General features: G+C 62.7%; 102 protein-coding genes and 1 tRNA gene (1 of these 103 running past the window's edge). 50 read left to right on the top strand and 53 right to left on the bottom strand.

The genetic code is table 11. From position 1 onward, the window contains the following. The 16 genes from ACS3WB_RS10315 to ACS3WB_RS10240 all read left to right on the top strand — a co-directional run. Window positions 1-164, top strand: the 3' end of a protein-coding gene (locus tag ACS3WB_RS10315) for a DUF736 domain-containing protein (RefSeq protein WP_438275470.1). Its footprint begins 184 nt before the window's first position; 164 of the gene's 348 nt are visible here — the last part of the coding sequence; its start codon lies off the left edge, out of view; it ends in the stop codon at window positions 162-164. 69 nt (window positions 165-233) lie between these two features. Then, a complete protein-coding gene (locus ACS3WB_RS10310; protein ID WP_438275469.1) occupies window positions 234-929 on the top strand; it encodes a lytic transglycosylase domain-containing protein in 696 nt (231 codons plus the stop codon). A gap of 247 nt (window positions 930-1176) precedes the next feature. Further along, window positions 1177-2940, top strand: a complete 1764-nt coding sequence (locus ACS3WB_RS10305; RefSeq protein WP_438275468.1) for a relaxase/mobilization nuclease domain-containing protein — start codon at window positions 1177-1179, stop codon at window positions 2938-2940. Window positions 2941-2962: 22 nt separating this feature from the next. Further along, entirely contained in the window at window positions 2963-4945 is a 1983-nt protein-coding gene (locus tag ACS3WB_RS10300; RefSeq protein WP_423266874.1) for a conjugal transfer protein TraG, read from the top strand. A gap of 4 nt (window positions 4946-4949) precedes the next feature. After that, complete coding sequence (locus ACS3WB_RS10295) at window positions 4950-5378, top strand: ribbon-helix-helix protein, CopG family (protein ID WP_040426647.1); 429 nt, start codon at window positions 4950-4952, stop codon at window positions 5376-5378. Window positions 5379-5685: 307 nt separating this feature from the next. Next, the gene (gene trbB, locus ACS3WB_RS10290) at window positions 5686-6666 is read left to right on the top strand and encodes a P-type conjugative transfer ATPase TrbB (RefSeq protein ID WP_438275467.1); all 981 of its coding nucleotides are present in this window, start codon (window positions 5686-5688) and stop codon (window positions 6664-6666) included. Beyond that, window positions 6663-6995, top strand: a complete 333-nt coding sequence (locus tag ACS3WB_RS10285; protein WP_019198958.1) for a TrbC/VirB2 family protein — start codon at window positions 6663-6665, stop codon at window positions 6993-6995. The genes trbB and ACS3WB_RS10285 overlap by 4 nt, the downstream gene beginning before the upstream one ends. Next, window positions 6995-7276 (top strand): VirB3 family type IV secretion system protein, encoded by a 282-nt coding sequence (locus tag ACS3WB_RS10280; RefSeq protein WP_019198957.1) that lies wholly within the window; start codon window positions 6995-6997, stop codon window positions 7274-7276. Before ACS3WB_RS10285 ends, ACS3WB_RS10280 begins: the two co-directional genes overlap by 1 nt. 11 nt (window positions 7277-7287) lie before the next feature. Continuing rightward, window positions 7288-9744 (top strand): conjugal transfer protein TrbE, encoded by a 2457-nt coding sequence (gene trbE, locus ACS3WB_RS10275; RefSeq protein ID WP_438275466.1) that lies wholly within the window; start codon window positions 7288-7290, stop codon window positions 9742-9744. Continuing rightward, entirely contained in the window at window positions 9741-10502 is a 762-nt protein-coding gene (trbJ, locus tag ACS3WB_RS10270; protein ID WP_438275465.1) for a P-type conjugative transfer protein TrbJ, read from the top strand. Before trbE ends, trbJ begins: the two co-directional genes overlap by 4 nt. Before the next feature lie 21 nt (window positions 10503-10523). Next, a complete protein-coding gene (gene trbK-alt / locus ACS3WB_RS10265; protein ID WP_438275464.1) occupies window positions 10524-10811 on the top strand; it encodes a putative entry exclusion protein TrbK-alt in 288 nt (95 codons plus the stop codon). Between the two features lie 3 nt (window positions 10812-10814). Continuing rightward, a complete protein-coding gene (trbL, locus tag ACS3WB_RS10260) occupies window positions 10815-12182 on the top strand; it encodes a P-type conjugative transfer protein TrbL (RefSeq protein WP_438275463.1) in 1368 nt (455 codons plus the stop codon). Then, complete coding sequence (gene trbF, locus ACS3WB_RS10255) at window positions 12179-12868, top strand: conjugal transfer protein TrbF (protein WP_438275462.1); 690 nt, start codon at window positions 12179-12181, stop codon at window positions 12866-12868. The genes trbL and trbF overlap by 4 nt, the downstream gene beginning before the upstream one ends. Next, window positions 12865-13842, top strand: coding sequence for a P-type conjugative transfer protein TrbG (gene trbG, locus ACS3WB_RS10250; RefSeq protein ID WP_438275461.1), 978 nt, complete (start codon window positions 12865-12867; stop codon window positions 13840-13842). Before trbF ends, trbG begins: the two co-directional genes overlap by 4 nt. Next, on the top strand, window positions 13839-14990 hold the full coding sequence (locus ACS3WB_RS10245; protein WP_438275460.1) for a TrbI/VirB10 family protein: 1152 nt from the start codon (window positions 13839-13841) through the stop codon (window positions 14988-14990). The genes trbG and ACS3WB_RS10245 overlap by 4 nt, the downstream gene beginning before the upstream one ends. Window positions 14991-14992: 2 nt before the next feature. Next, entirely contained in the window at window positions 14993-15250 is a 258-nt protein-coding gene (locus ACS3WB_RS10240) for a DUF2274 domain-containing protein (protein ID WP_438275459.1), read from the top strand. Here the strand turns inward: ACS3WB_RS10240 and ACS3WB_RS10235 are convergent. The 9 genes from ACS3WB_RS10235 to ACS3WB_RS10195 all read right to left on the bottom strand — a co-directional run bounded on the left by ACS3WB_RS10235 (window position 15207) and on the right by ACS3WB_RS10195 (window position 23652). Further along, window positions 15207-16100, bottom strand: coding sequence for a LysR substrate-binding domain-containing protein (locus tag ACS3WB_RS10235; RefSeq protein ID WP_438275458.1), 894 nt, complete (start codon window positions 16098-16100; stop codon window positions 15207-15209). The two genes, ACS3WB_RS10240 and ACS3WB_RS10235, sit on opposite strands and share 44 nt — an antisense overlap. 352 nt (window positions 16101-16452) lie before the next feature. Next, on the bottom strand, window positions 16453-17349 hold the full coding sequence (locus ACS3WB_RS10230) for a hypothetical protein (protein ID WP_438275457.1): 897 nt from the start codon (window positions 17347-17349) through the stop codon (window positions 16453-16455). A gap of 299 nt (window positions 17350-17648) precedes the next feature. Next, the gene (locus ACS3WB_RS10225) at window positions 17649-18041 is read right to left on the bottom strand and encodes a hypothetical protein (RefSeq protein ID WP_438275456.1); all 393 of its coding nucleotides are present in this window, start codon (window positions 18039-18041) and stop codon (window positions 17649-17651) included. A 40-nt stretch (window positions 18042-18081) separates the two neighbouring features. Further along, window positions 18082-19194, bottom strand: a complete 1113-nt coding sequence (locus ACS3WB_RS10220) for a thioredoxin family protein (protein WP_438275455.1) — start codon at window positions 19192-19194, stop codon at window positions 18082-18084. A 123-nt stretch (window positions 19195-19317) separates the two neighbouring features. Next, window positions 19318-21180, bottom strand: coding sequence for a caspase family protein (locus tag ACS3WB_RS10215; RefSeq protein ID WP_438275454.1), 1863 nt, complete (start codon window positions 21178-21180; stop codon window positions 19318-19320). A 245-nt stretch (window positions 21181-21425) separates the two neighbouring features. Next, window positions 21426-22067 carry a hypothetical protein gene (locus ACS3WB_RS10210; protein ID WP_438275453.1) on the bottom strand — a complete coding sequence of 214 codons (642 nt, stop codon included), beginning with the start codon at window positions 22065-22067 and terminating at the stop codon, window positions 21426-21428. A 79-nt stretch (window positions 22068-22146) separates the two neighbouring features. Continuing rightward, the gene (locus tag ACS3WB_RS10205) at window positions 22147-22401 is read right to left on the bottom strand and encodes a hypothetical protein (protein WP_438275452.1); all 255 of its coding nucleotides are present in this window, start codon (window positions 22399-22401) and stop codon (window positions 22147-22149) included. 299 nt (window positions 22402-22700) lie between these two features. Continuing rightward, entirely contained in the window at window positions 22701-23144 is a 444-nt protein-coding gene (locus tag ACS3WB_RS10200) for a hypothetical protein (protein WP_438275451.1), read from the bottom strand. A 154-nt stretch (window positions 23145-23298) separates the two neighbouring features. Continuing rightward, a complete protein-coding gene (locus ACS3WB_RS10195) occupies window positions 23299-23652 on the bottom strand; it encodes a hypothetical protein (protein ID WP_438275450.1) in 354 nt (117 codons plus the stop codon). Window positions 23653-23977: 325 nt separating this feature from the next. Between ACS3WB_RS10195 and ACS3WB_RS10190 the strand changes: the two genes are divergently transcribed. Further along, a complete protein-coding gene (locus tag ACS3WB_RS10190; RefSeq protein ID WP_438275449.1) occupies window positions 23978-24892 on the top strand; it encodes a hypothetical protein in 915 nt (304 codons plus the stop codon). 426 nt (window positions 24893-25318) lie between these two features. Here ACS3WB_RS10190 and ACS3WB_RS10185 read toward each other — a convergent pair whose 3' ends face one another. From ACS3WB_RS10185 to ACS3WB_RS10175, 3 genes are all read right to left on the bottom strand, one after another. Then, the gene (locus ACS3WB_RS10185; RefSeq protein ID WP_438275448.1) at window positions 25319-25846 is read right to left on the bottom strand and encodes a M23 family metallopeptidase; all 528 of its coding nucleotides are present in this window, start codon (window positions 25844-25846) and stop codon (window positions 25319-25321) included. A 22-nt stretch (window positions 25847-25868) separates the two neighbouring features. After that, a complete protein-coding gene (locus tag ACS3WB_RS10180) occupies window positions 25869-26222 on the bottom strand; it encodes a hypothetical protein (RefSeq protein WP_438275447.1) in 354 nt (117 codons plus the stop codon). A gap of 196 nt (window positions 26223-26418) precedes the next feature. Then, complete coding sequence (locus ACS3WB_RS10175; RefSeq protein ID WP_438275446.1) at window positions 26419-27114, bottom strand: DUF4189 domain-containing protein; 696 nt, start codon at window positions 27112-27114, stop codon at window positions 26419-26421. A 24-nt stretch (window positions 27115-27138) separates the two neighbouring features. On the opposite strand from ACS3WB_RS10175, the gene ACS3WB_RS10170 reads away from it, so the two are divergent. From ACS3WB_RS10170 to ACS3WB_RS10150, 5 genes are all read left to right on the top strand, one after another. After that, on the top strand, window positions 27139-27474 hold the full coding sequence (locus ACS3WB_RS10170) for a hypothetical protein (protein ID WP_438275445.1): 336 nt from the start codon (window positions 27139-27141) through the stop codon (window positions 27472-27474). Window positions 27475-27639: 165 nt separating this feature from the next. Then, the gene (locus ACS3WB_RS10165) at window positions 27640-28425 is read left to right on the top strand and encodes a MotA/TolQ/ExbB proton channel family protein (protein WP_438275444.1); all 786 of its coding nucleotides are present in this window, start codon (window positions 27640-27642) and stop codon (window positions 28423-28425) included. Further along, on the top strand, window positions 28422-30086 hold the full coding sequence (locus ACS3WB_RS10160) for a hypothetical protein (RefSeq protein WP_438275443.1): 1665 nt from the start codon (window positions 28422-28424) through the stop codon (window positions 30084-30086). Before ACS3WB_RS10165 ends, ACS3WB_RS10160 begins: the two co-directional genes overlap by 4 nt. Window positions 30087-30477: 391 nt before the next feature. Beyond that, window positions 30478-31629: a tetratricopeptide repeat protein gene (locus ACS3WB_RS10155; protein WP_438275442.1), complete on the top strand. Its 1152-nt coding sequence runs from the start codon at window positions 30478-30480 to the stop codon at window positions 31627-31629. Window positions 31630-31698: 69 nt separating this feature from the next. Next, a complete protein-coding gene (locus ACS3WB_RS10150) occupies window positions 31699-33105 on the top strand; it encodes a hypothetical protein (RefSeq protein ID WP_438275441.1) in 1407 nt (468 codons plus the stop codon). Between the two features lie 288 nt (window positions 33106-33393). Here the strand turns inward: ACS3WB_RS10150 and ACS3WB_RS10145 are convergent. Together ACS3WB_RS10145 and ACS3WB_RS10140 are read right to left on the bottom strand one after the other, a co-directional pair. Continuing rightward, window positions 33394-33470, bottom strand: a tRNA-Arg gene (locus ACS3WB_RS10145). A 368-nt stretch (window positions 33471-33838) separates the two neighbouring features. Beyond that, window positions 33839-34927 (bottom strand): HD-GYP domain-containing protein, encoded by a 1089-nt coding sequence (locus tag ACS3WB_RS10140; RefSeq protein ID WP_438275440.1) that lies wholly within the window; start codon window positions 34925-34927, stop codon window positions 33839-33841. A 303-nt stretch (window positions 34928-35230) separates the two neighbouring features. Between ACS3WB_RS10140 and ACS3WB_RS10135 the strand changes: the two genes are divergently transcribed. The 3 genes from ACS3WB_RS10135 (at window position 35231) to ACS3WB_RS10125 (ending at window position 39253) form a co-directional block, all read left to right on the top strand. Continuing rightward, the gene (locus ACS3WB_RS10135; RefSeq protein ID WP_438275439.1) at window positions 35231-35581 is read left to right on the top strand and encodes a hypothetical protein; all 351 of its coding nucleotides are present in this window, start codon (window positions 35231-35233) and stop codon (window positions 35579-35581) included. A 186-nt stretch (window positions 35582-35767) separates the two neighbouring features. Further along, the gene (locus ACS3WB_RS10130) at window positions 35768-38215 is read left to right on the top strand and encodes an adenylate/guanylate cyclase domain-containing protein (protein WP_438275438.1); all 2448 of its coding nucleotides are present in this window, start codon (window positions 35768-35770) and stop codon (window positions 38213-38215) included. A 138-nt stretch (window positions 38216-38353) separates the two neighbouring features. Continuing rightward, window positions 38354-39253 carry an efflux RND transporter periplasmic adaptor subunit gene (locus ACS3WB_RS10125; protein ID WP_438275437.1) on the top strand — a complete coding sequence of 300 codons (900 nt, stop codon included), beginning with the start codon at window positions 38354-38356 and terminating at the stop codon, window positions 39251-39253. Between the two features lie 6 nt (window positions 39254-39259). Here ACS3WB_RS10125 and ACS3WB_RS10120 read toward each other — a convergent pair whose 3' ends face one another. After that, window positions 39260-40138 (bottom strand): caspase family protein, encoded by an 879-nt coding sequence (locus ACS3WB_RS10120; protein WP_438275436.1) that lies wholly within the window; start codon window positions 40136-40138, stop codon window positions 39260-39262. A gap of 401 nt (window positions 40139-40539) precedes the next feature. On the opposite strand from ACS3WB_RS10120, the gene ACS3WB_RS10115 reads away from it, so the two are divergent. Continuing rightward, a complete protein-coding gene (locus tag ACS3WB_RS10115) occupies window positions 40540-42276 on the top strand; it encodes a hypothetical protein (RefSeq protein ID WP_438275435.1) in 1737 nt (578 codons plus the stop codon). A 99-nt stretch (window positions 42277-42375) separates the two neighbouring features. After that, window positions 42376-42987 carry a pyridoxamine 5'-phosphate oxidase family protein gene (locus ACS3WB_RS10110; RefSeq protein WP_438275434.1) on the top strand — a complete coding sequence of 204 codons (612 nt, stop codon included), beginning with the start codon at window positions 42376-42378 and terminating at the stop codon, window positions 42985-42987. A gap of 104 nt (window positions 42988-43091) precedes the next feature. On the opposite strand, the gene ACS3WB_RS10105 is transcribed toward ACS3WB_RS10110, so the two are convergent. Then, a complete protein-coding gene (locus ACS3WB_RS10105; protein ID WP_438275433.1) occupies window positions 43092-45020 on the bottom strand; it encodes an AsmA family protein in 1929 nt (642 codons plus the stop codon). 277 nt (window positions 45021-45297) lie between these two features. Between ACS3WB_RS10105 and ACS3WB_RS10100 the strand changes: the two genes are divergently transcribed. Continuing rightward, entirely contained in the window at window positions 45298-45972 is a 675-nt protein-coding gene (locus ACS3WB_RS10100; RefSeq protein ID WP_438275432.1) for a Crp/Fnr family transcriptional regulator, read from the top strand. Window positions 45973-46052: 80 nt separating this feature from the next. Here ACS3WB_RS10100 and ACS3WB_RS10095 read toward each other — a convergent pair whose 3' ends face one another. The 4 genes from ACS3WB_RS10095 to ACS3WB_RS10080 all read right to left on the bottom strand — a co-directional run bounded on the left by ACS3WB_RS10095 (window position 46053) and on the right by ACS3WB_RS10080 (window position 52441). Then, window positions 46053-49175 (bottom strand): efflux RND transporter permease subunit, encoded by a 3123-nt coding sequence (locus ACS3WB_RS10095; protein WP_438275431.1) that lies wholly within the window; start codon window positions 49173-49175, stop codon window positions 46053-46055. Beyond that, the gene (locus ACS3WB_RS10090) at window positions 49175-50077 is read right to left on the bottom strand and encodes an efflux RND transporter periplasmic adaptor subunit (protein ID WP_438275430.1); all 903 of its coding nucleotides are present in this window, start codon (window positions 50075-50077) and stop codon (window positions 49175-49177) included. The genes ACS3WB_RS10095 and ACS3WB_RS10090 overlap by 1 nt, the downstream gene beginning before the upstream one ends. Beyond that, the gene (locus ACS3WB_RS10085) at window positions 50077-51606 is read right to left on the bottom strand and encodes a caspase family protein (RefSeq protein ID WP_438275429.1); all 1530 of its coding nucleotides are present in this window, start codon (window positions 51604-51606) and stop codon (window positions 50077-50079) included. The genes ACS3WB_RS10090 and ACS3WB_RS10085 overlap by 1 nt, the downstream gene beginning before the upstream one ends. A gap of 196 nt (window positions 51607-51802) precedes the next feature. Next, entirely contained in the window at window positions 51803-52441 is a 639-nt protein-coding gene (locus tag ACS3WB_RS10080; protein ID WP_438275428.1) for an OmpA family protein, read from the bottom strand. A gap of 487 nt (window positions 52442-52928) precedes the next feature. Here ACS3WB_RS10080 and ACS3WB_RS10075 point away from each other — a divergent pair, with 487 nt between their 5' ends. The 4 genes from ACS3WB_RS10075 to ACS3WB_RS10060 all read left to right on the top strand — a co-directional run bounded on the left by ACS3WB_RS10075 (window position 52929) and on the right by ACS3WB_RS10060 (window position 58550). Next, a complete protein-coding gene (locus ACS3WB_RS10075; RefSeq protein ID WP_438275490.1) occupies window positions 52929-54305 on the top strand; it encodes an MFS transporter in 1377 nt (458 codons plus the stop codon). After that, on the top strand, window positions 54302-55108 hold the full coding sequence (otsB, locus tag ACS3WB_RS10070) for a trehalose-phosphatase (RefSeq protein ID WP_438275427.1): 807 nt from the start codon (window positions 54302-54304) through the stop codon (window positions 55106-55108). The genes ACS3WB_RS10075 and otsB overlap by 4 nt, the downstream gene beginning before the upstream one ends. Further along, window positions 55105-56898: a glycoside hydrolase family 15 protein gene (locus ACS3WB_RS10065; RefSeq protein WP_438275426.1), complete on the top strand. Its 1794-nt coding sequence runs from the start codon at window positions 55105-55107 to the stop codon at window positions 56896-56898. The genes otsB and ACS3WB_RS10065 overlap by 4 nt, the downstream gene beginning before the upstream one ends. A 179-nt stretch (window positions 56899-57077) precedes the next feature. Next, entirely contained in the window at window positions 57078-58550 is a 1473-nt protein-coding gene (locus ACS3WB_RS10060; protein ID WP_438275425.1) for a trehalose-6-phosphate synthase, read from the top strand. 329 nt (window positions 58551-58879) lie between these two features. Here ACS3WB_RS10060 and ACS3WB_RS10055 read toward each other — a convergent pair whose 3' ends face one another. The 4 genes from ACS3WB_RS10055 to ACS3WB_RS10040 all read right to left on the bottom strand — a co-directional run bounded on the left by ACS3WB_RS10055 (window position 58880) and on the right by ACS3WB_RS10040 (window position 64238). Beyond that, window positions 58880-59809, bottom strand: a complete 930-nt coding sequence (locus ACS3WB_RS10055) for a hypothetical protein (protein WP_438275424.1) — start codon at window positions 59807-59809, stop codon at window positions 58880-58882. A 199-nt stretch (window positions 59810-60008) separates the two neighbouring features. Continuing rightward, window positions 60009-61112, bottom strand: a complete 1104-nt coding sequence (locus tag ACS3WB_RS10050; protein WP_438275423.1) for a lipocalin-like domain-containing protein — start codon at window positions 61110-61112, stop codon at window positions 60009-60011. Further along, window positions 61102-63561 (bottom strand): ABC transporter permease, encoded by a 2460-nt coding sequence (locus tag ACS3WB_RS10045; RefSeq protein WP_438275422.1) that lies wholly within the window; start codon window positions 63559-63561, stop codon window positions 61102-61104. The genes ACS3WB_RS10050 and ACS3WB_RS10045 overlap by 11 nt, the downstream gene beginning before the upstream one ends. Beyond that, a complete protein-coding gene (locus ACS3WB_RS10040; protein WP_438275421.1) occupies window positions 63558-64238 on the bottom strand; it encodes an ABC transporter ATP-binding protein in 681 nt (226 codons plus the stop codon). The genes ACS3WB_RS10045 and ACS3WB_RS10040 overlap by 4 nt, the downstream gene beginning before the upstream one ends. A 287-nt stretch (window positions 64239-64525) precedes the next feature. Between ACS3WB_RS10040 and ACS3WB_RS10035 the strand changes: the two genes are divergently transcribed. Together ACS3WB_RS10035 and ACS3WB_RS10030 are read left to right on the top strand one after the other, a co-directional pair. Then, complete coding sequence (locus ACS3WB_RS10035; RefSeq protein WP_292619845.1) at window positions 64526-64813, top strand: hypothetical protein; 288 nt, start codon at window positions 64526-64528, stop codon at window positions 64811-64813. A gap of 118 nt (window positions 64814-64931) precedes the next feature. Next, window positions 64932-66125, top strand: coding sequence for a hypothetical protein (locus ACS3WB_RS10030; RefSeq protein WP_438275420.1), 1194 nt, complete (start codon window positions 64932-64934; stop codon window positions 66123-66125). A 69-nt stretch (window positions 66126-66194) separates the two neighbouring features. Here the strand turns inward: ACS3WB_RS10030 and ACS3WB_RS10025 are convergent, their stop codons facing one another. Genes ACS3WB_RS10025 through ACS3WB_RS10005 form a run of 5 tightly spaced genes read right to left on the bottom strand, consistent with a single transcriptional unit; the run spans window position 66195 to window position 70852 of the window. Next, the gene (locus ACS3WB_RS10025) at window positions 66195-67427 is read right to left on the bottom strand and encodes an ABC transporter substrate-binding protein (RefSeq protein ID WP_438275419.1); all 1233 of its coding nucleotides are present in this window, start codon (window positions 67425-67427) and stop codon (window positions 66195-66197) included. 10 nt (window positions 67428-67437) lie between these two features. Next, window positions 67438-68457, bottom strand: coding sequence for a branched-chain amino acid ABC transporter permease (locus ACS3WB_RS10020; RefSeq protein ID WP_438275489.1), 1020 nt, complete (start codon window positions 68455-68457; stop codon window positions 67438-67440). Continuing rightward, window positions 68457-69335, bottom strand: a complete 879-nt coding sequence (locus ACS3WB_RS10015; protein ID WP_438275418.1) for a branched-chain amino acid ABC transporter permease — start codon at window positions 69333-69335, stop codon at window positions 68457-68459. Before ACS3WB_RS10015 ends, ACS3WB_RS10020 begins: the two co-directional genes overlap by 1 nt. A gap of 9 nt (window positions 69336-69344) precedes the next feature. Continuing rightward, entirely contained in the window at window positions 69345-70058 is a 714-nt protein-coding gene (locus tag ACS3WB_RS10010; RefSeq protein WP_438275417.1) for an ABC transporter ATP-binding protein, read from the bottom strand. Further along, window positions 70055-70852, bottom strand: coding sequence for an ABC transporter ATP-binding protein (locus ACS3WB_RS10005; protein WP_438275416.1), 798 nt, complete (start codon window positions 70850-70852; stop codon window positions 70055-70057). Before ACS3WB_RS10005 ends, ACS3WB_RS10010 begins: the two co-directional genes overlap by 4 nt. Before the next feature lie 424 nt (window positions 70853-71276). Here ACS3WB_RS10005 and ACS3WB_RS10000 point away from each other — a divergent pair, with 424 nt between their 5' ends. Together ACS3WB_RS10000 and ACS3WB_RS09995 are read left to right on the top strand one after the other, a co-directional pair. Continuing rightward, window positions 71277-73370: a 3-hydroxyacyl-CoA dehydrogenase NAD-binding domain-containing protein gene (locus ACS3WB_RS10000; RefSeq protein ID WP_438275415.1), complete on the top strand. Its 2094-nt coding sequence runs from the start codon at window positions 71277-71279 to the stop codon at window positions 73368-73370. A gap of 43 nt (window positions 73371-73413) precedes the next feature. Further along, on the top strand, window positions 73414-74598 hold the full coding sequence (locus tag ACS3WB_RS09995; RefSeq protein ID WP_438275414.1) for an acetyl-CoA C-acyltransferase: 1185 nt from the start codon (window positions 73414-73416) through the stop codon (window positions 74596-74598). Window positions 74599-74733: 135 nt separating this feature from the next. Here the strand turns inward: ACS3WB_RS09995 and ACS3WB_RS09990 are convergent, their stop codons facing one another. Further along, window positions 74734-75156, bottom strand: a complete 423-nt coding sequence (locus ACS3WB_RS09990; RefSeq protein ID WP_438275413.1) for a hypothetical protein — start codon at window positions 75154-75156, stop codon at window positions 74734-74736. A 201-nt stretch (window positions 75157-75357) separates the two neighbouring features. On the opposite strand from ACS3WB_RS09990, the gene glpK reads away from it, so the two are divergent. Next, on the top strand, window positions 75358-76863 hold the full coding sequence (glpK, locus tag ACS3WB_RS09985) for a glycerol kinase GlpK (protein WP_438275412.1): 1506 nt from the start codon (window positions 75358-75360) through the stop codon (window positions 76861-76863). Window positions 76864-77051: 188 nt separating this feature from the next. Then, window positions 77052-77762, top strand: a complete 711-nt coding sequence (locus ACS3WB_RS09980) for a carbonic anhydrase family protein (RefSeq protein ID WP_438275411.1) — start codon at window positions 77052-77054, stop codon at window positions 77760-77762. 12 nt (window positions 77763-77774) lie between these two features. Here the strand turns inward: ACS3WB_RS09980 and ACS3WB_RS09975 are convergent, their stop codons facing one another. From ACS3WB_RS09975 to ACS3WB_RS09955, 5 genes are all read right to left on the bottom strand, one after another. Then, window positions 77775-78200, bottom strand: coding sequence for a PAS domain-containing protein (locus ACS3WB_RS09975; RefSeq protein WP_438275410.1), 426 nt, complete (start codon window positions 78198-78200; stop codon window positions 77775-77777). A 14-nt stretch (window positions 78201-78214) separates the two neighbouring features. Next, window positions 78215-82069 carry a methionine synthase gene (metH, locus tag ACS3WB_RS09970; RefSeq protein ID WP_438275409.1) on the bottom strand — a complete coding sequence of 1285 codons (3855 nt, stop codon included), beginning with the start codon at window positions 82067-82069 and terminating at the stop codon, window positions 78215-78217. Between the two features lie 184 nt (window positions 82070-82253). Then, window positions 82254-83168 carry a methylenetetrahydrofolate reductase [NAD(P)H] gene (gene metF, locus ACS3WB_RS09965; RefSeq protein ID WP_438275408.1) on the bottom strand — a complete coding sequence of 305 codons (915 nt, stop codon included), beginning with the start codon at window positions 83166-83168 and terminating at the stop codon, window positions 82254-82256. A gap of 326 nt (window positions 83169-83494) precedes the next feature. Then, on the bottom strand, window positions 83495-84355 hold the full coding sequence (locus ACS3WB_RS09960) for a prephenate dehydratase (RefSeq protein WP_438275407.1): 861 nt from the start codon (window positions 84353-84355) through the stop codon (window positions 83495-83497). 41 nt (window positions 84356-84396) lie between these two features. Further along, a complete protein-coding gene (locus ACS3WB_RS09955; protein WP_438275406.1) occupies window positions 84397-85152 on the bottom strand; it encodes a 3-deoxy-manno-octulosonate cytidylyltransferase in 756 nt (251 codons plus the stop codon). A 217-nt stretch (window positions 85153-85369) separates the two neighbouring features. Between ACS3WB_RS09955 and ACS3WB_RS09950 the strand changes: the two genes are divergently transcribed. The 6 genes from ACS3WB_RS09950 to ACS3WB_RS09925 all read left to right on the top strand — a co-directional run bounded on the left by ACS3WB_RS09950 (window position 85370) and on the right by ACS3WB_RS09925 (window position 93972). Next, window positions 85370-85945, top strand: coding sequence for a c-type cytochrome (locus ACS3WB_RS09950; protein ID WP_438275405.1), 576 nt, complete (start codon window positions 85370-85372; stop codon window positions 85943-85945). A 308-nt stretch (window positions 85946-86253) separates the two neighbouring features. Then, the gene (locus ACS3WB_RS09945; protein WP_438275404.1) at window positions 86254-88155 is read left to right on the top strand and encodes an extracellular solute-binding protein; all 1902 of its coding nucleotides are present in this window, start codon (window positions 86254-86256) and stop codon (window positions 88153-88155) included. Between the two features lie 14 nt (window positions 88156-88169). Next, window positions 88170-90044, top strand: a complete 1875-nt coding sequence (locus tag ACS3WB_RS09940; RefSeq protein ID WP_438275403.1) for an extracellular solute-binding protein — start codon at window positions 88170-88172, stop codon at window positions 90042-90044. A 2-nt stretch (window positions 90045-90046) separates the two neighbouring features. Further along, entirely contained in the window at window positions 90047-91156 is a 1110-nt protein-coding gene (locus ACS3WB_RS09935; protein WP_438275402.1) for a microcin C ABC transporter permease YejB, read from the top strand. Beyond that, window positions 91156-92334, top strand: a complete 1179-nt coding sequence (locus tag ACS3WB_RS09930; protein ID WP_438275401.1) for an ABC transporter permease — start codon at window positions 91156-91158, stop codon at window positions 92332-92334. Before ACS3WB_RS09935 ends, ACS3WB_RS09930 begins: the two co-directional genes overlap by 1 nt. Window positions 92335-92340: 6 nt before the next feature. Next, window positions 92341-93972, top strand: a complete 1632-nt coding sequence (locus tag ACS3WB_RS09925) for an ABC transporter ATP-binding protein (RefSeq protein ID WP_438275400.1) — start codon at window positions 92341-92343, stop codon at window positions 93970-93972. Window positions 93973-94107: 135 nt separating this feature from the next. Here ACS3WB_RS09925 and ACS3WB_RS09920 read toward each other — a convergent pair whose 3' ends face one another. Together ACS3WB_RS09920 and ACS3WB_RS09915 are read right to left on the bottom strand one after the other, a co-directional pair. Further along, a complete protein-coding gene (locus tag ACS3WB_RS09920; protein ID WP_438275399.1) occupies window positions 94108-94950 on the bottom strand; it encodes an NlpC/P60 family protein in 843 nt (280 codons plus the stop codon). Next, window positions 94943-96322, bottom strand: a complete 1380-nt coding sequence (locus ACS3WB_RS09915; protein ID WP_438275398.1) for a leucyl aminopeptidase family protein — start codon at window positions 96320-96322, stop codon at window positions 94943-94945. The genes ACS3WB_RS09920 and ACS3WB_RS09915 overlap by 8 nt, the downstream gene beginning before the upstream one ends. 145 nt (window positions 96323-96467) lie before the next feature. Here ACS3WB_RS09915 and ACS3WB_RS09910 point away from each other — a divergent pair, with 145 nt between their 5' ends. After that, window positions 96468-97277, top strand: coding sequence for a tetratricopeptide repeat protein (locus ACS3WB_RS09910; RefSeq protein WP_438275397.1), 810 nt, complete (start codon window positions 96468-96470; stop codon window positions 97275-97277). A gap of 149 nt (window positions 97278-97426) precedes the next feature. On the opposite strand, the gene ACS3WB_RS09905 is transcribed toward ACS3WB_RS09910, so the two are convergent. From ACS3WB_RS09905 to ACS3WB_RS09860, 10 genes are all read right to left on the bottom strand, one after another. Next, on the bottom strand, window positions 97427-98404 hold the full coding sequence (locus ACS3WB_RS09905; RefSeq protein WP_438275396.1) for a type II secretion system F family protein: 978 nt from the start codon (window positions 98402-98404) through the stop codon (window positions 97427-97429). A 9-nt stretch (window positions 98405-98413) separates the two neighbouring features. After that, a complete protein-coding gene (locus tag ACS3WB_RS09900; protein ID WP_438275395.1) occupies window positions 98414-99388 on the bottom strand; it encodes a type II secretion system F family protein in 975 nt (324 codons plus the stop codon). Between the two features lie 13 nt (window positions 99389-99401). Further along, window positions 99402-100871 (bottom strand): CpaF family protein, encoded by a 1470-nt coding sequence (locus tag ACS3WB_RS09895; protein ID WP_438275394.1) that lies wholly within the window; start codon window positions 100869-100871, stop codon window positions 99402-99404. Window positions 100872-100892: 21 nt separating this feature from the next. Then, a complete protein-coding gene (locus ACS3WB_RS09890; protein WP_438275393.1) occupies window positions 100893-102161 on the bottom strand; it encodes an AAA family ATPase in 1269 nt (422 codons plus the stop codon). After that, window positions 102158-102901 (bottom strand): CpaD family pilus assembly protein, encoded by a 744-nt coding sequence (locus ACS3WB_RS09885; protein ID WP_438275392.1) that lies wholly within the window; start codon window positions 102899-102901, stop codon window positions 102158-102160. Before ACS3WB_RS09885 ends, ACS3WB_RS09890 begins: the two co-directional genes overlap by 4 nt. Before the next feature lie 20 nt (window positions 102902-102921). Next, window positions 102922-104388 carry a type II and III secretion system protein family protein gene (locus ACS3WB_RS09880; protein WP_438275391.1) on the bottom strand — a complete coding sequence of 489 codons (1467 nt, stop codon included), beginning with the start codon at window positions 104386-104388 and terminating at the stop codon, window positions 102922-102924. A gap of 15 nt (window positions 104389-104403) precedes the next feature. Continuing rightward, a complete protein-coding gene (cpaB, locus tag ACS3WB_RS09875) occupies window positions 104404-105180 on the bottom strand; it encodes a Flp pilus assembly protein CpaB (protein ID WP_438275390.1) in 777 nt (258 codons plus the stop codon). A gap of 128 nt (window positions 105181-105308) precedes the next feature. Beyond that, window positions 105309-105833 carry an A24 family peptidase gene (locus ACS3WB_RS09870; protein ID WP_438275389.1) on the bottom strand — a complete coding sequence of 175 codons (525 nt, stop codon included), beginning with the start codon at window positions 105831-105833 and terminating at the stop codon, window positions 105309-105311. An 81-nt stretch (window positions 105834-105914) separates the two neighbouring features. Continuing rightward, a complete protein-coding gene (locus ACS3WB_RS09865) occupies window positions 105915-106055 on the bottom strand; it encodes a hypothetical protein (protein WP_438275388.1) in 141 nt (46 codons plus the stop codon). 97 nt (window positions 106056-106152) lie between these two features. After that, window positions 106153-106320, bottom strand: a complete 168-nt coding sequence (locus ACS3WB_RS09860; RefSeq protein WP_438275387.1) for a Flp family type IVb pilin — start codon at window positions 106318-106320, stop codon at window positions 106153-106155. Window positions 106321-106912: 592 nt separating this feature from the next. On the opposite strand from ACS3WB_RS09860, the gene ACS3WB_RS09855 reads away from it, so the two are divergent. The 3 genes from ACS3WB_RS09855 to ACS3WB_RS09845 all read left to right on the top strand — a co-directional run bounded on the left by ACS3WB_RS09855 (window position 106913) and on the right by ACS3WB_RS09845 (window position 108780). Continuing rightward, complete coding sequence (locus tag ACS3WB_RS09855) at window positions 106913-107404, top strand: pilus assembly protein N-terminal domain-containing protein (RefSeq protein WP_438275488.1); 492 nt, start codon at window positions 106913-106915, stop codon at window positions 107402-107404. 201 nt (window positions 107405-107605) lie between these two features. Next, window positions 107606-108163 carry a TadE/TadG family type IV pilus assembly protein gene (locus ACS3WB_RS09850; RefSeq protein WP_438275386.1) on the top strand — a complete coding sequence of 186 codons (558 nt, stop codon included), beginning with the start codon at window positions 107606-107608 and terminating at the stop codon, window positions 108161-108163. A gap of 14 nt (window positions 108164-108177) precedes the next feature. Further along, window positions 108178-108780 (top strand): TadE/TadG family type IV pilus assembly protein, encoded by a 603-nt coding sequence (locus ACS3WB_RS09845; protein WP_438275385.1) that lies wholly within the window; start codon window positions 108178-108180, stop codon window positions 108778-108780. Between the two features lie 202 nt (window positions 108781-108982). On the opposite strand, the gene ACS3WB_RS09840 is transcribed toward ACS3WB_RS09845, so the two are convergent. The 4 genes from ACS3WB_RS09840 to ACS3WB_RS09825 form a co-directional block, all read right to left on the bottom strand. Then, on the bottom strand, window positions 108983-109195 hold the full coding sequence (locus tag ACS3WB_RS09840) for a cold-shock protein (RefSeq protein WP_002714433.1): 213 nt from the start codon (window positions 109193-109195) through the stop codon (window positions 108983-108985). 266 nt (window positions 109196-109461) lie between these two features. Next, window positions 109462-109743 (bottom strand): translation initiation factor IF-1, encoded by a 282-nt coding sequence (infA, locus tag ACS3WB_RS09835; RefSeq protein WP_011508994.1) that lies wholly within the window; start codon window positions 109741-109743, stop codon window positions 109462-109464. A gap of 222 nt (window positions 109744-109965) precedes the next feature. Continuing rightward, a complete protein-coding gene (locus ACS3WB_RS09830) occupies window positions 109966-111420 on the bottom strand; it encodes a DEAD/DEAH box helicase (RefSeq protein WP_438275384.1) in 1455 nt (484 codons plus the stop codon). Window positions 111421-111835: 415 nt separating this feature from the next. Further along, window positions 111836-112690, bottom strand: a complete 855-nt coding sequence (locus ACS3WB_RS09825) for an RluA family pseudouridine synthase (RefSeq protein ID WP_438275383.1) — start codon at window positions 112688-112690, stop codon at window positions 111836-111838. An 82-nt stretch (window positions 112691-112772) separates the two neighbouring features. Here ACS3WB_RS09825 and ftsY point away from each other — a divergent pair, with 82 nt between their 5' ends. Both ftsY and ACS3WB_RS09815 read left to right on the top strand, forming a co-directional pair. After that, window positions 112773-113720 carry a signal recognition particle-docking protein FtsY gene (ftsY, locus tag ACS3WB_RS09820; protein ID WP_438275382.1) on the top strand — a complete coding sequence of 316 codons (948 nt, stop codon included), beginning with the start codon at window positions 112773-112775 and terminating at the stop codon, window positions 113718-113720. A gap of 2 nt (window positions 113721-113722) precedes the next feature. Beyond that, a complete protein-coding gene (locus tag ACS3WB_RS09815) occupies window positions 113723-114325 on the top strand; it encodes a septation protein A (RefSeq protein ID WP_438275381.1) in 603 nt (200 codons plus the stop codon). A 26-nt stretch (window positions 114326-114351) separates the two neighbouring features. Here ACS3WB_RS09815 and ACS3WB_RS09810 read toward each other — a convergent pair whose 3' ends face one another. Together ACS3WB_RS09810 and ACS3WB_RS09805 are read right to left on the bottom strand one after the other, a co-directional pair. After that, window positions 114352-114966 carry a hypothetical protein gene (locus tag ACS3WB_RS09810; protein WP_438275380.1) on the bottom strand — a complete coding sequence of 205 codons (615 nt, stop codon included), beginning with the start codon at window positions 114964-114966 and terminating at the stop codon, window positions 114352-114354. 57 nt (window positions 114967-115023) lie between these two features. After that, a partial coding sequence (locus ACS3WB_RS09805; protein WP_438275379.1) for a ComEA family DNA-binding protein occupies window positions 115024-115343 on the bottom strand: 320 nt, incomplete at its 5' end.

Here is a 115343-nt window from a genome sequence, read left to right as displayed (position 1 = left end):
GCTGGAAGCGCACCGGCGAGAAAGCCGGTGAATACATCGCGTTGGTGATCGACGATCCGGGTTTGGCGCGGCCAATCCGCGCCAACCTGTTCCGTGACGACGATGCCGGAAACACCTGGTCGTTGCACTGGTCGCGTCAGCGCGATCGCGGCGAGAAGGATTGAGCGATGCCCGCTCGCCGTTCACTGAGACGCCATCTGAATGTGTCCGGGCTGCATCGTGCGGCCCGGCGCATGGCTCTTCTTCACCTTTCCGGCCTTGCCATCGCGAACGTCATGCCGGCGGTCACGACGGCGCAGAGCTTAGCCGTCGCATCGACCTCGGCCAGCGATCCCTATGCCGCCCATATCACTGAGGCCGCGACGCGCTTCCGCTTGCCGGCCATTTGGATTCGCGCCGTCATGCGCACGGAAAGCGCCGGCGATCCGAGCGCCATCTCCCCGAAGGGCGCGATGGGGCTGATGCAGATCATGCCGGCAACATGGGCGGAGCTGCGCGCTCGCCATCGTCTCGGCGCCGATCCCTATAACGTGCGTGACAATATCATCGCGGGTAGCGGCTATGTCCGCGAACTGCTCGACCGCTATGGATCGCCGGGCTGGATCGCGGCCTATAACGCGGGTCCCGGCCGCTACAACGAGGCGTTGAACGGCCGCCCTCTGCCCACTGAGACCCGCGCTTATGTCGCTGCTGTCGCGTCGGCCATCGGCTCCGGCGGGACAGTGATGGCGGCTGTCGATCCGCTCGCCTGGACCCGCGCACCGCTGTTCATCGCGCAGCCGGATCGCAGATCAGCCGTCGATCCTGTGCCGGCCGGGCGTTCATCGGCCGCCGCGCCGAATGCAGCCTTTGCGAGCGCTCTATCCGCTGTCGCTCCGCGTTCCGATGGCCTGTTCGTCACGCGTTCGGGCGACAGGACCACGCCATGAGCCTGCTCGGCATCTGTCGCATGATCTCGGGCTCCCGCGTGTCATGGCGTGCAGGGAGGGGGAAGGCAGGCAAAACGACCGGAAGAGGGCAAGGTAAAAGCCCATGCCCGGATCAACGCAAGCCATTGGCATGGCTTGTGTTTTCACGGGCATGGCGGTCGGTCGCGGGCATGCTGCCCGGATTTTACAAGCGTTTTCAACGCTTCCGTATGCACGGCGCGATTTGCGCGCCGATCGGAGCGCCGGCATGAGCGAGCGCGACAGCGACTTCCGCATCAAGCCGGGCCGCGTCCGTTCGACGCGCGCGCCGAGGACAAAGAGCTTCGTCAATCAGGTGCTCGCCGCTGCGCAGCGTGCCGGCCATACGTCTGGCGGAGCGCCGGCAGGCAAGGCTGGCCGGCGCCTTGGCCACTCAACCTTCGGGCGTGGCCGCAACGTCTTCGGCCGCTCGCGGATCTTCTCCCCGCAGCGTCGCGTCGTCATCAAGGCGCGCATCGCCCGCCATCAGGGCAAGGCGTATCGCTCGGCGCCCCTGACCAGCCATGTCAACTACCTCAAGCGCGAGGGTGTGAGCCGCGACGGAGAGAAAGGCGTCATGTTCGACGCCGGAACTGATCGCGCCGATGATCTCGCCTTCGCCGAGAGGTGCAAGGACGACCGGCATCATTTCCGGTTCATCGTCTCGCCCGAGGACGCGACCGAGATGACCGACCTCAAGGCGTTCACCCGCGACCTTGCTCGGCAGATGGAAGTCGATCTCGGCACGCGCCTCGACTGGATCGCCGTCGATCACTGGAACACCGACAATCCCCATGTCCATCTCCTGGTGCGTGGCGTCGACGAGACCGGCGCCGATCTCGTCATCTCGCGCGACTATATCAGCCGGGGCCTGCGCTCCCGCGCCATGGACCTGGTCGACATCGAACTCGGCCCGAAGCCCGAACACGAAATCCGCAACGCGCTGGAAAAGGAAATCACCACTGAACGCTGGACCCGCATCGATGGCGAGATTCAACGCGCCGCCAATGAGACCGGCTTCATCGATCTGCGCCCCGATCAGCGCGGTCCCTCCGATCCCGAACTGCGCCGCCTCATGGTCGGCCGCCTCCAGCATCTCGAGAAGATGGATCTCGCGTTCGAGGGTGAGCCCGGCCAGTGGACGGTCGGACTCGGGGCAGAGCGCACGCTGCGCGATCTCGCCATCCGCGGCGACATCATCACGACCATGCACCGCGCCTTCGCCGGGCGCGACCAGGATCGCGGCTTTTCCGATTTCGTGATCGACGGCGGCGCGTCCGAGGCGCCGATCATCGGCCGGCTCGTCGATCGCGGCCTGCACGACGAGCTGAGCGGTGAGGCCTATGCCGTCATCGATGGCGTCGATGGGCGTGCGCATCATGTCCGCTTTCGCGACATCGACGCCCTTGAACGCGCTCCAGCCAATGGCGGCATCGTCGAGGTTCGCCGCTTCGGTGGCCCCGCGGACGAACGTCCGACCCTCGTGCTCGCGATGCGCTCCGATCTCGATCTTCAGGCGCAGGTCACGGCGCCCGGCGCGACATGGCTCGACCATCGCCTTGTCGAGCGCGAGGCGATGCCGCTCGCACAATCAGGCTTCGGGCAGGAGGTGCGCGACGCCATCCATGCACGAGCCGATCATCTCGCCGATCAGGGACTGGCGCGCCGGGACGGCCAGCGCATCGTCATGCAGCGCGATCTTCTTAACACCCTGCGTCGGCGCGAACTCGATGCCGTCGGCGACAAACTCGCGGCCGAAACCGGCCTGTCGCATGTGAAGGCGCAGACCGGCGAGTACGTCGCCGGCACCGTGCGCCAACGCCTCATGCTCTCCTCTGGTCGATTCGCGATGATCGATGACGGGCTCGGCTTCCAGCTCGTCCCCTGGTCCCGCGACCTTGAACGCAAGCTCGGTCAGCACGTCGCCGGCGTCGCCAAGGAGGGCGGCGGCATCGAATGGGGGATCGGCCGCAAGCGCGATCTCGGCATCTGACATCAGCAGAAAGGATCTCGCCATGTCCGCGACCAAAATCCTCTGGGGGCAGATTCTCGTCGTCACCCTCATCGTGCTCGCCACCACCTGGGGCGCCACGCAATATGTCGCCTGGCAGCTTGGGTTTCAGGCGCAGCTCGGAACACCCTGGTTCAAGCTCGGCGGCATATCCGTCTACTATCCGCCAGCCTTTTTCTGGTGGTGGTATTTCTACGACGCTTATGCGCCGGGCATCTTCACGGAAGGCGCCTTCATCGCCGCGTCCGGCGGTTTCATCGCGATCGCCGTCGCCATCGGCATGTCGGTCTGGCGCGCCCGCGAGGCCAAGAATATCCAGACCTACGGTTCGGCGCGATGGGCCGAGAAGAAGGAGGTGGTCGCGGCGGGGCTGCTCGGCGCCGACGGCGTGGTGCTGGGGCGGCTGGAGCAGGATTATCTGCGCCATGACGGACCGGAGCATGTCCTGTGTTTCGCGCCAACGCGCTCCGGCAAAGGCGTCGGCCTGGTCGTGCCCTCGCTTCTGACCTGGCCGGGCTCGGCCATCGTCCATGACATCAAGGGCGAGAACTGGCAGCTCACCGCCGGCTTTCGCGCCCGGCATGGCCGCGTGCTGCTGTTCGATCCGACCAATCCGAAATCGTCTGCCTATAATCCTTTGCTCGAGGTCCGGCGCGGCGAGTGGGAAGTCCGCGACGTGCAGAACGTCGCCGATGTCCTGGTCGATCCCGAGGGCTCGCTCGACAAGCGCAATCATTGGGAAAAGACCAGCCACTCCCTTCTCGTCGGCGCGATCCTGCACGTCCTCTATGCCGAGGAGAACAAGACGCTCGCGGGCGTCGCAGCTTTTCTCTCCGATCCGAAACGGTCGATCGAGGCGACGCTCTCCGCGATGATGGCGACGAAGCATCTCGGTGAAGCCGGTCCGCATCCGGTCGTCGCCTCGACGGCGCGCGAACTCTTCAACAAATCCGACAACGAGCGCTCCGGCGTGCTCTCGACCGCCATGTCGTTCCTCGGCCTCTATCGCGATCCGGTCGTGGCGGAAGTCACCAGCCGGTGCGACTGGCGCATCGCCGATCTCACGACCGAGGAAAAGCCCGCCACGCTTTATATGGTCGTGCCGCCGTCCGACATCTCGCGCACCAAGCCGCTGATCCGCCTGGTCCTCAACCAGATCGGCCGCCGTCTCACCGAGGATCTGCACGCCAAGGAGCGCAAGCACCGCATCCTGATGATGCTCGACGAATTCCCGGCGCTCGGCCGCCTCGACTTCTTCGAGTCGGCACTCGCCTTCATGGCCGGCTACGGCATCAAGAGCTTCCTCATCGCCCAGTCGCTCAACCAGATCGAGAAAGCTTACGGGGCCAACAATTCGATCCTCGACAATTGCCATGTCCGCGTCAGCTTCGCGACCAATGACGAGCGGACCGCCAAGCGCGTCTCGGATGCGCTGGGGACCGCGACCGAGATGAAGGCGATGAAGAACTATGCCGGGCACAGGCTCTCGCCCTGGCTCGGCCATTTGATGGTGTCGCGTTCGGAAACCGCCCGGCCGCTGCTCACCCTAGGCGAGATCATGCAGCTCCCGCCGACCGACGAAATCGTCATGGTCGCCGGCACGCCGCCGGTGCGGGCGAAGAAGGCGCGCTATTACGAAGATGCACGGTTCCGCGAGCGCGTGCTGCCGCCGCCAGATTCGCAAAAATCGGGGCGCACCCGTCATAAGGATGGCTGGTCGACTCTCCAGCCGCAAAAGCCCGATCCCGCGCTGGTAGCCGCCCACAAGCCCGACAAGGCCAATGCGGGCCTGCGCCGCGAACCCGAGCTTCCCGACCATGTTGCGATCGTCAAGGAGACGACCGAGATGCGTCCCGCCGAGGAGTTCACGCGCATCCTCGACGACGAGCCGGAAGACGTCGCGCGCCAGCGCCAGGCGCTGCGTCGCCAAATGACCGGCATCGCCCGCCAGGTCGCACTCGATCCCGGCGACAACATGGAGCTGTGACACCATGCGCGACCGTCTCAATCTCACTTTGCCCGCCGAACTCATCGGTCGCATCAATGAGCTTGCCGATCGCAAGAAATTGCCTCGGTCCGCGATCGTCGAGGCGGCCGTCAGTTCGTTCCTGTCGCCCGACCACGCGGACGCGCGCGAAGCAGCCTTCGCCCGCAGGCTCGACCGGCTGTCCAGACAGGTCCAGCGGATGGAGCGCGATCTCGGCGTCACCGCCGAAACACTGGCGCTCTATGTGCGCTTCTGGCTGTCGATCACCCCGCCCGTGCCGCCGGACGCCCACGCTGCCGCGCAGGCCAAAGGCCGCGAGCGGTTTGACGGCTTCGTGGAGACGCTCGGCAAGCGATTGCAGAAGGGCCAGAGCTTCCTGCGCGAAATCCCGGACGATGTGCCGGGCGCCGCGCCGAGCGAAGTGTCGGAATAGCCTGCTGCCCTTGCGCCCGTCGACCATAGTGCCGCGTTGAAAATCTCGATCATTGCCCGACGAACGGACGCAGTCGGCAAAAACAAATGGCGCAGCACCAATGCCGAATCTGTCTATCGATCATCGAACCTTCCTTCCGACGACCTTCTTGTCGCTCACCTCGGATCTGTGATTCCGCCGATCTCCTGTATTTGCGCGCTACACTACTACGCCTCTGTTTTCTTGTTGAAGTGGCCTCAGATCTGGCTCTTTTAATCAGCCCCGCATGGGGGTGCGTCTGTCAGTCCCGGCTGGAAATCGGGGCGATATGGCGGCTATGCATCAATATTCGGAACGTCACGCGCGCGGCGCGCGCATGCTGCGCACGGCGCTCGGTCCAGCCATCGCGCGGTTTCTGGAAGATGCTGCCGTCGTCGAGGTAATGCTGAACCCGGACGGGCGCATCTGGATTGATCGTCTCTCGGAAGGGCTGGCTGATACGGGCGAGCGACTGTCGGCGACCGATGGCGAACGCATCGTGCGTCTGGTCGCGCATCACGTTGGCGCGGAGGTTCACGCGCGGAGCCCGCGTGTCTCCGCCGAGCTTCCCGAAACTGGTGAGCGCTTCGAAGGGTTATTGCCGCCGGTCGTCGCGGCGCCGGCCTTTGCCATCCGCAAGCCCGCTGTCGCTGTGTTCACGCTCGACGACTATGTCGCCGCCGGCATCATGTCCGCTGATCAAGCCGCGTCGCTACGTATCGCGGTCGTCTCCCGCGCCAATATTCTTGTCGCAGGCGGCACATCGACCGGCAAGACCACGCTGACCAACGCGCTGCTCGCCGAAGTGGCGAAGACCGCGGATCGCGTCGTCATCATTGAGGATACGCGCGAGCTGCAATGCCGCGCGGAAAACCTTGTCTCGCTGCGAACGAAAGACGGCGTGGCGACGCTCTCCGACCTCGTGCGCTCATCGCTGCGCCTGCGGCCCGATCGCATTCCCATCGGCGAGGTGCGCGGCGCCGAAGCGCTCGATCTCCTCAAAGCCTGGGGCACCGGCCATCCCGGCGGCATCGGCACGATCCATGCCGGAACCGGCATCGGTGCGCTGCGCCGGCTCGAACAGCTCATCCAGGAAGCCGTCGTCACGGTCCCCCGCGCGCTGATTGCCGAGACCATCGACCTCGTTGCCGTCCTCTCCGGCCGCGGGTCCGCGCGCCGGCTGGCCGAACTCGCCCGCGTCGAAGGGCTCGGTCCTGACGGCGACTACCACATCACCCCTGCCACTTCGAACTCCATGGAGCCCGCATGATCCGTACAGCAATCCGTATCCGCCGCACCTTCGCGACGGCGGTCGCCGTCGCCACCATCAATCTCATTCTGCTCCCGGCCGCCCATGCCTCCGGCTCTTCCATGCCGTGGGAGCAACCGCTTCAGAAAATCCTTCAGTCGATCGAAGGGCCGGTCGCCAAAATCGTCGCGGTGATCATCATCATCGCGACCGGCCTGGCGCTCGCTTTCGGCGACACCTCCGGCGGCTTTCGCCGTCTGATCCAGATCGTCTTCGGGCTTTCGATCGCCTTCGCCGCGTCGAGCTTTTTCCTGTCCTTCTTCTCCTTCGGCGGCGGGGCGCTGATCTGATGGCTGCCGCCTTCGAACAACTCGACGCCGTGCCGGGATATTCGGTCCCGGTCCACCGCGCACTGACCGAGCACATCCTGCTCGGCGGCGCGCCGCGGTCCATCGCAATTCTGAACGGGACGCTGGCCGGAGCCGTGGGCCTCGGCCTGCGCCTCTGGCTGGTCGGCTTGGCTATCTGGGCCGTCGGCCATTTCGCGGCGGTCTGGGCCGCCAAGCGCGATCCGCTCTTCGTCGAAGTCGGCCGCCGCCATCTGCGCATCCCCGGTCATCTGTCGGTCTGAGGAGCGCGTACATGATGAATCTCGCCGAATATCGCCGTTCCGCCAGCCGCCTTGCCGACTATCTGCCCTGGGTCGCACTCGTCACTGAGGGCGTCGTGCTCAACAAGGACGGCAGCTTCCAGCGCACCGCGCGCTTTCGCGGTCCCGATCTCGATTCCGCCGTCGCCGCCGAGCTGGTCGCGGTCGCCGGCCGCATCAACAACGCCTTCCGCCGTCTCGGATCGGGCTGGAGCATTTTTGTCGAAGCGCAGCGTCACGAGGCCGCGACCTATCCCAATAGCGTCTTTCCCGATCCGGCCTCCGGCCTCGTCGATGCCGAGCGCAAGGCGGACTTCGAAGAAGCGGGCAGCCATTTTGTATCGGGCTATTTTCTCACCTTCCTCTATCTGCCGCCGGCCGAGGAAGCCGCACGCACCGAAGCGTGGCTTTACGAAGGTCGTGAGCGCAGCAGCGTCGATCCGCATGAAATCCTGCGCGCCTTCACGGACCGCACCGATCGCGTTATCGCGCTGCTCGACGGCTTCATGCCGGAATGCGCCTGGCTCGATGATAGCGGGACGCTCACTTACCTCCATTCCTGCGTTTCGACGAAACGTCATCGCGTCCGTGTTCCCGAGACGCCAATCTATCTCGACGCGCTGCTGGCTGATCAGTCGCTGACCGGCGGGCTGGAGCCGCGCCTTGGCGATCAGCACGTCCGCATCCTCACCATCACCGGCTTTCCGACCACGACCACGCCCGGCCTGCTCGACGATCTCAACCGACTGGCGTTCCCGTATCGCTGGTCCACGCGGGCGATCCTGATCGACAAGACTGACGCGACAAAGTTGCTGACGAAGATCAGACGGCAGTGGTTTGCCAAGCGCAAGTCCATCGCCGCGATCCTCAAGGAGGTGATGACGAACGAGCAATCCGTGCTCGTTGATACCGATGCGTCGAACAAGGCGGCTGACGCCGACATGGCCTTGCAGGAACTCGGCGCGGATGTAGCCGGCATGGCCTATGTTACGGCGACGATCACGGTCTGGGATGCCGACCCGCGCATTGCCGACGAGAAACTGCGCCTCGTCGAGAAGGTCATTCAGGGCCGCGATTTCACGGCCATGACCGAGACGGTGAATGCGGTCGATGCCTGGCTCGGCAGTTTGCCCGGCCAAGCCTACGCCAATGTCCGCCAGCCTCCCATCAGCACTTTGAACCTCGCCCACATGATCCCGCTTTCGGCGGTGTGGGCGGGCGAGGCGTGGGACTCGCACTTCGGTGCGCCCCCACTGCTTTACGGCAGAACGGAAGGCTCAACCCCGTTCCGGTTATCTTTGCACGTCGGCGATGTTGGCCATACCCTCGTAGTCGGCCCGACCGGCGCGGGTAAATCCGTGCTGCTAGCGCTCATGGCGCTTCAATTCCGGCGCTACGAGAACAGCCAAGTCTTCGCATTCGACTTCGGCGGTTCGATCCGCGCCGCCGCGCTCGCCATGGGCGGCGACTGGCACGATCTCGGCGGCGGGCTCACGGAAGGCTCCGACGTCTCCGTGTCGCTCCAGCCGCTCGCCCGCATTCACGACACCTATGAGCGTGCCTGGGCAGCCGACTGGATCGTGGCGATCCTGATGCGCGAAGGCATCACGATCACGCCCGAAGTCAAGGAGCATATCTGGACGGCGCTGACCTCGCTCGCCTCCGCGCCGGTCGAGGAACGCACCATCACCGGCCTTTGTGTCCTGCTTCAGTCCAACGATCTGAAACAAGCGCTGCGTCCGTACTGCGTTGGCGGTCCCTATGGCCGACTGCTCGATGCCGAGGCCGAACAGCTTGGCCGCGCCGCCGTGCAGGCATTCGAGATCGAGGGCCTTGTCGGAACCGGCGCGGCCCCGGCCGTGCTCGCGTATCTGTTTCACCGCATCGGCGACCGGCTCGACGGCCGTCCGACGCTGCTCATCATCGACGAAGGCTGGCTCGCGCTCGACGACGAAGGCTTCGCCGGCCAGCTCCGCGAATGGCTGAAGACGCTACGCAAGAAGAATGCGTCGGTCATCTTCGCCACCCAGTCGCTATCGGACATCGACGGCAGCAATATCGCGCCCGCCATCATCGAGAGCTGCCCGACGCGGCTGCTCCTGCCGAACGAGCGCGCGATCGAGCCGCAGATCACGGCCATCTATCGCCGCTTCGGCTTGAATGACAGGCAGATCGAGATCCTGGCGCGGGCGACACCCAAGCGCGACTACTACTGCCAGTCGCGGCGCGGCAATCGTCTGTTTGAATTGGGCCTCGCCGAAGTCGGTCTCGCGCTCTGCGCCGCGTCCTCCAAATCCGACCAGACCCTGATCGCAAACCTCCTTGCCGAGCATGGCCGTGAAGGATTCCTCGCGGCCTGGCTCCAGACCCGCGACGCCGGTTGGGCGGTCGATCTCCTTCCGAACTTTTCCACGCAGATCACCCTGACAGAAGAGGAGCCTCAACGATGATGATCCGTCCTTCCCGTTCGCGCGCCGTGCTTACGGCCGTGACCATGCTCGCAGCACCCATTGCGCTCACGCCGATGCTCGCAACACCCGCGCACGCGATCATCGTGTTCGATCCATCGAATTATGCGCAGAATGTGCTCACCGCCGCACGCTCGCTCGAGCAGATCACCAATCAGATCACGTCGCTTCAGAATCAGGCGCAGATGCTCATCAACCAGGCGCGCAATCTGGCGAACCTGCCGTATTCCGCGCTCCAGCAGCTTCAGCAGAACGTCCAGCGCACCCAGCAGCTTCTCAGCCAGGCGCAGAACATCGCCTTCAACGTCCAGCAGATCGACCAGATGTTCAGCCAAAAATACGGGAGCGTCTCGATGTCGGCGACGGATCACCAGCTCATCGCCGATGCGCGCTCGCGCTGGCACAACACGGTCGGCGGTTTGCAGGACGCCATGCGCGTGCAGGCCGGTGTCGTCAGCAATATCGACAGCAACCGCACGCAGATGTCGGCTCTGGTCAGCCAGAGCCAGTCGGCGACCGGCGCGTTGCAGGCGACACAGGCCGGCAACCAGCTCCTCGCGCTTCTCGCCCAGCAGCTTGCCGATCTCACCGCTGTTGGAGCTGCCAACGGTCGCGCGCAGATGCTGACCGAAGCCGAGCGCACGGCTGCCGCCGAACAGGGCCGCGAGCAGCGTCGCCGCTTTCTGACGCCGGGCGCGGGCTACCAGCCCGGCAACGCGCAGATGTTCAACGGCAACTGACGGCGAGAAGGGAGCATCGTCATGGACGGCAAGATGCTGGCGCGCATCGGCGCAATCACGTTCGTCGCGGTCGCCTTGACAGTGACGGCGATCGAGCTGACCCGCAAGGACGGCGCGCCGGCATCTTCGCCGATGCCGCAGCTCCACCTTGCAATCGATCCGCTGCGCGACGCGCAGCGCCGCTGTCAGCAGCTCGGGCAGGCCGCAGCGAACGACGCCGAATGCCTGCGTGTCTGGGCCGAGACCCGCGACCGCTTCCTCGGAAAGACGCCCGCGCCCACCGCGCCTCTCACCCCGGAACGGCGGTGATGCATGGGGAGCGGCGTCATCGACAATTTCCTCGGCGTCTTCACCCGCTATATCGACAGCGGCTTCGGGCTGCTGTCCGGCGAGGTCAGCTTCATCGCCACCACGCTGATCGTCATCGACGTGACGCTGGCGGCGCTGTTCTGGAGCTGGGGCGCGGATGACGACATCATCGCGCGCCTCGTCAAGAAGACGCTGTTCGTCGGTGTCTTCGCCTATTTGATTTCCAACTGGAATAACCTGGCCAAAATCGTCTTCGACAGCTTTGCCGGGTTGGGGCTGAAGGCAAGCGGAACGGGGTTCGCCGCAGTGGACCTGATGCGCCCCGGCAAGGTCGCGCAGACCGGCCTCGACGCCGCTCGGCCGCTGCTCGAAGCGATCTCGCCCCTGATGGGCTGGATCTCGGTATTCGAGAACCTGATTCAGATCGCCTGCCTGCTCTTCGCCTGGGCGCTGGTGATCCTCGCCTTCTTCATTCTGGCGATCCAGCTCTTTGTCACCCTCATCGAGTTCAAGCTCTCGACGCTCGCGGGGTTCGTGCTGATCCCCTTCGGTCTGTTCGGCAAGACCGCTTTCATGGCCGAGCGGGTGCTCGGCAACGTCATCTCGTCAGGAATCAAAGTACTGGTGCTTGCCGTCATCATCGGCATCGGCTCGACGCTGTTCAGCCAGTTCACGCAGAGCGCCAGCGGGCAGACGCTGACCGTCGATCAGGCCATGGCCATCGTGCTGGCCGCACTGTCGTTGCTCGGTCTCGGCATCTTCGGTCCTGGCATCGCCAATGGTCTCGTCTCCGGAGGTCCACAGCTTGGCGCGGGCGCCGCCGTGGGAACCGGCCTTGCCGTCGGGGGCGCGGCAGTGGCTGCCGCCGGAGCGGCGGGCCTGGCCGCCAAGGGAGGAACGGCAGCCATCTCGGGCGGCGCGGCAGCCGTTCGTGGTGGCGCCACGGCCGCCGGTGCCGCTTCGTCAGCCTACGCCCTTGGTTCTCTCGGGCAGTCTGGCGCATCCGGCGTGGCCTCCGGCCTTGGTGGCGTCGCGCGCGCCGCTGGCTCTGCCGTCGCATCACCGCTACGCCGTGCCGCCGCCCGCGCCGGCGAGAGCGTCAAATCAAGCAACGCTGATGGCGCGAAAGCCGGCTTCAGCATGACAGGCGGCTCCTCGACCATGGGAACGGTCGGGCAAGCCTCTGCAGTCGATGCCTCATCCGCCGAAAGCCAGGCCACGGTACGCGGCGGCGCGCCCGATTGGGCGAGGCGCATGAAACGCCATCAGGCAGTGAGTCACGGCGTCAGCGCCGCAGCTCACGCCGTCCGTTCCGGCGACAGCCACGGCTCCGGCTCCTCCGTCAACCTCTCTGAAAGCGACCGCTCATGAACCCCTTCAGACGCCCCGCCGCGCATTACGGCAAGACACCGCAACCCGAGACTCCCTATCAGAAGGCCGCCCAAATCTGGGACGAGCGCATCGGCTCGGCCCGCGTGCAGGCGAAGAACTGGCGCTACATAGCCTTCGGATCGCTGATCCTGTCGGCCGGCTTCGCCGCCGCGCTCGTCTGGCAATCCGCGCGCGGGACCGTCGTGCCGTGGGTGGTGCAGGTCGACAATCTCGGCCAGGCACAAACCGTCGCGGCCGCTACGGCCGACTATCGCCCGACCGATCCGCAAGTGGCCTGGCATCTCGCCCGCTTCATCGAACAGGTCAGGAGCATTCCAGCCGATCCGATCATCGTCCGGCAGAACTGGCTGCGCGCCTATGAATGGACCACCGATCGCGGCGCGGCCGCGCTCAACGATTATGCCCGCGCCAACGACCCCTTCGCCAAGGTCGGCAAGCAGCAGGTCGCGGTGGAAGCCTCCAGTGTCATCCGCGCTTCGGTGGATTCCTTCCGCGTTGCCTGGACTGAGCGTCGCTACGAAGACGGAAAACTCTCCGCGACCGAGCGCTGGACCGCGATCCTGACCATCGTAGTTCAACCGCCGCGCGACGCCGAACGGCTCAAGGCCAATCCGCTCGGCATCTACATCAACGCAATCTCATGGTCGCGGGAGATGAGCCAATGACCGGGCCGACGATCCGCAAAGGCGGGACGCCGTCTTTCCGTAAATCCGCAATCGCGGCTTTGCTGCTTTCCGCAAGCGCGCTTGCGGGCTGCGCCAGCAAGCCGCCGGAGATCAGCTACGATTCAAGTGTGCCGCCTTTGCCCGCCGTTCCGGCCGCCGTCACCGATGACCGGCCGAAGCCGTTGCATGTCCCACCGGCCTGGACGCCTGCACGCGGAGGCGTCGCCGCAGGCACGCCGACAGCCCGCGTCGAGAACGCCAACACCGCCGCCCGCGTTCAGCCGCGCCGCGAAGGCTATTACAACGCCATCCAGATTTATCCGTGGTCGGATGGCGCGCTCTACCAGGTCTATGCCGCGCCTGGGCAGATCACCGACATCGCGCTCGAGCCTGGCGAAAGCCTGACCGGCGCAGGCCCGATCGCGGCGGGCGACACCGCGCGCTGGATCATCGGCGACACCGAGAGCGGTAGCGGCGTCACCCGGCGCGTCCATGTGCTGGTGAAACCCTCGCGGGCCGACATCACCACCAATCTCGTCGTCACCACCGACCGGCGCGCCTACATGCTCGAACTGCGCTCCGGCCAGAAGCCCTATATGCCCGCCGTCGCCTGGACTTATCCGCAAGTACCCGGCCAGCGGCAGGCCATGCCGGCGATGCCGGTCATTCCGGCCGCCGCCGCGCGCAACTATCGCTATGGCCTCACCGGCGACAATCCACCCTGGAAGCCGGTCGCGGTCTATGACGACGGCCGCCGCGTCTATGTCGAGTTCCCGCGTGGCATCGTGCAAGGCGAGATGCCGCCGATCTTCGTCATCGGCCCGGAGGGCGAGGCGCAGATCGCCAATACACGCATCCATCAGCACATCCTGATCGTCGATCGCCTGTTCGGCGCGGCCGAGCTGCGCCTTGGCAGTGGTGATCGCCAGCAGACCGTCCGCATTATCCGGACCGACGGGAGGCCGTCATCATGAGCGACAACTCAACCAATACCGCCGCCCCGATGCGTCTTCGTGCCGAGCCGCCGCGCGTCACCCGCCTGTCGCGCAAGGTGCTTGCCAGCGTCGCAGCGGTCGCGCTGGTCGGCATCGGCGGATCGCTGATCTACGCTCTCCAGACCCGCAATGCCGGCAAGGAGGGCGAGGAGCTGTATTCGACCGGCAACCGGCAGCCCGCCGACGGCCTCGCTGGCCTGCCACGCGACTATACCGGCCCCGTTCTCGGGCCTCCGCTGCCGGGCGACCTCGGACGGCCGATCCTGTCCGCACAGAATGCAGGCCAACCCGTCGTACCGCCTGTCGTTCCAGCGCCCGTAGTCGATGAAGCCGAGCAACGCCGCCGCGCCGAGGAGGAGGCCGCCCGCACCAGCACCGTGTTCTTCCAGTCGCGGGCGGGTTCGCCGGCCACGGCCGGAACACCAACGCCGGGCCTTGCCGGCTTCGACACGGCGGGCCTGTCAGGGCTGCCCGGTCAGCAGACGGCGCAGGACAAGCAGCTCGCATTCCTGAACGCGCCCGTCGATCGCCGCACGACCTCATCGGATCGCGTCATGGCGCCAGCCTCGCCCTTCGTGCTCCAGGCTGGTGCCGTCATTCCGGCCGCGCTCATTACTGGCATCCGTTCCGATCTACCAGGCCAGATCACCGCGCAGGTGACGGAGAACATTTACGACAGCCCCACGGGGCGCATCCTGCTCGTGCCGCAGGGGACGCGGATCATCGGCCAATATGACAACAACGTGCAATTCGGCCAGCGCCGAGTGCTGCTCGTCTGGAATCGCCTCATCATGCCGAACGGTCGCTCCATCGTGCTGGAACGCCAGCCCGGCGCCGACACGCAAGGCTATGCTGGGCTTGAAGACGGCGTCGATTACCACTGGTGGGACCTCGCCAAGGCCGCTGGCCTTTCCACCTTGCTCGCGGTCGGCTCCGAACTCGCCGTCAGCGACGAGAACCGATTGCTGCGTGCCATCCGTAGCGGCGGGCAGGACACCATCAATGATGCTGGTCAGCAGATCGTCCGCCGTCAGCTCAATGTCGCGCCGACGCTGACCATCCGGCCGGGATTCCCCGTCAGGATTGTCGTCACGCGAGATCTGGTACTCGAAGCATACAGGGGATAGTCATGACCAAGCTGAAACTCGGTCCCATCGCTGACGATAAGCCGGTGAAGATCGCGCTGGAGCTGCCGGCGACCTTGCATCGCGATCTCTTGGAATACGGGCGCATCCTGGCCGATGGCGGCGCGCCGGTCGAGCCGGCCAAGCTCATCGTGCCGATGCTGGAGCGTTTCATCGCCACGGATCGCGGATTCGCGAAGGCAAAACGCTCCGCAGGAGTTACCCAGCCCGAGAAATCTGCGCCATTGATCGCGCCAAGCTGACTAGGCTCCGACAGGCAGGATTGTCGTTTCGCGGCGACCATACCGCACAAAACGGCAGGGTTTCATTTTGCACTGGCCGATAAGATATACCCGGAATCTGAGTTACGATGGTCGCCTCGCTCGTGAGCGTCAAGGTTCGCCCGACAGCGACAAGTGAAATCAGATTGTCCCTTCCAACATACTGTACCTGAATCTCAGGGTGGCGCCCAAGGTCGGCAAGACGTTGTATAAGATAGTCGTGAATCTCTGGGCCTGGTGCGACGTTGCTGACCATGAACTGTTCGCCTGAAAGATCGTCCCAGTTTAGTTCTTGCTTGTCGCAAAGCTGATGATTACTCGGCAGAACAACAAAGACTCGCTCCGACCAAAGCTGATCGACCGTACAATCGGTCCACTGGGTTGTTCCCGTGATAAACGCCACGTCGAGGTGGAACTGCCGAACCGCCGATACATGGTCTGCTGGATCTCCGTCGATGAATTCAAGCCGTACTCGCGAATGCTCCTTTTCATAAACTCGCAAGAGATCAGACAGAAATCCGGACGCGAGTGAGGAGAAAATACCAATCTTAATGAAGCCATCTTCGGAACGGCCGATAGCGGCCACATCCTTCACCCCCAGGCTGAGTTGCCACAGAGCCTTCCGTGCATGGCGAACAAATTGCTGCCCAGCCAAAGTCAAAAAGACGCCGCCGCTATGACGCTGAAAGAGAGAGGTGCCGAGCGTCCCCTCGAGATCCCGAATACGGCGACTAACCGCCGATTCCTGAATTCCGAGAGCTGAAGCCGCCTTGCGGAAGCTTCCGTATTCAGTCGCTTTAATAACGTATTTTATCTGACGAAATTCAATCATCGCTTAATCCGATAGATCGCTGTTTATAAATCTTCTGAGTCCCACAACATGGGATTTGTCGGTAGTAAAAATTGGCATCCCAATTTCGGATACCAACCGCTCTATCAGCACTTACGTTTAACGGTAAGCATTGTGCCTGGCGGCCGCATCAAATCCATTGCTTGCAGTTGCCTGTGATTGCGCGTCGCGTCTCTGATGCGGGCTAAGTCAGCAATCGAAGAGGCAACTGTTGATTACAAATGAAGGATAGACGTCGAACGCAAACCGCGTGGTGCAGCGCCCATGGCACCATTACCTGTTCTTCAAGATTATACCGGCCACCACGTCATGGCCCTCAATATGAGGCGCGCGCCTATTTCGGCGCCTTCCAGCCCTTCTGTACGTCAGTTTGCCTGCCAATCTTGAAATATGTCGCTAGCGCTTCCAATTCGGTGACGCGGTCGCCATAGGCTTGCTCAAGGCAGAGCTCGATGCCGATTCGTCCTCGCGGCTGTGTTCCTTCTTGCAGGAAAAGGCCCATCAAGCCGCCCTTGTCCAAATTGGCTGGCGGCAGAGCCGAGGCCTGCTCTCTGGCCTTGTCCAAGCCGCTGCCTAGATCGCGATCTTGGCATGAATCACGATAGGCGTTCCAGCGCGCCTGCTCGGCACGGATGGTCGAAAACATCGCCTCGCCGGAAAGGGACTCGAGAGCTGCGATCATTCGCACATCAAGCCGGCCGAGCGCAATGCTGCTGCAGACGATATGGCTGACGGCTGCGATATCATACCGTACGCGTTGCGGACAGATCAGCGATTTGTATTGGCTCGGATCGATCGCCTGCGACGGCCGGGATGCCATGGTGATGATGTTCCAGTCGCGCAGCAGGCCATCGTCGAGCAGGGCGGCGCCCTTGGAGCCGAACGCCAATGCCTCGTGCGCCATATCATCACGGCCGATCTGTTCGCGCGTGTAGATCATCACCCAGGCAGAATAGAGTTGGTAGCTGTCACCGGCCCGGTCGCCTACCTCGTCCACAAGCTTGGCGGCGTGGATCGCGAACTTGCCGAGCACCGACCGCCCGACCCCGCCTATGAAGGCATAGGTACAAGCTGAGGCGCAGATCGCCTTTTCCTCGACAACAGTGTCGACGCGGGCGCTGCGGATCGCCGCTCCGAGCATGATGCCGCCTTGTAGATCTCCACCGGGCGAATCAAGCACAACAAGAGGACGAAGCCCCACTCTCGGTTTTCCACTTTCAGAGCTTTTCAAGAGCGTCGCGAAGCGCTGCGCTGCGCGTCCTGCGCCTCGACCGTTCCTCTTGCCTTGATGACCAGAGTTGCACCGTAATGGAACCACAGATCATGGCGATCTGTTACGAGCTTCCATTCCATCGCGGACGCCGAGCAAGACATGATTACTGCGAGTGCTGCTATCGTCACGAATTGCAGGAATTCTCGCAGGACTGGAATGAGTCTCGGCATTGCGATTCTCCCAGATTAAATCTCTTTTCTATTTGCGAGAAGGACCAGAGCGCCGGTTAACTGCATGTGTAGTTAGAAAACCAAACGTCATCCGCTCTTGGTCGCTAAGAATCGCCAAATCGCAAGTCCCGCAATGGCTGGAATGAACGCGACAGCGGTCGTCCAATCCGAAACGCCGTGCGCGTCCCGAATCCAAACTCCAAAGCGGAGGGTGAACAACACTGCCCCTAGCGTTGCCAAGCTGGCGAGAAGATGCAGTGCCCATCGCCTATGTCTGAACAAATAGGCAGGAATATAGAGCAGGAGCAGCAATCCCGTTGGAGCGGTCACGTCCATTCCTTCGGCCTTGATAATGCGCGGTATAATTTCGTGAGACAGGATTGCCAAACCGATCATGGTAACGATGAAGAGACCGACTAGGCGGAAGAACGGCTTGGACGAAAGGGCGTCTGGCTTCGCGGAGTGTGGGTCTTCGCTCATCTTGGGAATCCTCCAATGAAATTGTAGAAAACGCGGCCTGCTATTGGTTCAGCCGGGCCATGCAAAGTGAGAAGGTTTCGATCTTCCAGCAATAAGCAGGCTTGCGTGGGCTCTCCGAACGGATCTTGTCGAATGCGGCCTTGTCAGTCTGAGGTTTGTTGCCGAGAAATGTTGACAGGCGTTTGGCCAGATCAGGTCCAGGGAAATAGCCGGAATAACGCTTGTGTTCATCAAGGGTGCCATCTTTGTCCAAGGTCAAGATCGAGATGACCGGAAAAACATCGAGACCGATTTTCTGATGGAGGCCATAGGCGACATTCGGCGGATCGGCTTCGACTGCGGCTATCACCGCGCGGAATTGTCCGGCGTTGGCGTTGAGGTCCGCGTTGTTCACGAATTCTCTGGCTAGCGCGTCGCACCACGGACAGGACGCCGTCCGGAAGAAGACGAGAAGCCTTTTGCCGTCGGCCTGCGAGGCCTTCAGGGCTTTGATGATGTCGGTTTCCCAGCCGATCAGGACGCCGGGAATCTCGTCTGTCGGATCAGGCATGAGCTCAACGCGCTTGGGTCGAATGGCCGGCGCCGGCTGGGGGGACGACAACAAATCGACCAGTGCCCGGCTCACAAGCCCTGTGACGACGCTATCGCAGGGGACGAGGCGCTGGAAAGTTGCGGCATCATCGGCGCCGTCCAGAATGAAACGATTCAGGCGCAACTGTCCCTCTTGCTCGACGGTCAGGTCTGCCCCCTGAGTTGTCGTTGCAGCTGAGACGCTCGGCGCTGTCCAATCTCGTATCTGCTTAAGGCTTTTCTTGATCTCTGCCGTCGGTAACCGTCTAGCGAGTGGGCAGGTGCCGGCGAAACGTTCAGCGAATGCCATCACATAGGCGGCTCGGAAGATCAGCTTTGCCGCCACGTTCGAATGTTCCCGCTCCTCCTCTTCCTCGGGTGAGGCTGTGGCTTTCGCCGAATTGTCGCGCACCGCTCCAATCCAGCGTTCAGGGTCAGGCAAGGCCAGCTGGCCGGCGTCTCCTCGGCGGAGCGCCTCGATGAGCGCCGGCTGCTTGTAGCTGGCCTGCTGGGCGATCCCCGAAACGCAAAAGATGAGCGAAAGCGCGGTCGCGAGTACGAGCCTGAATGGCAGGCTTTGCAAGAGGTCCCTCCATATCTTTGGCCTCTACCTGGATATCCGAGCTTCAGTTACGCTCCCGCTCAGCTGAAGCCGATTGGGCTTCATTGCCAGTCATTGCACGGTCATTCAGATATCTTCAGATATCTAACGCGGTGTGCCCTCGCCCGGCGCTTTGGGCAGGATCGTGTCGAGTTCGTCCATCCGCTGCCGGCTCGCGGCCATCCGCATCAGGTTCAGGGTCTGCGTCAGCGCGTCGGTTTGCTTGTCATTGGCGTCGTCGCCGATCGCCAGCCGCGCCCAGGCGGCGGCCTCGACCGGATTGAGCTTGGTACCCATGCCAACGCTGGAGGCGAAGGCGAGAACGGCGAGCGCCTCGCCGCTTCCATGCCGAGCAGCCTCGAGCAGCAGGGCGTATCCATCATTCGGGTTTTTGACGAAGTTGTATTCTCCATAGAGGTAGGCACGTCCGAGGATATAAAGGCCGGTGCCCACCTCTTCCTGTGCGGCCCTTCGTAATTTTCGTCCCTTGTCACCGCCGGCAAAGGCGCGGAGCGCCCCGGCAAGATCGGATGGCTCCGCGGGAATCTTGAGGCCATAATCGGCGACAGCGGCCTTTGCCCGAAGATCGCCTTGCTCCGCGGCCAGCAGCAGCAGCGCCGAACCGATCTCGCTTCTGATCGCGTCGGGGGGGCCGCTCAGAATCTTTGCAGCCAGAGCCTTCGCCCAGAATTGTCCGTCCTCCGCAACCTTTTGGGCGTAACGATAGGCTTCGGGCTGATCGATGGCGAGGCCCGGCCGCCCTTCGGCGAGGAGGAGCGCCATTTGGAGGCCTGCGGCCGGCTGGCCGGCGTCTGCGAGCGCTTTCAAGGCCAGGAGGGTAGCCATGTCGCCGGACCTTATCGACGCAAGGGATCGACGAAGGAAGATAAGTTCGGCGAGGGTATCCGACAGACCAAGCCTGTCTGCGACAGATCGGATATCGGACGGCAGCGCGAGCCGGACTTGGGACGGGGCTGCGAGTTGCGGCGTCTCGTTGATAAAGCGCTGAATGGCGGTTCTATCGGCTACGAGCGCCACGGCGCCGACGGCTGCCGCGATAGCAGCTAAAAGTAGGCCGAGCTTCGCTGCCCTGGTCCACCATCGGACAGGTTTGGGGGGCGGAACAGGACCTATGATCTCAGGCCCGGGCCGCCCTGTCTGGGATTTTTCGGGAGCCTCGACGAGGGTGACAGCCGGCGGCACGCCCTGCACGAAGAGAGCAGGTCGCTGCATACCGTCTGTTGCCTCGATGACATCTCGTGAGACGTCGAACATCACCTCATGCAGCAACTTGTTCGGAGCGGCGAGCGCGGCGGCCAATGCGGTTGCATACGGACCGTTCGAATTGCCGGCATCCAGCGCCACTGAATCAGCGGCGGTCGAGAATACGATCAGGGTTCCGTCCGGCACATCGCGCATGGCGGCGAGCCCACTGCGAACATCGCGGGTGGCACGGACGGCATTTGGAATGGGGTTGTTTCGGCAAGCATCCAGGATGACGACCTTCGCGGCCGCTGGCGCCTTGGCAAGCTCGTCGATGAGGATTTGGGCGGATACCGCCGCACTCGTCAGAAACGCAGTATCGGGAATTTCCGCATCGATAGGCAGCAGGTAGTTCTGCCCTGCCTCCTGTACGCCGTGCCCCGCGAAATAAAAGATACCGACTGCCTTGCGGCCGGCGCGACGAAGGGCCAGCCCGAATTCCACGATAGCACGTTCGAGGATGGGTTTCGTCGAATCGCAAAGCAACGTCACGGAAAAATCTAGCCGTCTCAGGGTATCTGCGACGAGCGCCGCATCGGCACCGGCATTTTTGAGGCGCGCGCTGGTATAAGCATCGTTGCCAACAACCAGAGCAAAGCGGGTAACGGCCTTTGGCTCGCCGGTTGCTTTCTCTGAGGTCACATTGAAGAAGCGCGTGGTCATCGGCTCGTCGGCGTCCGCAATCAAGATGTCGCCAAGCCGCAAGGCGCACTGGCAGCCCTCCCAAAAGGACCGACCGAGGATAATACAATCCTGACTTCACAGAAATGGGCTTTCTAGCAATGACCTGAAGCGGCGCAAAAATGCTTGTCTTGTCAGCGAGCTAGCCACTGGCCACCTCGGCTGGAGGAGACCAGTGAACCCTTCATCGCCGGCACCGAAATCGCCTCTACCTATCGCAACAGAGACGAAGTCATCTTGGGCGAAACGAAGCTCTCTTCGACAAGCTGTCACTTTACTCGATCCGCGGCGCCGCGACGCCTGCGGATGCCGAGCACCTCCTTGATGGCCTTGCCGACATTCCTGGTCGTCAGATCGTCGACCATCCAACGTGCGACCAACGTCCTGTCCATCCCGCGCCGGCCAGGCGAGACGCGTTCAATCCACGCTGCCCTGCGGTTATGCTGGACCCACCCAGTTATCCCGTCGAAGCTGAATTCGTAGCCTTTGGCGCGGCTTCCCGGTGGCATGATGAGCGGCGCGAGGCTGAAGCCGGGGATCGCCGCGCTGAACTGGCGCAGATGTCGCTCGACGACTTGGTCGAACCTGTCGCTGAACGCATCCATGTCGCGCTCTTCAACGGACCGTCCCGCCAATAGCACTTCTTGCCGGGCTCGCTCTTCGGCTTCCATCCGCATCCTGAGTTCGGCCTTGCGAGTAGCGAGTTCCTGCTGGTTTCTCCGCTCGCGCTCGCGCTCCTCCGCGGATCGTGCCGTTAGTTGCCGTGCCCATTCTTCGGCTTCCGGTCCCGTTCTGATTTCGGCCGGGCGAGCAACGAGCACTTGCCGGTTCTTCCGTTTGCGCTCCAAGGTCGGCCCTTTCCCATCGCTCGTCGAAGGATGACGGGAGGCAAGATGGATCGTCTTGCGCATGCGAATAGGCGTCTTCTCTGTATCGTCGGCCATCCTAGTTGTCCTCCTGCGTGCACGTCTGGCCAGCCTGAAGGCGACGTCAGCGCTGGCCGCGCGCCTGCCGCATCAATTCGTTCCACTTTCCCGGATTTATGAACTCCTGGTCGCGGCAATCGCGTGATAGTGCGAAATCCTTCAAGGACGAGGTGCCCGTAATGACATCATTGTTCAAGGCGGTCGGCCAGAACAGCGAACGAGAGATCGAGACGTTGTCGTTGCGGCACGGCGAGGCGACAAGTCCGGCGCCGTAATGCGCTGCGCCTGCCAGCAAATAGAGTGCTACTGCTACAATCAATCCGTTTCCGCCGTTCGTGGACATCCTCGTATTCCCTCATCTCGATCGCGGTCGGGAAGACCGGTCATTGACGCGTACCAGAAAGGCACCGACGCTTGGATTGCCGGGGATTGCCTGTCGTTGTGGCGCTATCGCGCGCGGAGCCTTCGGCGGTATTGTTTACGATGAAATGCAGGCACCCGATAATGGCCAAGCATATGGTGCAAGCTGGGCAGAAACAACGCGGTATGTCGCCTATCGAGCTAGCAGCCCCGTTTCGGCGGACGGCTGGTTGGCTCGCAGACCTAATCGGAACCCTCCTAGTCTTTTTGCCCTTTTGATAACTCAAGGCTGTCGAGAAGCTTCAAGCCGGCGAGAAACTTTCCCAGCCTATCATGTCTGTCGCGGACCCTCTGGAATTCCCTGTCGGGCACGTTCTCGCCGCAGTCCTTGTCCTCAATCATCGTGTCCAATTCGTCCTGCAGCGATTGAAATTCCTCCTCCAGAACCGTTCGCATGATGGCCGCGTACTCGAGGTTTCTGACGCGCCGATATTCGACGTTCACGGGATCACGAAGGAAAGCGACCGCCTGCACGACGGATCCAATTCGCTTGTAGGCAGAAAATGCGTCGCTCTCCTCGCAATCGTCGCCGACGATATTTTTGATGCGTCGAACCACATCCACTAAACCTTCATTCGGTTGCTGCTCCGCCATGTGTTGTGTCGGCGGGCTCTTTTCGTCGTGATCTTCTGGGCAACCCATCTCCTGTCTCCGAATTAAACCTACGCGGTAACGAAGAAGGCAATTCCACGGATAACTGCTCTTGATCATCAGGCGGCATCAACAATCGAGCATTCGATTTCACTTCGGGCTTCCGGATCCAAGGCCAAGCTCATGCCCGCAGTTCTTCATCGCGTTACCGGGCTTTCAGGATTTCTTTGCTGAGCCAGTGGCTGGCGGCGGCGGCAACCGCGCCGATTGCACAAAAGCTCAGCATCATCTCGAGATCGGGTGTGGCGACCGCTATCAGGGCAGCCGCGATAACGAGCGGAACTACAACCGCTCCCGCGATTGTGCTCCATTGCAGCCTCTTCCAGATGGTCGAGATCGTCGCAACGACCACTGCCGGTAGACAGAGTGCGACCGCGAGACTGAGCAGGCCTGCAGCCGAACGCTGTGCGTTGGGATAGGCGGCTAGCGATTGCGAGCGGATGATCCCATACACGGCAAGTAGTGCGACCCCGATCATGATGAAAATGGCAGTTTGCATCAGAAAACGCTTCACGAAATCGTTCCGGGCCTCGTTTCATTGCACTTGTCATGAGGGCAGAAGCTAGGAGATCCCATTGGCGGGTATTTCCGCCGATTGCCGACAGGCGCGGCGAGCAAGATCGCGCAATCGCTGGCAATCTCCGCCTCGGGACCAGGATGCCACAATGCCTCAGATCGTTGGTTAGCCGATGCACCTTTGTGGTCTGCGACGGGTGATCGGGACGCGAAATCCGTCTTGGGCAGCAGCAAGAGCTTTCGATATGGCAAAGGCACGGATAGGATCGAAGGAATCCCGTTTCGGGCGGTCGGAGTCAGTCAAACGCATGCGCCTTCCCAACCTATACCTAAAATGGCACGGCTTTCGCGAGCTTACCAATTGTGTCGACACCGACAAGGATGTTGGCATCCACCTTTTCCGGCATGAAGACGGCGCGGAACCGTTCTCAAAGCTGTTGCGCGGTGACCTCAGTTGCGCCTCCGATATCGCCGATGCCTTGACGCGTTATATGAGCGAATGGATTTCCACGATCGCATCGCGGATGGGAGGACCGGCGGTAACCCGCGCGCTGATGCCGGCCGATCTTGAGCTTCCGACCCTAGCGTTTATGGCGCGGCTGGCTGAGGCGCTTCCAAACCTTCCCGAAGAGCGGCTAGATCGGGCGCACAAGGTGTTGGTCCGAGACTTGACTGTGACCGTTCCTGCTGGCCAGCCGTATCGGCTTGCCGTCGAGCGCTACGTGATCGAACGCTCTTTCGATGGTTTGCTGCCGTCTGGCGGGCAGGGGCCGGTCGTTTTCGTCGCGGGGCGCGACAAGGGACAGATTGCGGCTCTGGGCGTTCCGCGCGAGCCAATCGCGGCCTATACGCTCTTTACACGCGATCCGGCGCCGGCCGGGCAGCGGCTCTGGGAGATGGCCTGGGGCGAAACCGTTCTCTGGCTTCCCTCGCCGTCGCAGCCATCGCTTCAGCAAGGCAGGCTGCTTCTGATGCCACGCGCTGAAGCCGTGATGCCGACTCCCGGACAGTTCCATGTCACAACGGCGCTTGTCTGGAAAGACGAAGCGCTCAAGGCGCTTGAGCCGCGTCCCGCCGGTACTCCTGCGGGTTCGCTGGATGAGCGCGAGACGGCACTGTTCCTGACCCGTCTGCGCCGGATGGCGGACGACCGCCGCCGTCGCTGGGATGGCGCGGTGAGCATCCTGACCGCAAGCTATATCGTTGAAACAAGCGCGCAGTAGACTCCCTCTCTGCGGCTACGACATGGCGTGGCATCAATCCGTGCCAGCGTCGGCAATAGGATCGCCGCAAACGGGGCACGCTGAAAGACGACTGGCGTCAACAACGTGACCTTGCCGGCAACGGACCATATAAGGAGCTGCTTCCGTCGTTTGATTTGGTGTGGGTGCCGGCGCAGGTGGATACTCATGGGAATCCTCTGGGGGCGGGAGCCCTCCTGTGCACTTAACTGGCGAGGGCATTCCACCTTGCTCTCGGCGACGCAGAAACATCATTGAAACCAGGAGCCAAGCCCCAACGCCGATGAGGCCGCCGAGGCGCGGGATTGGACTGGCTCCGCCGACGAAGGGAAGTACAGCCAGTACAATGCCAAGCATTAGCCAGGCTATGACTTTCCAACGGGGTGGCGGTGCCTGCATGTCGTTACCTTACTGCGGCATGGCCCCGCGATGAAGAGGAACGGCAGTGCTATTCGCTTCGCCGGCAAACAAGGGAACAGGATCGACGGGTCTACCGTTCAACGAGAGGCCAATATGAACACGAGCTCCGTGGTTTGGTTCGCTCCGACGAGGCGTGCTCGCCAACCGCCAGCCGCGCAATACCGTATGGCCAACCGCGACAGCCGGATCGACGACATGTCGGTACTCACTCACCCATCCACCGCAATGCTGGATGGTGATCGTGAACGTGCCGCCACTTTCCACCTCCAGACCGACAACGCGCCCGTCGAACATGTTCGAAACCGCCGCGGACGGAGGTCCTTTCAAGTCGACGCCTGTGTGAAATGCCAATCGCCCCGAAAATGGGTTACGACGTGCCCCGAATGCAGACACGACCTTGAATTGTTCTAACGGGAGCGGCGGCTCCGGTGTTGGATGTCCCACGCAGTCATCCGCTCGGCAGACATCGAAAAACGGTAGTAGCGCAAGGCACATCGCTGTTGCACGAATGCTCATGCTTGATCCTTTCGATCGCGGGCTATTCGAAGAACCAGTCCGCAGCTTCGACAATTGGCGCATGAGGTTTGCGTCGGCAGTAGGCTATGACGGCTTGTGTGATGCCCTCCACGCCGTGAAAATCACGATGCCACGCGCCAGGATCCGCGGTGATGCGGCCGGAAAGATATCCAATGGTCCACTGGATGGCCTCAAGCCGTGTAGAGGTTATGGCGCGCTCGGCAAAGATTCTGCATGTGTAACCACCAGCGCCACTGATGCGAGTTTGTTCAGCGGCGCTTTCGTCAACCGAGTAAATGATTGCTGGGATCGAGATAACGATGGCGAGCGTTGCGCCAAAGATCTGACTTCGCCCCCGCATAGATAGACTTTTCATGGAGCTCATACCTTGTGGTAAACCTCGTGTTTGCCAATGGCGCCTAACAGCAAATGAGCCGGATATCGATTGCCTGTGATTGCCTGGGATCTCGGCTCGTTCATTTTCGTGCTGTGACCTGATGCAGCAAATGCGCATCGTCAGCGACAAGAGTCTTGTCGGTTTTGCGAGTGTCGTCGTTCCAATTCCGGTCTTGCTAGAAGGAACAGACTGTGCGGCTGACCTTGCACGCCGTACCCTTGCTTTCGCAGATACCGCGAGCACGGGCAGCGGCATCACGGGATGAACCCGCCCAAGCTGTTGCCCAGTTCGAGCCTGCCTGCGCCAGTGCTCCGCAGGCTCCCGAAAACCAGAGGACGATCGAACAGCCGCCCCGGCTGTCGACATGGCTGCGACATTCCCGCATGGCCGCGGCCTCGGCACCGTCCCACGTATCCCATTCGAAGGAATAACCGTATGATCCCGAGCCTCGGTCCAAGGCGATCGCGCCGAAGCTGCTCCGCGATTGCGGTTGCGAGTCTATACTGCAGGCCCGGCAGAAGGATTCAGAAAAAAACGACAGGCACGCCGCCGGACAGGCAGCTTGGGCTGGTGGGCCGGAGATCGCGGCGAAGGCCAGAACAGCTCCGCCGAGAATGGCGTTGAATGGATATTGCGGCATGAAGACCTCCTGTATTCGTGGGAGGGCTTTCATGGGCCGGTCCGCAGGGAAGGCCCATTGCCCGGCATTTCCTGCCGTGGCGGACGCCACGATTTCCATGCCGGTCGGCCGCGTGTTGCCCAGTACCCGCCGGAAGTGCTCATGGAGATTGTCGCAGTAGGTGGCCGTCGAGGCTCCCGGAGCAATGCCGGGAAATGGCAGGCAATAGGCATGGTACGGTACCTGCTTCACCTTCTCCGGGGAGGTCAGGCATACATGTGGGTGCCACGCGATATTTGTCTGGTGTTGCTTGCGGCCGGATTTGGCAGCTTGCTGGGGGCTTCCTTGGCGGGCGCGCAGGTCGATTGTGGCTGGTATGGCGGTATTGTCGCCCGCTTCGAGTGCTTTCAGAAAGCGAGGAAGCTTGATCCTGAAATGAAAGTCGTCCGGATGTCGTTTTGGACGAGCAATCCGGATCACATTCACGCAGCCGAGCGAGCCATCGCTACCTATACCATGGCGATGTTCAAGTTTGGTCTCCGAACCATTTCGGCGCGCGTTTCAGCCGTGGAGGCGTCAAATGGGCAGGTTCGAATAGAATTGGAACTTTAGATAGGGCTATCATCCGTTCAGAATGACGCCGAGGAAAGGGCAGGCATATGGCGCGGGCCGACGTCTGGCGGAGCGAGCTTTGTTTTCAACGGGCAACCGAGGCGATAGTGGATGCCCTACGCGTATTCGTGGGGCCGATGATCAATTGATCGGAGTTGATTTGAAATGGGCGGGGCGACCAAATCGAGAGGTCCATCTTACTATACCAAAGTGATGATCATCGCGCTCGTCATTGCGATAGTGGTTATCACCATACTCAGCTTCACTTTGCCCTACGGGTCGGCAGCGGCAGCTTTGCTGCTGGATCATCAGAAGTACAGCATCTTCCCCTATCCCTTTACGATCCAGAATGCGACCTACCTGATATTCGCGGCAGGCCTCGCCGATCTTTATGTGCGCTGGCGTGTCGCACAACACGAAGCCAAATTTCTCGATCTTCAGCTTTTGCCTGAAGACGACTCGTCGGTTCTTCAATTGAACGATCTGGGCCCGATCCGCAGCCGGGTGGTATCGCTTTATGATGCCGACAACGGTTTCCTGCCGTATCTGATCGACATTTCGATCACCCAGTTGCAGGCGAGCCGATCGGTCGACCAAGCCGTCGCCATTCTAACTTCGAGCCTGGATTTGATGGTCCATCGGGTCGATCTGCGTTACCAGAATGTGCGCTATATCTCCTGGTTGATCCCGACCATCGGATTTATCGGCACCGTGGTCGGAATCGCCGTCGCGCTGGAATACATCAATCCCAAGAATCCAGACATTGGCCTGGTCACGGGCGCGATGGCCGTTGCGTTCTATACGACGCTGGTGGCGCTGATTATCAGCGCCATCGTCGTCTTCGCACAGCACGCGGTTCAGAAGCAGGAGGAAAGCGCACTCAACGCCGCCGGGCAATATTGCCTAAAAAATCTCATCAACCGCATCTACATTCCCGCGAGCGCAAAATGAAACGGCCACGGCGGGAGGTTGGCGGCGGCGAAGTCGCCTTGATGGCGGTGATCACCAAGGCGATGGGCGCGTTTCTCGTGCTCGTCGTGATCATGCTGCCGCACTATATCTTGGTCGTGAACAACAGCCAGAGCGCTGACAAGGCGCAGGCGGCGATCAATCAGGCGTCATCGAGTGTCAACGAAATCGCCGAGAAGCTGAAGAAGGGCCGGTTGACCGATCAGGAGATCGACGACCTGTTGCGCAAGGTCGAATCGCTGCAAAGCGAACTCGCCGCGTTGAACGACCAGATCGCACTGCTGCGCAACGAACTCAACCAGACGCTCGCCGAAGTGCAACGGTTACGAAAGACGCGCGAGGAATTGGAAGCCGAGGTCGCACGGCTCAAGCAGGAGCTCGAAATACGCAAGACTTTCGAGCAGCCCGCAACGGTCGCCGCTATTTCATGGGCCAATTGCCCCGGCATGGTCTTCGAGCTTTACCTCTACAGCGACTACGTCGACGCCGCGACCGGCAGGAAGCAGCCGCCCCCGACCCGCCAGATCCAAGGACCATTCTGGACCGACGAACGATTTGGAGGCACGGTGGCTCCCGACCCAACACGAACGTCGGGGCATCTCTGGTGGAAGACGCCCGACAATAATGCCGCAGAAAACCTGCAACTGTGGGTCAAGCTTCGCAATCCGATCGGCCTTGCGAAGGCTGAAGCGCGCAAGTGTGATGTCGTGGCAACGCTGACAGTGAAATCTGGTCAGTATTACCAGACGAGCTTGGCCTTGTCGGATCGCGACCCTGTCAAGCTCATCTACCGGCCAAAGCGTGCGGATGGGAAGTTCGGTGATCTCGATCCCACGAAGGTGCCTTGGGATAAAATCATGTCTGACTTCATGGCATCTCCCTGCGAGACATTGCTTTGTTACACTGCGGGCCGCGGTGATGGTTTCGACGCGCCGCGCGATGGCATGAAGGAGGCGTTTATCGCCAGCATCAATACCACTATCGACGCTGGCGAGGCGCCGGCGGCGGTGTTCGACGAGATGGCGAACGGCACGGCAACCGTGAGTGATGCGTTCCGCTGGCTCTCGGTGTTTCCCGCAAAGGACCCGCCGCAATCCCCTGATGGTTCGTTGAGTTCCATCCCTCCGATCTACGAAATCGTGCAGCGGAAGGGGCCGCCCTACGCGGTTCGGAGTGAGATATTCCGACTGGTCGCGCAACGTCGCCTGACGTTTCAGGCGTTCGAGGAACGCTGGCGGGATTTAAAAGATCGCCCCACGCCAGCCGACGATCTGCCGCAGGCCGCAAAAGATCTTTTCCAGGAATTCCGCGATGTCGTTGATGCTGCCGTCAAACAGGGCGCGCTGTCATCCGATGAAGCGGGCATCTGGAAATCGTCGCTCAACGCGCCCGATGTCGCCTATATCCGCGCCGGGTTGACCGCAAGCGGCGATGCCATTCCCGACGATACCGCGATCGACCAGCAAATCCAGACATCTGCCACCGATGCGCCGAAGCAGTTCCTACGAACTCGCACAAGATCGGAACTACGAACGCCGCCCGAGCTGGTGAGCGTCATCAGGAAAATGATCCGTCAGCGTGTCTACGCCTTGGGATCCCTAAATTCCGCCTTTGTCCGTTACGAGGCTCGCTATGGCAAGTAATCGTGTCGTGTGCCCTTGGCGTTCGTGTTCCCGATCGACCCGGCCGGCTTCGCTGCGAGCATAGGAAGTGACGTCTATGTCGAACGGGGCGTCAGGACGGCTTCTTCGTTGCAGCCAAGGCCACTTCTTTGACGCTTCGAGCGCGGCCTGCCCGATTTGTGGCGAGGTTCCTGCTGCTCAGGCGGAAACGCCGTCGCCGGGCGATGGAGATTCAGCATCGCCGTCGCTCGGGCCGGGGACGCAGAAGCGCGCGCCGTCCCAACTTAACATAAAGGCCATCACCATGACGGCTGCGGCGCTGTTAGTGCTGGCAGCCGGCGCGATCCTGTTTCGGATGTCACCGTCAAACGTCGGTGATTGCGGCCGGCCGGGATGTGCGAACGAACGGCAAATGCAGGAGGCGATCAAGCGGGATGAAGCTAAGCCCGATGCCGGTAGGGATCGCATCGCGGGGCAATCTGACAAGAAGGCCGTCGTCCCTGACAACTTAACCTCGGAAAATGTCGCGCAACCGAAGCAAGGCGCCCCGGCGCAAACGGTTGTTCCTCCGGTCGCTAGGAAGCCCGTCGCGGATGCCAGCGGAAATACAAATCAGCCGGGCCAGCAGCAAGCCGCTCTGGAGCAAGCTCCGGGACGCCCGTCATCCGGTCAGCAGCCCGGATCCGCCATCGATTTTCGGGACCCGATCGCGCTGGCCTTCGAGGAGAAATACGCCCTGTCCCCGCTTGCGCGGGAATTGCTGGCAACGTCACGCGGTTATTACGCCTATGACCGTAAGGAATTCTGGCTGGCCAAGGCGTGGTTCACATCCGAGATCGCAAAAAGTAATCCGGCGGCGAACTATTGGTATGGCGTCATGCTCCAACAGGGCGATGGTGTTCAACAGGATGCTGCGGAGGGGCTTCGCCGGATGACCGTGGCGGCCGAGGCGGGCCTCTATACTGCCCAGTTGCGTCTCGCGAACATCTATCTCAAAGGCGACTATCCAGGCGTGTCGGCGGACCCCGAAAAGGGTAAGGCCTGGCTCATGCGCGCCGGCAAGGAGGAGCGTGGCGAGGCGCTGAAGCTCCTGGCGGAGCTTGGTATTCCGCATTCGGACTACGCGCCCACGGTGATAGATCTCGACCGCGCGCTCGGGCGCTCCTATGGCGATGCTTACCAGGTCGCGGTGAAATTGCTGGAGCAGAAGACCACCGCCGGTTTCCTGTGGGTCGGGAATTTCACATCGTTCGGGAGCGGCGTCCCAGCTGATCTTGCGCGCGGTCGCGAATTGATGATCGTCGCGGGGCGCCTTTATTCGCCGCCGGCCCTGGTCAATCTCGCGAACTGGTCGGCGGACGGGGTCAGGACATCGAAGAATCCCGTGGAGGCGGCGGCTCTCATCTATCTCGCCCGCGAGAACGCCATCTTCGCGGATGAGGTGCAGAGGATCGACAAGATCGTCGCTTCAATCGTTGGAGTTCTCTCGCCGGAACAATATCAGGACCTTGGCTTCCTCCTGAAGGGTATTCGAACTCTCCCAAAAAGGGCACAGACCCGGTAGTATTGGAAACGTCAGGGTGTCAGCCGGTCCATCGCCGGGCGACGTCAGAGCCGGAAGTGGGGATCGGATATGACCGTTCAAATGGCCCGATGCAGGCAGGGTCACATCTTCGACGCCGATGGTCTGTCGGCGTGCCCGATCTGCGGCGAGCCTATTGCCAAAGCGGCGAGCACGGCGAGTCAGGCCGACACTGGATTGCAATCCAACGTGGAGCCCGCGCCGAGGAGAAACGTCACGCTGCCCCTCATTGGCGCGCTGTGCTTCGGCGTCGTGCTGGCGGGAAGCATCGCATTCTGGCCGCGCGGCTCAGAGATAAAAACGGATCCCGTAGATCCGAAGAATCAAACCATAAGCGGAAGTGCCGACCAGCCTACCCAGATCAATGCCTCGCAGAAGAACGTGGAAGTCAATGCGACTGGACAGAGCGATCCGCAGCGTCAAGCCGACCAGAGAGGCACGAGTGCCAGTCAACGCGTTGAGGAGCCAGCAAAGCAGGAGATATCACCGCGTCAACCCCGGCCAATTGTGAAAGAGACCGAAATCGCACGCCTGAATCCTCAAGACGCGATCTCCAAATCAGGCGCTTCCGATGCGAGGCCGCTACCGCAGCCCAAGGATCCTTTCGCCGAACTCAGGAGCGCGCTGAATGTCAGCGAAGCGGCGCTCGATTCGACAGTCTTTGGCTTCTTGCGCGAACGCGTTCGTGAAAATCCTGACGGGGATATTGTGGCGCTGCTCGACGGCCTATCGAAGCGCGGATTAGCTCTGGCGTCGGCGGAACTGGCAAACCTGTATCTCAACGGCCGTGGCCGCGTTGCCGCCGATCATGGCATGGGCCTCGACTATCTGCGCAGGGCCGTGGACCAGGGCAATCCGAATGCGCGCATGGTCCTCGCCCGTATCTATAACGAAGGAAAACTTCTGCCAGCCAATGGCGCGGAAGCGGAGTCCTTGCTGGCCGCCGCGGGACGCGAGGCTGTCCCCGATGCACTGACCGTGCTGCGCAACGCGAAAATTGATCCGCGACAGTTAGGCCCGTCTGGTCCCGATTTGCTCGCGATGGCCGCACGGGGCGATGCAGGCGTGCAGCCAGCCGCCGAGAAATTCATCGCCGATGGATTGATGTCTGGCTATGCGGCACTGGCATGGTATGGAGCCAAGTACGCGACCGATCCAGAACTGAAAAACAAAGTTCCGTCCTTCGCGGAAAAGGCAGCGAAGGCGGGGCTGACCGCAGGCTTTCAGACGCTCGCCTATATTCATGCCGAGGGAAAGTTGGTGAAGCGCAATATACCCGAAGCCATTCTGTGGCGAAATATTTCAGTGAAGCAATGCCCGAACAAGGACGTTTGCGCCACGGAAACCGCTGAGCTGGCGGCTCTCAAGAAAATGCTGAGCAAAGATCAAATTGACCGCATCGAATCTATCAGGGACAAGGCACTAGAGAAGCAAGTGTTACACCCCGCGATGCAATAGTTAAATACACGGAGCAATCTGGGGAAAGGGGCACGGGCAACTGTGCGCCTCAACCCGAACGCTTCAGGCTAATCCGCTCCAGCAAATCGTGGGACTAAACATCTATATCCCGCCGCGGCCCAGCTTGGCTCCCCACATCGCCCCTCCATCTTCGGAACGCAGATCTGCGGCTGAAGTGAAGGCTGATGGGTCGTCAGCTTTATCTAGCTTGAAAGTATGGTGCGGACGCTCATGGCCGCTTCGAGCGGGAATCGGCGGCGCTTTCAAGTTCATAGTTCTGTAGTGAAATGGCGCACCCGACACGATTCGAACGTGTGACCCCCACCTTCGGAGGGTGGTGCTCTATCCAGCTGAGCTACGGGTGCATCGATATTCAGATAATGTGCGAGATCGAGCAGGGTCAATCCCGAAATGCAATCGAAGCGGCTGACTCAGAGCAGGCCAAAGCCTTGCCGCTTGTCGCCGTTCGTTCTCTACAACCTCCTTCCAGTTTGCTTCCGCGGTGCTTCCGTGACCTCGAAAGCGGTTTTTCTGCTTCCTTCGAGTTTCGCCAATCGCTTGGTTTCACTCACTTTTCTCGACACCCACATTCAGCAAAAAGAGCTTGCCTTTGCCTTCGGAGGGCAACGCTCTATCCAGCTGAGCTACGGGTGCCGGAGCATTCCGTTTAACCGATCGACCGGGCGTCGGCAATGTTTTGCTGCCCGCCCGTCCGGAAAATTGCCGTCGCCGGTCAATAGCCGAGCGCCACCGGCCGGAACGCCTGCAGCAGGTGCTGGTCGAGCTTGTCGCCCATTTCTTCCATCACTGCGAAGGACTTTGCGTGCGTAAACGGGAGGCGATAGGCCCGTTGTTCGACCAGCGCCGCATGGATGTCGACAATCGTGGTGAGGCGCACGATGTCGCTGATCTGATCACCGCGCAGTCCATCGGGATATCCCGAGCCGTCGAGAAATTCATGATGGTGCAGAACGACGTCAAGCACCTCCGGCGGGAAGCCTCCCTGATTCAGCAAGGCTTCGTAGCCCAGGTGCACATGGCGGCGGATTTCGGTCTTCTCCTCGTTGGTGAGTTTGCCGGGCTTGTCGAGGATCGCGACGGGAATGAACGCCTTGCCCACGTCGTGCAACAATGCGGCGCGCGCCAGCCGGCGCTGATCGTCCTCGCGAAGCCCGAGGTGGAGCGCGAAGGCCACGGCGAATCCCGTAACGAACAGACAATGACGATAAGTGTGGGTGTGATGACGGCCGACGGTGGCCAGCCATTGACGCAGCGACGTGGTCTTGATGGCTTTGAGAATCTGATCCTCAGCCTCCAGCACGTCGCTGAATGCAAGCGGAACTCCGGCCGGGAGCTGCGTGAAGATCTTCACCAGCAGGGCATGAGCCGCGGCGATGCCCTTATTCAGCGCCGTGCCGTTCGCCGTCGCATCATTGTCGTCCGGAAACGCGAGACGAATGCGTTGCAGAATGACTTGCGCGTCGAATGGCCGCGAAATCGTGTCTGTGGCGCCGAGCGCCCATGCCTGCATCGAGCCGTGGTGAAGCGCATCCGCGAGAACGAACAGCCGCGGCACCGATCGATAGGCCTCGATGCACAATTTGTCGCGCACCCGCAGCACGCTTTCGGCGGAGCGCAGATTGATGTCGACGACGATGCCGGCAAACCGGCCGGCCGGAGTGTCCGGAATCCCGGAGGTAGGACTGGTATCGACCTCGCCGACGCGCTGCAGGATCGCTCCGAGGTCGCCGCTTCGATCGCTCCGGTCGGATGCCAGGAGCAGGCGGCGCCTTGCGCGTGATCCGGTTGTGAGCGTCGTCATTGATCCTCATCGGCTGCAGTTCGCCGCTGCACGAACTTTAGCCGATAAGTAGATTCGCGAAGATTAAGTGGTATTATTAACGCCGCTATAGCGGTCCGCCGATAATTCAACGGAAAACATTCCCCTCGTTAACTTCCAGAAGGTCAGACATTCGACGGAGCCCGCAGGACAAGTTGCGACGGTGATTTGCGAAACGCCGCAAGCTTGAGCGGAATCCCGAGTGCGAATGTGTTAGGGATCGCTCATGGAAGCTGGCAGAATTCCGGATCGCGGTTTACGTGTCAGCAAGCACAAGGCGGCATCATGAAACAACGGACATTGACCTTGGCATGCGGCGTTGCGTTTCTGACGGCGTGGATCTCGCCGGGACATGCGCAGCAATCGGCAATGTTCGCTCATACGCCATCCTTTACGGCGACGCTGTCCAATAACAGGCCGCTGGCTTTCGGCATGGACGCGCCGAGCGCGGCGAATGCGCTCGGCGTGCCCCTGAACTACATCAGCGGACGTCCGGGCAACGAGGTTTTTCTGGCGTTGCGGCGTTACGGCGGCAGCGGCTTCTTCGATCGCAGGGACCGGCTTTATCTGCAATTCCGCAGGGGGCGTCTCACGGGTTGGAAGGGCGATTGGGGCCACAATTGGATGTGGCGATAACAACGAGCGCCGCGGGCGGGGAAAAATGCGCCATTCATCTTTCCGGTTTGAACGGCCGCCTCTCTCCCGGAATATTTCCATTCCCGTGCAGACCATCTAAAATCAACGAATGTGTCGTAGCCCAAGCTGGCCCCTGGCGAATGCAATGACGAGCCGATGGACCGCGAAAGCCGTGCGGGGACAGTGATGAGCGAGGACGGGGATAACACTCGATACCGCCGCAGGGGCCTGTTCGCCAAATACGTCGTGTCGCTCGTCGGACTGGTCGTGTTCGTTCTCGCGGTCAACGGCGCGCTGGAGGTCTGGATTACCTACGATCAGACCAGGACCGCGCTTGTTCGCGAGATGGCGGAGAAGGCGGATGCGACGGCGCATCGCATCGGACAGTCGATCGTGGATCTGGAACGCCAGGTGAGCTGGGTTACACGCGCCAGTGTCGTCACGGTCGAACAGCGGCGCGCGGACTACGCGGAATTGCTCAATCAGGTGCCGGCTGTCAGCCGGATCTTCCAGCTTGACGGGCAGGGGCATGAGCAGCTTCGCCTGTCGCGTCACTCGGTCTCGTTCGGCAGCGGCGCTGATTTTTCCCGCGACGTGAGATTCACGCAGGCCGTCGCCAAGGGTATCTCATACGGGCCGGTTTTCTTCCGCGAGCAACGGCCCTTCATGTCGATCGCCGTCGCTCACGCCGGCCGTGACGCCGGCGCGTCGGTCGCGGAAATCGATCTTCACTTTCTATCCGGATATATCGATGATGCGCAGACCGGAAAAATCGGTTCGGCCTATGTCGTGGACTCGAACGGCGTTCTGCTCGCCGGCTCCGACAAGGACATGCAATCCGGGAAGGATCTGTCCGCGCTGCCGCAACTCGCGGCGTTGCTGAAATCCGGCGCTGCGCCGTCCGTGTCGGGCACCAGCGGTGAAGGCAATGCCGTGCTGACCGCGTCGAGCCCGGTCCCAAAGCTCCGCTGGTTCGTGCTGTTCGAACAACCCGCAAGTCAGGCGCTTGCGCCGATCCATGATCTCTTGATTCGCATCGGCGTGCTGGTCGCCTTCGGTCTTGCGCTCGCGATCCTCGCTGGAATGCTGCTGGCGCGACGCATGCTGGTCCCGATCCAGGCGCTCAACACCGGTGCGCAGCGGCTCGGCGGCGGAGACTTCGAACACCGTATCGACGTCAGGACCGGCGACGAACTGGAGCAACTCGCCGGGCAGTTCAACAGCATGGCTGGCCAGCTTCGCGAGACCTATTCCGACCTCGAACTCAAGGTCAAGGACCGCACGCGCGAACTCGCGCAGTCGGTGAGCGAACTCAAGGCGCTCGAAGAGTTTGGCCGCGCCGTCGCCTCCTCGCTCGATGTCGACGCCGTTCTCCGCACGGTCGCCGGACGCGCGCTCGCGATCACCAAAGCAGATGCCGTACTGATCTACGGCTTCGATGCGGAAGCTCGCCGCTTTGATCTCATCGAGGCCAGCGGCATGGAGAAGCCGGCAGACGGCGATCACGGCATCATCAGCGCCGACGATGGCCTGCTGGGTCAGGCCGCCGCGACCGGCCAGCCGATCGCAATCGAAGACTTTGCAGCGTCGGACGCAAATCCGCTTAAAGATGCCGCCGCGGCCGGTTTCCGTTCCGCGCTGGCGGTGCCGCTGGTCGACCAACAAGGCGTTCTCGGCGCGCTGATCGTGCTGCGCCGGAGCACAGGCGCGTTTTCACCGAACCTGCTGGGGTTGATGCAGACATTTGCTCATCAGTCAGTGCTGGCGATGCGCAACGCGCGGCTTTTCCACGAAGTCGATCAGAAAGGCAAGGAACTCGCGACCGCGCACGGCATCGTGCAGCAGCAGGCCGATAAACTTCAGCAGCAGACCTACCAACTGCTCAACTGGAACAAGTCGCTCGAGGAGCAGGTCGGCAAGCAACTCGGGGAGATCGAGCGCATCCGGCGGCTCGAACGTTTTCTCGCACCGCAAGTCGCGCAACTCGTTGCTTCGTCCGATGGGCAGAACTCGCTGCTCGACAGTCATCGCGGCGAAGTCACGGTCGTGTTCTGCGATCTGCGCGGCTTCACGGCCTTCACTGAAAGCTCGGAGCCGGAAGAGGCGATGAACGTGCTGCGGGAATATCATGCGGCGCTGGGCGAACTGATCTTCAAGTACGAAGGCACGCTGGACCGTTACGCCGGCGACGGCGTGATGATTCTGTTCAACGCGCCGATTCCGGTCCCGGATCATACCCCGCGCGCAGTAAGAATGGCGGTGGAAATGCGGGACAGTATTGGAGTTCTGTCGCAGAAGTGGCGTAACCGCGGTCACAGCCTCGGCTTCAGCGTCGGGATCGCCGTCGGCTACGCGACGCTGGGCCAGGTCGGCTTCGAGCGCCGGCTGGAATATGCGGCAATCGGTAGTGTGACCAATCTCGCCTCAAGACTATGCGACGAAGCCAAGGCAGGCCAGATCGTGGTCAATCAGCGTGCCTACAGCATGGTGGAGCATCTCGTGGAGGCGACGGCGTTGGCACCGCTGATCCTGAAAGGCTTTCACCATCCGATCGCGGCCGTCGAGATTCACCGCTGGCAGGACCGCGCGGGCGGTGTCTCCGCACTGCGCTCGGCGGCAGGCGGCCCTGCATGAATTTTTCGATTGCGAGGCGTCCGAATGCGCCGGTTGTTGAACTGTCATCACGCCTTGAATAGGCTCACAATCCATTGATCCGCGCGATCGCAAAACCGTCGCTGCGATAGCGCTGCATTTTTCGGGAAGTATCTTTCGATGGCGATGAAATCCTTTACCCCGCATCACGTCGCGACGCGGGTGATCGCTCTCGTCGCCGTGCTCGGGACGGCGGTCGTCGCGTCTCAGGGGTTCGCGGCTGGCGACGAGACTTCGAACGGCGCAGCCGTCACCGTCCTGAAAGCCACGAGGTCCTGCTTCTCCGATACGGTCGAGGTCGCCGGAATCCTGATTCCGAAGAACGAGGCGGCCGTGCGTCCGGAGCGGCCGGGGTTGAAGGTTGCCGAGATATTGGCCGAGCCGGGACAGAGCGTTACCGCGGGGCAGGTGCTTGCCCGCCTCAACCGTCCCGAGGGAGGATCGACGCAGGTTCAGGCGCCGGTCGCGGGACTTGTCAGCGGTTCCACCGCCGAGATCGGCGCGATTGCTTCGGGCAAGGGCGAGGCATTGTTCAATATCGTCACCGGCAACGAGTTCGATCTGGTCGGCCAGGTGCCGACTGCCGATCTGGCGAAGCTGGCGGTCGGTCAGGCGGCCAAGGTCGTGGTGGTCGGCGCCGGCGACATGGATGGCAAGGTCCGGCTCGTCGCGCCGACTGTCGAACCGAACAGCCAGCTCGGGCAGGTCTTCATATCCGTCGATCCGAACAGGCACATGCTGGTCAATGCGTCTGGCCGCGCGATCGTCAAGACCGGCGAGAGTTGCGGCATCGCGGTGCCGCTGACGGCGATCCTGTATGGAAGCGCGGGCACGGTTGTTCAGGTGGTGCGGCGCCAGCGGGTCGAAACGCGGCGCGTCGAGGTAGGGTTGTTGGCGGGAGGACAGGTCGAGGTTCGCGAGGGATTGTCGGATGGCGACGTGGTGGTGGCGCGCGCCGGCGCCCTGCTGCGCGAAGGCGATCCGGTCAGGCCGGTCACGGCCGACGCGAGCACGAAGTAAGCCGCTTTAGCCGCCGGCCTTGCGTGCGGCCATTGTTGCTGCGGAGCCGAACGGCACGTCTTGAGCGAGCGAGGACGATACCGTCGGAACCTGCGCCCCGTCGCTTGCGCGTGAAACCGCGATCCGCGTCTTGCTGAACACGGCTTCGGCATCGGGATTCGGCGTATCGAGGCTCTTGAGCAACTCCGCCATCAGCAGGCTGTATTGTCCGCCCGATTCGTCGACCACCTGTCCCGGCGTCGCCGACGACAGGATCAGCGCATTATCCGGCACGTTGATGGGCGCAAGGCCGTGGGAGTAGGAGCGGAAGCGCCGCTCATAGGGGTTGCGCCGCGACGCGTCGATCACTGCAAGTTTGACCTTGGCGGAGCGTGCCTTCATCGCGCCGAGAACTGCTTCGACGGACAACCCTTCACGCCGAACGTCGGCCTCCTTCCAGATCCGCGCATCGACCGGGATCATATAGCTCTCGCGGCCGGACTGGATGCCGAAGCCGCTGAAGAACAGGAGGGCCGTCGTATCGGGACCGATCTTTGCTTCCAGGCGGCGAACCGCGCTGCGCATGTCGTCGGCGTTGGCGTCCTCGACCATGATGACGTCGAAGCCGTCTCTGCGCAGGATCGTCGTCAGCGCCCGGGCATCGTTGATGGACTGCTTCAGCGGCTCGTTCGCGTCCGGATAGTGTCCGTTGCCGATAACCAGCGCGACCCGCGACGGCTTGACCGCAATACTGCCGGTCGTGTCGGCGACAGTGAGAGCCTTCGCGACCTCCAGGCTGCGCTTGTTGAGCGCGGCATGGGCTCCGATCGCCAGCGACACCATCCCGACCAGGACGGCGGCCAGGGTGACCGACCGGTAGGAGAGGCGAAGCTGCCCGAATGTCATAACGATCAATTCCTGGTCATGCGAAGGCGCTCTCAAAGTCGCGCCCAACGCCGGATCGGTTTGAGGGGGATGCCTAACTGTAGCGAAGAAATACGTTCGTTCTTCGGCACTGCAACATGAAGGTCATACCCTGCACCTCCCTCATGAGCAACACGAAACCTTTATTTATTGGAAACACAATTGGTTAAGCACCTCGCGCAGGCCTCCCAACTCCGAAAATGGGCTCATCACGAGTGCCGGAGCAAGGCGGAACTTCGAGGCGATCAGCTTACTGCCGCATGGCTCTACGACGCCGTGAGAAGGGTCACGTTTGTATTTTTTGCCTATTCGTATAACTTTTCAAAGGCTTGGCTGAATCAGGCCGTCGCTGCCGCCGACGCTTGGGAGCGTAGAGGAGAATCATGACTGCTCGCCATGTCGCCGGCGCCGTCTACCGCGCGCTGACGAACCGCAAGGACGGCCCGTCACTATACGACCTCTGCGATCCACTTCTGTTGCGCCACAATGGCGGCGACGCCCACCTGGCCAAATTCTACAGAACCGCGCTGGCCAATCCCGCCCTGCGTCCGCTGTTGCGACGGGCGGGCCTGCCGGAACTGCGGGACGAGGGCCGGTTTGGGGAGCTTCAGGACGCGCTTCGGCACGCGCGGGACGATGAATGCCCGGACTGGGCGGCGATCGGCCGGCCGGTGGCCGCGTTGCTGGACACGGTCACTCTGCACCACCCCCGGCCCAAACGAACGGCCGCGGCAGGATCGCCACCGGACCTCGCCGAGATCGAACGCATCATCCGGACCTGCGGCGCGCACCTGCTACGGTCGTTTGAGAAGAACGGCTTCATCCCGACCTATGCCGCGTTCAACCTGATCGGCGATCCCGATCTGCGCGGCCGGGATTTTCTCGCGGCCCTGACCGGCCTCGATGCGCGCGGCTACAAGAACTCGACGCTGCTGTTCAATCTGGCGCGGGTCTTCATCGCGCGGTCGCCGGCGCGCGAGGTGATCAATCCGCCATGGCAAGGCATCGCCGAACCGATGTGGGAGCCGGTGCAGATCCGGCATCGCTCGGCCTATTACGACGCGTTCTTCATCGAGGCGCTGTCGAGTTTCGCCGAAACCGGTCTCGCCGCGCCCGCGGAAACCGAGGCGATCCGCCGCGCGAGCACGGAGATGGTCGATTTCTGCCTCAAGACCAGCCGCGAGGACGTGCTGTCGCGCGATGGCGAGCGCGTCAGCGTGATCACCGCGCTGGCGCCAAATCCCCATCCGCGCTTCAGCCGCTTCTTCGCGCAGATCAAGCAGGATCTCGGCTTCGGCATCTACGTTCCCGACTGCGACACCACGGCCTGCGCGTTCTCGGCCGCGACGCAAGCCGGCTCGACCGATCCGATCCTCGATCAGCCGCTGCTCGATTTCTACGCCGGCTATCAGGCAGGCGGTGGCGCCAACGAGCAGCTTGTGACCGTGCCGCTGAACGACAACGTCGATTACGACGGCGGCATCGTGACCTGGATCGACAACCTCGCGGGCGACCGCCCTTACGGCAACGATCTCGATCCCACCCTCAATCTCGATGTTCTCGAAGTCAGCTTCCGCAATTGTTCGCGGTGGCGCGTTCTCGAAACGCCGCGCCGCCTGCAGACGGTGCAGCGGATCATCGGCTTCCAGAGACGGCTGGTGGAAAGCGGCGCGTTCAGCGATCCCAGGTCCCATATCTACTATCTGCCCGAACTCTACTGCGCCTACTTCGGGCGCTGCCACGCGGCATTCGCGGCGCTGCCCCCCGCCGCCCGCCGGGCGATCGATCCCGATGAGAGCTTCGGATATATCCGAGGCCGGGTTCTGGCGTATGTGCAGGACACGTTGATGCCGGCCGAGATGAACGCCTTCGACGCCGCGCTGGCGCTGATCGCGCTGGGCCATCTCGGCGCCGACGCGGCCGCCTTCACGCCTGCGCTCAACTGCATCGTCGCCAATGCCGGCGAGGGCGGGCGACGCGGACCTTTCAAGGCCTACGAGTGGAACAAGATGAAAACGCCGACGCGCATTGTGGTGGGGGGGCCCGAAGTGACGTCGGCCTTCGTGCTGATGGGGCTCGCGCTGGCCCGCAAGGCGCTGCGACCGCCGGCAAAACGGTAGGTCTCGCAGTTCCATGGATGCGCATGTATAGGATGACCGGTGCGGTTGGGTCGTCAGCGGCGGGATCGTCCGTTTCAACGCAAGGAGAGCAGCATTGTGGTGACCGCCATCGAGACGATCGAGCAACTCGAGGCCATCTACGGCCAGCCCGGCGAGGCGGCAACCATCAAGGTGGCCTACAGAATCACGCCGTCCTATCGCGCGCTGATCGAAAGTTCGCCCTTTGCTATATTGGCGACCTGCGGCAAGGAGGGGCTTGACTGCTCGCCGCGCGGCGACCTGCCGGGCTTCGTTCGCGTGCAGGACGACCTCACCTTGATCATCCCTGACCGGCGCGGCAACAACCGTATCGATTCGCTGCGCAATCTCATACGCGATCCCAGGGCGGCGTTGCTGTTCCTGATCCCGGGATCGGGCACAACCTTGCGGGTCAACGGCCGTGCGCTGGTGTCGGCCGATCCCGGACTGCTGGCGTCGTTCGGGGTCGAAGGCAAGACGCCGCGCTCGGTCATCGTCATGACCGTCGAAGAGATCTACTTTCAGTGCGCGCGCGCCATCATCCGTTCGCACCTCTGGGATCCCGCCCGCCACGTCGACCTCAAGACCTTGCCGACGCCCGGTGAAATCCTCGCGGAGATGAGCAAGAGCCGCGTCGGCGGCGAGGAATACGACAAGGCATGGCTCGAGCGCGCGCGGCAGACCATGTGGTAGGCGCGTGCTTGAAGCCGTTCCGTGAAGCCTCCTGAAGATCAGAGTGCGGGCATGATGGCGACGCGCGGCGGCATTCAGTCAGATCAATTTCGCCGAAAAATGCTTTAACGGCCGAACAACTGCTTCATGATCTCATCGACGGGTGGCGGCTTGTCGTGGGACGATGGGTCTTGGGAAGATGGATCTTGGGAAGGCCGGCCGGCCGAGGACGGCTTGGCAGGGGCGGGGCCGGTCGCTGCGCCGAGACCCTGCCGGATCAGGCTATCCAGAGTCTCTCCGAAATCGGCACCTGATTTGTCCGGGCTTCCCGCTCCGCTTTGCCCGAACAGTCCCTGTCCCAATTCGCGGAGCTTCGCATAGGCGGCAGCGGGATCGTTCAGAATGCCGGCAACGTCCGGATAGATTAGCGGATCGTTCCACGCCCCCTGCACGACGACCGGAATGCCGAGGCCGACCGGATCGGCGTTGCCGCCTTGACCTTCAGTCGTCATGACGAGCTTCGGCTCGACCCGGAAAGCCAGCGTCTTCGAGCCGATATCGACGGTGCCGGCGCCGGTCATCCGCACCAATGGCCCGGCCAGGAACAGGTCGTTCGTGACGGCCTGTCCTTTCGCGATGGTCGCGGTCGCGCTGAGTTGCGACAGATCGGTGGTCTGATCCGGACGCTCCTGCCATCCGGACAACGTGCCCGACGTCAACGCGCGGATCATTTTCGCGATGTTGAGATTGCGGATCGCGCCGTCGCGGACGTCGATCGACGCTGTCCCGGTCAGGCTCGACACGATCGCGCGCGGACTGACGCCGGTGCCGCGCAGGTCGGCGGTGGCCCGCATCCTGCCGTCGACGTTGTCGAAACCGGCAAGGCCCGACAGCAGCGGCAGCGCGCGGACGCCGGTCACATCGGCCTTCAGCGCGTATGAGGGATTGCTCGCTTTCGCATCGATCGACAGGACGCCATTGGCTTGACCGTCATAGGCGCCGAGATTCGAAAATGTCGCCTTCAGGACTCCGCTGGCGATCGCGGCGTCGACTGCGGCCGGCGCAAAGCGTGCGTCGCCGATCTTTAGTTCGGCCGCTGAAATCGTCACTTGCGCGTCGACGTAATTGAGCCCGCTGACATCGATTGCCGTATCGCTCCAGGGCTGCGCGCCCGCTGGCGGAGCGAGAGGCTGAGGCGGCGGCGCGTCGAGGCCGAGCCGCTGAAAATCGAGATCGATCTTGACCAGGGGCTTGCCCACGAGATCGACCGATGCCCAGCCGTTGAACTTGCCGTCGTCGAGCGATCCCGACAGGCCATTGACGAGGAGCGTGTCGCCGTTGATCCGGACCTCGGCCTTCGCTGTCAGCCGGTGTGCCGGCGGGCCGGAAGCCTCGAGCGTCAACTCGGTCGGGATATTCCGACGCCCCAGCGGACCGGCGGGCGGCGTCGCAGCGATGGCGAATGTCAGCGGCCGGTCGCCGGGACGCGCATCGCCGGTGATGCTGATTTTCCGGTCGGCGCCAAGCGTCACGCTCGCGTTGACGTCGCCGACGGTCTCTTCCGAGCCGATTTGCGGATCAAAGAAAACGATCGTGCCATTGGACACCGTCATCCGCTCGATCGGAAACGCCGGCTCCCGGTCAGGCGTATTTTCAGAACGGGCCGGGCCGGCCGGAAGGCTGGTGCCGGCGCGTTCGCGCAGCATCGGCAGCCGCAGCGTCGGATGGTCTATCGCCAGCTCCGAAATTTTAGGAGCGCCCGACAGCAGGCTCGCAAATTCGAAGCCGGCGCGGACTTCTCCAACGGCAAGCCGTCCATCGCTCGCAGAACTCCCCGGCTTGTCGAGGGTGACGTTGTGCAGCGTAAGGCTCGGCGACGGCCACACCCCGATTTCGGTCCTGCCGTTGATCGTAATCCGGTAGCCGGTCTCGTGCTCGATCCGGTCCTGCACGAGCGCAGTGACGAAGCCGGAATGGGTTCCCGTCACGAACAGCACGATCAGGATCGCAATCAGGCAGATTGCAACCGCACCCGCGATTTTCAATGCTCTCATCTTGCCGTCCTGGAAAATGGGGCCTTGTTCGTGAGCCGTAAACTATATTCCGTCGTGACATCCGGATTCCAGCATTCGCAAGGAGGCTCGCTGAAACGGGACACGAATGCTAGAACCGGATGCCGGAATCTTCCGTGACTTATGACACATTCCATTGAGCGCGATCCGGCATATTGAAAGACATGACGATGTGGCACGCAGCGGCGGCATCATTCCAAGAATTTAGCTGACGACAACCTGCCGGCGTCCCGGCGGTCGGTCTCAAGGGTGAATTGCGATGAGCAAGCAGTCGGAATTCGCGGTCATTCTCAAGATGAACCCGCTGTTTTCGGATCTCGGCGCGGACGATCTGCAGCGCATGGCGGCGCTATGCCACACCGAGCAGCTCGACGTCGGCGAGGTCCTGTTTCAGAAGGGCGATGAGGGCGATGCGCTGTATGGCGTGCGCCGCGGCCAGATCCGCATCGAGACCGGCGCCTCGGACGGAGGCCGGCTGACCCTGAATTTCCAGGGGCCGGGAGACCTGTTCGGCGAAATCGCCGTGCTCGACGGGCAGTCCCGCACCGCGGACGCGGTGGCGGGCGAGCCGACCGAACTGTTCGTCCTGCGCCGCGGCGATCTGCTGGCTTTCCTGGAGCGGGAGCCGAAGATCGCGATCCGGCTGATCGAACTGTTGTGCCAGCGCATCCGCTGGATCAGCGAGCGCATGGAGGAATCGGTGCTGCAGCCGCTGCCGGTGCGGATGGCGCGCCGGCTGTGCGCACTGGCGGACGACTACGGGTCGGAGGTTCATATCTCGCAGGAGCAGCTTGGCGTCTACGTCGGCGCGGCCCGCGAGAGCATCAATCGCCAGCTTCAGCAATGGCGCAAGGACGGTATCCTCGATCTTCAGCGCGGCCGCATCCTGCTCAAGAACATGAGCCGTCTGACCGACGTCGCGCGGAATTCATAGCGCGTTGTCGAGCGAACGGCGTTCATCCTCGGATCGAGCTCCGAGGACATGCTTCGCTCGAAAACGCTACAGCCTGCCGACTATTCGCCTGGCAACCGCGCGATAGTCGGCGGCTCGTGCCTGCCGGCGGACGGCTCGGGCGCTTCGGCGCCCGATGTCAACAGCCGCTTGCCGTAGCGCCAGATGAAGGCGCCGACATCGTCCATCATCAGGAACATGGCGGGCACGAACACCAGCGACAGCAGCGTTGAAAACAGCAGACCTCCGATCACCGCGAGCGCCATCGGCGAGCGGAATTCGCCGCCTGCACCGAACGCCAGCGCGCTCGGCATCATGCCCGCGACCATCGCGATCGTGGTCATGACAATGGGGCGCGCGCGCTTCATGCCGGCGTCGATGATCGCCTCCTCGCGCGCGCGGCCTTCGCGGATCGATTCGACGGCGAATTCCACAAGCATGATGGCGTTCTTGGTCACGATGCCCATCAGCATCAGGATGCCGATCCAGACCGGCGTCGTAAGCTGCTTGCCGGTGACGAGCAAAGCCATGATCGCACCGCCGATCGACAGCGGCAGCGAGAACAGGATGGTGATCGGTTGCAGGAAGGTGCCGAACAGCAGCACCAGCACGGCGTAGACCATCATCAGGCCTGCGGTGATCGCGGTGGCGAATCCGTCCGACAGTTCGTTCAGGCTTTCAGCGTCGCCCGAAGGGTTGACCTTCACGCCCTTCGGCAGGGTTTTCATGACCGGCAGTTCGTGGATCATCCTGGTTGCGTCGCCGAGCGCGGCGGTGCCGACGAGGTCGGCAGCGACCGTGGCCTGCCGCTGCCGGTCGTAGCGGTTGATGCTGGTCGGACCCTGATCCAGCCGGATATCGGCGACCACGGAGAGCGGGACGTGGCCGCGGCCGCCCCCGATCGGCACCTGCATCTGTTCCAGCATCTTCAGATCGGCGCGTGCCTCGTCTTCTAGCTGCACGCGGATCGGAACCTGGCGGTCGCCGGCGTCGAACTTCGCCAGCGCCGGCCCGACGTCGCCGATGGTCGCGACACGGATGGTTTGCGACAGTTGCTCGGTCGAGACGCCGAGACGGGCGGCGAGGTCGGCGCGCGGCGCGATGCGCAGTTCGGGACGATCGAGCGAGGTCTCCGGCGTGATGTTGGCGAGCAGCGGAATGCGCTTCATCTGCGTGGCGAGTTCGTTGGCGACGTTGCCGACGATGCCGATGTCGGGGCCGGTCACCACCAGCGCCACCGCGCGCAGGCCGTTCTCGTCGAGGAACCAGTAGCGGATGTCGGGGATGCTTTCGAGTTCCTGCCCGATCGAGAGCTCAAGCTCGCGCTGGGTGATACCGCGATCGGACTTGGGCGTGTAGTTGATGATCAAAGACGCGCGGCGCACTTCCTGGAGGCCCGGCGGCACGCGACCGCCGTCGACGAACACGCTCCGGACCTCGGGGCGCTTGCGCAGCCGCGCCACGATATCCTCCGTCACCTTTTCGGTGTTGGCGAGTTGCGAACCCGGCGGCAGTTCCATCGCCAGCAGTGAGCGTGCGGTGTCCTGCGCGGGCAGGAAGCCCTGCGGCAGCAACTTGATGCTGAGAATCGAGGCGGCGAAGACCGCAAGCCCGATCAGGACCGTTATATAGTAGTGCCGCACCGACCAGGTGACGAGGCCGGCATAGGCGCGCAGCACGCGGCCGGGCGGCGAAGGCTCATGCGGATGATCCTTCATGAAGTAGGCGGCGAGCACCGGCGTCACGAAGCGCGCGGCCAGCAGCGAGAAGAACACCTGCACCGAGACGGTGATGCCGAACTGCTTGAAAAACTGCCCGGCGATGCCCGACATGAAGCTCGCCGGCGCGAAGATCGCGATGATGGTGAGGCTGATCGCGATCACCGCGAGACCAATTTCGTCGGCGGCTTCCAGCGCGGCGCGGTAGGGCGACTTCCCCATGCGCATGTGGCGCACGATGTTCTCGATCTCGACGATGGCGTCGTCGACGAGAATGCCGGTCGACAATGTAATGGCAAGGAAGCTGACCAGGTTCAGCGAAAAACCGAGAATGTCCATCGCCCAGAAGGCGGGGAAAATCGACAGCGGCAGCGAGATCGCGGCGATGATGGTGGCGCGGATATCGCGCAGGAACAGGAAGACGATGATGACGGCGAGGATCGCGCCTTCGAACAGGGTCGAGATCGCTGCCTCATAGTTACCGTGCGTGAAATCCACCGAAGTGTCGATCAGCTTCAGATCGACATCCGGGTATTGCTCCTTCAACGCGTCGATCCGCGTCTGCACGGCCTTCGCCACCACGACGTCGCTTGCACCCTTTGAACGCTTGATGCCGAGGGCGACCACGGGCTCGCCGTTGAAGCGGGCGAAGGTCCGGCGGTCGGCGATGGTGTCGGTCACCGTGCCGAGATCGTCGAGCCGCAGTTCGCCGCCGGCCGGTAGCGAGATCATCGTTCCCGCCAGCTCGCTGATGGTCTTGGCGCTTGCGAGGGTCCGGATGACCTGATCGCTTTGTCCGATCTCCGCCCGCCCTCCGGCGACGTCGACATTGGTGCCGCGCAGGCGCTGGTTGACGTCGACCGCCGTCAGACCCGCAGCCCGCAGCCGATCCGGATCGAGCGATACCAGGATTTCGCGCTCGACGCCGCCGATGCGCTCGACCTGCGCGACGCCGCGCACGCCCTGCAGCGCGCGCTTGACCACGTCGTCGACGAAATACGACAGTTGCTCGGGCGTCTTGCCCGGCGAGATCGCCGCGTAGGTGACGATCGGCAGTCCGATGACGTCGACGCGCTGGATCAGCGGCTCGTTGACGTTTTGCGGGAGATTGGCGCGGACGCGCGTCACCGCGTCCTTGACGTCGTTCAGCGCCCGGTCGGTATCGGTCTCCAGCGCGAACTGGATCGTGGTTACCGACAGGCCGTCGGTGATCGACGACGAAATATGCCGGACGCCTTCGACGCCCGAAACGCCGTCCTCGATGGTCTTGGTGACCTGCGCCTCGAGTTCGGCTGGCGCTGCGCCGAATTGCGAAACGGCGACGGAAATAACAGGAATATCCGCGCTGGGTAATCGCGTGATCGCGAGCCGGGTGAAGCTGACCCACCCCAGCAACAACAGGATGATCGAGAAGACGACGGAGGGAAGCGGGTGCCGGATCGACCAGGCGGAAACATTGAGGGTCATCAACGGGCTCGCGATCGATCGAGATCATCGGCGAACATGGCCTTGACCCTGTCGCCGTCATGCAGCGACGTGCCGGCATCGGCCACGACGATATCTCCGACTTTCAAACCCTCGAGGATTTCGACGGCGGTGTCGGACGTCAAGCCGGCGCGAACGCGCCGCGTCTCCACGATATCTCCGTTCACCACCTGAACCGTCAGATGATCGATCGCGGAGCGGGGAATGGCCACGCCGCAACTGCGTCTGGCGTCGATGCTGACGCGCGCGAACATTCCGATCCTGAAGGTCCGGTCGGCGTTCAGCGACAGCCGGACGTGACCCATCTGGGACTTGCGGTCGATCTCGGGTGACACCAAGCGGACACGTCCGACCAGGTCGGGCCCATCCTCCCGGCTGATGCGTGCGCTCGCGCCGGGATTGAGCTTGAGCACATGGATCGAGGGCACCTCGGCATCCAGTTCGATCTCGTTGTTGATCGCGATCCGAAACATCGGCGGAGCCTGTGGCGAGGCCGGCGCTCCGACGGCGGTGCGAACCTCGGTTACGAGACCGGCCGCCGGAGCACGCAGGACGACAGGTCCCGATTTGCCGGGAGGCGGCGTCAGCCGGGCCAATTCCTGATTCATCGCGACCATGTCGCCTTCGCGCACCAGAACGTCGGTCACGCGTGATGCTTCCTGGTCCGGAATGACTACCGCTTCCTGGCGCGGAACGGCGAAGCCGGTCACGCGGACCAGGTCGGAAAAGCAGGCATTGGCCGCGCGGGCCACGGTCACTGGAACGCCCCCCGAAAGGCTGCCGTCGTCCGCGGAGCGCGACGGACCGACGACACCGATCGTCGCCGCCAGCGCGCCGAGCAACAGACCGGTGAAGGCGACGTTTTGCGGTTGAACCAACAGCATCAGCGCACGCCGTAACCGGCGAATTCCTTCTCGATGTCGGGATCCATCGCCTTGGCATTGGCGATGTCCAGATTTCCCTCGGCAACGGCGCCGCTGCGCTGTCTGGCGAGGCCTCTTCCGTAAAGCGATGAGGTCAATCTCGGGTTGATCTTGAGCGCGGCATCGAAGTCGGCGATCGCGTTCTTATTCGCGCCGCTCTTGAGGTTGAGCAGGCCGCGGCTGTCCAGCGCGTCGACGAATCCCGGCCGTAGCCTCAGCGCCTCATCGCAGTCGCGCCGTGCGGGTTGCAATTCGCCGATCACGGTCCGGGTCCAGCAGCGATTGTTGTAGGCCTCGGCGTCCTTCGGATTGAGCCGGATCGCCGCATCGAAATCCTTGATCGCGGGAGCGTAGGCCCCTTTGCTGGCATAGACCTGTCCGCGCCGGTACAGCGCGTTGGCGTCTTTTGGATTGGCGGAGATTGTGGAGGTGAGCGATTTGATCGTCGGATCGTCGGCCAGCGCGAGCGTGGTCTTCGCATCAACCTGCGTCGGCGCCTGCGTCGCGGCTGCAGGTTCCGCGACATGAGCGGGTAGCGGTTCAGCGGGCGGCGGTGCGTCCGCCGGCGGTTTCGAAACAACGGCGGGTGGCGTTGGGGGAGCGGATGCGACGGGTGGTGGTGCGGGCGCAGGCGCGACCGGCGGCTGCGCTGTGATGGGCTCAGCTTTCGAACGAGGCGGCAACGGTGGCGCTGCGGCGACGTCGGGCGCGCTATGCTGGCCGGGAATGAAATAGAAATCTTCTGCCAGAGACGACGAAATCCACGGCACCTGCTCGGCGCGCGACGCCCGGGTCACGCCGACGCGGGTACGGTTTAGCGTTTCCTCAGCGGTCAGGTCGGGAACGCGAATCTCCTTCAGCAATTCGCCGACGAACAGGCTGTGATCGGTGCTGGTGTCGCCGACCACCGAACTCAACGCCGCCGAATACATCACCAGCGTGCCGCTCGGCGCGATGACCGGCGCCAGACCCGCCGAAAAGCTGCGGAAGCGGCGCTCGAACGGATTGCGGCGCGATGCGTCGATCAGCGCGATCTTGACGCCGGCGCCGCGGTTGTTGATCTCGCCCAGGATGGTCTCCAGGCTGAAGCCGTCGCGGCGAACGTCCGCTTCGGTCCAGATCTGCGCATTGACCGGTATGAGAAAGCTCTGGCGTCCGGACTGGATGCCATATCCGCTGAAGAAGATCAGCGCGACGCTGCCGGGCTTGATGCGGCCGTAAAGACGTTGAAGCGCGTGGCGCATGGCTTCGCCGGTCAAATTCTCGCCGGTCTCGACATCGAACCCGTCATGCTTGAGTTCGTCGGCAACGTCGCGGACATCATTGATCGGCTCCTTGAGCGGCGTTTCGCTATCGGGATAGCTGGCGTTGCCGATCACGAGCGCGATCCGCGCGCTGCCCTTTTCCGTCGCGGCCGATGCAGCCGCCGGCGCCATCGCCGGCAGCATCGTGAGTATCAACACCGCCACGCCAGCAGATCGAAGGTTCATGCGACGCCAGTCCACCCGTCAGATGCCGTTTCAGTCCGCGCCGTTACGACCTTATATGAGGCCATCGGCGTTTTCAAACCGGCGGCGTGAGGCTTGTTAACCTCCGGCGAATATCGCGCGTGCTGCGTCGATCGACCGCATTCGCGCCTCATGGCGTGGGCAGGCGCAAAGCATCCTGCGACGCGTCCTTACGGCGTCATTTTTTTTCGGCCTGGTCCTTCGCCGCCATGTTGACGACCTCGACGCGGCGATTTTCCGCAGCAAACGGGTCGGCGGGATTCTTGTATCCCTCCTTTCCATATCCTGCGGAAAGCAGGTTTGCCGCGGGGATGTGATACGTCTCGATGAGGAAACGCTTCACGGCTTCCGCACGGCGTTCCGAGAGATCGTGATTGTAGGCGTCGGATCCCTTGCCGTCGGTGTGGCCGCCGAGCATGATGACCGAACCTGCAAGTTCGTCGCTGGTCAGCGCCTTGCCGAGGCTGTGCAACTGCGGTTCGGTGCGCGGGGTCAGGGCCGCGGAATCGAAATCGAAATTGATGTCCAGATCGATCTTCGGGCGCTGGGCGGCGATCGCCGCCAGATGATCGCGGTCGTCCAGGGACAGCGAGCGGGTCTTGCCGCGCACGCTTTTGACGAAGTCCAGATCGCCCTGGGTTAGCGCGGGTTGTGCGGGCGCGCTCAGGCTTCGCGTCCGCGAGACCTTCAGCCCGTCGATGATCTGCTGCGCGGAGAGGTCCTCGGCCGAAACGCCCTGCGGTACTGCCATCGCAGTCAGGCCGGCCGCCAGCATGGCTGCTCTCAATCCTTTTCCGGATGTCATCCGACGAGACATGATCTTCTCCCTGTCCTTAATGGCCCCGCGACGAGGGCGGCTGCCGCACTCTGTGCCGGGGTGTCAGGCCATACTGTGATTTGCATCACGCCGGTCTAAAAGGATTGGTGGCCCCGGCGGCCTTGGTTTGACGTCATCGGGTCCGGATTCGTTCAAGACTATTCAATGCGTCCCGGCGCATCAATGCTAGCCCGCGGGCGATCCTTTCAGGTCAGCTGCCATGGAACCGGGACAGTGTTTCCGCGTTGCTATCCTCCAGCCAAGGACCGCACCCGAAGACAGCAACCGAGAAAGGATGATCGCCGGCAAGCTGCTCCATTCGAGCCGCTCTCAACCCGCGCTTCTGCTGCACGGGACGAGCTTAAGCGCCGGCCGGCGCGAGGTGAGTGCAATTTTGGCGACCATCCAGGCACAATCATCAACCAGATATGCGGACGGGATCGTCGAGACGGACATTCCCGCGCGGCTCGACGGCCTGCGCTGGAGCATGTTTCATATACGGGTCGTGACAGCCCTCGGAATTACCTGGATACTGGACGGGCTGGAGGTGACGCTCGTTGGGGCTTTGTCCGGCGCGCTCAAGGACAGCCCGACGCTGCAATTCACCAACTTCGATATCGGTCTCGCCGGCAGTACTTATCTCATCGGGGCCGTGCTCGGCGCGCTGGGTTTCGGCTGGCTGACGGACCGGATCGGGCGCAAGAAACTTTTTTTCGTCACGTTGGCTCTTTATCTGACCGCGACGGCGGCGACCGCGCTGTCATGGGATATCGGCAGCTTCGCGCTGTTCCGGTTTCTCACCGGCGCGGGTATCGGGGGCGAGTACACAGCGATCAATTCCACGATTCAGGAACTGGTGCCGGCGCGGTATCGCGGATGGACGGATCTGACCATTAACGGCAGCTTCTGGATCGGTGCCGCGCTCGGCGCGGTCGGCGCGATCGTCCTGCTCGATCCGCAGGTGATCGATCCGGAGCTGGGCTGGCGGCTTGCATTCCTGACCGGCGCGGTGCTTGGACTGGTGGTGTTTGTGATGCGACTATGGATTCCGGAAAGCCCGCGCTGGCTGATGATTCACGGACGGCCGGATCAGGCGATCCACATCGTCGCCGACATCGAACGGATGGCGGCTCGCCATCCGGATGCAGCCGCCGACGAAGCGTGGCCGACGATCAGGCTTCGGATGCGCGACCACACGCCGCTTCGCGAGGTGGCGCGGACGTTGTTCTCGGCATACCGGCAGCGGTCGCTGGTCGGCCTTGCCTTGATGATCGCGCAGGCGTTCTTCTACAATGCGATCTTCTTCACCTACGCGCTGGTGCTGTCGACTTTCTTCGACATTCCGGCGGAGCACATCGGCTGGTACGTCCTGCCGTTCGCGGCCGGCAACTTTCTCGGGCCGCTATTGTTGGGCCGGCTGTTCGATACGATCGGACGCCGCGCGATGATTGCTTTCACTTACGGGATATCCGGCGTTCTGCTCGCGGTGTCCGGCTATCTTTTCGCCGCCGGCGTTCTGACCGCGCAGACGCAGACGATCGCGTGGATGGTGATATTTTTCTTTGCCTCGCCGGCCGCGAGCGCGGCTTACCTCACTGTCAGCGAGACCTTTCCGCTTGAAGTGCGGGCGCTGGCGATCGCGATGTTCTACGCCGTCGGGACGGCGATCGGCGGCGTCGCCGGTCCTTCGCTGTTCGGGGCCTTGATCGACAGCGGTTCGCGTGACAGCGTATTCGCGGGGTATTGTCTGGGATCGGCATTGATGATCGCCGCCGCGCTGATCGGCTGGCGATACGGAATTGCCGCCGAGCGGCGCCCGCTCGAATCGGTGGCATCGCCGCTTGCCGTTGTGGAGTCGCGATGAGTCAGGAATTGATGGAAACCTTGCCAAAGAAAACCGCCTTCATGGCCGACGACCGACCTCTTATGCCGCCGCTGCGCACATCCGCGCTGTTGCTCGATATCGATGGCACGCTGCTCGACCTCGCGCCGTCACCGACCGAGGTCGAGGTGCCGCCGGGCCTCGCCAATTCATTGTCGCGGCTCTTGGAGCGGACGGATGGCGCGCTGGCGCTGGTCAGCGGGAGATCGCTCAGCGACATCGACCGCATATTCGCTCCGATGCTGTTGCCTGCGGTTGGCGGTCATGGCGCGGAGATGCGCATCTCCGCCCAGAGCGAAGCCGTGGCTGCGGGCGCGCCGCCGATGAACCAGGACCTGATCCGGCGTTTCGCGGCCATCGCCGAATTGCACGCCGGCATTCTCGTGGAGAACAAGGGCTACTCGCTGGCGCTGCACTACAGAAAGGCTCCGGATGCCGAACGGTCGATCTACGATGCGGTTTCGGCGATACGCGCCGACCTGCCGAGCGCGCCGATCGAGGTGCTGCCGGGCAAGCTCGTATGCGAGATCAAGCATTCCGGTTTCACGAAGGCGACCGGCGTGACCGAATTGATGGTCCACGAGCCGTTCAAGGGACGGCGTCCGGTCTTTATCGGCGACGACGTGACCGATGAAACGGTGTTCGCGATCATGCCCGACCTGAAGGGTCTGTCGTTCTCGGTGGGCCGGCGCGCCAAGGGCGTCGACGGCCATTTTCAGACGCCGAGCGATGTCCGGGCCTGGCTGGGCGGGCTCCTCGACGACGAACGGGCCGTCCCGGAATGATCGATCACGGTCTCGACCTCGCCGTCATCGGCAACTGCCGAACGGCCGCGCTTGTCGATCCTACCGCGCGTCTGGTGTGGTGGTGTTTCCCGCGATTCGATTCCGATCCGGTGTTCTCGCGCCTGCTTGCGGGAAATGAAGAAAAAGGCTTCAGCGATGTCGTGCTGGACGGCATGGTCGATTTCCAGTCGGACTATGTCCGCAACACCGCGATCGTGTCCACGGTCCTGACAGACGGCCGCGGCAATGCGGTACGGGTCACGGACTTCGCGCCGCGATTCCGGCAGTACGGCCGCATCTTCCGTCCGCCGCAGTTGTTTCGCATCATCGAGCCTGTCGCGGGCCTGCCCCGGATCACGATTCGCATCCGGCCGACTCATGCTTACGGCAAGCCGCTCAAGCGGCATTCGATGGGCAGCAATCACATCCGCTACTTCGCGGATGACGACACGGCGATCCGCGTAACCACGGACGCGCCGCTTGCCCTGATCGAAAACGAAACGCCGTTCGTTCTGACGCGGCCGATGCATCTGGTGTTCGGCAACGACGAACCGTTTCCCGGCGATCTGGCGTCGACCGCCCAGCGCTTCGCTGAAGAGACCAGGACCTATTGGCAAAGCTGGGTGCGGCGTCTCTACATCTCCTACGAATGGCAGGAAGCGATCATCCGCGCCGCCGTTACGCTCAAGCTGTCCAACTTCGAGGAGACCGGCGGCATCATTGCCGCGCACACCACCTCGATTCCGGAAGCGCCCGGCTCCGGCCGCACCTGGGACTATCGCTATTGCTGGCTGCGCGATGCCTATTTCGTGGTGAAGGCGCTCAACCGCGTCGGCGCGACGCGGACCATGGAAGATTTCATCGGCTTCACGCTCTCGATCGCATCGAACACCGACGCTGACCTGAAGCCGGTCTACAGCGTGGTCCCGAACCTGCCGCTGGACGAGTGGACCGCCGCCGATCTTCAGGGCTATCGGGGCGACGGGCCCGTGCGGGTCGGCAATGCTGCGGTCGAACAGAAACAGCACGACACCTATGGCAGCGCCATCCTGGCGGCGTTGCCGCTGTTCTTCGACCGCCGGCTTCCGCGCCCCGGCGACGAAAGCCTGTTCTCCCTTCTCGAAACGCTCGGCCACAAGGCGGCGAGGGTTGCGATGACGGGTGACGCCGGCATCTGGGAATACCGCGGCCGCCAGCGCGTCCACACCCACTCCGCCGCAATGTGCTGGGCCGGAATCAATCGGCTTGCGGCCATCGCGGAACGGCTCGGTCTGCCGGAGCGCGCGGCGCATTGGAACGCGGTTGCCGACCCGTTGCACGCCGAACTGCTCGATCGCGCCTGGAACCCGAAGCGAGAGGCCTTCACTTCCGCGTTCGGATCCGACGATCTCGATGCGAGCGTGTTACTGCTGCCCGAACTCGGCGTCTGCGAGGTCAACGATCCACGATTCGTGAAAACCGTCGCCGCCATGGAGCGCGAGCTGCTGCGTGAGAAGCATGTGATGCGCTACGCTGCGGAAGACGACTTCGGTGTTCCGGTGACTGCGTTCCTGATCTGTCGATTCTGGCTGATCGATGCGTGGTGGGCGCTGGGACGTCGCGAGGAAGCGCGGGAGGCTTTCGTGGATGCGCTTGCGCATCGCAATCGTTTCGGACTCCTTTCGGAAGACGTGGATCCGAAAACCGGTGCGCTGTTCGGGAACTTTCCGCAGACTTATTCCATGGCAGGATTGATTCTCACGGGAATGAAATTGTCACGCAACTGGGAAGATCGATACTGGCGAAGTTGATCGAATGAAAAACACTTGTCGTAAAGATTGTTACGACAATGAATATTTTCTCTTCGGCGGGGAACTTTCAGTATCGTTCTATCTTGCCCGAATTTGGCGTCAATTTGGTTGGAAGGAGGCGAGGAACCATATTGATGAACGAGCGTTTATCGACGGGCAAAAAAATAGGGAGGGACCCTGTGAACCTCGTTGTCGTTTCAAACCGGGTGGCACGTGCGCGGGCCAATGAGCCCCTGACGGGTGGCCTTGCTGCGGCGCTGCTGCCTGTTGTTGAAAAATCGGGTGCAATCTGGGTGGGTTCCAGCGGCCGTGTGCGCGACGGGGTGCACAAGGATACATTTGCGGAGGTCGAAGCCCTTGGCGCGGGTGCGCTGGCATTGCTCGATCTGCCCGCGGCGCACTACGGCGGATATTATGAAGGCTTCGCCAACTCGGCGCTGTGGCCGGCGCTTCACTCCCGATCCGATCTCATTCGCGCTTCGCAGGACGATTACCAGTCGTACCGCGAGGTCAACGCCTTCATGGCGCGCGCCCTGCTGCGCTTCCGCAAACCGGATACCGCGTTCTGGATTCAGGATTATCACTTTCTGGCACTTGGCGCCGAGTTGCGCGATCTCGGTGTCCGGAATCCGATCGGGTTCTTCTTGCATACGCCGTGGCCGGCGCGCGCTATCGTCGGCGCCGTTCCACACCATCGCGAACTGGTCGAGGCGATGCTGGCCTACGATCTGATCGGATTCCAGACCGACGACGACTGCGAGAATTTCCTCAGCTATCTTCAGTCCGAGCTTGGTCTCAAGATCGATGACGGCGTGGTGACGTCGCGCTACGGCAAGTCGCGATGCGCGGTGTTTCCGATTGGAATCGACGTGGAGAAATTCGCGGTACAGGCCGCCAAGGCCGCCACTCATCCCGACGTGTCGCGGCTGCGGCGCAGCCTGAACGGCGAGCAACTGGCGATCGGCGTCGACCGTCTGGACTACTCGAAGGGGCTGGTGAACCGGATCAAGGCATTCGACCGCATGCTGACCTCGCAGCCCGAGCTGAAGCGCACCGTCTCACTGTTGCAGATCGCAACGCCCTCCCGCGGCACCATCGAAGCCTATGGAAACTTGCAGAGCGAATTGGCGAAGCTCGTCAGCGACGTCAATGGCCGCCACGGCGAGGCGGACTGGATGCCGATCCGTTACCTCAACCGCGGATTCAATCAGACCGTGCTCGCGGGTCTCTATCGCACCGCGCGCGTGGGCGTGGTGACGCCGCTGCATGACGGCATGAATCTCGTTGCCAAGGAATATGTCGCCGCGCAAAATCCTGCCGATCCCGGCGTGCTGGTCTTGTCCAAGTTCGCGGGCGCGGCCAATGAATTGCAGACGGCGCTGCTGGTCAACCCGCACGAAATCGACGGGATGTCGCGCGCCATCGCCACGGCATTTTCGATGCCGTTGACCGAACGCCGGATGCGCTGGGAAGCCATGATGCGAAAGCTGCGCGCCGGCACCATTCAGCAGTGGTTTACGGATTTCTCCGACGCGCTTCAGGATGCGCATGCCTCTAACAAGGAAGCGGCATGCGACCTGCCCGCGGTCGAGTCGCCGAAATCATGGCCGCTGCACGTCGTCGGCTGGCGGAGCGGCGCGCGCGTTCACTAAAGCATTTCTGCTTCTGATCGAATCAGAAGCCAAGCTCCAGATTCGCGTTTTGACGCGTTTTCTTTGCGCAAGCCGGCCGCTTGCAAACGCTATAGAGATCCGTGCAGTTGCAACGCCATGTTGCCGGACCGTGCCGGGGTTTGACCGAAGCGGGATTGGATCCTGGGTTCCCGGACGACGAATGCCAAGCCGGGCCATGCGAGCAAAGGCCATGCGGCCAAAAGGGTCGACGAACTCACCATCGGCGACATTCATGACGCGCACGTCGTGGCATGCTGCCGGCCTATGAAGACGTTCATTGAAAACGGGCGGTGAAGCCCGGTGCGGATTCACTGCAAGGGCATCGGTGGCCGCGGAGCGCTGTCGTCTCCCGGCTGCGGCGGGAGCTGGGCGGGGGCGGGCGGGATATAGGCTTCACGTTGCGTCGATTCTTGCGGATATACCCGTTTTTCCGTCGCCGGCGGCGGCGAAGCATGGGAAGCGGGAGGATTGTATGGAATTGCCGCCTGGGGCGAGGCACGTTGTCGCCGTGGCGGAGCAGGCTTCGCCGTATGTTGTACCGTTTTGGCGCGCGCTTCGCGTTCCGCGGCCATCTCCCGGCGCAACTGTTGTTCGCTGGTCCGCAACTCTTCGACTGTCTGTTTCAGCGTGGCGATGTCGCTCGCCATGGCTTCGAGCATTTGCGCGGTCTCGCCCGGAAGCGCGGCTGGGACGGATGGCGCTTGCGCAGGAGTCGTTGCGACATCCGTGGCCGACGTTGACGGCCGAAGATCGTCCGCGGTGGCTGTCTGCGCCGGCTGCGCGGGTTCTGCTTCGGAAGCGGGTTGAGGCTGGGGCGTGGCCGCCTGAACCGCGGTGTCCTGCTCCTGCGTTTCACCCCCGTTTGCGTTTGCTGTCGACGCGGGAGCTTCCATCAGAAACTGCGGCATGAGTTGAGAAATCCTGTTCTTCGCCTCTTCGCCATAGGAGTGCCAGGCCATTGCTCCGGCAACGCCGGCGCAGATGACCAGCAGCACCTTCAGGATGACGCGACGAGGCCGCGCGGGCGCGATCGTTTTGAGAAGCGCCTCGGCATTGTCGTTCGATGGCGCGGCCTCGAACAGTGATTCGGCGACCGGCTGGGATGCCGGTGTCGATAAAGACGGCTCCTGAGTTTCAGGCCAGTCTTGCTTGATTCGTGGCGCCAACTCGCGAAGCTGTGCGACGATGGCGTCGTGCGGGTCAGCCTGGGAAACGGCGGGTCGGGATCTGAACAACATCGGATTTCCGGGTTGGTTGTTGCGCCGGAGTCCGGCGTTTCGCGTTATCGAGAAGGAGGCTGTCTGCTTTGACCTCAACAAGGCGGCAAGGTGAAAAGTATAAGGCAGAGTGAACCGATTATGGCAACCGCACGCTTCCTCGTCGCCTCTGTGAATACGAGGGCGCAGGGGGATCGCGGGTTTGGCCGGGTGGCGTCTGTCAATAACCCGTCATTTCGAGATAGCCGACGCCGGAATGCGTGCCGGCGAAGCTGATCGGGCCCTCCCAATAGGAAAAGCGCGTTCCCATCCAGCTTGCCGGATTGAGCGGGACGGTTTCGATCGCCAGCCCTTCGATCGCCAGCCCGTGGTCGCGAACGCTGATGCGCCAGTGTGTCGGCAGCTTGCGACCGGCGACGTCGGTTGTCGCCGTCGGGGTCATGGCGAGAGAGTTTGCAGAGAGCACGATCGATTGCCCATTCGCTCCGATCCAGTTGCCCGTGAGATAAGGCTCGCTTCCGTTTTGCCGGAGACGATACAGCATCAGCTTTTCGCCGCTCTCAAGGTGCAGTGCGAACCAGTCCCAGCCGGTCTGGTCGGAGGCCAGCGGCTGGCTGCTCCATTCGCGGTCCATCCAGGCCTGGCCGCTGACGCTCTCGGACTTGCCATCGATCGTGAGGGTCCCCTTCGCCGTGAAAAACGGCTGGCTGTAGTAGTAGGACGCCTGTCCGCGCTCGGATTTCACGCTGTATCCCGCATCGCCTTCGAGTACGAGCGGCCGTGTCGCATCGAGCTTCAGCGCGTAGCTGAAATCCGCGCCCGATGCGTTGATCTGAAGCGGTGCGACTTCGTTTGCCGATATCGGATCGAGCCCGCGCATCTGCCAGGAATCGATCCATGCGCGAAATGGCTCCGCGTCGACGCCGGCCTGACCGACGCCGCCGCGCGCAAAGGTTTCGCTGTAGCGGTGGGTGTCGGCGCGGGTGACGGCGGCATGGCCCATCCAGATCTGCTGGTTCGCCCAGCCATCGCGCTGCGGCCCCGGCTGCATCGCCTGCCGGAACAAGGTCCACTGCGCGCCGTATGCGTTGCCTTTCGTATCGCTGAGATTGGCGGTGAGGTACCACCACTCGATGCGATAATCCGGGTGCGGACCATGGTCGGCCGGAAACACGAAGCGCCGGCCCGGCGTGACCACGGCGAACCCGGACGCATCGACCCCAAGCCCGGCAAATCCTTGCGCCAATGCCTTCTTTTCACCAAAGCCCAGAGCGGCCAGTCCTGCCGCAAATGCGCGTCGCGAAAGTGGTGCCCTAACGCTCATCGGCAAAGACCTTGATCAGCGCAGCCGGCGGCATGCGTATCAGCCTGACGACCGGCACCAGCATGGCCAGCAGCGACGCCAGCATCGCGACGCCAAGAAGTTCGGCCAGATGCAGCGGAAAGACATGGAGCGGCAGACGCCAGCCGAATGCCCTGACGTTGACGACTGCGATCAGGCACCACGCCACCAGCAGGCCGAGCGGCAGCGCCAGCAGCGCGGTGAAGAACGCAATGGACAGCGTCTTGAGAAGCTCGATGCCCGCCAACTGTCGCCGGGTCAGGCCGAGCGCCCATAGCGGCGCGAGATAGGGAAGACGGGAATTGCTCAGGGTCAGAAGACTGGTCAGCAGCGCAACGCCGGCGACGCCGAGGGTGAACGTGTTCAGCGCGGCCGTGACGGTGAAGGTCCGGTTGAAAATCTGCGTTGATTCCGCCTTCAGCGTGGATTGATCCGACAGCCGGCTCTCGTCGAGATGGAACGTCTTGCGGATGTCGTCGACCAGCGGCGCGATCTTGTCGGGTGTTATGCGCAAACCGAATCGGGTTCGCGGCAGGTTCGGAAACCGGCTTGTGAAGGCATCGATATTGACGGCGATCTGCCCTTTGGGGTTGCCGTAGTCAGCGTAGATCGCCGCAATGCTCAGAGGCCATGTGCCGGTGGAGGTGCTGACATCGAGCCGGCCGCCCAACCGCAGGTTCAATCTGCGCGCGAGTTGCTCGCTGACCAGCGCCGCTCGACCCGACTTGACGTCGTCCCAGGCATTGGACGCGGACTCCAGCAATGGCCAGCGGTCGCGATAGGTGGCGTGGTCGGCGAGACCGAGAACCTCCACAGGCCAGCCGCCGATTTCGGTTTCGGCCCGGCCGCTCGGCAGGATCGCGGTGACCTCCGGCCGCGCGCGCAGGCTTGCCTGAATGTCGCGCGCCTGCGCGTCGTCGCGCGCGTTGACGTACACGTCCGCGGCGAGCCGGCCGTCCAGCCATGTGGCGAAGGTCCTGCTGAAGCTTTCGACCATGGTCCCGACGCCGACATTGACGGCGAGCGCCAGCAGCAACGCCATCAGCGCCAGCGACAGCCCCGGCAATTGCTCGCGGCTGTCGGCCCAGAACCACATCGCCAGCGGCCCGCGCGAGGTTCGCTCGCCGATGCGCAGTATGAATCCGAGCAGCACGGGAAGCGCCAGCGCGGCGCCAAGGAGCATCGCCGCCAGAACCGCGAATCCCGAGACCAGCGAGTTGCCGACGATCAGCAGGGCGATCGCCGCAACCAGTATCGCGAGGGCCGCGATGCCTTGCCAGCCGAGCCACCGCTGCTGCGTTTGCAGGCGGGCATAAGGCTGCGCCATCGCGAGAACCGGAGCGCGGATCGCTTTCAAAAGGCTCGTCGCCGCAGCAGCCAGCGTCCCGACGGCGCTCATCGCAAGGCCTGCAGCCCACCATTGCGGTGTGAGTGTCAATTCGCCGGGAATCCGGGCGCCATACAACCCTCGCAGGCTGGAGGCGACATCGGGTAAAAGCGCCGTGGCGATCAGATAGCCGCAGACCAGCCCGATCAGGCCGGCCACGAGCGCCACCATCAGCAGCTCAACCAGCAGCATTCCGTTCAACATCCGGGACGACACGCCGCAGGCCCGCAGGGTCCGGAGCATCGGCATGCGCTGCTCGAAGGCGAGACCGATCGCGGAGTTGACGATGAAAAGCCCGACGAGAAATGACAGCAGGCCGAAGGCGCTCAGATTGAGATGGAAGCTGTCGGTAAGACGCTCCAGATCGGTTTCGGCGTCCGGCGCAACGTATCTCAGCTTGTCGCCGGTGACGGCCTCGAGCGGCGCGCGCGGGCCGCGCGCCTGACCGATCAGCAGGCGCGAAAGCTGATCCGGCAGGTGAAGAATGTTTTGCGCCATGCCGACATCGACGACCATCACGCCCGGTGCGAGCTGCGCCTGAACCTTGAGAGGCGGCAGCAATACGCCTCCGTCTGTTCGAAGGGCCGTGCCTTCAGCGGCGTCCAGATCTCTCAATGTTTCCGGCGCGACCAGCGCCTCGCCCGGCGGCGCGATGAATGTCTGCAGATCCGAGGTTCTGATCGAGGGAATCGATCCCGCCTCGGCCGGAAACGTGACCGGCTCGATTCCCAACAATCGCAATGACCGTCCTTCAACACGGACATGGCCTTCGAGCACCGGCGAGACCGGCCATCCCGCCCGGCGCAACTCCACGAAGAGTTTTTGGGAGAATGTGGAATCCTGTCCGACCAGCATCGCTGGCCTGGCGCCTCCAAAGACTGCCGCGGCTCGATCGTAGCTGGCGCGGGCCTGCTGGTTCAGCGCCTGGACGCCGCTCCACAACGCAGTCGCGGAGATCAGGCCGACCATCAGGGTCGCCAACTGCGTCGGATGCCGGCGCCAATGGCTGAGCAGAACGGCGAGGATCCAAAAACCCTGTTTCACGCGATCAATCCGGTGCTCAGCAGGACTTGCCGGTCCAGCGTCGCGGCGATCCGCGCGCTGTGGGTGACCATCAGGAAGCCGCACCCGGTTTGCCTGATGAGATCGCGTGCGAGATCCATGACCTCGTCGGCGGTTGCTTCATCGAGGTTGCCGGTTGGTTCGTCGGCGAGGAGCAGCGGCGGCCGGACCGCAAGCGCGCGGCCGATTGCAACACGCTGCTGCTGGCCGCCCGAGAGTTGTTCGGGATAGCGTTTCAGCAAATCGCCAAGACCCAGCCGGTCGACAAGTTCGCTTTGCCAGCGACTGTCGTGACGCCCGGCGATGCGCGCCTGAAAAGCCAGATTGTCGGCGACGGTGAGCGAAGGGATCAGGTTGAACTGCTGGAAGACCAGGCCGAGCCGGTTCCGGCGAAGCGCAGCGCGGCCCCGGTCCGCCAGTGCCGTCACCTCCGTGTCGTCGAGCCGGATGGAGCCGCCGTCCGCCCGATCGAGGCCCGCGATCAGGTGCAGCAAGGTGCTTTTGCCGCTTCCCGACTCGCCGGTGAGCGCGACGCTCTCGCCGGCGTCGACGCGCAGGCAGGCGCCGCGAAGAACAGCGATCCGCTCCTGTCCCGAACGGTAGGTTTTGCTCAGGTTCCGGACGTCCAGTAGGGGTGTCGAGGCTATCGGGACGCACATCTGGCTTACTGTCTCCGCCTCGATCCGGCAGGTCGCTATCGGCTGTTCATATCGCCATGCCGATGCTTACCGCGACAGCGATAACAAGTCTGCCGCGATCAAGTTCGGGTGTGGGGTCGCCGGTCCGTTCGCCGGCACCCGTCCAGCCAACTCAAAGCCCAAGATGGCTGCCTGGGGCAAGGGACGTGATCAAGGGGCGTGTGAGTGATGTCACAACCCTTGCGCGTGTGAGCCGTCCATTGTCCGGCGTCGCATCGGGCGACACCAGAAACGGAAGGATCACCATCATGGCCAATATCGACCATAAACAAGGAACCTATTCGATTCCCGCCAATTCGAGCCAGCAGTACACTTTCTGGTGGGGGCGGGATTCGAAAGCACCCAACGAGTTTTTCGACGTCTCGATCGCGCCTCACCTCGACAGAAATCATTCAACGATGGAACCCCTGCATGAAACAGACAGGGCCGTCTACTGGGATCACCGGGGAGGCGTCGGGGTCGTGTTGATCCTGACCTTGCAGAACCGCAACAATTTTCCGGTCACGTTCGAGGCCAATCACGTTCGCATCTACTGACATGGCGGGACATGGCCGGTCGCGTCGACCGCGGCCGGCTGTCGCTACCGTGATCGCTCTATGATTTTGCGCGTGATGGTGGTGATGACATCTGCCGCGGGCTTGCTAAACAGGCCGAATGCCGAGCCAAGCGATTCGCCGCTGCAACCGGATCATCATCTGCGCGCTATTGTTCGCGCCGCTGGCCGTCGTTCCCGCGAATGCGGCTCCTGCGGCGCTGCGTGGCGCGATGGCGCAGGCAGCGACTCCGGCGGCCGTTGCGGACTATCGCCGCAAGCTGAGGGCTTATCAGGAGGCGCGCGCCGCGTTCGAGGAAGAGGCCACCGCCTACTGGAATGCGATTGCCGAGAAGCGGCGCATTCGCAACGCCAGGCGGCGCGAGCGCCAGCCCGTCACGCTCGACGACTACGTGCTGACCCAGCCGCCGCTCTATGCCGGGCCGTCGCGCCCGGTCAATCCGGAGCCGGAAGAGGAGCATCCGCCGCGTCAACGCAAATACATTCCCGTTGTTGCCGATTTTCTGAAGGCAGCCGCAGAGCAGTTCCAGTTCGTGCCGCAACGTCCCCGCACCGAAGCGGAGTTCAAGCACGCTTATGCGCAGGTGGCGCGGGCCTCCGGCCTGACGAAAGAGCAGGCGGTCCGGGTCTATGCGTTCGAGACCGGCGGCAACGGCAATCACGACATGCAATCGGGCCTCAGTTCCTCGCGGCCGGGATCGCGTGCGATCTCGACCGCGGTCGGCTACAACCAGTTGCTCACCACCAACAGCGTCGAGCTGCTTGCCGAGCAGGGCCCCGACATCCTGCGCGCGCTCGATGAAAGGGCGGCGCGGCTGTCCGGAGCGCAGCGGGCTGCGTTGGAGCGCAAGATCGCGGCAGTCCGGAGGATGGTGGCCTATGCGCGCTCGGTGCCTGATACCTGGAGCGCGCATGCGAAGCTGGCCGATACGCCGAAGGGCTGGGCGATCCATGCGCTGGTGCTGGATATCGACGTCGGCCCGCTGTTGCAGACCCACAAGCTCCTGACCTCCGTCGTCTTCGCGCGCAACAAGGGCTACACGCGTCCGCTGACCGCCGCCGAACTGGAAATGATGAATCTCACGGGCGACGGCACCGGTTTCGACATGGTGACGATGCCGCAGGCGATGCGGGAACGGGTGCCGACCTCGAATTTTTTCCAGCGCCTGGGCTACGAGCGCAATCCCGTCGCGATCCGCAACAACACGGTGGCGAAACTGCTGGCAGTCACCGACGCCCGGATGGACAGCAATAGCGCCAAGCCGGGCGCACGGGAGCTCGCGGCAGCGTTCTGACCGGTCCGCGTGAAGAAACGCCTCGAATCACAAAGCTCCGCTTCTGATTTCATCGGAAGCGGAAAGGCTCTAGTCGATCGCCTCGGCGGCGAGGGTGTCGCCGAAAAATACCCATCGACCGTTCTTGAACTGCATCATCCGAAGCTGCTCGATCGGCGCGAAATCGGTGGCGCTGGTATTGATCTTGATGCCGGGCATCAGCGTGGACGGCGCGAAGTCGTTCAGGCGCGCCGCTTGTTTCATAACATTCGCGCGGGTCAGATCGTCGCCGCATTGCCTGAGCACCTGCTCCATGGTCTGCGACGCGGCGAAACCGTAGGCCAGGTGTGTGTCCGAAATGTTGGCGCCGGACATGTATTTGTCCGCGAAGGCCATGAATGCCTTCATGCCCTCGTCGTTGGCCCATTGCGGATCGCTCGCATCCTTCAGATAGCCGGCGGATAGCACGCCTTCGGACGCCTCGAAGCCGGCCGGCTTCATGACAGCGCCGATCGAAATCGAGACGTTGGTCAGAAGATGCATCGGCTTCCATCCGATTTCGGCGGCTTTTTTGATGGCCTGCGCGGCGAATTTCGGCGTGGAGATATTGACGAGGACATCGGCTCCCGAATCCTTCAGCTTGACGATATGGGAATCGATCGACGGTTCGCTGTTCTCGTAGCTCTCCTCGGCGGCCACGATCCTTGACCATCTGTCGCCGAAGATGTCCTTGAGGCCGCTCACGTAGTCCTTGCCGAAGTCGTCATTGGCATAAAACAAGGCGACCCTGGCGTCCGGTCTGGTCTTGAGAATGTATTTCGCGAAGATCCGCGCCTCGATGCGGTAGCTCGGTTGCCAGCCCATCGTCCACGGAAACTGCTTCGGGTCATTCCACTTGCTGGCACCACTCGCGACGAAGAGCTGAGGGACTTTCCGGCCATTCAGATATTTCTGCACGGCGGTCTGGGTCGCCGTTCCGAGTGCGTTGAAGAGGAGCAACACCTCGTCGCTTTCGACCAGCTTACGCGCCTGCTCGACCGTCTTCGGCGGGCTGTAGCCATCGTCATAGCTGATGAAGTTGATCTTGCGGCCATTGATGCCGCCCTTGTCGTTGATCATCCTGAAATAGGCGGCTTCGGTCTTCCCGATGACGCCGTATGCGGACGCTGGTCCGCTGTACGGCATGATGTTTCCGATCCTGATCTCGGTATCGGTGGCGCCGGTGTCGTACGCCTTCCGTGCGAGAGCGCTGCCGCTTGCGGCGGCAACGGCGACGGCCGCCGCCACGAGCACGGCGATCTTCAGTTGTTGCCTGACGGACATTGCTTTCTCCTCAACCTTTTTTAAGTCTTCCGATCGAATTCCGGCCCGCCTGCGCAATCTGTCTTGCACCGTCAGGCACAAGAAAAATGACGACCAGCAGCAGGACGCCGAACACGGCGCCTGACAGGCCCTTCGAGATCGATTCGGCGACGTTCGGAATGAATACGATGAAGGCGGCGCCAACCAGGGATCCCGGCAGCCAGCCGACGCCGCCGACCACCATGCCGAGGAACAGCGCGATCGCGAGCTGGATGGTGAAGCTGTCGGGCGCCACGTATTGCACGGCGATGGCGCCAAGGCCGCCCGCGATTCCGGTGATGCCGGCACTGACGCCGAACGCCAGCGTCTTGTAAAGCGCGACGTTGATGCCCATGGCGGAGGCCGCGATTTCGTTGTCGCGGATCGCCATCATGGCCCGGCCCGAGCGCGAGCTTAAAAGATTGACGGAAGCGATGTAGATCGCGATCGCGATCGCCAGCGTGAAATAATAGAGCCATGAGTCCTGCGAGATCGGCAGGCCGAACGGCGCATCGGGCTTTTCGACGACAAGCCCCTGAACGCCGCCGGTCCAGGGCTCGAGCGCGCCGAGTTTCAGAAGCTGCGGCGTCGCGATCGCGAGCGCGAACGTCGCCAGCGCCAGATAGACGCCGCTGAGGCGCAATGCCGGCAGGCCGAACAGGAAACCTGCCGCGAAGCAGATGATGCCGGAAGCCGGCAGCGTGAGCGCGTAGTTCACGCCGGCGTGCTCGATCAGGATCGCCGATGTATAGGCGCCGAGCGCATAGAAGGCGCTGTGCCCGAGCGAGAACTGACCGCTGCCGCCGGTCAGGATGTTGAGCGCCAGGACGGCGATGCCGTAGATCAGAACCGTCGTGAGCTGAAAGACGATGAAGTTTTTCACGAACAACGGCGCGATGAGCAACAGCAGCAGAATGACGAGCGACGTTCCGGTGCCGAGCGTCATGGTTCGTCCGGCGCTGGCGCCGGATGGAGAGGCATCGGAGATCGTTTTGCGGCCGGCGTCCACCATCATACCCGCTTGATCTCCTGACGCCCGAACAGGCCCGACGGTTTGACCACCAGAACGATGACGATCAGCGCCAGCGCGATCGGCAGCTTCAGCTCATTGCCGACGCCGGGAACGTAGGTTCCGACCAGGTTCTCGATGATGCCGACAAGGAAGCCACCGACGACGGCGCCGAGCGGGCTGGAGAGGCCGCCGAGCACGGCCGCGGCAAAGCCGTAGATCAGTACGCCGCCCATCATGTTCGGATCCAGGAACACCACCGGTGCGATCAGCATTCCGGCGACGGCGCCGATCGCAGCCGCCATTCCCCAGCCGAGCGCGATCATCCGGCTCGTATCGATGCCGACCAGCCGCGCGGATTCGGGCTGCACCGCTGCGGCCCGCATCGCAAGGCCTATTCGCGTGAAACGGAAGAACACGAGCAGGACCGCCAGTACCAGCAGGATCACGCCGATCATGCCGGCCTGATGCGTGGAGACAAGCCTGCTGCCAAGAAATGGCGACGACCCGAACGGGGATGGAAAGGGCTTGATGGTGAAGTCCCAGATCAATCCGGCGGCACTGTTGATAATCGCAAACAGCGCGAGGAAGCCTGCGAGATTGGTCAGGATGGGCGCTTTCGCCAGCGGCCTGAACAACAGTCGCTCGATCACGACTCCGCCCGCGAACGACAGCATCAGCGTCAGCACGAACGCCGCCCAATAGGGTGCTCCCCAATGGATCATCTGCCAGGCCATGAACGTCGAGAACATGGCCATTTCGCCCTGGGCGAAGTTCAGTTGGCCGATCGCCTGGTAGATCATCACCAGAGCCAGCGCCATGCAGGCATAGATCGCGCCGGTGGCGATGCCCGCCAGAATCTGATTGCCCAGCAGCTCCATAATGGTTTCTCAATATCCCAGATAGGATTTACGGACGTCTTCGTTGTTCGCGATGTCCGCGGCGCTGCCGGACATGACGATGCGTCCGGTTTCGATGACGTAGGCGGTATCGGCGAGTTGCAGTGCGAGCTGCGCATTCTGCTCGACCACGAGGATAGTGACCTTGTCCTCGCGGTTGATCTTGCCGAGAATCCCGAACACGTCGCGCACCACAAGCGGCGCGAGGCCGAATGACGGTTCGTCGAGCAGAAGCAGGCGCGGACGCAGCATCAGCGCGCGGGCGACCGCAAGCATTTGCTGCTCGCCGCCCGATAGCGTTCCCGCCTGCTGTCTGCGGCGTTCCCTGAGAACAGGGAAATGGCTGTACATCCGCTCGGTGTCGCTGATGATGCCGCGCCTGTCGGATCGCGAGATCGCGCCGAGCTGCAAATTTTCCTCGACCGTCATGGTGGTGAAGGTGCCGCGTCCCTGTGGCACATGCGCGATGCCGAGGCGGACGATGTTCGCAGTCGACAGGCCTTCGAGCGATCTGCCTTCGAACGCGATCGTTCCCGTCGTTCGCACCATGTTGCAGATCGCGCGCAGCACTGTGGTCTTGCCGGCGCCGTTGGCGCCGAGCAACGCCGTCACGCCGCCTTCACCGAGACGGAATTCGAGGCCGCGCAGCGCCTGCGCCTGACCGTACCAGGCTCGAAGATCGCTGACATCGAGCATCGCGGTCATCGGTCGCTGCGCCCGAGATAGGCCTCGATCACTTGCGGATCGGACTGAACCTGCGATGGCGTTCCCTCAGCGATCTTCCTGCCGAAATTGAGCGCGACCACATGGTCGGCGATCGACATCACGAGCCCCATGTGATGTTCGACCAGCAGCACGGTCATAGCGCGTTCGTCGCGGATGCGGCGGATCAACTCGCTGAGCCCGTGAACCTCGTCGTGATTGAGCCCGCCGGCGGGCTCATCGAGCAGCAGGATCTTCGGCTCCGCCGCCAGCGCGCGAGCCAGTTCGACCCGCTTCTGCGTAACGAACGGCAATTCCGCGGCTACGGCGTGCGCCACGTCGCTCAGACCCAGATATCCGAGAATCTCGTCGGCCTTGCGATCCAGCGCGGCCTCCCGGCGACGGACCCGGCCGAGCTTCAGCGAATCGCTGACGATGTTGCCATTGCTGCGCGAATGCGTTCCGACCCGGACGTTGTCGATCACCGACAGATTGGGAAACAGCGCAACATTCTGGAACGTGCGGCTGATGCCGATCTCCGCGATGCGGTGGGGAGGCCGGGTGAGAATGCTCACGCCCTCCATCAGAATGTCGCCGTTGCTCGGCCGATAGAGTCGGCTCAGGCAATTGAACAGCGTGGTCTTGCCTGCGCCGTTCGGGCCGATCAAGCCGAGAATATGCCCCTGCTGGATGTCGAAAGAAACGCCGCTCAGCGCGACGATACCGCCAAATGCGACACCGAGGTCGCGAACCGAGAGCAAAGGTTCATGGCTCCGTGCGAATCGATCCTCGGTCATGGGCAACCCGCATGGCGCGCAAGGCTCCGGAGGCGGACCGGCGCCTTTCGACGCGATCCGGATATTCTGCCTGATCCCCTCGGCCACACGCGAAACCGCCTCCTGCTATCAGTTCTCTGGTCTCGGTTTTTGAATGTGGCGCTGCGATCCAGCACGGCTTTGAATTCATTACCATTGGCGCGCGCCGAGGTTCAATATCGTGACGCAAACGATCGTTCGTAAGTGCTGGAAGCCGACGTCCTGCAAATGGTTAAGGGCTTCCTTCCGCTCGGTCCGGCGCCGCGTCGCCCGAGAAAGACTCGGCGTTTTCCGATTGCCAAGCGGGCCGTCATTGGGATGAAATGAAGCAGCGCGTCAAGGCCCGTGAGCGTAAGAACAAACGCATCCGCTCGCGAACTCATTCGGAATTCCCGGGGACACCGTCGTGAGCGAAGTGGTCGAACTTGAGCGTCGTGGCGAGATCGCCGTCGTTACGGTCGACAATCCTCCGGTCAACGCATTGAGTGCGGCGGTTCGCCGCGGAGTTTTGCAAGTTGTGCAGACAGCAGTCGCCGATTCCGCGGTGAAGGCGATCGTGCTGAGAAGCGCGGGGCGGACCTTCATTGCCGGCGCCGACATCACCGAGTTCGGCAAGCCGCATCAACCGCCGGCGCTCGCCGAGGTGATTGCGGCGCTTGAGAACTCTCCGAAGCCGACCGTTGCCGCGATCCATGGCACCGCGCTCGGCGGCGGGCTTGAGGTCGCGCTCGGATGCCACTTCCGCGTTGCCGTGAAGGAGGCGAAGCTCGGCCTGCCCGAGGTGAAACTCGGCCTGCTGCCCGGGGCCGGTGGCACCCAGCGGCTGCCTCGCGCCGTGGGTCCCGAGCTTGCAGTCAGGATGATCGTGGGCGGCGAGCCGATTTCGGCCGCCGAAGCGCTTGAGCAGGGGCTGATCGACGCGATGGTCGAAGAGCCCGCGGCTGGCGGCGAGGCATTCGCGCGTAAAGTGCTGGCGGAGAATCGTCCGCTGCGGCGGCTGCGCGACGAGGACAGCAAGCTCGAGGCGGCGAAGGCGGATCGTTCGATCTTCACCGACGTGGTGGCGAAGATGACCAGACGCTCGCGGGGCCTGGAGGCGCCGTTCGCGGCCGCCGATGCCGTCGGCCTTTCGCTCGATACGCCGTTCGACGAGGCGCTGAAGAAAGAGCGCGAGCTTTTTCTCAAGCTGATGAACGGCGACCAGTCGAAGGCGCAGCGCCATGCCTTTTTCGCCGAGCGCGAGGCTGCAAAGGTCGCCGGCGTTCCCGAAGGGACTAGACCGCGCAAGGTCGAGCGCGTCGCCGTCATCGGGGCCGGCACCATGGGCGGCGGCATCGCGATGTCCTTCGTCAGCGCCGGCATTCCGGTCACTTTGATCGAGACGGCCGACGAGCCGTTGCAGCGCGGTCTCGGCGTCATGCGAAAAAACTTCGAGGCGAGCGCGGCGCGCGGCGGCATCGCGGCGGACGAGCCCGCAAGGCGCATGGGTCTCGTCAGCGGCGCGGTCGGCCTCGAACATATCGGGGGCGCGGATCTCGTCATCGAGGCGGTGTTCGAGACCATGGCGGTGAAGAAGGAGGTGTTCGCCGCGCTCGACACGCATGCCAAACCGGGGGCTGTGCTGGCTTCCAACACCTCTTATCTCGACATCAACGAGATTGCGTCGGTCACCAAGCGGCCGCAGGACGTGCTCGGCATGCACTTCTTTTCGCCGGCCAACGTCATGCGGCTGTGCGAGATCGTCCGCGGTGCGAAGACCGCGCCGGACGTGCTGATGACGGCGGTTGCTGTCGCCAGGCGCATCGGCAAGGTGCCGGTGGTCGTCGGCGTCTGCGACGGCTTCGTGGGTAACCGCATGCTAGCCGCCCGCATTGCCGAGGCGGACAAGCTGCTGTTTGAGGGCGCGCTGCCGCAGCAGGTCGATGCCGTCGTTACCCGCTTCGGGATGCCGATGGGGCCGTTCGCGATGCTCGATCTCGCCGGGCTCGATATCGGCTGGCGCTCGCGCAAGGATCGCGGCATCACGTCGGAAATCGCCGACGCGCTGTGCGAAGCCGGTCGGTTCGGACAGAAGACCGGCAAAGGCTATTACAGGTATGAGAGCGGATCGCGCGCGCCGCTGCCGGATCCGGAGGTCGAAAGGTTGATCCTCGATACCTGCGCGCGGCTTGGCTTGAAGCGGCGCGCCATCGGCGATGACGAGATTCTGGAGCGCATGAATTTCCCGATGGTCAACGAGGGCGCGCGCATTCTCGAGGAGCGTATCGCGGCGCGTCCGGGCGACGTCGATGTGGTCTGGCTCTACGGTTACGGCTGGCCGGTCTATCGCGGCGGCCCGATGTATGATGCCGACCGGATCGGCCTGAAATACATCGCCGATCGTCTGGCGTTTTATGCCAGCGCCACCAATGATCCGTCGCTTGGGCCCGCGCCGCTGCTCAGGCGCCTCGCGGCCGAAGGCGGGACCTTCGCCTCGCTGGCCGACAGGAAGATGCCGTGATGATATCCGCAATAAGAGCCCACAAGGTTGACAGGAGATCGCCGTGACCGAAGCCGTGATTGTTTCCACCGCCCGCACGCCGATCGGCAAGGCCTATCGCGGCGCGCTTAATGCCACCGAGGGGGCGACTCTGCTCGGACATGCGATCGGCGAGGCCGTTGCCCGCGCCAGGCTCGATCCAAAAGAGATCGAGGACGTGGTGATGGGCGTGGCCCTGCAGCAAGGTGCGACCGGAGGCAATATTGCCCGCAAGGCGCTGCTTCGTGCCGGACTTCCCGTGACCGTCGCCGGCGCCACCATCGATCGCCAGTGCGCCTCCGGCCTTCAGGCGATCGCGCTGGCCGCGCGTTCGGTCCTGTTCGATGGCGTGGAGATCGCCGTCGGCGGCGGTGGCGAGTCGATCAGCCTGGTGCAGAACGAACACGCCAACACCTTTCATTTCGAGGATCCGGCGCTGCTCGAGATCAAGGGCGAGGTCTACATGCCGATGATCGACACCGCCGAAGTGGTGGCGAAGCGCTACGGTATTCCGCGCGAGGCGCAGGACGAATACGCGCTGGAAAGCCAGCGCCGCACGGCTTCGGCGCAGCAGGCCGGCAGGTTCAAGGATGAGCTGGCGCCGATCCCGACCAGGATGGCGGTCGTCGACAAGGAGACCAGGCAGGTTTCTTACAGGGATGTGACGCTGTCGCAGGATGAAGGTCCGCGTCCGGATACCACGGCGCAAGGTCTGGCCAACCTCAAGCCGGTGCGCGGCGAGGGTTTCACGATCACCGCTGGAAATGCCAGCCAACTGTCGGACGGCGCCAGCGCCGCCGTCGTCATGAGCGACAAGAAGGCGGCCAAGCGCAATCTGAAACCGCTCGGTATCTTCCGCGGTTTCGTCGCAGCCGGCTGCGAGCCCGATGAAATGGGCATCGGCCCGGTATTCGCGGTGCCGCGCCTGCTCAAGCGCCACGGCCTCACCGTCGATGACATCGACTTGTGGGAATTGAATGAGGCGTTCGCGGTGCAGGTGATCTATTGCCGTGACAGGCTCGGCATCGATCCGCAGAAACTGAACGTCGACGGCGGTGCGATTTCGGTCGGCCATCCCTACGGCATGTCGGGCGCGCGGCTTGCCGGCCACGCGTTGATCGAGGGACGCCGTCGCAAGGCGAAATATGCCGTCGTTACCATGTGCGTCGGCGGCGGCATGGGCGCGGCCGGGTTGTTCGAGGTGGTGTAGTAAATCGCGGAGGCGAGGACTCTGAATCCCGAAAGAATGAACGGCTTCCGGATCGCCGCAGGCGCGGCGTCCGGAATGACGGTTGATCTTTCGGTGGTTTCACTCCGCAGGGAGCATCACGCGGCGCGTCGAACCTTACTCAGTATCGATCTTTGTAATGGTTTTGGGGTCGCCGCTTTCGCTGACCGAGTACTTCACCTTGTCGCCGGCATGCACGGTCTCGGATAATTTGGCATCGATCTTGTACTGCTCGGTCGGGCCTTCGGCTTTCGCCTCCGGTTTCGTCGCCTCGGCTTTCGGTGCCTCTACCTTTTCTCCCTCTGCTTTTGCGCCATCCGGAGCTTTTGCGGCATCCGGAGTCTTCGCTGCATCTTTCACGGCATCCGGCTCCGCCCGAATCGCGATCGTGCCGTTGAGCCGGTCGACGACCGTCACCAGCCCTTTATGCGTCCCCGGCGGCGGTGGCGTTTCCTTGATCGCGGGTGTTTTCTGAGCGTGCGCCGTCGCACCGATGAAGGTCAGCGCGAAGCCAGCCAGTATGATCTTTACCAGTCTCATCGAAGGTCTTTCGGTTGTTGAACGGTGATTGGCAGCGGACGCGCGATGTGTTCCGTCGCCATGATTGGGTCGAATGTCCCGGCATCTTACCCTTTCGCGAGCGGAAGCGTGAATCAAAATGGCGGCACCCAGCTTGACCGCTGAGGCGCAATCCGCTTGCTTGGCCGGCGATTTCCGCATGTCACTTCCGGGGAAACCGTCATGGCCACCCATGTTCTCGCCATCGATCAGGGCACCACGTCCTCGCGCGCGATCGTGTTTCGCGGCGATATCTCCATCGCCGCGATAGCCCAGCAGGAATTTCCGCAACACTTCCCCGCCTCGGGCTGGGTCGAGCACGAGCCGGAGGATATCTGGACCTCGACAGTTGCAACCTGCCGCGAGGCGATGAAAAAGGCCGGCGTCACGCCGAAAGACATCGCCGCCATCGGCATCACCAACCAGCGCGAGACCACCGTGGTCTGGGACCGCGCCACCGGACGGGCGGTGCATCGCGCCATTGTCTGGCAGGATCGTCGCACCGCCGACGTCTGCGCGCGGCTGAAGGCCGAGGGCCACGAGCCTGCGATCGCGGCGAAAACGGGGTTGATCATCGACCCCTATTTCTCCGGCACCAAAGTCGCCTGGATTCTCGATCACGTGCCGGGCGCGCGCGAGCGGGCGATGCGCGGAGAACTGATGTTCGGTACCGTGGACTGCTACCTCCTGTGGCGGCTGACCGGCGGCAAGGTGCACGCGACCGACGCCACCAACGCCTCGCGCACGCTGCTGTTCAACATTCATATAGGGCAGTGGGATCACGAGCTTCTGGACATCCTGCGGGTGCCGCGCGCGATGCTGCCGGAGGTGAAAGACTCATCCGCGCAGTTCGGCGACACCGTCGCTGAGTTGTTCGGCGCACCGATCTCGATTCGAGGCATCGCCGGCGACCAGCAGGCCGCCGTGGTGGGGCAGGCATGCTTTGCGCCGGGCATGATCAAGTCGACTTACGGCACCGGTTGTTTTGCGCTGCTCAATACCGGCGCGACGCCGGTCGCCTCGAAGAACAAGCTGCTGACGACGATCGCCTATCAGTTGAACGGCCAGCGCACCTACGCGCTGGAAGGCTCGATCTTCGTCGCGGGCAGCGCGGTGCAGTGGCTGCGCGACGGGCTCGGTCTGATCAGGCAGGCATCCGAGACGGGACCCCTGGCCGACAGGTCCGACGCCACGCAATCGGTTTATCTCGTGCCGGCCTTCGTCGGCATGGGCGCGCCTTACTGGAATCCGAACGTGCGCGGCGCGCTGTTCGGGTTGACGCGCAACACCGGGCCGGCCGAACTCGCTCACGCCACGCTGGAAAGCGTCTGCTACCAAACCTACGACCTGTGGGCGGCGATGCGTGCCGACTGGCCGGACGCCGATGCCGCGCATACCGTTCTGCGCGTCGACGGGGGCATGACCGCGTCGGACTGGACCATGCAGCGCCTCGCCGATCTGCTCGATGCGCCGGTCGACCGCCCCGTCATTCAGGAGACCACGGCGCTCGGCGCGGCTTATCTCGCGGGGCTCTCGGCCGGGGTTTTCCCGGAGCCTTCGAAATTCGCCGATAACTGGCGGCTCGAGCGCCGCTTCAAGCCGGCCATGAGCGCGGCGACGCGCACGCGAAAACTCAAGGGATGGGCGGCGGCGGTGCGGGGCGTGCTGGCGAGCGATGTAAGCGAGTAAATCTCACGGCTCGCATTGCGCCGATTTCCAAACTGCCGCGTTCTTGGGGTCGGCGACGGGGAATCGGCGCAGCTTGAACGACCCTTTGGACGCATCATTAAGCAAGCTGCGATACCATCAGGTCTTGTGGCGCGCCATATCGAGTGCGTCGTGCCGATGAAGGTGCCGGTCCTGAAAGGAGATTTCCAATGCTGAACCGCCGTATGTTCTGTCAGTGTGCTTCGCTTGCCCTGTTTACCGGCGCCTCAGTGGGAAGCGCGCGCGCCGATCCTGCGGAATGCGCGGTGTTCACGCCGGACCGGCAGCAGCACATCAGTCCCGACGAGGCGATCGCGCGACTCAAGGCCGGCAACAATCGTTTCGTCACCGGCGCGACGGTCAACTGCGATCTGATCGCTCAGGTTCGCGAAACCGCGAAGAAGCAGGCACCATTTGCGGCCATCGTCGGCTGCATCGATTCGCGGGTGCCGCCCGAACTGGTGTTCGACCAGCGCATCGGCGACGTGTTCTGCGCCCGCATCGCAGGCAACTTCATCAACGATGACATCATAGGCAGTCTGGAGTTCGCCACCCAGGTCTCCGGGGCGCGCGCCATCGTGGTGCTCGGACATTCCAGTTGCGGTGCGATCAAGGGCGCGATCGACGGCGTCAAGCTCGGTCATCTGACAGGGGTGCTCGCCCATATCCGGCCTGCGGTCTCGGCCAGCAAGGCCGACGGCAAGCCTTCGTCGAAAAACGACGCCTTTGTCCAGGCGGTGGCCGAGACCAATGCGCGCATGGCCGTGGCGGCGCTCACAAAGCGGAGCCCGATCCTGAAGGCGCTGGCGGCGAAAGGCGAGTTGCGCGTCGCGGCGGCCATGCATGATGTCGCCACCGGACAAGTGAGCTGGTTGAGTTGATGGACGTGGATGTTACCGCGCGTCAGACGCGGCGCACTTGCGGCGCAGTTCGCGGATCTCCTCGAAGCGGGCGGTGACATCGCGCAGCGTCGACACCAGCCCGGTGATGCGGCCGGCGGCATCTTTCACCGGCACGATGGTGAATTCGAGCGAGATGCGTCGGCCGTCCTTGTGAAGCGCGGGAACGGCAAGCACGTCGCCGCCGCTGTAGCGGCTTTGCCCCGTCCGCATCACGTCGCGGTATCCGGCCCAGTGCCGGGCGCGCAGGCTTTCCGGAATGATGAGGTCGAGCGAACTGCCGACCGCCTCATCGGCGCCATGGCCGAAGATCCTGACCGCGCCGGGATTCCAGAACGTGATCGTACCATCGCGATCGGTGGCGATCACCGCGTCCGCGGCCGAATGCAGCAGTGCCGCGGCGATCGCGGAAGTGTCCATCGGCTATCTCGCGGTTATCCCGCCCGCGCCGCGGTCTTGCGAAGCTGCAAATGGACCGCGCACTGGCAACCCGGCGGATGATCGGCGACGTCGGCCGAGGCGTCGTTGGCGGGCGCCGGCGCCGGTGTCGCGGCTTTTCCAGACTGGCCGGGAATGTAGTTCAAAATTGATGCCAGCCAGCGTTCGATCTCGGCCACCTCCATTCCCTTGCGCGCGGCGTAGTCCTCGACCTGATCGCGCTCGATCTTGCCGACGCCGAAATATTGGCTTTCGGGATGGCTGTAATAGAGACCGGAGACCGAGGATCCGGGCCACATTGCAAAGCTCTCGGTCAACTCGACGCCGGTTGCGCGAGTCGCATCCAGCAGGTGGAACAGCGTGGCCTTCTCCGTGTGGTCGGGCTGCGCCGGATAGCCGGGCGCGGGGCGGATGCCTTTATATTCTTCCCTGATGAGCTGATCGTTGGTCAGCGTCTCATCCGGCGCATAGCCCCAGAATTCCGTGCGCACCCGCTGATGCATCCGTTCGGCGAAGGCTTCCGCGAGGCGGTCTGCCAGCGCTTTCACGAGAATGGACGAGTAGTCGTCATTGGCGTTCTTGAAGCGCGCCGCGATTTCGTCCTCGCCGAGCCCGGCGGTGACGGCGAAGCCGCCGATATAATCGGGGATGCCGGTCTCCTTCGGCGCGATGAAGTCCGCCAGCGCCGCGTTATGGCGGCCTTCACGCTTCTCGAGCTGCTGGCGCAGCGTGTGATAGGTCGCGATCTGCGTGGTGCGGGTCTCGTCGCTGTAGACGGCGATATCGTCGCCGATGCGGTTGGCGGGCCAGAAGCCGATCACGCCGGAAGCCTTGAACCACTTTTCCTTGACGATTCGATCCAGCATCTTGCGGGCGTCGTCGTAGAGAGCGCGCGCGGTTTCACCCACCATCTTGTCGTCGAGAATCGCCGGGTAGCGTCCGGCCAGCTCCCAGACCTGGAAGAACGGCGTCCAGTCGATCACCTCGACCAGGTCTTCCAGCGGATAGTCGGTAAAGGCCTTGGTTCCGAGGAAGGTCGGCCTGGCCGGGCGATAGGTGCTCCAGTCGATCGGCACCGCGTTGGCGCGTGCGGCCGCGAGCGGCAGCCGCTTCTTGTCCTGCTGGGCGCGGAAATGGGCTGCGGAAATCTTTTCGTATTCTGCGCGCACCCCGGCGGCGTAAACCTCACGCCGTTCGGGCGACATCAGCGAGGCGACCACGCCGACGGCGCGGCTGGCGTCGTTGACATGGATCACCGGGCCGCTCCGATAGTTCGGGTCGATCTTTACAGCGGTGTGGACGCGGCTGGTGGTCGCGCCGCCGATCAGGAGCGGCAGGTCGAGGCCCTGTCGCTCCAGCTCGGCCGCGAAATAGCCCATCTCGTCCAGCGATGGCGTGATCAGGCCGGAGAGGCCGACGATGTCGGCCTTCTCGGCCTTCGCGGTCTCGATGATCTTGGCGGCCGGCACCATCACGCCGAGGTCGATAACCTCGTAGTTGTTGCACTGGAGCACGATGCCGACGATGTTCTTGCCGATGTCGTGGACGTCGCCCTTCACGGTGGCGAGCACGATCTTGCCGGCGGACGTGCTGCCTTCGGCCGCGATGCCTGCGGCCTGGTTGCGCGCTTTCTCTTCTTCCATGAACGGCATCAGATAGGCGACCGCCTGCTTCATGACGCGCGCCGACTTCACGACTTGCGGCAGGAACATCTTGCCGTCGCCGAACAGGTCGCCGACCACGTTCATGCCCGCCATCAACGGGCCTTCGATCACCGACAGCGGTCGGTCGGCCGACTTCCGCGCTTCCTCGGTGTCCTGCTCGATGTATTCGGTGATGCCGTTGACCAGTGCGTGAGACAGCCGCTTTTCCACCGGCCATTCGCGCCAGGTGAGGTCTGCTTCCTTGGCTTGCTTGCTCTGGCCACGGAATTTTTCCGCGAGATTGAGCAGTCGTTCCGATGCGCCCGAATCGCGATTGAGGATGACGTCTTCGCACACCTGCCGCAGTTCGGGGTCGATGTCGTCATAGATGATCATCTGCCCGGCGTTGACGATGCCCATGTCCATGCCGGCCTTGATGGCGTGATACAGGAACACCGAGTGCATCGCTTCGCGCACCGGCTCGTTGCCGCGGAACGAGAACGACAGGTTGGAGACGCCGCCGGAGATATGCGCGTGCGGCAGGTTCTGGCGGATCCAGCGCGTCGCCTCGATGAAATCGACGCCGTAGTTGTTGTGCTCCTCCAGACCCGTCGCGATGGCGAAGATGTTCGGATCGAAGATGATGTCTTCCGGCGGAAAGCCGACCTGGCCGACGAGAATGTCGTAAGCGCGTTTGCAGATTTCCTTTTTGCGTTGACAGGTGTCGGCCTGTCCGGTTTCGTCGAACGCCATCACCACAACGGCCGCGCCGTGGCGACGCGCGATCCGCGCCTCGTGGAGGAACTTGTCCTCGCCTTCCTTGAGCGAGATCGAGTTCACCACCGGCTTGCCTTGCAGGCATTTCAGCCCGGCCTCGATCACGGAGAATTTCGACGAGTCGACCATGACTGGCACGCGGGCGATGTCAGGTTCGGCTGCGATGAGGTTGAGGAAGGTGACCATCGCCGCTTCCGAGTCCAAAAGGCCCTCGTCCATGTTGACGTCGATGATCTGTGCGCCGTTTTCGACCTGGCTGCGCGCGACGTCGAGGGCTGCCGTGTAGTCGCCTGCCTTGATCAGGTTGCGGAATTTAGCCGAGCCGGTGACGTTGGTTCGCTCGCCGACATTGACGAAGGGAATGTCCGCCGTCAGCGAGAACGGCTCGAGCCCCGACAGCCGCAGCCGCGGCTCGATCACCGGCACGATGCGCGGCTTGTGCGGCGCGACGGCGGCGGCGATCGCGGCGATATGGTCCGGCGTGGTGCCGCAGCAGCCGCCGACGATGTTGACGAGACCGGCCTGCGCGAACTCGCCGACCAGCCGCGCCATGTAATCGGGGCTTTCGTCGTACTCGCCGAATTCGTTCGGCAGGCCCGCATTCGGATAGGCACAGACCAAGGTGTCGGCGACGCGGCCGATCTCGGCGACATGCGCACGCATGTCCTCCGCGCCGAGCGCGCAGTTGAAGCCGATGGTGATCGGTTTGGCGTGTCGCACCGAATGCCAGAACGCTTCCGGCAACTGGCCCGAGAGCAGGCGGCCGGACTTGTCGGTGATGGTTCCGGAGACCATTACCGGAATCTCCACGCCTCGCTCCTCGCTGATCTCGGCGATGGCATAGAGCGCCGCCTTGGCGTTCAGCGTGTCGAAGATGGTTTCGACCAGCAGCAGATCGGCACCGCCGTCGAGCAGGCCGTTGATCTGTTCGCCATAGCCCGTGCGCAGGTCGTCGAAGGTGACGGCGCGGTAGCCGGGATTGGCGACGTCCGGTGAGATCGAAGCGGTGCGGTTGGTCGGGCCGATGGCGCCGGCGACGAAGCGCGGCCTGCCGTCCTCGGCGCTGACGCGAGTCGCGGCGGCGCGCGCGAGCCTCGCACCCTCGCGGTTGAGCTCGTAGGCGAGGTCCGACATCTCGTAGTCGGCCTGCGCGATCGAGGTGGATGAGAATGTATTGGTGGCGACGATGTCGGCGCCGGCGCGCAGGTATTGTGCGTGGATGTCCTCGATCGCCTTCGGCTGGGTGAGGATGAGGAGGTCGTTGTTGCCGCGCACGTCGCGGTGAAAATCCTTGAAGCGCTGGCCACGAAACGCGGCTTCGTCGAACCGCAATGCCTGGATCATGGTGCCCATGGCGCCGTCGAGCACCAGAATGCGCTCGCGCGCGAGCTCGCGGAGTTTGTCGGCGGTCAAGGACCGTTGAGGGGTCATGATCAATTCACCTAATTTCAATGTCATTCCGGGGCGTCGCCAACGGGTTCGCGCGAAGCGCGGCCCGATAACAGGCTCCGCGACCAACCCGGAATCGAGTAATCATTACCTCGCCTGCTGAATTCCGGATCTGCACCTGCGGCGCATCCCGGAAATGACGAGCGGGAGGGACATGAGTTTCGTTTCACGCGGCCTTCCGCGTGGCGTCGGGGCGGATGCCGAGCAGATGGCAGATCGCAAAGACGAGATCGGCGCGGTTCATGGTGTAGAAGTGGAACGTATCGACGCCGCGCTTGGCGAGTTTTTGCACCTGGCCGGCCGCCACGGTCGCCGCGACCAGCTTGCGCGTTTCGGCGTCGTCGTCGAGGCCCTCGAATTTTTCCGCAAGCCACGACGGCACGGTGGTGCCGGCTTTTGTCACGAAGTTTCTCGCCTGCCGGAAGTTATGCATGGGCATGATGCCGGGCACGATCGGAATGTCGATACCGCGGGCGCGGACGCGATCCAGGTAGCGAAAATAGAGATCGTTATCGAAAAACACCTGCGTGATGGCGCGGGTTGCGCCGGCGTCCACCTTGGCCTTGAGGACATCGATGTCGGCATCGATGTCGGGGCTTTCCGGATGCTTCTCGGGATAGGCCGAGACGGAGACTTCGATGTCGCCGTGTCGTCGCTTGATGCCGGCGACGAGATCGGCCGAACTGCGGTAGCCCTCGGGATGGGTGCTGTAGGCCGTGCCGATGCCGCCCGGCGGGTCTCCCCGCAGCGCGACGATATGGCGGACGCCGATATCGCGATAGCGGCTGACGATCTCGTCGATTTCCCCGCGCGCTGCGCCGACGCAAGTCAGATGCGCCGCCGGCCGCAGTTCGGTTTCGGAGAGGATGCGCGCGATCGTCGAATGGGTGCGTTCACGGGTCGATCCACCGGCGCCGTAGGTGACGGAGACGAAGCTCGGGCCCAGCGGCGCGAGGCGGGTGATGGTATCCCACAGATTGCGCTCCATCTCCTCGGTCTTGGGTGGAAAAAATTCGAACGAGATGGCGGGGGGTTTTTGCGCGGCAATGCCGCCATGCACAGGGGCAGAAGGATCGTTCATAACTGGTCAAACTCCACCGCTTCGGCCTCAAGCTTTTCCGCCGTGCGGACGGTTTCGGAAAAACACCCTCCCGCATCGACGGCCGGCGGTTCGTTAAAGGCATTCCAGACAGGGTAGCCCAGGAATGCGGACCGATGTGATGGGAAGTAGCCCAATAAATCCTGTTATATAGGAAATGATAGACCGCTACATCAGTGATATGGGCAGCATAATATCAGGGAGTAAATTGTTTTATCATAATAATTTTGAAACGTGGCATTGGGAAAATGAGATTAATTTAAAATGTAATAATTACTCTGCCCAATATCGTCGAATGCAAGCGCGGATCAATCCGCCTGTTCGCGGAAGGTCGCGCGGAACGGATGAGCCGGATAGACCCCGACGATACGAAGCTCCTTGGAGAAAAACTTCAGTTCCTCAAGCGCGAAAGTCAGCCCGCGGTCGTCGGGGTGGCCATCGACGTCGGCATAGAATTGTGTCGCGAAAAAATTGCCGTCGACCATGTAGCTTTCGAGTTTTGTCATATTGACGCTGTTGGTGGCGAAGCCTCCCATCGCCTTGTAAAGCGCTGCCGGCAGGTTGCGCACCCGGAAGACGAAAGTGGTGACGAGCGGTCCGGATCCCTGTTCGGCCCAGCGGGCCTCACGCGCCAGCAACACGAAACGCGTGGTGTTATGGGCTTCGTCCTCGACATCCTCGGCGAGAATATCGAGATCGTGGATTTGCGCGGCGAGGCGCGATGCGATCGCGGCGCAGCTCGGATCGCCGCGTTCAGCGACGATGCGGGCGGCGCCCGCGGTATCGCCCGACACGATCGGCCGGATGCCGAGCTTGCGAATGATGCGTCGGCATTGCCCCAGCGCGTGCACGTGACTTTCGACGGTCTTGATGTCGGAAAGCGTCGCGCCGCGCGGCGCCATCAATTGATGGCGGACCGGCAGGAAGTATTCGCCGACGATGAACAGCCGCGACTGCGGCAGCAGATGATGGATGTCGGCGACGCGGCCGGCCACCGAATTCTCGATCGGGATCATGCCGAGGGCGGCTTCGCCCGATTCGATCGCAGCGAATGCGTCTTCGAAGGTGGCGCATGGCAACGGTTCGGCATCGGGATAGGCATCGGCGATGGCGATATGCGAATTCGCGCCAGGCTCGCCCTGGAATGCGATTTTCATGGTCTTGGTCATCAGGTCTTCTATCAGCCGCTCTGGTTTTGGCGATAGCGTTTTTAGCGGGCGGCTTGGTGGGAAGCGGCGAGCAGCCGGCGAGCGGTTTCGAGGTCGACGGGAGTGTCGACGCCACGCGGCACGTCGTCCACGATCATGATGTCGATCCGCATTCCGGCTTCCAGCGCCCGCAATTGCTCGAGTCGTTCCTGTTGCTCCAGAGGCGAGGGCGGCAGTTCGACGAAGCGTTGCAGGGCCCGGCGGCGATAGGCGTAAAGCCCGATGTGATGGTAACGCGGACCTTCGCCGTGAGGCGCGGTCGCGCGGGTGAAATAGAGCGCGCGCAGCCGCCGCGGCGTGACCTGCGATCCCACGGCCTTGACGACGTTCGGATTGACGGCTTCCTCGTCGGTGTGGATTTCGGCGGCCAGTGTCGCGATATCGACCGCGGGATCGGCCAGAGGCTGGAGCACGTCACGGATAATGTCGGGGCGGATGGTCGGGAAATCGCCCTGCAGGTTGACGATCGTCTCGATGCGGCCTTCGGGGTCAAGCCGGCCGAGCGCCTCGAACACGCGGTCGGACCCGGACGGGTGGTCGGCGCGCGTCATGATCGCTTCGCCGCCATGGGCCATCACGGCGGCTGCAATCTCGGGAGTGTCGGTGGCGACCGCGACGCGGCCGATCCCGGCGGTTTCGGCCCGCCGCAGGACATGGACGACCATCGGCAGGCCGCCAATGTCTAGCAACGGTTTTCCGGGCAGCCGGGTCGCGGCCATACGGGCTGGAATCAGCACCAGGGTGGGGGTCTCTGTCATCGGTCGGGAGTTCCACGGCCCGAAGTCGGGAATCGGCAGGACTTTCAAAGGCCGCGGCGTTTATACGGGTTGTCAGGACACCGGCAAACCGTTATCTCGTCCCGTCGGCTCCCGCGATCCGGCCCAGCGGTTCCGGCGGCATTCCGCGGTCGTTCGGCGGGCCTGACAGCCGACTTCCAAAGACTCGGAGCCTGACCACGGACCCGGAGTGGCCAAAATGGACTCCTTCGATATCAATAAGTTTCTCGGTGTATTGCTGGGCACCTGCATCTTCGTGCTGGTGATGAATTTCGTCGCCCAGGCTATTTTCGCGCCGGTCGTGCCGGCGAAGCCGGGTTTCAAGGTTGACGTCAAGGAAGAGCCGGCTGCGGCTGCCAACGGCGCCAAGGAAGCCAAGGCCGACAACGCGGCCAAGCCGGCTGCCGAGCCGTCGATCGCGAAGCTGCTGCAGACGGCGTCGGTGGAGAACGGCGCCGCTGCGGCCAAGAAGTGCGCCGCCTGCCATACTTTCGAGAAGGGCGGACCGAATCGCGTGGGTCCCAATCTCTACGGCATCGTCGGGGAGCCGCGCGGCCAGGGCCGCGGGTTCAATTTCTCGGAGGCCATGAAAGCCAAGGGCGGCACCTGGACCTTCGAGGAGTTGAACAAGTTCCTCGCCAATCCGAAGGGATACATCCCGGGCACCGCCATGGGATTCGCCGGCGTGCCGAAGGACAGCGAGCGTGCCGACATCATCGCCTATCTGAACAAGAACTCCGACAAGCCGGAGCCGCTGCCGGCTGCCTCGAAGTAGCATCGGACGATAGCCCCTCGAGCGGCGAAGGCATTCGGGCTTGCGCGTGGAGGGCGAGAACACGCGCGTCGAACCAAAATATTGGCGTGGCGGTCCAGATGCCATCGGAAGCGGAAGACTCCGGTTTTGAAACGAATCTGAGCCGCGAGAATTCTGTTATATCGCGGGCCACTCTTCAATTATCCGTACGTTTCGCCGCACAAGTGTGGGAGGTGGGTGGCATCATCCCGAAAAACCGACATAATCGGCCGAAACAGTGCGTCGCGTCGAAGCGTTGGCGCGTCCGATAACCCGCAGGAATTTTGCATTTGGCTTTCACCCGACGACGTCTTCTTCATGGCGGAGCCCTGATCGCAGCCGCGCCCGCGATCCAAGTCCTGACCGGCGCTTCGGCGTTTGAGACAGCCCGCGCGCAGACCGGACCGACTGACCTCAAATGGCGGCATGGGCTTTCGCTGTTCGGCGACGTGAAATATCCCGAAGCCTTCAAGCATTTCGACTATGTCAATCCGGACGCTCCCGCGGGCGGCACGGTGCGGCAGATCGCGCTTGGCACCTTTGACAACTTCAACCCGGTCGTGTCGGGCGTGAAGGGCTCGATCGCCGGAGCGGTCGGGCTGATCTATGAATCGCTGACGATTCCCTCGCTGGACGAGGTCGCGACGGAGTACGGCGCATTGGCCGAGTCAGTCGCTTATCCCGACGACTATTCCTTCGTCATCTACCGGCTGCGCAAGGAAGCGCGGTGGCACGATGGCAAGCCGGTGACGCCGGACGACGTGGTTTTCTCGCTTCAGTCATTCAAGACGCACCATCCGTTTTATGCGGCCTATTACCGCCACGTCGCCAAAGTGGAGAAGACCGGCGAACGCGACGTTACCTTCACCTTCGACGCGCCGGGAAACCGCGAGCTGCCGCAGATCGTCGGGCAACTGATGGTGCTTCCGAAGCACTGGTGGGAAGGCGTCGACGCCGCCGGCAAGAAGCGCGACATTTCCGCGACCACGCTGGAGCCGCCGCTCGGCGGCGCGGCTTACAGGATCAAGGGTTTCGAAGCGGCGCGATCGGTCACGCTGGAGCGGGTCAAGGATTACTGGGGCTTGAATTCCAACTTCAATGTCGGCCGAAACAATTTCGACGAACTGCGTTACGAGTATTTCCGCGACGGTACCGTCGCGCTCGAAGCCTTCAAGGGCGATCAGGTCGACTGGCGCACCGAGAACAGCGCCAAGAACTGGGCCACGGCCTATGATTTTCCGGCGGTGAAGGAAGGGCGCGTCATCCTGGAGGAGTTTCCCAATCGCAGTTCAGGCGTGATGCAGGCGTTCGCCCCCAATATTCGCCGCGACAAGTTCAAGGATCCTCGCGTGCGGCGGGCGCTGAATTTCGCCTTCGATTTCGAGGAAATGAACAAGCAACTGTTCTATGGGCAGTACAAGCGCATCGCGAGCTATTTCGAGGGCACCGAACTGGCCTCACACGGCCTGCCGGAGGGCAGGGAGCTTGAAATTCTTGAAACTGTTCGCCCCGAGGTGCCGGCGGAGGTGTTTACCACGCCCTACAGCAATCCGGTCGGCGGCAATTCCGAGGCGGTTCGCAGCAATCTGCGCGAGGGCATGAAGTTGCTCAAGGAGGCGGGATTTGAGGTGCGTGACCGCAAGCTGGTGGACAGCAAGACCGGTTCACCCTTCGAGATCGAACTGCTGTCGGAGGCTCCAAGTTCCGAGCGCATCATGTTGTTCTTCAAGCCCTCGCTGGAGCGTATGGGCTTCACCGTCAGTATCCGCACCATCGATCCCACCCAATACGAGAACAGGATGCGGAGCTGGGACTTCGATGTGGTCATCGCATCGTGGATGGAATCGCTGTCGCCCGGCAACGAGCAGAGGGAGTTCTGGGGCTCGCATGCGGCGGACATGCCCGGATCGCGCAACATCGTCGGCATCAAGAATCCCGCCGTCGACAAGCTGATCGAGCGCGTGATCTTCGCCAAGGATCGCGCCGACCTCGTCGCCGCCACCCATGCGCTCGACCGGGTTCTGTTATGGAATAACTACGTCGTGCCGCAATTTACCTATCCGTTCCACCGGACCGCCCGATGGGACCGCTTCGGTCGCCCGGCCGAGATGCCGAAGTACGGTCTCGACGCCTTTCCGGCGCTGTGGTGGTACGATGCCGGCAAGGCGGCCAAGATCGGCAATCGATCTTGAGGAGTTTTGCGCGGATGAGCGGGCCCAGCCGGCGGCATGTGATCGGTCTCGGGATCGGTGCGGCAGCCACTGCGTGGCTTCGGCCGGCCGCCGCGGTGGCCACGGACGGCGCGGAGATCGACTCGCACGGCATGTCGGCGTTTGGCGACCTGAAGTATCCGGCCGACTTCCACCACTTTGACTACGTCAATGTCGATGCGCCGAAGGGCGGACTGTTCTCGACCATTCCATCAAGCCGCGCTTTCAATCAATCGTTCCAGACTTTCAACTCGCTCAACGCGTTCATCCTGAAGGGCGACGGCGCGAAGGGCATGGAGATGACATTCACCTCGCTGATGGCGCGTGCCGGCGACGAGCCCGATGCGATGTACGGTCTCGCTGCCAGGTCGGTGCGCATCTCGGCCGACGGATTGACCTACCGCTTCACGATGCGACCGGAAGCGCGGTTTCATGACGGGCAGAAACTGACCGCACGAGATGCCGCGTTTTCGCTGACGATCCTCAAGACCAAGGGCCACCCCCTGATCACCCAGCAGATGCGCGACATGGTGAGCGCGGAAGCGGCCGACGACGCGACGCTGGTCGTGACCTTCGCGGCCAAGCGCGGACGCGACGTGCCGCCGTTCATCGCCGGTCTGCCGATCTTTTCGCAGGCCTATTATACTGCGCACCCGTTCGACGAATCGACGCTCGACGTCCCGCTCGGCAGCGGGCCGTACAAGGTCGGCCGGTTCGAGCCGAATCGCTTCATCGAATTCGATCGCGTCAAGGACTGGTGGGGCGCCGACCTTCCGGTTTGTCGTGGCAGCTACAATTTCGACACTGTACGCTTCGACTTCTACCGCGACCGCGACGTGGCCTTCGAAGGTTTCTCCGGCCGCAGCTACTTGTACCGCGAGGAGTTCACGTCGCGGATCTGGAATACGCGCTACGATTTTCCGGCGCTGACTGAGGGGCGTGTCAAGCGCGAGCAGTTGCCGGACGAGACGCCGTCCGGTGCACAAGGCTGGTTCATCAATACCCGACGCGACAAGTTCAAGGACCCGCGTGTTCGCGAGGCGCTCGACTGCGCCTTCGATTTCGAGTGGACCAACAGGACCATCATGTACGGCGCTTACGTTCGTACGGTATCGCCGTTCCAGAATTCCGACCTGATGGCGAGCGGCCCGCCGTCGCCCGAGGAATTGGCGTTGCTGGAGCCGTTTCGCGGCAAGATTCCGGACGAGGTGTTTGGCATGCCGTTCGTGCCGCCGGTGTCGGACGGATCGGGACAGGACCGCAAGCTGTTGCGCAGGGCCGTGCAACTGCTCAACGACGCGGGCTTCCCCATCAAGGATGGCAAGCGGATGACCCCGCAGGGCGACGTGTTCCGCGTCGAGTTCCTGCTCGACGAGCCGGCATTCCAGGCCCACCACATGCCCTATATCAAGAACCTTGGAACGCTCGGCATCGAGGCGACGCTGCGGCTTGTCGATCCCGTGCAGGCGAGGGCGCGGCGCGACGACTTCGATTTCGACATGGTGATCGAACGTTTCGGCTTTTCGACCGTCCCGGGTGATTCGCTGCGGCCGTTCTTTTCGTCGCGGGCCGCCGCAACCAAGGGATCGTACAATCTCGCGGGCATTTCCGATCCCGCGATCGATTCGCTGATGGAACAGGTGATCGCCGCCGACACCCGGGCAAAACTCGTGTTCGCGGCGCGCGCGCTGGACCGCGTCATTCGTGCCGGCCGTTATTGGGTGCCGCAATGGTATTCGAACGCGCACCGCCTGGCCTATTGGGATGTTTTCGCTCATCCGCAAAGCCTGCCGAAGTATCTCGGCGTGATGGCGCCTGACATCTGGTGGTCGACGCAGGCCGGTGCGGCGTCGTCGCGGCAGGCGAAATAGGCATGAGCGCATATATCGCCCGTCGCATCCTTTTGATGATTCCCACATTACTGGGCATCCTGTTCGTGTCGTTCGTCGTTGTGCAGTTCGCGCCCGGCGGGCCGGTCGAGCGGGTGATTGCGCAACTGAGCGGTTCGGATACCAGCGGCATGTCGCGCATTTCCGGATCGTCCGGCGGCGATTTCGGCGCGCGCGCCCAGGCCGGGGCGTCGTCCGACGCCGTCAACTCGAAATACCGCGGCGCCCAGGGACTCGATCCCGCCTTCATCAAAAGTCTCGAAAAACAGTTCGGCTTCGACAAGCCGGCGCCCGAACGCTTTCTGCTGATGCTGTGGAATTTCTCTCGCTTCGATTTCGGCAAGAGCTATTTTCGCGACACAACCGTGATCCAGCTCATCAAGGAAAAGCTGCCGGTCTCGATGTCGCTCGGCATCTGGATGACGCTTCTGACCTACCTGATTTCGATACCGCTCGGAATCCGCAAGGCCGTGAAGGATGGATCGCGCTTCGATACCTGGACTTCGGCGGTGATTATCGTCGGCTTTGCGATTCCGGGCTTCCTGGTTGCGATCCTCCTCATCATCCTGTTCGCCGGCGGATCGTTCTTCAGCATCTTTCCCTTGCGCGGACTGACGTCGGACGGCTGGAGCCAGTTTCCCTGGTACTGGAAAATCCTCGACTATTTCTGGCACCTGACGCTGCCCATCATCTCGATGGCGCTCGGCGCCTTCGCCACCATGACGCTGCTGACCAAGAACTCGTTTCTCGACGAAATCCGCAAGCAGTATGTGATGACGGCGCGCGCCAAGGGCTGCAGCGAGCGGCAGGTGCTTTACAATCACGTCTTCCGCAACGCCATGCTGATCGTCATCGCCGGGTTTCCCGGCGCGTTCGTTCACGCCTTCTTTTCAGGTTCGCTTTTGATCGAAACCATCTTCTCGCTCGACGGACTCGGCCTGCTCGGCTTTGAGAGCGTGCTCAATCGCGACTATCCCGTAGTCTTCGGCACGCTGTTCATCTTTTCGCTGGTCGGGCTTGTGATCAACCTGATCTCCGATCTGACCTATATGTGGATCGACCCGCGGATCGACTTCGAGGCGCGGGAAGTCTGATGTCTGTGATGCCGCCAAAGCCCGTCGAAACCGGAGCTGTTTCGCCGCTCGGCGAAGCCGTGCCGCCGGCGGACCATCGGCTCCGCCTGTCGCCGCTCAACCGCCGCCGCTGGCAGAATTTCAAATCGAACCGGCGCGGCTACTGGTCGCTCTGGATATTCCTGATCCTGTTTTTCATTTCGCTATTTGCCGAATTGATCGCCAACGACCGGCCGTTCCTGATCCACATGGACGGCCATTTCTATTTTCCGGCGTTCGTGACTTACCCGGAAACCGCGTTCGGCGGCGATTTTGAGACCGCAGCCGATTATCGCGACCCCTTTCTGCAGAAGCTGATCAAGGACAAGGGCGGCACCATTATCTGGCCGCCGATCCGCTATTCCTACGACACCCACAACCTCGATCTGCCGACGCCGGCGCCCTCGAAGCCGACCTGGCTCTTGACCGAGGCTGAATGCAAGGACGTGGTGCAGCGCAAGCACCTCACGGGCTGCCGCGATCTCGAATACAACTGGCTCGGGACCGACGATCAGGGCCGCGACGTGGTGGCGCGGCTGATTTACGGATTCCGGATTTCGGTGCTGTTCGGGCTTTGCCTGACCATCGTGTCGTCGGTCATCGGCATCGCCGCTGGCGGCGTGCAGGGGTATTTCGGCGGCTGGGTCGATCTCGCCTTTCAGCGCTTCATCGAGGTCTGGACCGCTATTCCCTCGCTCTACCTGCTGCTGATCCTGTCGTCGGTGCTGGTGCCGGGATTCTTCGTGCTGCTCGGCATCCTGCTGCTGTTCTCCTGGGTATCGCTGGTCGGTCTGGTGCGCGCCGAATTCCTGCGCGGTCGCAACTTCGAATACATCACCGCGGCGCGGGCGCTCGGCGTGTCGAATGCGACCATCATGTTTCGTCACCTTTTGCCGAACGCCATGGTCGCGACCATGACGTTCCTTCCCTTCATCGTGTCGTCGTCGGTGATGACCCTGACCGCGCTGGATTTCCTCGGCTTCGGTCTGCCGCCGGGCTCGCCTTCGCTCGGCGAAATGCTGGCGCAGGGCAAGGCCAACGTGCAGGCGCCGTGGCTCGGTTTCACCGGCTTCTTTGCGCTTGCGATCATGCTGTCGCTTTTGATCTTCATCGGTGAAGCTGTGCGTGATGCCTTCGACCCGCGCAAGACGTTCAGGTAGGCCGGAATGGACGCCATCGATCAGCCGCTGCTCGAGGTTCGCGACCTCTCCGTCGCGTTTCACCATGCCGGCGGAACGTCGGTCGCCGTCGACCGTATTTCGTTCGATATCAGGCGCGGCGAGTGCGTGGCGCTGGTCGGCGAATCCGGATCCGGAAAATCCGTCAGCGCGCTGTCGATCCTCAAGCTGCTGCCCTATCCGGCCGCGTCGCACCCCGGCGGCAACATACGCTTCAAGGGCCGCGAACTGCTCGGCCTGTCGGAGCGCGAGATCAGGAGCATCCGCGGCAACGACATCTCGATCATCTTCCAGGAGCCGATGACCTCGCTCAATCCGCTGCACACCATCGAAGCGCAGATCAGCGAGATATTGCTGCTGCACGGCGGGGTTCGCGGCGCGGCGGCGCGGCAGCGGACGCTCGAGCTGCTGACGCAGGTCGGCATTCCCGAGCCCGAAACCCGCCTTGCCAGCTATCCGCACCAGTTGTCCGGCGGCCAGCGCCAGCGCGTGATGATCGCGATGGCGCTCGCCAACCAACCCGACCTGCTGATCGCGGACGAGCCGACCACCGCGCTCGACGTCACCGTGCAGGCGCAAATCCTGGCGCTATTGGCGGACATCCGCGCCCGGCTTGGAATGAGCCTGTTGTTCATCACGCACGATCTCGGCATCGTCCGCCGCATCGCCGACCGTGTCTGCGTCATGAATGGCGGCAAGATCGTCGAGAAGGGACCAGTCGAGCAGGTCTTCGAGACGCCGAAACATCCCTACACGCGCGAGCTTCTGGCCGCGGAGCCGAAGCCAGACCCCGCCCCGCCGCGTCCGGAGTCGCCGGTCGTGATCGCGGCCGACGATCTCAAGGTCTGGTTTCCGATCCGGCGTGGCCTGCTGCGCAAGACGGTCGGTCACATCAAGGCGGTCGATGGCGTGACGCTGAAGGTGCGCAAAGGTGAGACGCTCGGCGTCGTCGGCGAATCCGGATCCGGCAAGACCACGCTCGGTTTGGCGCTGTTGCGGCTGATTTCGTCGGACGGCCCAATCGTGTTCCTGAGCAAAAACATCCAGGGTCTGCGCTTCAAGGAGATGCGGCCGTTCCGCCGCGACATGCAGATCGTGTTCCAGGACCCATTCGGAGCGCTGAGCCCGCGAATGTCGGTCGGTGATATCGTGGCCGAGGGCCTGAGCGTGCATCAACGCTCGCTGTCCGACGCCGAACGCGAGGCGCGGGTGGTCAAGGCGCTGACCGATGTCGGGCTCGATCCGGCGACGCGCTTTCGCTATCCGCACGAATTCTCCGGCGGCCAGCGCCAGCGCATCAGCATCGCGCGCGCCGTTGTGCTGGAGCCCGATTTTGTGGTGCTGGACGAGCCGACCAGCGCGCTCGACATGTTGTTTCAGGCGCAGATGGTCGATCTCCTGCGCGATCTGCAGCGCAAGCGCGACCTGACCTACATGTTCATCTCGCATGACCTGCGCGTCGTCGCCTCGCTCGCCAGCCATCTCATCGTGATGCGGCACGGCAAGGTGGTGGAGGAGGGGCCGGCATCGGCGTTGTTCAAGAGTCCGAAATCGGATTACACCCGCGCGCTGTTCGCCGCGGCGTTCCGGCTGGAGACGGCAAACGGCGCGGAAGCCTGAGACCCGATCGGGTTTTTTCTTTACGCGAACCGGTATTCACCCTCGGGTCGAGCCGGATGACGTGCTTCGCTCGAGAACGCTATGGTCATGGATAAGAACGGCAGCGCTGGCGGTGCATCCGTCATGCGGGCGCTGTTACAGCCGCTTCACGCTTGTCACGGCGCTGCCTGCGGCGTTGATGCGGGCGATCGCGTCGTGAATGCCCTCCGCGGCCGTTGCCATGTGATACGCATTGGCGTGAATGAGCGTGGTTTCGTCGCGGACGATCGCGACATGGCCTTTCCAGAAGATGAGGTCGCCGCGCCGCGGCTGTCGCGCTTCTGAAGAGGGCAGTGCGCGGCCCAGGGCCGCTTCCTGCATGTCGCTGTCGCGCGGACAGGTGATGCCTGCGGCGTTGAGCGCCACCTGAACGAGACCCGAGCAGTCGATGCCGAGGCTGGTCTTGCCGCCCCAGAGGTAAGGCGTTCCGGCGAACATTTCGGCGACCGCGACGAAATCGCTGGCGATATGATCGAGCGGCGCGACATGACTGGCGGGAATGTAGAGGTCGCCGGCGGCGACGGCGAAGACGCCGTTATGGCGGCGGATGGTCAGCGCCGCGCCGAGTGGCAGTGTTTGCGCAGGCGCGAGTTTGATCGACGGTCCCGGAAACGCGAACGTGCGCAGCGCGATGACCTTGTGGGTCGGGGCTGCGCGGGGCCTTGCAAGCGCGCGGTCGGGAATCCATCCGACATAGCCGTCGCTTTTCAATTGGCACCAGGCCCAGCCTTCGGCGCTGTGATCGTAGACCGTGACGCGCTCGCCGCGCAGCGCCTGGGTATCGAGGATGGCGTCAGGCAAAGGCTCACGCTGCAGCGGCGCAACGGCGTCGACGACCTCGCGTTCCTCGCCGTCGGCGTAGCGCTCCGCCTTGACCTTGCCTTCAAGGTAACGTGCGGCAATCTCCGGCCGGGCCGGCGTGAGGCGCGGATCATCCATAGCGTTCGCCCAGCAGTCGGTAGATCGCACGCGCGGCCTGGCATTCGCCGCCCTCGGGTCGCGCCGGCTTCGCGGTCGGCGTCCAGCCATAGATATCGACGTGAAGCCAGCTTGTCGTCGCCTCGACGAAGCGTTGCAGGAACAGCGCGCAGGTGATCGAACCGGCGAAGCCGCCCGAGGGCGCATTGTTGATGTCGGCGACCTTGGAATCCAGCCACGCGTCGTAAGCCGGCCATAGCGGCATCCGCCACAGCGGATCGTTCTCGGTCTCCGCGCATCGCGAGAGATCGCGCGCCAGCGTCTCGTCGCTGGTATAGAACGGCGGAATGTCCGGTCCGAGCGCGACGCGCGCCGCGCCGGTGAGCGTACCGAGATCGATCAGAAGATCGGGTTTGCCTTCATCGGCCAGGGCCAGCGCGTCGGCGAGAACCAGCCGGCCTTCGGCGTCGGTGTTGCCGATTTCGACGCTCAAGCCCTTGCGCGACGGAAAGACATCCAGCGGCCGAAACGCGTTGCCGGCCACCGCGTTCTCCACCGCCGGGATCAGCACGCGCAGCCGGATTTTCAGCTTCGCATCCATGACCATCAGCGCCAAAGCCAGCACATTGGCCGCGCCGCCCATGTCCTTCTTCATGATCTGCATGCCGGTGGCGGGTTTGAGATCGACGCCGCCGGTGTCGAAGCAGACGCCTTTGCCGACCAGCGTGACCTTGGGATGCGCGGAATCGCCCCAGGTCATATCGATCAGCCGCGGCGCGCGAGGCGAAGCCATACCGACCGCATGGATCAGCGGAAAATTCTTCCTCAGATCGTCGCCGACGATGCAGTTGAAATCCGCGCCGAAACGCCGTGCGAGAGTCTGCGCCGCCGCCGCGAGTTCTTCCGGTCCCATGTCGTTGGCGGGCGTATTGATGAGATCGCGCGCCAGCGCCGCGGCGTCCGCCATCCGCGAGATATCGGCGACGTCGATGTCGTCGGGCGGCACCAGCCGAGCCTTCGGCGCGTCGGCCTTGCGGTAACGGCCGAAGCGGTAGCTGCCGAGTGCAAAGGCCAGCGTCGCGAGATGCATGTCATCGATCGCATTGGCGAAGCGGAATGTCCCGGCGGGCAACAGGCCAGGCAGCTTGCCGGCAAGAAAGGGATCATGCGAGCGGCCCGCCGCATTGCCGAGTCCGAAAAGAATGTGCGAGACCTCGCCGTTTGCCGCCGGCAGCGCCAGATACTGCCCGGCCTTCGCCGCAAAGCCGTTCGCCTCGGCAAACCGGCGTGCATGATCGTCCAGCGTTGCGCCCGTGGTTTCCCACGCCGTCTCGGCGACGAGGGTGATCGGAACGGCCTCCTCGGCCGGCGCGGTCGTGAACGCGGGATGCATGGGTGTCTCGATCTCTGTTCGATGGGGGAGCTTAGCGGCCGAGCGCGCTGGTGTCAGTCGGCGTAGTTAACCAGACGTTAGGGTTAACAGTCTATTGCTGAAGTCGTCCATTTCCAAACGGCCCGCATTTACAAGTGAAGGTGCCATGCGTCAGCAGTCGTATCTTGCCAGGCTTCTCGCATCCGCCGCCATGTCGGCGATGCTGGCGAGCGCACTAGGCGGCTGTCAAACCACCGGAGTTCCGGATATCACGGGCTCGCTCGGCGCAAAGGCGAACACAAATTCAGTGTCCGATCCTAATCAAGCCGCCGAAGTTTACGGCGAGAAATTTCGCGCCAATCCCAAGGACGCCGATGCGGCGCTGAAATACGGACAGGCCTTGCGCGCCATCGGGCAGCGCGCCCAGGCCGTTGCGGTGCTGGAACGCGCCGCGATCCTGAATCCCGGCAACAAAGCCGTGCTGGCCGGCTGGGGGCGTGCGCTCGCCGATAACGGTCAGTCGCAGCAGGCATTCGATGTGCTCAGCCGCGCCCACACGCCGGCAAATCCGGACTGGCGAATTCTTTCAGTCCAGGGAACGACGCTCGACAAGCTCGGTCGCCACGACGAGGCGCGCCGCTATTACGACAGCGCGCTCAGGATCGCGCCGGACGAGCCGTCGGTGCTGTCCAATCTCGGCATGTCCTACGTCCTGACCAAGGAACTTCCCAAAGCCGAGGAAGTGCTGCGCCGCGCCTACGCCAGCGCTGGTGCCGATAGCCGGATCCGGCAGAATCTGGCGCTTGTCGTCGGATTGCAGGGCAGGTTCTCCGAGGCGGAGAGCATCGTGAAGGCCGATCTGCCCGCCGACGAGGCCGAGGCGAACGTCGCCTATCTGAAGCAGATGCTCGGGCGCGGCGGTAACGCGCGCGCCGGCGCCGGCGATGTTCTCGCTCAGGGCGCCCGCCGATCGTGAAGGCTTTCCCGGTTTGATGAAATTCGCGCTCTGTTTTCGTCAATTGCGGGAAGCGGAGCGACGAAGCAATCTCAGACGTTTTTAAAGCAAGCACGGGGCTGGATTTGCTCCGTTTCGCTCGCAATGACGCCTTGCGCCGATGACGGGGATCAATGCATCGTGGCTGAGAGCTTGATACCTGTCGGTCCGAGAATGACGACGAACAGCACGGGCAGGAAGAACAAGATCATCGGCACCGTCAGCTTGGGCGGCAGCGCAGCCGCCTTCTTCTCGGCTTCGGACATGCGCATGTCGCGGTTTTCCTGCGCCATTACGCGGAGGCTTTGCGACAGCGGCGTGCCGTATCGTTCCGACTGCTGCAGCGCGAGGCATACGGACTTCACCCCCTCGACCCCGGTGCGTTTCGCCAGATTCTCATAGGCGACCTTACGGTCCTGCAGGTACGACAGTTCGGCCGTGGTCAGCGTGAACTCTTCGGCCAGTGCGACAGACTGGCTGCCGATTTCCGTGCTGACCTTGCGAAACGCGACTTCGATGGACATGCCGGATTCAATACAGATCAGCAGCAGATCGAGCGCGTCCGGAAAAGCCCGCTTGATCGAAAGCTGGCGCTTGGTAATTGAGTTTTTCAGAAACAGCATCGGCGCCTGCAAGCCTAGAAACGCCGCGCCGATGCATATGCCGACCTTGAGCAGCATGGATTGCTGCATCTGCGACAGCAGAAAGACGTAGACGACGGCCCCGATCAGCATCACGACCGGGGTGACCATGCGAAAGAACAGGAAGGTGATGTAGGGAGCATGACCGCGATACCCCGCCATGACGAGCTTGTCGCGCGCGGCTTCCTGAGCCACCCATTTGCCGAGATTGAGATCTTCCACGATCCTCGAGATGAATTGCTTCGGTGCCTGACGCAGCGAGACTTTTTCGGATTTGGCGAGCCGCTCGCGCTCGCGTTGGCGGATGCGCTCGCGTTCGCTGGCGACGGCTTTCATCCGCTTCGTCAGCCCCTCCGTCGCAAAAAATGGCGTAATCAGCGTATAGACGGTGGCGCTGGCGGCTATGGCAGCGAGTACCATTGTCATGAATCGTGGATCGTGAAGTTTTTCGACCAGGAGTTCGAGCATGTTGCACCGTCAGAAGTCGAAATTGATCATTTTCTTCATCACGAAGATGCCGACAGACATCCATATCAAGCAGGCGGCCAGCAGCAGCCGTCCGGTAGGATGGGTCCACAGCAGCGAGATATAGTCCGGCGTGGTCAGGTAGACGAGCAGCATGACGACCACGGGCAGCGCACCGATGATTGCGGCCGACGCCTTGGCTTCCATCGACATGGCCTGGATTTTCTCTGCCATCTTCTTGCGGTCGCGCAGCACCTTGGACAGATTGCCGAGAGCTTCCGACAGGTTGCCGCCGGATTTCTGCTGGATCGAGACCACGATGCCGAAGAAGTTCGCTTCGGGAAGCGGCATCCGCTCGTACAGCCGCGAACAGGCATCGCCGAGCGGCATGCCGATCGCCTGGGTTTCGATGATCGCGGCGAATTCGCTTTTCAGCGGTTCCGGCGAATCGACCGCGACGACCTTCAGCGATTCGAACAGAGGCAGGCCGGCCTTGATGCCGCGGACAATCACATCGACCGCATCGGGAAGAGCGCGCAAAAACGCCTTTTCCCGGCGCTTCTTGAGGAAACTCAGCAGCCAGCGCGGCAAGCCGAAGCCCGCCGCGAATGCGAGTCCGGCGGCGGCCAGAGGTCCGGACCCCAGGACTATCGGAACGGCAAAACAGACCACGGCGAAAATGCCTGAGATGATCAGAAACTTCTCCTTAGACCAGGACAGGCCCGCCTGAGCGATTCGGGTGCTGAGCGCGACCTTGCTGTTGCGCTTGCTGCGTTGTTCGATTTCCCGCAGCGATCCTTCGATCTGGTCGCGGCGCGAACGCTGGGCCCTGTCGACCTGACGGACTGTCGGCGCCGTCCGCGCGAACGCGGCGCGGCGCTTTTCGGCCTTCGTCTCTCCCGATAGCGCCGGATACAGGAATACCCAGGCGATGCCGCCTACCGCGGTCGCGGCCATGAATGCCATTGCGAGCATCTGCAAATTCATCGGCCCACGTCCTTCAGATTTCGACCTTGACTTCCGCCGCATCCAGCGCGGCTGCGAGTCGCTTCTCCTCGTTGTAGTACCGCGCGCGTTCCCAGAATCGCGGCCGGCCGATCCCCGTCGAACGGTGCCGGCCGATGATGTGTCCGTTGGCGTCTTCGCCGAGCAGGTCGTAGAGGAAGATATCCTGGGTAATGATGGTGTCGCCCTCCATCCCCATCACTTCGGTGATGTGAGTGATACGGCGGGAGCCGTCGCGAAGGCGGGCAGCCTGTACGATAACGTCGATCGAGGCGCAGATCATCTCGCGGATGGTGCGCGAGGGCAGAGAATAACCGCCCATGGTGATCATGGATTCGCAACGCGACAGCGCCTCGCGCGGGTTGTTGGCGTGCAGCGTGCCCATCGAGCCGTCATGGCCCGTGTTCATCGCCTGCAACAGGTCGAACGCCTCGGGGCCGCGGACTTCGCCGACGATGATGCGTTCCGGGCGCATGCGCAGGCAGTTCTTGACCAGATCGCGCATCGTCACTTGGCCCTCGCCCTCGATGTTCGGCGGGCGGGTTTCCAGGCGCACCACATGCGGCTGCTGTAACTGAAGCTCGGCGGCGTCCTCGCAGGTGATGATGCGCTCGTCATGGTCGATATAGTTCGTGAGGCAGTTCAGCAGCGTGGTTTTGCCGGAGCCGGTGCCGCCCGAGATCAGAACGTTGGCGCGGCAGCGTCCGATGATCTGGAGAATGGTGCCGCCCTCCGGCGTAATGGCGCCGAACTTGACCAACTGATCGAGCGTCAGCTTGTCTTTTCTGAACTTTCGGATTGTGAGCGCGGGCCCGTCGATCGCCAGCGGCGGAACGATGGCGTTGACGCGGGATCCGTCGGCGAGACGCGCATCGCATATCGGCGAGGATTCATCGACCCGGCGGCCGACCTGGCTGACGATCCGCTGGCAGATGTTGAGCAGTTGCTGGTTGTCCCGGAACCGGATTCCGGTTCGCTGGATCTTGCCGCCGACCTCGATGAAGACCGTGCCGGCGCCGTTGACCATGATGTCCGCAATGTCGTCGCGCGACAGCAGCGGCTCGAGCGGGCCATAACCGAGAACGTCGTTGCAGATGTCGTCGAGCAGTTCTTCCTGCTCGGCGATCGACATCACGATATTCTTGATCGCGATGATCTCGTTGACGATGTCGCGGATTTCCTCGCGCGCGGACTCGCCGTCGAGCTTGGCGAGTTGGGCGAGATCGATCGCCTCGATCAGGGCGCCGAAAATCGTTGCCTTGACCTGGTAATAGGTATCGGACCGGCGCGAGTCGATGACCGGCGCAGGCGGCGCGGCGCGCGCCGGCGCGATCGGCGGAGCCGAAGCCATCGGTGAAGCATTTTCCGCCGGCGCTTGCACGTTCCGGGCGACCGGTGCGGCCTCCAGCGTCAGGGCTCCTGGCTTCCGGGCCTCGTTCTCTGGTCCGCTACGCTTGCCAAACACGACGGTACTCCACGCAAGGACTTATTTTGCCCGCAACTTCTCGATGAACGGAAGCAGAAGCGATTTCCGCGACTTCTTCGCCTCGCCGCGGCCGGTCAGGCGCTGCCCGATCTGCAAAAACATTTCCGCGGCGCGGTGGCTCGGCGCGACTTCGGCGATCATCTGACCGTTGTTTGCGGCCGACCCGAACATCTGCGGCTCGAACGGAATGGTGACGATCGGCTGGCTTTCAATGGCTTTGGCGAATTCGTTGGCGCTGATCTCCGGGCGCTTCGGAACGCCGACCTGGTTGAGGCAATAAAGCGGTGGCCGGTCGTTTGGGCGCGCCATCTTGAGCAGATCGATCAGGTTTTTCGTGTTGCGAAGATTGGCGAGATCGGGCGTGGCGACGACGAGGATGTCGTCCGCGCCGATCAGGGCTCGTTTGGTCCAGCCGGACCATTGATGCGGGATATCGAGCACGATGCAGGGCATCGTGGCCCGCAGGGTGTCGAGAATCGAATCGAACGCTTCCGTTCCGAAGTCATAGACCCGGTCCAGCGTTGCCGGCGCGGCCAGCAGGCTCAGATGATCGGTGCACTTCGACAGCAGGCGATCGACGAAGGCCGTGTCGATCCGGTCTGGCGAAAAAACGGCATCGGCGATGCCCTGTGGCGGGTCCTGATTGAAATCCAGTCCCGCCGTTCCGAAGGCGAGGTCGAGGTCGGCGACAACGGAATCCAGTGCCAGATCGCGAGCGATCATCCACGCGACATTATGGGCGACGGTTGACGCGCCGACGCCGCCCTTGGCGCCGACAACGGCGATGACCCGGCCGACCGCCTTCGCTTCAGGAACTGAAAACAGGCCGCAAACCGAGCGTACGACGTCGATGGCGCCGACCGGCGCGATGACATAATCGCTGACGCCCCGCTTGACCAATTCGCGATACAAGCTGACGTCGTTGACGCGGCCGATCACGACGACCCGCGTGCCTGCGTCGCACACGCTCGCAAGCTGATCGAGCGCTGCGAGGATGTCGCCGCGCTCTTCTGCCTCGAGAATGATGACGTTCGGTGTCGGCGCCGAGCGATAAGCCTCCACGGCGGCGGTCATGCCGCCCATCTGGATCTTGAGGTGGGCCTTGGCCAGCCGGCGATCCTCGCCGGCCGATTGCACGGCTGTGGCTGTTTCCATCGTTTCGCAAAAGGCCTGCACCGATACGCGGGGCGCCGGCGCGATGTGATCGTCGGCCTTGGGCGGAAGCGGGGCAGCCGGCTCTTCGGCGTTCTGGCGAGGGTAGTTGATCATTTGCCTGTATCGCTGAGTTTGGCCTTGTCGGCTTCGGGATAATCCGTGGTCGTGGTAGTGCCCTTGCGATATTTCTCGAAACCTTCGGAGCGGCGCGCGGTGTAGGGCGGGGTTTCGGGCCGCGGCTGCACGAGGTCGGACGGATTGTCGATCATCGATGCAAGGTTGCGCTGGGTGGCGCATCCGAAATTCCAGTACGGCTTGTTGTTGAGATAACCCTTGTTCTTGATCGAGGGGCCGAGATCCTCAGGCCAGACCCCGCAAGGGCCGGCCGTGGCCGCGATTCGGGGGTAGGTCAAGCGAATGGTTGCGAACAGGCGCGGGTCGGCGGGGCGGTATTGGCGGACGATGATTCCGCGCGGCGGAATGCCGGCGGCAGCCAGCAGCGAGCGTACTTCCTTGAACGAATCGGCGGCGGCCCGGGCGTTGCTGGTGCCGGCAGGCACCTCGGCGACGATGGCGCCGGTTCCCTCGCGGAGCCAGATGCTCGCAAGCCCGATGACATCGGCGCGCTGCGATGCCGACAGTCCGCCTCGCGTGTTGCCGACGAAGATGTTTACGGTTTGGTTGGCTTCCTGGATCGCGATGGGGTGCCGCAAACGATAATCGTTCGGAATGCTCGCAGTAATGTCTTCGTCCTGGCTCGTATGAGTGCAGGCGCCCAGCGCTGCGGCCGCGCTGACGACGAGGATAGCTACGCGAAGACGGCGGTAGCGTTCGGCGGAGTCTGTGGATGTCATCGTTTCGTTCCTTGCCCGCCTCAGTCGGTGATGAAGCCGTAGCTGCCGCGATAGTGACGCGCGGGTTCGGCGCGGCCCGGAGCGCCATAGATGCGGTTGATATTGCCGAGCAGGTCGGCCTGCGGATCCGAAGCGTCCACGAAACCGTCATCCGGCCGCGAGAGATCCTTTTGCGCGACGGCGCGCACGACATAGGGCGTCACCAGGACCATCAACTCGGTCTGTCCGTTGACGTAGTCGCGGCTGCGGAACAGCGATCCGAGCACCGGCAATTGCGTGAGACCGGGCAATCCATTGATGGCCTGCTTGGTCTGCTCCTGAATCAGGCCGGCCATGGCCATCGAGCCGCCCGACGGAATTTCCAGCGTGGTTTCCGCTCGCCGGGTCCTGATCGATGGGACGGTAAGCGAATTGCCGACCGCCTGGGTCAGCGTAATGGCGTTCTCGTTCGAAAGCTCCGAGACCTCCGTCATCACCCTGAGGCTGATCCGACCTTCGGTCAGCACCACCGGCGTGAAGTTCAGGGAGATACCGAATTTCTTGAATTTGATTTGCGTCGTACAAACGTGAGTGGCGGGATCGCAGGAATAACCGGCGGGAATCGGAAACTCGCCGCCCGAGATGAATGTCGCCGATTCACCCGATATCGCGGTCAGGTTCGGCTCGGCGAGCGTCCGGACCACGCCGACGCTCTCCATCGCGCGTAGAGTCGCGGTGACTGCGGGCACGGCGCTGCTGCCCCCGAACGAACCCGCAAGACTGTTGTTCGTCAGCGATCGGCCATAGGCGGTGAACAGGTTGGCGTTGTTGAAATTCACGACCGCAGTGCCGTAGTTCAGGTTGGCGCTGAGGTCGATGCCCAACTGCTTGATGACGGTGCGGGCCACTTCGGCAACCGTGACCTTGAGCATGACCTGGTCGCGGCCCCGCACGGCGATGTTATTGACGACCTTTTGCGCGCCGTCCGCAAGGCGCGCGGCGAGATCGCCCGCCTGCTGCGCTTCAATTGGACTCGACACCCAGCCGGACAGCATGACACCGTCGCCCAGCCCGTCGACCTTGATGGCGGCATTCGGCAGAAGCTGCTTGAGCGCGGTGCGCAGACCGTTGAGATCTCGCGTGACTGCGATATCGTAGGCTGCGATCTGCTGGCCGTTGCTGTCGAAGAATATGATATTGGTCTGACCGACCGCGGCGCCGATGATGTAGGCTCGCTGCGCCGATCTGACGACGGCATTTGCGATCTTCGGATCGGCGACGAGAACGTCCTTGACGTCGCTGGGCAGATCCACCACGACGGACTTTCCGATGCCGAGCGACAGCGAATGCGCGTGCATCCCTGCACCGGATGTCGCGGCGGAAACGCGGTAATCGCTTGCGAACACCGGCGCCAGCGCCGGGTTCAGCGTGAAGGCGGCGATCGCCGCGAACGAGAGCGACCGCGTCACGAAGGCCTGCAACGGTGTCGGATTTGTCGTCCACTTCATGACTGGCGTCCTTGATTACCTCTGTACGGTGGTCTGGGTTGGAACGCCGTAACGGACGACATTGATGCTGTCGCGCCTCTGGTCGTCGGTGCTTTCCGGAGCATTGGCATCGGCAAGGCTGCGCAGCGCCAGCGACAGCGTTCCCATCTGGCGCGACCGCGCCAGCGACTCAGCCTGATCCGGCTTTAGTTCGAGCGTTGCAGTCTTGCCGACTACGACCTTCTGCCCGTTTTTCTCTTCGATGGTCTGATCGATCGCGAGAACCCGCACATTGCTGAGAATGGTCTCGGAATTGACGGAATCAGAGGGATGGTCCGCGTTTTTTTCCCGTTTTGAGAGGATCACGTCGACGCGGTCATTGGGGAGAATGAAGCCGCCCGCGCCTGTCTCGGGCGAAATCTCGGTGGAGACCGCGCGCATGCCGGTCGGCAGGATTGCGGCCATGAAACCGGACCCGTTCGCGTTGACCAGCTTGGGTTCGCGGATGGGTTCTCCCGCGATGAAGGGCGAGCGGGCGATCGATCCCGCCAGCTCCGTGGTAGCGTTGGGACGCTGGTCGCGGCGAATGAAGCTGCTGCTGGCGGCGCTCGCGGGCCATGCCTGCCACGCCACCTCGTTCGCCGTTACCGCCTGTCCGAGTTGAATCTCCGACTTCGCAACCAGAACGTCCACGGTCGGGAGCTGCGCGGTCTGGACCGGCTGCGGCTTCTTGTCGGACCCGCTCGCGAGATAGGCGGCGAGGCCGCCGGCACCGATAGCGACGGCCAGGACGACGATGCGTGCGGTATTCATACGCTTCACTTTCCCAGTTGCGGTGCGGCCCTTGCGCCGCCTTTAACCGGGAGTTGAACATTTATTCGTCAAAGCATGGTTAATGAGGCGTATCTAAATCGCGTTAATGAGACCTTTATCGCGTGAGCTCAGTGGAGCGCAAAGCGCGTCAGGTCGACCGCCCGGACCCATTCGGTCTCCGGATAGACCAGCAACGCGCCAAGCGCGAGCGCGATGCCATAAGGAATTCCGCTCTCATTATTGTGCAGGCGCGCCAGCCAGGGCTGACCGCATAACGCGGCCGGAAGCGGCCATTGCCTGAACTGCAGCAGAAGCAGCGTCAGAGCGCCCCCGAACACGGAGGCGTAGACCAGGTAGTCCAGCATGTGTCCGAAGCCGAACCAGAGCGCGACCGCCGCCGCCACCTTCGCGTCGCCCCCTCCGATCCAACCCATGGCAAAGCATGTGAACGATACCGCAAGCACCGTGGCGCCGGCCGCGATATGCAGACCGATCACGGTCGGCCCCATGCCGGAGGCGATCGCGAGCACGAAAAAACCGGCGATCAGCAGCAGCGATACGCGGTTGGAAATCGTCATGGTCAGGAGATCGCTGGAGGCCGCGAACGCCATCAGGGTCGGAAACAACAGAAGCCGGAGAAGATCGAGGATCATGAGGCTGCCCGTGTCGCGCGTTCCATTGGGGCGTCATACTAACCGGCGAACAATGAACAATCGCGAAATGCGCGCGACGTTTCACAGGAGGCTGACGGCCCGGATCAGAAGGGTGGCCGAGGCCAGCACGAGCGCCATGCAGACGGTTTGGAGAGCCTGTCGTGTCCGCTTGCCGTCAGGCGAAGGGGGTAGTTCCGGATGAGCGAACTTCAACGGGGTCATTCCGATTCACTCGAATTGGTGTCTCGGTGCGGTCGGAAGCGAAAAGGGTCCCGGGTGTTGCCGGGACCCTTTCATGGCAAAAACGAAAAGCCGACGATTAACCGCCGAGACTGGTGTTCAAGCCCTCGAATATGCCGTTCAGCGTACCGCCGAGCGCCTTGACGGCTGCGATAATCACGACGGAAATGCCGGCGGCGATCAGGCCGTATTCGATCGCGGTCGCGCCGGATTCATCCTTCAGAAAACGCGAAAAAAGATTCTTCATAATTGGCTCCATGTGTTCACGTAGCTGTCGAACTGCACCTGGTCGTAACGGCGTTCTCAGCACCGTGACCATGGCATCATCGTAGGGAAGGAAAATTGCAGCGCAGTTAATTCGATTGCAGAAACACCGGCGTAACGGCCTGTTCTTGCTCAGAGTAAATTTAGATTTAAGTCGAATGCAAAGCGCTGCATGGCGATGGTATCGCCTCCGGTCTCTCTTTCATGAATGTGTTTCGAATGTCCTGTTGCGGGTCGCCGAGCCAAGGATGGCAACATAAATAAGGATGACAACATAAATAGAGGCCGCCGGCGTGCTTCGGCTTGCTGACCCAGCGGGCGTCAGACCTCTTTTCGATGTTGCGGCGTTCCTGATTTCCGCTGTGGCTGAACCGTCTCATCCTGCCGAAACTGATGCGCATTCCAGCCGATCGTTTCGTGGCGGCATGCCGGGTCTGACGTTCTGAGAAGCATGGACCGGAAGCTCGGCTGTCACGTTTGCAGTTCGTTCATCAATTAACGGCAGATTTGCCATGTCGGGCGCCGGCACCGTTACGTATGTCCTTATGCCGGCTCGTATGCGTCCGGAGTGTAGTATGTGGTTCAAGTCCCTGCGCGGCCGTTCGCGTGCTTTGGTCATCGGCCTGTCGCTTGCAATTGCGGTCTTGCTTTGTCCGGCGGTGTTGCTCGCCGAAGTGACGAGCGATCCGATCTCGGTCAATGTGGACCAGGCGAAATTGGTCAAGCTGCCCGGACATATCGCCACGATCGTGGTTGGTAATCCTCTGATCGCCGACGTCACCCTGCAGCCCGGCGGTCTCGTCGTCGTCACCGGAAAAGGCTACGGCGCAACCAATGTGATTGCGATGGATCGCGCCGGAACCATCCTCGTGGATCGTCTCATCCAGGTCGAGGGGCCGAGCGATAGGGTCGTGACGGTTTATCGTGGCCTGGAGCGCGAGTCTTATAGTTGCATGCCGATTTGTGAGAAACGGGTCACGCTCGGTGACAGCGCTCCTTATTTCAAGGCCACGATGGAGCAGGCCAGCAATCTGAACTCACAGGCCGGCGGCGCTCCGGCAAAATAAAAGCCGGATGATCCTCCGGTACCCAGAGGGAGCCATTCCCTAAGGCGAGTCTCCCGATCCGTGCGGCTCATCCCATCCAGGTATGGTCAATATCGAGTGTACCACGAGGGGTATTTTGCTCTGATCGGGCGAAACACTTCAACAATCACTTTCGGCTAGTCCTTGACGGTAGATAAATCCGCCGTGTGCAGGGATTTTGCGATGTCGCCGTTCCTCCGTTTCAGGATAGCAGCCGTCAGGGTAGCCAACCGTTTTCGCCGCAACAAGCGCGGATCCGCGGCCGTGGAATTCGCCCTCGTCGCGCCGATGTTCTTCGCGCTTCTATTCGCGATCATCGAGACGGGAATGGTGTTCTTCGCGAGCCAGAGCCTGGAAACCGCGTTGCAGGACTCGGCGCGCATGATCCAGACCGGTCAGGCTCAGATCGCCAAGTTGAACAAGCAAAGCTTCAAGCAAAGCGTCGTCTGTCCGAACACAAGCGTTCTGTTCGATTGTACGAATGGAATTTTCGTCGATGTCACGAGCTATCCGTCCAGTTCGGGATTTGGAAGCGTTGCGATTTCCGATCCGATTTCGGGCGGGGCTTTTGTCGATAATACGAAATACAACCCGGGTGGGCCGGGCGATATCGTGGTCGTGCGGCTGTTCTATCAGTGGCCTCTGTTCGTCACGGGGCTTGGCTACAACATCGCGAATCTGAGCGGCGGCAAGCGTCTGCTGTCGGCAACGGCTGCTTTCAAGAACGAGCCCTATAGCTGAGGACCTGAAAGCCGATGTCGAGCATCTGGTCACGTATCAAGGTTTCGGCGGCAGCGCTGTGGTGTGATTCGCGGGGCATTGCAGCGACGGAATTTGCGTTCATCGCGCCGTTGATGCTGGTGATGCTTTTCGGCACTATCGAGGTGTCCTCAGGCGTGGCGGTCGACCGCAAGGTCACGCTGGTCGCGCGAACGCTGTCCGATCTGACGTCGCAGTCCAAGGCCGTGGGCGACGCCGATATGACGAATTTCTTCGCCGCCAGCTATGGCATCATGTGGCCCTATCCGTCGGCGCCCGTCCGGGCCACGATTTCGGAACTCTACATCGACCCCAACACCTCCGTGGCGCGGGTGCAGTGGAGCAAGGGATCGGCGCCGCGAGGCGCGGGATCGACACTCGGAGTTCCGCCGGGCCTCATCGGGCGGGATTCGTCAGGCAACATTCTCCCCAATCAGTACCTGATCTTCAGCGAGGTCAGCTATGTCTATAAGCCGGTCGTGGGCTACGTCGTGACGAAGGCGGGCGTGACGCTAAGCGACAACGCCTATACGCGACCGCGTCAGTCAACCTGCGTGTTTTACGGCAGCGAGACCACCTGCCCGAAAACGGGGACCTGACCAACGGACCGGAGAGCCGGCTGCCTCGCGCAAAACGGGGTCAGGCTAAAAACACAAAGGCCGCGCTTGGTGCGCGGCCTTTGTCCGATCTGGTCTCGATTGAGTAACGCCAAAGAAATTTTAGAGCGCGATCAGCAAAGTGAACTCCGGTTTTGCGTCCGGTCGATCTTTTCGCCAAGTCGCCGTACTTTGGCGGATCGTGCTAGCCGGCAGCGCGCAGATTGTCTGCCGACGATTTTCCAGAGCGGCGATCAGCAACGATCTCGTAGCTGATCTTCTGTCCTTCACGCAAAGTTCCGAGCCCGGCCCGTTCAACCGCGCTGATGTGAACGAACACGTCGTTGCCGCCATCGTCAGGTTGAATGAAGCCGTATCCCTTGGTCGCGTTAAACCACTTCACGGTTCCCATGCTCACGGGTAGTCCCTTTATCAGATACGTATGTCGAAGCCCGCTTTCGGCGGGCTGGTGAGATTGGATTTTTGGAAGGGTCGTCAGTGTCTAAACCGGCTGTACCGGTGGTAGCTAATGTCGTCCGGCCGAAAATCGCTGAATGCCATATTATTCGAAGGCAGGCCCCAAAACAATCCTGACGTGCACGATTTTTTGAGATGTGCCGATGTGCAGGTTCGGCCGAGCGCGCTCGACTTGATTATCGACGGGGTCGTGCCGTGCGGGACCCGCTATCTGCGACGGAACTGACCTCCCCGGGGTGGTCCTCCACGCGGCGCGCCGCTCGGGCGTTCGTCCTTGTGCCGGAAAATCAGGCGACCCTTTTCGAGATCGTAGGGGGACATCTCGATGGTGACGCGATCGCCGGCCAGTGTCTTGATCCGGTTCTTTTTCATCTTGCCTGCGGTATAGGCAACGATCTCATGTCCAGCATCGAGCTGCACCCGATAGCGGGCGTCGGGCAGGATTTCGGTAACCAGTCCTTCGAACTGGATCAGTTCTTCTTTCGCCATGGCGTTCTCCGGATCAAGTGACGTTTCCCTGGATCGATGATTTTTGGATCCAAAATCATGAACGTGATCTATTCCAATATCTTAAGAAGCGGGAGGCCGGTCAGGAAAACCGCTGCGCGTTTTCCCTGTCCTGCCCCGGTGGCCCGGTCCTGGCATTCGCATCAGCCGCGGCGGGAAGCCCTTGCCAAAATTGGAATTTAAAGGACCGCTGCAACCAGGTTTCTAGTGAAATTTCCCCCGCTCACGTTGAGGCCGCAGGTTGGACTTCGAACGCGAAGGCCGGCTTTCACGATGCAGGAAGGCAACCCCCTGCATCCCTTCCGCCTTGCCGCCTCGCGACGGCCGGGCGGCCTCTTGCCGGGAAACCTCCGGCCGATTCGGTTTCTTCGACACGCCGTCGCCATGCCGGCCGCGCCGGCGCGGACCTTTCGCACCCGGCGCAGTATCCCCAGCCCTGGTCGCGTGACCGTGGGGAGCGGGGCGTCCGGCGCGATGCTGCTGGCGGGCCGGCGCCGCGTCGCGCTGCCCCGGAGTCCGGCGATCTTCTCTCGGTAGCGCCACGCGGATCAGTTTTTCGATATCGCGGAGATAGGCCATTTCCTCGGCGCCGGCGACCAGCGAGATCGCGGCGCCATCGGCGCCGGCACGTGCAGTGCGGCCGATCCGATGGACGTAGGTCTCGGGAACGTTCGGAAGGTCGAAGTTGACGACGTGGCTGATTCCGTCGACGTCGATGCCGCGCGCCGCGATGTCGGTCGCAACCAGGGTGCGGATCTCTCCGGTCCGAAACGCCGCCAGCACGCGCTCGCGGTGGTTCTGTGACTTGTTGCCGTGGATCGCGTCGGACCTGATGCCGGCCTTGGCGAGGCCCTTCACCACCTTGTCGGCGCCGTGCTTGGTGCGCGTGAAAATCAGCGCCCGGTTGACCGGTTCCTGCTTCAGAAGCTGGGCCAGAAACGCCGGCTTGCTGGCGTGATCGATCTGGATGATGCGCTGGGCGATACGATCCACGGTCGAGGCGACCGGCGTCACCGCGACCCGCGCCGGATCGCGCAGCATCTGCTCGGCGAGTTCGGCGATGTCCTTCGGCATGGTGGCCGAGAAAAACAGTGTTTGCCGCTTGACGGGAAGCTTGGCGACGACTTTGCGGATGTCGTGGATGAAGCCCATGTCGAGCATGCGGTCGGCTTCGTCCAGCACGAGGAATTCGACCTGGCCGAGCCTTAGCCCGTTGCTCTGAACGAGATCGAGCAGGCGGCCTGGCGTGGCGACCATCACCTCGACGCCTTGCATCACGGAGCGGACCTGACGTCCCATCGGAACGCCGCCGATCGCGAGAGCCGAGGTCAGGCGCAGGTGGCGGCCGTAAGCGTTGAAGCTGTCGAGGATCTGGCCCGAAAGTTCGCGCGTGGGGCTGAGCACCAGCACCCTGCAGCTCTTGGGCTGCGGCTTGATGCGGTTCTGCAGCAGGCGATGCAGGATCGGAAGAGCGAATGACGCGGTCTTTCCGGTGCCGGTCTGGGCAATTCCGACGACATCGCGTCCGGCAAGGGCAAGAGGAATGGTTTGAGACTGGATGGGCGTGGGCGTCAGATAGTTTTCTTCTGCGAGCGCACGTGAAATGGGATCGGCAAGGCCGAAATCCTGAAAGGAGGGCAAAAGGTTGTTTCTTTCCATTATGCGACTGGGCGCCCGGCAATGTCAGCCGGAGCGTGCCAGGTGTCTGGAGACACCCGCGTGTCGAGGGCGTCGATTGACGTTAGCTAAAGGGGCAAGCCAGAAACCATCGAACGGGCTCAGAACACGCGGCTCGCAGTGACCCGAAGATCTCAGGGTCATGCCACCATATGGAACAGGAACGCGGCAGATTCAAGGTGAATTGTCGGTGCGCCGCCTGGAGCTTCGCTTCTGATGGGATCAGAAGCGGGCTCTGGATGGTTGTTTTGACGCTTTTTTTGCACGCGAACCGGTATTCACCTCGAGAACATGCGCCGCTCGAAAAAGCTAAAGCGATAAGGTTCCGGAATACATCGTTTCCTTCGGCATGCCGTCTGTTGTCGGTCGCTAGCCACTCCATCCGATCGCCGTGCGGTTACTCCCCGTTCCACCCGCAGGCGTTGAGTCGCTCATGCAGGTGCTCGGGCGCGGGCGCGATGACCACAACGGGCGGCTTGTTCTTCGACAGGGGGACCACGATCTCGCGCGCATGCAGGTGCAGGCTCGGTTCGCCGAAACGCGGAATGTACGGTTCATTGCGCAGACGTCGCAAGCTTGCCTGCGTTCCGTAGATATTATCGCCGGCGATCGGCCAGCCCATCGCGGCACAATGGACGCGCAATTGATGGGTTCGGCCGGTGACCGGCTCCAATGCGAGCCAGGTCAGTTGAACTGCCTCCTCCCTCGCGGGGGAGGATTGGCAAGAAGGATGAAGTTCAGCCACGCTTGAGTTTACCCCCTTCCCGAACGCTTCGCGTTCGATCTCCTCCACAAGGGGGGAGGCGGTTAGCGATCCGCGCCCCAGCACTTTCCATTTCGTCACCGACGGCAGCCCGTCCGGGTCGGGCTTCTGCCACCAGCCGCGTTCGTGGTTCAGCCGTCCGAGCGGCATGTCGATGGTGCCCTCGTCGTTTGCCGGGCCCCCCTCGACCACGGCCCAGTAGGTTTTTGAAATCCTGCCGTGCTTGAACAACAGGCCGAGCGAGGCCGTCGCCTTGCGATGGCGTCCGAGCACCAGGCAGCCCGAGGTATCCCGGTCGAGCCGGTGGGCAAGCACCGGCGGCCGGGGCAGGCCGAACCGCAGCGCCTCGAACGAGGCTTCGAGATTGGCGCCGCCCTTGGGGCCGCGATGCACGGGGATGCCGGCCGGCTTGTCGATCACCAGCATCAGCCCGTCGCGGTGGAGCACGCGGGCCTGGATTTCCTCCGGTGTCGGCTGGGCCGTATCCATGATTCACTTCATTTTTGCTTGCGGCACGATCTTTTCCGAAAGTCTTTCGCTCGCAGGTCGAAACGGCTAACACACCTCCACCATGAGCGACAGCACCGACGACAAACCGAAACAGAGCTGGTGGCGCAGGCTGTCCGGCGGCCTCAAGCGGACCTCGACTTCGATCGGCACGGCGGTGGCCGATCTCGTCACCAAGCGCAAGCTCGACCGCGCGATGCTCGACGATATCGAGGACGTGCTGCTGCGCGCCGATCTCGGAACGGCGGTCGCGGAGCGGATCGCAGCTGCTGTCGGCGAGGGCCGTTACGACAAGGCGATCTCCGCCGACGAGGTGAAGACTGTCGTTGCGACCGAAGTTGAAAAGGTCCTCGCGCCGGTGGCGCAGCCGCTGGTCATTGACGAAACCCAAAAGCCCTTCGTCATCCTGGTGGTCGGCGTCAACGGCTCCGGCAAGACCACGACCATCGGCAAGCTGGCGGCGAAACTCTCCGCCGAAGGGCGCAAGGTGATGATGGCGGCGGGCGACACGTTCCGCGCCGCAGCCATCGACCAATTGAAAGTGTGGGGCGAGCGCACCGGATCGCCGGTCATCGCGGGCGCGCAAGGGTCGGATTCCGCGAGCCTTGCATTCAACGCACTCACCGAGGCGCGCAACGACAGGCGTGATGTGCTGCTGATCGACACCGCGGGCCGCCTGCAGAACAAGGCCGAACTGATGAACGAACTGGAAAAGATGGTTCGTGTCATCCGCAGGGTCGACGAATCGGCGCCGCATGCGGTGTTGCTGGTGCTGGACGCGACTGTCGGACAGAACGCGCTGTCGCAAGTCGAGGCGTTTCATCGCATCGCAGGCGTCACCGGCCTGGTGATGACCAAGCTGGACGGCACCGCGCGCGGCGGCATTCTGGTGGCGCTGGCGGAAAAGCATAAATTGCCGGTGCATTTCATCGGCGTCGGCGAGGGGGTCGACGATCTTGCGCCGTTCACCGCGAGCGATTTTGCAAAAGCAGTTGCGGGGATCGAAGGCTGACGATGGACAAGAAGCAACCGCACCCTTTGTTCAAGCTCGCGACCGAACTCGGCCCGCTTTTGGTGTTCTTCGCCGCCAATGGGAGGTTTGATCTGTTCGTCGCGACGGGCGCATTCATGGTGGCGATCGTGGCCGCGATGATCGCGTCCTACGTGGTGACGCGGCATATCCCGCTGATGGCGCTCGTCACCGGCGTCGTCGTCATCGTGTTCGGCACGCTGACGCTGGTGCTGCACGACGAGACCTTCATCAAGGTCAAGCCGACCATCATTTACGGACTGTTTGCGACCGTACTCGGCGGCGGACTGTTATTCGGCCGCTCCTTCATCGCGATCATGTTCGATCAGGTGTTCAACCTCACCCCCAAGGGCTGGCGGCTCCTGACGCTGCGCTGGGCGATGTTCTTTTTGGGCATGGCGGTCCTGAACGAGATTATCTGGCGGACCCAGAGCACGGATTTCTGGGTCAACTTCAAGGTTTTCGGCGCGATCCCGCTCACCATGATATTTGCGATGATGCAGATGCCGCTGACCAAACGGTATCATCTCGAACCCGCCACGCTCGAAGCCAGCGATGCGAGGGAAGGGGATATCGGGAAAGGATAAGGGGCGGGGCGGTATGCCCTCAAGGACTATTCGTCAACGACATAAAAATGCGGTGCGAGGCGAATAACATTCGCAAAACGATCGGGCCTGCCGAAGCCGTGACTTTCCAAGCGCTGGACAAATGCAGCCGATTGTTCCGATGAAGGCAGCATGATTTCATCGCTCTCGTCGTAGACGACAAACCGGTTCAGACCGACCATGGCATTGCCACCCCAATCGAAGAACGCCAGTCGCGCACCCTTCTGACCGAGACGGGCAATTTTGTCCTGGTACTTACTTTCATACAAAAGAAAATGAACGCGGTCGACGACCGGCGCGGCGTGGCGAGCGAAGGGAAGCGCTGCCAACAGCAACAACGGAAACGCACAGGCTGAGATTGCCCTGCGCCACTGCCGATTGACTGCAGACCGGACGATCGTCCAGAGAGCTACGACGGATAAAATGACGATTATAATGGCTAGAAACGGAGCCCATATTAAGGACAGCATCGAAAACGCGATTGCGGCAACAGGCCACGAGAATACAAAAGCGGCAAAGAGCATCATGGCGGCGCCGGCATACGACGGCCAGTAAATGAATCTGTCCTCGATTGTCGAAGGTTTTTCTGACGTCGTTACCGAATCTGTACCGGGGCTTGTCATGTCGGCGTGTCGCCGCATCGGCGCGGGAGCGCCGATGCGTTCAAAAAGAGCCCAGCGTTACTTCGGCTGGGACGCGATGATCTGGCTGGAGATCTTCTTGTAAGTCGCTTCGGGAAGAATCTTCTTGGAGACGAGCTGGTCCTTCTTGGCGTAGGGACGGCCGGCGATGATCTTGTCGGAATATTTGTCGCCGATGCCCTTGAAGGCCATCAGTTCTTCCTTGGTCGCGGTGTTGATGTCGAGTTTGGCTGCCTCTGAGTTCGCGGGCGCCATCTTGCTGGCAGGAGCCATCTTCCCCGCGGGCGCCATCCGGTCGGAGTGGGCGGAGGGCTGGGTCGACTGGGCCATCGACGGCGTTGAAGCGAGCAGACCGAGCG

The organism is Nitrobacter sp. (genome assembly GCF_051535215.1).
GTDB lineage: Bacteria > Pseudomonadota > Alphaproteobacteria > Rhizobiales > Xanthobacteraceae > Nitrobacter.
Note: the sequence above shows the minus strand (reverse complement) of the source record. Positions and strands in the feature narration are given on the sequence as shown.

Bases quoted from the DNA above. Each gene is read 5' to 3' on its own strand.
- ACS3WB_RS10310 (WP_438275469.1), top strand. From the start codon at position 234: ATGGCTCTTCTTCACCTTTCCGGCCTTGCCATCGCGAACGTCATGCCG.
- ACS3WB_RS10305 (WP_438275468.1), top strand. From the start codon at position 1,177: ATGAGCGAGCGCGACAGCGACTTCCGCATCAAGCCGGGCCGCGTCCGT.
- ACS3WB_RS10300 (WP_423266874.1), top strand. From the start codon at position 2,963: ATGTCCGCGACCAAAATCCTCTGGGGGCAGATTCTCGTCGTCACCCTC.
- ACS3WB_RS10295 (WP_040426647.1), top strand. From the start codon at position 4,950: ATGCGCGACCGTCTCAATCTCACTTTGCCCGCCGAACTCATCGGTCGC.
- trbB (WP_438275467.1), top strand. From the start codon at position 5,686: ATGGCGGCTATGCATCAATATTCGGAACGTCACGCGCGCGGCGCGCGC.
- ACS3WB_RS10285 (WP_019198958.1), top strand. From the start codon at position 6,663: ATGATCCGTACAGCAATCCGTATCCGCCGCACCTTCGCGACGGCGGTC.
- ACS3WB_RS10280 (WP_019198957.1), top strand. From the start codon at position 6,995: ATGGCTGCCGCCTTCGAACAACTCGACGCCGTGCCGGGATATTCGGTC.
- trbE (WP_438275466.1), top strand. From the start codon at position 7,288: ATGATGAATCTCGCCGAATATCGCCGTTCCGCCAGCCGCCTTGCCGAC.
- trbJ (WP_438275465.1), top strand. From the start codon at position 9,741: ATGATGATCCGTCCTTCCCGTTCGCGCGCCGTGCTTACGGCCGTGACC.
- trbK-alt (WP_438275464.1), top strand. From the start codon at position 10,524: ATGGACGGCAAGATGCTGGCGCGCATCGGCGCAATCACGTTCGTCGCG.
- trbL (WP_438275463.1), top strand. From the start codon at position 10,815: ATGGGGAGCGGCGTCATCGACAATTTCCTCGGCGTCTTCACCCGCTAT.
- trbF (WP_438275462.1), top strand. From the start codon at position 12,179: ATGAACCCCTTCAGACGCCCCGCCGCGCATTACGGCAAGACACCGCAA.
- trbG (WP_438275461.1), top strand. From the start codon at position 12,865: ATGACCGGGCCGACGATCCGCAAAGGCGGGACGCCGTCTTTCCGTAAA.
- ACS3WB_RS10245 (WP_438275460.1), top strand. From the start codon at position 13,839: ATGAGCGACAACTCAACCAATACCGCCGCCCCGATGCGTCTTCGTGCC.
- ACS3WB_RS10240 (WP_438275459.1), top strand. From the start codon at position 14,993: ATGACCAAGCTGAAACTCGGTCCCATCGCTGACGATAAGCCGGTGAAG.
- ACS3WB_RS10235 (WP_438275458.1), bottom strand. From the start codon at position 16,100: ATGATTGAATTTCGTCAGATAAAATACGTTATTAAAGCGACTGAATAC.
- ACS3WB_RS10225 (WP_438275456.1), bottom strand. From the start codon at position 18,041: ATGAGCGAAGACCCACACTCCGCGAAGCCAGACGCCCTTTCGTCCAAG.
- ACS3WB_RS10210 (WP_438275453.1), bottom strand. From the start codon at position 22,067: ATGCGCAAGACGATCCATCTTGCCTCCCGTCATCCTTCGACGAGCGAT.
- ACS3WB_RS10200 (WP_438275451.1), bottom strand. From the start codon at position 23,144: ATGGGTTGCCCAGAAGATCACGACGAAAAGAGCCCGCCGACACAACAC.
- ACS3WB_RS10195 (WP_438275450.1), bottom strand. From the start codon at position 23,652: ATGCAAACTGCCATTTTCATCATGATCGGGGTCGCACTACTTGCCGTG.
- ACS3WB_RS10190 (WP_438275449.1), top strand. From the start codon at position 23,978: ATGCGCCTTCCCAACCTATACCTAAAATGGCACGGCTTTCGCGAGCTT.
- ACS3WB_RS10185 (WP_438275448.1), bottom strand. From the start codon at position 25,846: ATGAGCATTCGTGCAACAGCGATGTGCCTTGCGCTACTACCGTTTTTC.
- ACS3WB_RS10180 (WP_438275447.1), bottom strand. From the start codon at position 26,222: ATGAAAAGTCTATCTATGCGGGGGCGAAGTCAGATCTTTGGCGCAACG.
- ACS3WB_RS10170 (WP_438275445.1), top strand. From the start codon at position 27,139: ATGTGGGTGCCACGCGATATTTGTCTGGTGTTGCTTGCGGCCGGATTT.
- ACS3WB_RS10165 (WP_438275444.1), top strand. From the start codon at position 27,640: ATGGGCGGGGCGACCAAATCGAGAGGTCCATCTTACTATACCAAAGTG.
- ACS3WB_RS10160 (WP_438275443.1), top strand. From the start codon at position 28,422: ATGAAACGGCCACGGCGGGAGGTTGGCGGCGGCGAAGTCGCCTTGATG.
- ACS3WB_RS10155 (WP_438275442.1), top strand. From the start codon at position 30,478: ATGCAGGAGGCGATCAAGCGGGATGAAGCTAAGCCCGATGCCGGTAGG.
- ACS3WB_RS10150 (WP_438275441.1), top strand. From the start codon at position 31,699: ATGACCGTTCAAATGGCCCGATGCAGGCAGGGTCACATCTTCGACGCC.
- ACS3WB_RS10140 (WP_438275440.1), bottom strand. From the start codon at position 34,927: ATGACGACGCTCACAACCGGATCACGCGCAAGGCGCCGCCTGCTCCTG.
- ACS3WB_RS10135 (WP_438275439.1), top strand. From the start codon at position 35,231: ATGAAACAACGGACATTGACCTTGGCATGCGGCGTTGCGTTTCTGACG.
- ACS3WB_RS10130 (WP_438275438.1), top strand. From the start codon at position 35,768: ATGAGCGAGGACGGGGATAACACTCGATACCGCCGCAGGGGCCTGTTC.
- ACS3WB_RS10125 (WP_438275437.1), top strand. From the start codon at position 38,354: ATGGCGATGAAATCCTTTACCCCGCATCACGTCGCGACGCGGGTGATC.
- ACS3WB_RS10120 (WP_438275436.1), bottom strand. From the start codon at position 40,138: ATGACATTCGGGCAGCTTCGCCTCTCCTACCGGTCGGTCACCCTGGCC.
- ACS3WB_RS10115 (WP_438275435.1), top strand. From the start codon at position 40,540: ATGACTGCTCGCCATGTCGCCGGCGCCGTCTACCGCGCGCTGACGAAC.
- ACS3WB_RS10105 (WP_438275433.1), bottom strand. From the start codon at position 45,020: ATGAGAGCATTGAAAATCGCGGGTGCGGTTGCAATCTGCCTGATTGCG.
- ACS3WB_RS10100 (WP_438275432.1), top strand. From the start codon at position 45,298: ATGAGCAAGCAGTCGGAATTCGCGGTCATTCTCAAGATGAACCCGCTG.
- ACS3WB_RS10095 (WP_438275431.1), bottom strand. From the start codon at position 49,175: ATGACCCTCAATGTTTCCGCCTGGTCGATCCGGCACCCGCTTCCCTCC.
- ACS3WB_RS10090 (WP_438275430.1), bottom strand. From the start codon at position 50,077: ATGCTGTTGGTTCAACCGCAAAACGTCGCCTTCACCGGTCTGTTGCTC.
- ACS3WB_RS10085 (WP_438275429.1), bottom strand. From the start codon at position 51,606: ATGAACCTTCGATCTGCTGGCGTGGCGGTGTTGATACTCACGATGCTG.
- ACS3WB_RS10080 (WP_438275428.1), bottom strand. From the start codon at position 52,441: ATGTCTCGTCGGATGACATCCGGAAAAGGATTGAGAGCAGCCATGCTG.
- ACS3WB_RS10075 (WP_438275490.1), top strand. From the start codon at position 52,929: ATGTTTCATATACGGGTCGTGACAGCCCTCGGAATTACCTGGATACTG.
- otsB (WP_438275427.1), top strand. From the start codon at position 54,302: ATGAGTCAGGAATTGATGGAAACCTTGCCAAAGAAAACCGCCTTCATG.
- ACS3WB_RS10065 (WP_438275426.1), top strand. From the start codon at position 55,105: ATGATCGATCACGGTCTCGACCTCGCCGTCATCGGCAACTGCCGAACG.
- ACS3WB_RS10055 (WP_438275424.1), bottom strand. From the start codon at position 59,809: ATGTTGTTCAGATCCCGACCCGCCGTTTCCCAGGCTGACCCGCACGAC.
- ACS3WB_RS10050 (WP_438275423.1), bottom strand. From the start codon at position 61,112: ATGAGCGTTAGGGCACCACTTTCGCGACGCGCATTTGCGGCAGGACTG.
- ACS3WB_RS10040 (WP_438275421.1), bottom strand. From the start codon at position 64,238: ATGTGCGTCCCGATAGCCTCGACACCCCTACTGGACGTCCGGAACCTG.
- ACS3WB_RS10035 (WP_292619845.1), top strand. From the start codon at position 64,526: ATGGCCAATATCGACCATAAACAAGGAACCTATTCGATTCCCGCCAAT.
- ACS3WB_RS10030 (WP_438275420.1), top strand. From the start codon at position 64,932: ATGCCGAGCCAAGCGATTCGCCGCTGCAACCGGATCATCATCTGCGCG.
- ACS3WB_RS10025 (WP_438275419.1), bottom strand. From the start codon at position 67,427: ATGTCCGTCAGGCAACAACTGAAGATCGCCGTGCTCGTGGCGGCGGCC.
- ACS3WB_RS10020 (WP_438275489.1), bottom strand. From the start codon at position 68,457: ATGGTGGACGCCGGCCGCAAAACGATCTCCGATGCCTCTCCATCCGGC.
- ACS3WB_RS10015 (WP_438275418.1), bottom strand. From the start codon at position 69,335: ATGGAGCTGCTGGGCAATCAGATTCTGGCGGGCATCGCCACCGGCGCG.
- ACS3WB_RS10010 (WP_438275417.1), bottom strand. From the start codon at position 70,058: ATGACCGCGATGCTCGATGTCAGCGATCTTCGAGCCTGGTACGGTCAG.
- ACS3WB_RS10005 (WP_438275416.1), bottom strand. From the start codon at position 70,852: ATGACCGAGGATCGATTCGCACGGAGCCATGAACCTTTGCTCTCGGTT.
- ACS3WB_RS09990 (WP_438275413.1), bottom strand. From the start codon at position 75,156: ATGAGACTGGTAAAGATCATACTGGCTGGCTTCGCGCTGACCTTCATC.
- glpK (WP_438275412.1), top strand. From the start codon at position 75,358: ATGGCCACCCATGTTCTCGCCATCGATCAGGGCACCACGTCCTCGCGC.
- ACS3WB_RS09980 (WP_438275411.1), top strand. From the start codon at position 77,052: ATGCTGAACCGCCGTATGTTCTGTCAGTGTGCTTCGCTTGCCCTGTTT.
- ACS3WB_RS09975 (WP_438275410.1), bottom strand. From the start codon at position 78,200: ATGGACACTTCCGCGATCGCCGCGGCACTGCTGCATTCGGCCGCGGAC.
- metH (WP_438275409.1), bottom strand. From the start codon at position 82,069: ATGACCCCTCAACGGTCCTTGACCGCCGACAAACTCCGCGAGCTCGCG.
- metF (WP_438275408.1), bottom strand. From the start codon at position 83,168: ATGAACGATCCTTCTGCCCCTGTGCATGGCGGCATTGCCGCGCAAAAA.
- ACS3WB_RS09960 (WP_438275407.1), bottom strand. From the start codon at position 84,355: ATGACCAAGACCATGAAAATCGCATTCCAGGGCGAGCCTGGCGCGAAT.
- ACS3WB_RS09955 (WP_438275406.1), bottom strand. From the start codon at position 85,152: ATGACAGAGACCCCCACCCTGGTGCTGATTCCAGCCCGTATGGCCGCG.
- ACS3WB_RS09950 (WP_438275405.1), top strand. From the start codon at position 85,370: ATGGACTCCTTCGATATCAATAAGTTTCTCGGTGTATTGCTGGGCACC.
- ACS3WB_RS09940 (WP_438275403.1), top strand. From the start codon at position 88,170: ATGAGCGGGCCCAGCCGGCGGCATGTGATCGGTCTCGGGATCGGTGCG.
- ACS3WB_RS09935 (WP_438275402.1), top strand. From the start codon at position 90,047: ATGAGCGCATATATCGCCCGTCGCATCCTTTTGATGATTCCCACATTA.
- ACS3WB_RS09930 (WP_438275401.1), top strand. From the start codon at position 91,156: ATGTCTGTGATGCCGCCAAAGCCCGTCGAAACCGGAGCTGTTTCGCCG.
- ACS3WB_RS09925 (WP_438275400.1), top strand. From the start codon at position 92,341: ATGGACGCCATCGATCAGCCGCTGCTCGAGGTTCGCGACCTCTCCGTC.
- ACS3WB_RS09920 (WP_438275399.1), bottom strand. From the start codon at position 94,950: ATGGATGATCCGCGCCTCACGCCGGCCCGGCCGGAGATTGCCGCACGT.
- ACS3WB_RS09915 (WP_438275398.1), bottom strand. From the start codon at position 96,322: ATGCATCCCGCGTTCACGACCGCGCCGGCCGAGGAGGCCGTTCCGATC.
- ACS3WB_RS09910 (WP_438275397.1), top strand. From the start codon at position 96,468: ATGCGTCAGCAGTCGTATCTTGCCAGGCTTCTCGCATCCGCCGCCATG.
- ACS3WB_RS09905 (WP_438275396.1), bottom strand. From the start codon at position 98,404: ATGCTCGAACTCCTGGTCGAAAAACTTCACGATCCACGATTCATGACA.
- ACS3WB_RS09900 (WP_438275395.1), bottom strand. From the start codon at position 99,388: ATGAATTTGCAGATGCTCGCAATGGCATTCATGGCCGCGACCGCGGTA.
- ACS3WB_RS09890 (WP_438275393.1), bottom strand. From the start codon at position 102,161: ATGATCAACTACCCTCGCCAGAACGCCGAAGAGCCGGCTGCCCCGCTT.
- ACS3WB_RS09885 (WP_438275392.1), bottom strand. From the start codon at position 102,901: ATGACATCCACAGACTCCGCCGAACGCTACCGCCGTCTTCGCGTAGCT.
- ACS3WB_RS09880 (WP_438275391.1), bottom strand. From the start codon at position 104,388: ATGAAGTGGACGACAAATCCGACACCGTTGCAGGCCTTCGTGACGCGG.
- cpaB (WP_438275390.1), bottom strand. From the start codon at position 105,180: ATGAATACCGCACGCATCGTCGTCCTGGCCGTCGCTATCGGTGCCGGC.
- ACS3WB_RS09870 (WP_438275389.1), bottom strand. From the start codon at position 105,833: ATGATCCTCGATCTTCTCCGGCTTCTGTTGTTTCCGACCCTGATGGCG.
- ACS3WB_RS09865 (WP_438275388.1), bottom strand. From the start codon at position 106,055: ATGACCCCGTTGAAGTTCGCTCATCCGGAACTACCCCCTTCGCCTGAC.
- ACS3WB_RS09860 (WP_438275387.1), bottom strand. From the start codon at position 106,320: ATGAAGAATCTTTTTTCGCGTTTTCTGAAGGATGAATCCGGCGCGACC.
- ACS3WB_RS09855 (WP_438275488.1), top strand. From the start codon at position 106,913: ATGTGGTTCAAGTCCCTGCGCGGCCGTTCGCGTGCTTTGGTCATCGGC.
- ACS3WB_RS09850 (WP_438275386.1), top strand. From the start codon at position 107,606: ATGTCGCCGTTCCTCCGTTTCAGGATAGCAGCCGTCAGGGTAGCCAAC.
- ACS3WB_RS09845 (WP_438275385.1), top strand. From the start codon at position 108,178: ATGTCGAGCATCTGGTCACGTATCAAGGTTTCGGCGGCAGCGCTGTGG.
- infA (WP_011508994.1), bottom strand. From the start codon at position 109,743: ATGGCGAAAGAAGAACTGATCCAGTTCGAAGGACTGGTTACCGAAATC.
- ACS3WB_RS09830 (WP_438275384.1), bottom strand. From the start codon at position 111,420: ATGGAAAGAAACAACCTTTTGCCCTCCTTTCAGGATTTCGGCCTTGCC.
- ACS3WB_RS09825 (WP_438275383.1), bottom strand. From the start codon at position 112,690: ATGGATACGGCCCAGCCGACACCGGAGGAAATCCAGGCCCGCGTGCTC.
- ftsY (WP_438275382.1), top strand. From the start codon at position 112,773: ATGAGCGACAGCACCGACGACAAACCGAAACAGAGCTGGTGGCGCAGG.
- ACS3WB_RS09815 (WP_438275381.1), top strand. From the start codon at position 113,723: ATGGACAAGAAGCAACCGCACCCTTTGTTCAAGCTCGCGACCGAACTC.
- ACS3WB_RS09810 (WP_438275380.1), bottom strand. From the start codon at position 114,966: ATGACAAGCCCCGGTACAGATTCGGTAACGACGTCAGAAAAACCTTCG.